The organism is Rhodococcus sp. HNM0569 (assembly GCF_012726205.1).
Taxonomy (GTDB): Bacteria; Actinomycetota; Actinomycetes; order Mycobacteriales; family Mycobacteriaceae; genus Rhodococcus_F.
Window position 1 is genome coordinate 1 of sequence record NZ_JAASAE010000015.1, and the last position, 90,109, is coordinate 90,109.

A 90,109-nucleotide genomic window follows, 5' to 3' on the forward strand; every position below is an offset into this window, starting at 1 on the left:
CACCGACGGCAGATCCCTCGACCACGCCACCTTCAGCTCGCCGACCTTCGCCACGTACAGCTTCCGGTTCGGGCGGATCGAGAAGCCGTTGCGAGTGAGCCGGATCGCCTGCCGGTTGTCCTTGCGGGACCGGAACCGCGGCGCCCCGACCTTGCGGCCCCTGCGTTTGCCGGACATCGAGTCGAACCAGTTCCGATAGGCGCGCCGCGCATCTTGGCAGGCCTGCACCAACACCACCGACGCCACCTCGGCCAGCCACGCCCGCTGTGGAGTCTTCTTCGCTGCGGTGACTACCTGTTTCTGTACGTCGGTATCCGAGAGCTTCACCCCGGCCGCATACGCATCCTGCCGGGCGCGCAGTGCATCGTTGAACACNACTACGTTCTCCGGTCAGATCTTCCCGCGGCGCGGGCTGTCGGTCGACTTCGGCGGCTCGTGGATCCTGCCGCGTCTGATCGGCCTGCACCGGGCGAAGCGGCTCGTGATGCTCGGCGAGATGCTCGGCACCGACGACGTCGACCAACTCGGTCTCGTATCGCACGTCGCCGCACCGGGTGCCGCACTGTCGACGGCACTCGAGCTCGCGCACCGGCTCGCGGACGGCCCGACGCTCGCGATCACGCAGTCGGCGCGGCTGCTCGAACGTGGCGTCACCCGCACGCTTGCCGAAGCACTCGACGACGAAGCGCGCGTACAGGCGGTCAACTTCGCCACCGACGCGCCGGCGGCCGTCGCCGCATTCCGCGACAAGACGGCGCCGACGTTCACCGGCGACTGGCAGGTACCGCAGGCCGACTCGGGCGAGCCCGTACGATAGCGGCGTGGATCTGCACCTCGTCACGTACTTCGTTGCCGTGGTCGACCACGGCGGCATCACGCGTGCCGCGCAGTCCCTCTACATCTCGCAGCCGTCGCTGTCGCAGGCCATTCGCACGCTCGAACGGCGCCTCGGCGTCACACTGTTCGACCGCACGGGCCGTCGCCTCGAGCTCACCGAGGCCGGGCGGCGGCTCGACGTCGCGGCGCGGCGGATCCTCGCCGACGTGGCGCGCGCGAAGGACAAGGTCGCCGCCGTGCGCGAACTCGAGGCGGGCCGCGTCGACGTCGTCACCTATTCGGCGTTCTCGCTCGACCCGCTCGTCGACATCGTGCGCCTGTTCCGCGAACGGTTCCCGAAGATCACGGTGCGCATCGTCGCCGCCGACGGGCCCGCGGGCGTCCTCACCGCGATCCGCCGCGGCGACGCCGAACTCGGAGTCATCGACACCACGGCCGACACCAGTTCGCTCACGGTGCTCCCGCTCGCCGAGCAAGAGCTCGTGCTCGCGATGCCACCCGACATCGCGGCCGGCTTGCCCGACCCGGTGCCACGGCCGCTCGTACGCGACGTCCCGCTCGTCGTGGATCTCGCGAACCAGAGCGACACCGAACTGCTGAGCGACGTGTTCGCGGAAGGCGCGGCGAATGTCGTCGTCGACTGCGTCCATCCCACCGCGACATGGGAACTCGTGGTGCGCGGCGCCGGGGCCACGATCTTGCCTCGGCGAGTCGCGCACGACCAGCTGCCCGGCAGCGTCGTCCGCTCGCTCGACCCGCCGGTCGTGCGCTCGGCGGGCATCGTGTTGCGATCGGGACGCCCGTCGCCCGCCGCTGTCGCCTTCCTGTCCGTCGCACATGCCGACTATCCACCCCCGAGCGAGTAGGGCGGTCATGGAGTTGCGTCAGATCGAATACTTCCTCGCGGTCGTCGAGCACGAGGGAATCAACGGTGCCGCAGCGGCTCTCGGTGTCGCACAGCCGACCGTGTCGCAGGCACTGCGCGGGCTCGAACGCGAACTCGGCGTGCAACTGTTCCACCGCATCGGTCGCGGCATGGTCCTCAGCGCCGCGGGGCGCACGATGGTCGGACCCGGCAGACAGATCCTGCGCGACGTCACCGCCGTCGAGGATCTGCTTGCCACCGCAGGCGGCGAACTCGTCGGCAAACTCGACATCATGGCGTTTCCGGCGCTCGCGGTGGACCCCCTCGTCGGCCTGATCGCCGACTTCCGACGCGCCTACCCCAAGGTCACGGTGCGGTTCACGGACCTGCGGGAAGAAGCGCAGGCCGCGTCGGTCATCCGCGACGGGCACTGCGAGTTCGTCGTCGCGCACCTCCCGATCGACGACGCATCGCTCGAGGTCGAGGTGCTCGGCAGCCAGGAGTACTGGCTGGTCTACCCGCCCGGCACCGACATACCACCGGGCCCGGTCGCGTTGGGCGACCTGCCGCAGATCCCGATGGTGTTCGTGCCACGCGGGCACTCGCTCGCGGACGAGATCGAGGAGGCGATCCGGGTCGCGGGAGCGCGGCTGCCACTCGCGGTGCTCGCCGAACACCGCGAGGAGCGGTTGCCGATGGTGCTCGCGGGCATCGGCGGCACCATCCTCGAACGCACGATGGCCGAATCGGCGGCGGACCGCGCCGTCGTGCGGCCCACGTCGCCGCGTTTCGAACGGCCCTTCGGCCTCGCATACGATCCGACGACGCTGTCGCCCGTCGGCCGGGCCTTCGTCGACATGGTGCGAGCCGCGGGGCTCACACCGCACTGACCGCCCGACATCCCGGTCACGGCTGTGTCAGGCGACGCGTTCGAACACCGCGGCGAGGCCCTGCCCACCGCCGATGCACATCGTTTCCAGTCCGTATCGCGCGTCGCGGCGCTGCATCTCCCGCGCCATCGTGGCAAGCATGCGCACACCCGTCGCTCCCACCGGGTGCCCGAGCGAGATTCCGGATCCGTGGACGTTGGTGCGCGCGAAATCGTCTGCGCCGAAACCCCACTCGTGGGTGACGGCGAGCGCCTGCGCAGCGAACGCCTCGTTGAGCTCGATGAGGTCGACGTCCGACAACGTCAGCCCGGCCTTGCCGAGGGCAGCCTCGCTGGCGGGGACGGGACCGATGCCCATGATCTTGGGCGCGACGCCCGCGAGACCCCACGACACGAGCCGCACGAGCGGACGCAGGCCGCGTCGTTCGGCGACCTCCGGTGTGGTGACGATGCACATCGCGGCGGCGTCGTTCTGGCCGCTCGCGTTGCCCGCGGTGACGGTCGCGTCGGGGTCCGCCTTGCCCATGATCGGCTTCAATCGGCCGAGCGACTCGAGCGACACGTCGGGGCGCGGATGCTCGTCGGTGTCGATCACCTGGTCGCCGTCACGCGTGCGCACGGTGACGGGCACGATCTCCTCGGCGAGAATGCCGTCCTTCTGCGCACGTACGGCCCGTAGATGCGACTCGACGGACAACTCGTCCTGCTCCTGACGGCTGATGCCGTATTCGCGGCGCAGGTTCTCCGCCGTCTCGATCATGCCGCCCTCGACCGGGTAGAAGCGACCACCGGCCGTCGACCGTGCACGAACGAGACTGTCGTGCATGGCAATACCCGTACGAGCGCCACCCCAGCGCATGTCGACGGAGTAGAACGACGCGTTGGACATCGACTCGGTGCCACCCGCGACGACGAGGTCGTTGTCGCCCGCCGCGACCTGAAGCCCGGCCTGGACGACGGCCTGCAGACCGGACCCGCACCGGCGGTCGATGTGCATGCCCGGCACGGTGATCGGCAGGCCGGCGTCGAGCGCGACGACACGCCCGATGGCGGGAGCCTCGCTGTTGCCGTTGCAGTGCCCGAGGACCACGTCCTCGACGGCCTCGGGATCCAGACCGGATCGCTCGAGCATGCCCTTCAGGGCGGTGACGCCGAGATCGACGGCGGTGAGGGACTTGAACATTCCGCCGTAGCGGCCGATGGGAGTACGGACGGGTTCGCAGACGACTACTTGGCGCATGACGGCCTTTCGGAGTACGGACGGGAGAAGGATGGTGGCCTCACATGAACCGGCCGCCGGTCACCTCGAGCACGGTACCGGTCATGTACGACGACATGTCCGACGCGAGAAACAGTGCGACGCTCGCGACTTCGCTCGGCTCGCCTGCACGACCCATCGGAATCTCGGACATCTTCTGATCCCACGCCTTCTGCGGCATCGCCTCGGTCATCGCCGACCGGATGAGGCCCGGCTGGATCGCGTTGACGCGAACGCCGTGGTGCGCGAGTTCCTTCGCGGCAGCCTTGCTCATGCCCACGATGCCCGCCTTGGCGGCCGAGTAGTTGGTCTGCCCGACCATGCCGACCTTGCCGGACAGCGACGAGATGTTCACGATCGCGCCGCGCTTGGCCTCGCGCATGATCGCGGCGGCCTTGCGGGTGCCGTTCCACGTGCCCTTCAGATGCACCGACATCACGAGGTCGAAGTCCTCCTCGGTCATCGTGCGCATCGTGGCGTCGCGCGTGATGCCCGCATTGTTGACGACGACGTCGAGCGAGCCGAATCCGTCGACCGCCTCCGCGAGCAGTGCGTCGACGTCGGCGCTCTCGGTCACATCGCACCGCACGGCGCGGGCGACGTCGCGGCCACCCAGCTTGTCGGCCGCGGCCTGCGCGGCAGCCTCGTTCAGGTCGCCGAGGACGACCTTCGCGCCTGCATCGACGAATGCGCGGGCGATCTCGAATCCGATCCCCTGCGCGCCTCCGGTGATGACGGCGGTGCGGTCGGTGAGCAGCGACATGAGAGTCCTTTCGCGGGTGGCAGAAGTGACGGGTGTGCCGTACGGACGCGGCACGATCCGGCTACCTGGAAATATATCCGCGGCCTGCGCCTCGCGGAGCCCCCGAAACCATCGGGAGTACCTATCGGTCCGGGCGGGTAGTTCGTATTGGACGCACGCGTGCCACCGGAGCACAGTGGTCTCATGACCAGCGTGCACACCGATACCGCCCCCCAGGTGGACGCCGAAGACTTCCGCGACATCCTCGCCTCGACCCGCGAGTTCGTCCGGTCCGTCGTCGTGCCCCGCGAGCAGGAAATTCTCGACTCCGACGCGATCCCCGACGACATCCGTCAGGCCGCGAAGGACATGGGGCTGTTCGGCTACGCCATCCCGCAGGAGTGGGGCGGTCTCGGCCTCGACCTGACACAGGACGTCGAGCTGGCGATGGAACTCGGTTACACGTCGCTCGCGCTGCGCTCGATGTTCGGCACCAACAACGGCATCGCCGGCCAGGTACTCGTGGGCTTCGGCACCGACGAGCAGAAGGCGCAGTGGCTCGAGCGTATCGCGTCGGGCGAGGTCGTGGCGTCGTTCGCGCTCACCGAGCCGGGCGCCGGATCGGACCCGGCCGGCCTGCGCACCAAGGCCGTACGCGACGGCGACGACTGGGTGATCAACGGCGAGAAGAGATTCATCACCAATGCCCCGCTCGCGAACCTGTTCGTCGTGTTCGCACGCACCCGCCCCGCCGACGAGAACGGCACCGGCATCGCGGTGTTCCTCGTCCCAGCCGACACTCCCGGTCTCCAGGTCGGCGCGAAGGACCGGAAGATGGGCCAGGAGGGCGCCTGGACAGCAGATGTCGCCTTCACCGACGTACGGGTGCCGGCGTCGGCACTCGTGGGCGGCAGCGAGGACGTCGGCTATCGCGCCGCGATGACCTCTCTTGCCCGCGGCCGTGTGCACATCGCGGCGCTGTCCGTCGGTACCGCGCAACGCGCCCTCGACGAGTCCGTCGCGTACGCGGCCACCGCGACCCAGGGTGGCACCGCGATCGGCGAGTTCCAGCTCGTGCAGGCGATGCTCGCCGATCAGCAGACAGGTGTCATGGCCGGCCGTGCAATGGTGCGCGACGCCGCGCGCGCATGGGTCGACGGTACCGACCGCCGCATCGCACCGTCCGCCACGAAGCTCTTCTGCACCGAAATGGTCGGCAAGGTCGCCGATCTCGCGGTGCAGGTGCACGGCGGGTCCGGCTACATGCGGGAAGTCGCGGTCGAACGGATCTACCGCGACGTGCGGTTGCTGCGCCTGTACGAAGGCACGAGCGAGATCCAGCGGTTGATCGTGGGGCGCGGCCTGGTCAAGCAGGCACAGCGCGGACACTGACCCGACACGCGAAAGGGAGGGTGGCCCGTTTCCGGGCCACCCTCCCTTCGTATGTCGCGTACTCGATTACACGCGAGGTGCGGTGGCGACGCGTCGACGCAGCTCGACCTTCTGGATCTTGCCGGCAGCCGACGTCGGCAGCCCGTCGACCACGATGACGTCGCGGATCTTCTTGTACGGCAACACCTGCTCGGCGACGAACGCCGACAGCTCGTCGGCATCGACGTCGTGACCCCGGGCCGGCACGACGAAGGCAACCGGTTCCTGGCCGACCGATCCCGCGTCGCGGCCCACCACCGCGGCCTCGGAGACCGCGGGATGGCGCACGAGGATCTCCTCGAGCTCACGCGGATACACGTTGTATCCCTTGTAGATCAGCATGTCCTTCGCGCGGTCGCAGATGAACACGTAGCCGTCGCCGTCCGTGTAGGCGATGTCCCCGGTGTCGAGCCAGCCGTCGACGTACTGCTTCGCCGTGATCCCGGGGTGCCCCAGGTAGCCGTCGGTGACCTGCGGGCCACGCACCCACAGCGCGCCGCGTTCGCCCGCGGGCATCACGATCGTCGGATCGGTGAGATCGCGGATCTCGATCTCGGTGTCGTACGCGGGCACTCCGACCGAGCCGATGCGATAGTCGGCACCTCCCGTGAGGGGCGCGGACGCGACGAGGCAGGTCGCCTCGGTGAGCCCGTAGCCCTCGACCACACGGGACGACGGGAACGCCGCCGACAGCGCTTCGAGGGTCACGCGATCGATCGGCGCTGCCCCCGACGACAACACGCGCACCGACGACACGTCCCGCGTCGCGACATCCGGGTGGAACGCGAGAGAATGCCACATCGCCGGACTCCCGGTGATGTAGGTGGCACGGTGCTTCTCGACGAGTTCGAGCATCCGCGCGGGATCGAACCTCCCTGCGAGCACCTGGGTGGCACCGCACATCAGCAGGAACGACATGTTGATGAGTGCGTGCGCGTGGAACAGCGGCGACACCACGATCGTGGCGGCATTGCCCGGTTCGACGCCACGGTCGCCCGCGCCGTCCAGCGGAGTCAGCACGACGCGTCCGTCGCCACCCTCGTGCACGAGACTGCCTGCCCGCCAGCCGATCATCTGCGTCGCGTTCGCGACGACATTGCGGTGCAACACCCGCACACCCTTCGACACACCGGTCGTCCCACCGGTGAATGCGAGGTGTGCGATGTCGTCGGGCGTGATGGTCAGGTCCGCGGGAGCGAAGTCTCCACCCGCCACGAAATCGTCGAAGAGCACGGTCCGCAGACCACACTGCTCCCCCCGTGTTCGCGGCACCGCAGACGATCGCCGTGCGCAATGTGGTGCCCGTGGTGGCGTTCGCCAGGACGTCGAGCTGCGTGTCCGCGGTCACTGCGGCCACCGCGGACGTCTCCTCGATCTGGGCACGCAGCCCCGGCGCCGGTTGCAACGGGTTGACGAGCGTGACCGTCGCACCCGCTCGCAGCGAGCCGTAGTACGCGACCACGAACTCGATCGAGTTCGCGAGGTGCAGCAACACGACGTCTCGTTCGGCGACGCCGGACCGGCGCAGCGCCGACGCGAAAGCCCCCGAGCGAGCGTCGAGTTCGCCGTAGGTGCAGACGCGATCGCCGTCGACCACCGCGGGACGCTCGCCGTACAGTGCCGCCATCGAGGGCGCCCACGCGGCCATCGTGACGCCCGGGTAGTGAAGGAGTGTCACCACGTCACCTCACCGCGGTGCCATGCGGATGGCACCGTCGAGTCGAATGGTTTCGCCGTTGAGATAAGCATTTTCGAGGATAGACTGCGCGAGTTGACCGAATTCGGAGGAGCGCCCCAGTCGCGACGGATTGGGCACGGACTGTTCGAGGGCGGCGCGCACGTCGTCGCGCACCCGGGCGAGCAGTGGCGTGTCCATCGTGCCGGGAGCAATGGTGTTGACCCGGATGTGTTTGCTCGCGAGATCGCGGGCGGCCACGATCGTCATGCCCACGATGCCGGCCTTCGACGCCGAGTAGTTGATCTGTCCGATCTGGCCCTCGTAGGCCGCGACCGAGGCCGTCAGCACGATCGATCCGCGTTCGCCGTCGACGTCCTCGTTGCGCGCCATCCGCTCGGCGCCCAGTCGCAGCGCGTTGAAGCTGCCGATCAGGTTGAGCCTGATCACGAATTCGAAGTCCTCGAGCGAGCCTGCATTGCCTTCCTTGTCGAGGATCCGCATCCGACGGCCCGCGCCCGCGCAGTGCACGAGGCCGCGAAGCCCGCCACGCTCGTCGGCGGCGTCGAGCGCAGCCGCGAACTGTTCGGGGTCGGTGACGTCGGCGGGGGCGAACTGCGCAGCGGCGCCGAGTTCCTTGGCCGCGACCTCGCCGTCGGAGGTGGGGAGGTCGATCAGAGTGACCTGCGCCCCCGCGTCGACGAGCCGCCGGGCCGTCGCGAGTCCGAGGCCGGACGCGCCGCCCGTGACCGCGGTGGAGATGCCGTTGAGTTCCATGTGGTGAAGTACCTTTCGGGGCAGGGTTCGAAGGTCAGAGCAATTCGAGGATGGTGGCGTTCGCCATGCCTCCCGCCTCGCACATCGTCTGCAGGCCGTAGCGGATCCCGTTGTCGCGCATGTGGTGCACGAGGCGTGTCATGAGGATCGCGCCTGATCCGCCGAGCGGGTGGCCCACGGCGATCGCGCCGCCGAGCGGGTTGACCCGCTCGGGGTCGGCACCGGTTTCGGCAAGCCACGCGAGGGGCACGGGTGCGAACGCCTCGTTGACTTCGAACGCCCCGATGTCGCCGATCGAGAGCCCGGACTTCTTCAGGGCCTTCGCGGTGGCCGGGATCGGCCCGGTCAGCATGACGACCGGGTCGTCGGCCGCGACGGCGTGCGTGTGCACGCGTGCGAGCGGGGTGAGACCGAGGTCGGCGGCGGTCTCGCTCGTCGTGACGAGCAGTGCTCCCGCGCCGTCCGAGATCTGCGACGAGTTGCCCGCATGGATGACGCCGTCCTCCTTGAAGACGGTCTTCAGCCCGGCCATCGACTCGAGTGTGCCGCCGCGGCGGATGCCCTCGTCGCCTTCGAGGACGTCGGTGATCGGCGCCAGTTGCCGATCGAATGCGCCGTTGTCGGCCGCAGCGGCAGCGAGTTCGTGTGAGCGCAACGAGTACTCGTCGAGCGTGCGCCTGGTGAAGCCCCACTTCTCGGCGATCATCTCCGCGCCGATGCCCTGGCTGAATCCGTCGACCCCGTACCGGTCGAGCACGCTGGACGGGTTGTGCTCCCCCTTGCTCGCGCTGCCCATCGGGACCCGGCTCATCGACTCGACGCCGCCCGCGACGACGATGTCCTCGTGCCCCGCGATCACCGCGGCGGCGGCGGCGCTCACGGCCTGCTGGCTCGAACCGCACGCCCGCGTCACCGTCGTACCGGGAACGCTTTCCGGCCAGCCCGCCGCGAGCACTGCCGTGCGGGCGACGTTGCCTGCCTGCTCGCTGGTCTGGCTCACGCAGCCCCACACGACGTCGCCGACCACGGCCGGGTCGATGCCCGTGCGGGATGCGAGTGCCTCGAGCACGTGCGCCGAGAGGTCCACCGGGTGGATCCCGGACAGCGACCCGCGGCGGCGGCCGATGGGGGTTCGTACAGCGTCGACGATGACTGCATCGCGCATGGTGGTGTCCTTCGCTCGGGTGATGCGGACGATTCCGGTCACATCGAATGAATCACTGGTGTGGGCCGGGAACAACGACTTTCGGCCGATAGGCCGGTTAGTCGTTGCCTATGGCTCCGCGCACACGCGCCTTGTCCCGTTCGGGATTCGCGAACACCAGGGCGGCGACGGCGCACACCGCGGCGACGAGACCGAGGATCTGGAAGGCCGACGCGTAGCCCGCGGCGGGCGAGCCGGCGGCGTCGACGATCATGCCGGTGCCGTACGGCGCGATCAGGCCACCGACGGCCATGACGGCGAGGAACACACCGAGCGTGCCTGCGGTCTGCCGAGGCGGGCAGATCTCCGATATCGCGGCGTTGAGCAGTGGGAACACCGACGCGGCGAAGCCGTAGCCGATCGAGACCACCGCGACCGCGACGGCAGGGCTACCGATCGAGGGCAGTGCGAACAGGATCGCGCCGCACAGCAGCACGCCGGTCGCAGGGACGACGATGCGCACGGACCGCGAGGTCGCACCCCGCACGATGAGGCGGTCACCGATGGTCGACGACAGCAGCATCAGCACGAGGCCCGCGATCGAGGGGAATGCGAACATCGAGCCTGCCTGGAGCCGCGAGTACCCGAGCCCCACCTCGAAGTACGACGGCAGCCAGGTGAGCACGACGGCGACGAGCGCGTACACGCTCATCACCAGCAAGGCGCCCGTGACGAACGTACGGCTGGTGAAGATCGTGGACCACGGCACGGCGGGCTCACCGCCGTCCTCGGCGGCGTCGCCGTCGGACTTCGCTGCAGGCGCGAGATACGGCCCCTGCTTCCACACGGCGAGCCAGACGACGCACCACACGACGCCCGACACGGCGAGCGTCACCAGCGCTGCGCGCCATCCCAGCGTCACCGTGACGTACGCGAGCAGGGGCGCGACCGCGATCTTCGAAATCGACGCGGCGCCCGCGAGCAGCGCACCGGGGAGACCGCGCTCGGCCGGCGGGTGCCACGAATACGCGGCGGTGTGCAGCAGCGCCGACGACGGTCCCTCCGCGAGTCCGAGCAGCAGCCGGCTGCCGAGCAGGACCGCGAACGACGCGACCACCACCATCGGCAGGACGGCGACCGACCACACGAGTACGAGAGCAACCAACGCCCAGCGCAGTGACATCCAGCGATGCAGCGCGCCTGCGAAGAATCCGCCGACGGTGAACGTGAGGAAGAACAGGCTGCCGACCAGCCCGATCTGGGACGAGGCGAGTCCCAGTTCGTCCATGAGCGGCTGCGCGATGATGCCGAGCACCGCCTTGTCGGCGTAGTTGACCACGTAGATGAGGACGAGCAGGGACGTCAGTCCCCATGCACGTCGGCGGGATTCGGCACCGGGGGCGACGACTTCGCCGAGTGCGCTTTTCACGGAGGCCTGGGTCATGACTCCATCCGAGTGTGTAGGGGGTCGAGTGGCGCGGCTCACAGAAGGCCGTCCGCCGATTGAATCCCGCGCGGTTCGGCACGATCAAGACGAACCCGCCACACCGACCGACTACGAATGCCTATGTTTCGCGGTCCCGGTCCACTTCGCTCCCCCGTAACCATTGATCTGCGCTATGCCTTCGTTAGCCGGTTGCCCCTAGCCACGGCAGGCGGACTGCGGCAGGCTTCCGGCAGAGACCGCGGACACGATGTGAAGGGACGGTCATGAGCCGGTTGGCACACACCCTGGGACTCACCGAGTTCCAGACCGAAATCCTCGACACGGTACGCACTTTCGTCGACCGGCAGATCATCCCGCACGCGCAGGAACTCGAGCACTCCGACACCTACCCGCAGGAGATCGTCGACGCGATGCGCGAGATGGGCCTGTTCGGGCTCATGATCCCGGAGGAGTACGGCGGGCTCGGCGAGTCGCTGCTGACCTACGCACTGTGCGTCGAGGAACTCGCGCGCGGCTGGATGAGCGTGTCGGGCGTGATCAACACGCACTTCATCGTCGCCTACATGCTGCGTCAGCACGGCACCGACGCACAGAAACAGCGACTGCTCCCGCGCATGGCGACCGGCGACGTGCGCGGCGCCTTCTCGATGTCCGAGCCCGAACTCGGGTCCGACGTCGCCGCGATCCGCACGAGCGCCACACGCGGCGCGGACGGCGACTACACGATCAACGGACAGAAGATGTGGCTCACCAACGGGGCGTCGTCGACGCTCGTCGCGGCACTCGTGCGCACCGACGAAGGACACGCCAAGCCGCACCGCAATCTCACGACCTTCCTGATCGAGAAGCCCGCCGGGTTCGGCGAGGTCGCGCCGGGCATCACGATTCCCCGCAAGCTCGACAAGATGGGCTACAAGGGCATCGACACCACCGAGTTGTTCTTCGACGACTACCGCGCGTCGGCAGGCGATATCCTCGGCGGCGAGCCGGGCCGCGGTTTCGCGCAGATGATGGACGGTGTCGAGGTCGGACGGGTCAACGTGTCGGCGCGGGCGTGCGGTGTCGCGCAGCGTGCGTTCGAACTGGCGGTACGGTATGCCCAGCAGCGCAGCACCTTCGGCAAACCGATCGCCGAACACCAGGCCATCGCGTTCAGCCTCGCCGAGATGGCGACCAAGGTCGAGGCGGCACACCTGATGATGGTCAACGCGGCGCGGCTCAAGGACTCCGGCGAACGCAACGACGTCGCAGCCGGTATGGCGAAGTATCTCACCAGCGAGTACTGCGCCGAGGTCACCCAGGCGGCGTTCCGCATCCACGGCGGCTACGGCTACTCGAAGGAGTTCGAGATCGAACGGCTGATGCGTGAGGCACCATTCCTTTTGATCGGCGAGGGCACCAGCGAGATCCAGAAACAGATCATCAGCAAGGGCCTGCTGCGCGAGTACCGCGACGCCCCGTGAGCACTTTGCGAGTCCCCGCACGCCGATAACGCGCACAGCGACGCAGCCGCACCCGACACGACCGAAAGGCCCACCATGAAACGCACCGTGTTCGACGAGGACCACGAGACATTCCGCAAGACCGTCCGCGATTTCATCGCGAAGGAAGTCGTTCCGGTCCACCACGAGTGGGAGCAGCAGGGGCATCCGCCGCGCGACTTCTACCGCAGGCTGGGCGAACTCGGCATCCTCGGCATCCAGGTGCCCGAGGAGTTCGGCGGCGGCGGCGAGGCGAGCTTCAAGTTCGCGGCCGTCATCGCCGAGGAAGCCGCGGCCGCCGGGGTCACCTTCGGCAGCTACTCGGTGCACAGCAACCTGATCCTGCCGTACCTCACCGAACTCGCGACCGACGAGCAGAAGCAGCGGTGGCTGCCGTCGTTCGCCAGCGGCGACCTGATGTTCGCGATCGCGATGACCGAACCCGGCACCGGCTCGGACCTCGCGAACATCTCGACCACCGCGAAACTCTCCGACGACGGCACGCACTACGTGCTCGACGGCGCCAAGACGTTCATCACCGGCGGTGCGCTCGCCGACCGCGTACTCGTGGTGTGCCGCACGGCATCCGCCGCGACGGACGACCGGCGCGGTGGTCTCACGATCCTCGTCGTCGACACGTCGTCGGAGGGATTCGACGTCGGCCGCAAGATCGACAAGATCGGGCTCAAGGCGTCCGACACCGCAGAGCTGTCCTTCCAGGGCGTCCGCGTGCCCGTCGAGGACCGCCTCGGCGAGGAGGGCAAGGGGTTCTCCTATCTCACCCGCAATCTCGCGCAGGAGCGGCTCACGATCGCGATGGGTGCCGCCGCGTCGGCGTCGGCCGCGCTGCAGCACGCGATCGCCTACGTGCGCGAACGCACAGTGTTCGGCAAGCCGGTCGCGGCCTTCCAGAACACGAAGTTCGTGCTCGCCGAGTGCTCGACCGAGGTCGAGGCCATCCACATGATGTGCGACCGTGCCCTCGACCTCAACGACGCCGGCGAGCTCACGGCCGCCGACGCGGCGCGCGCGAAACTGTTCTGCACGGAGGCTGCGGGCCGCGTGATCGACAAGTGCCTGCAACTGCACGGCGGCTACGGCTACACCACCGAGTACCCCATCGCCCGGCTGTACGCGGATACCCGCGTCTCCCGCATCTACGGCGGCACCAACGAGGTCATGAAGACGATCATCGCGAAGGATCTGGGGCTGTAGGTCCGCCTCCCGCTCGTGAGCACTTTGCGAGTCCAGGTACGCCTGGAACGCTCACGAGCGGCGGGGCTTCCCAAATAGTTGGACGTCCATTAATCTGCCGGAATGGATCCCCGCAGCGACACCGTCGACGGCATTCTCCGCAGGTCGGCAGCACGAAACCCCGAGCGCACCGCGCTCACCTTCGACTCCCGCACGTGGACCTACCGCGCGCTCGACGACGCCGTCAGCCGCGCCGCCTCCCGGCTGCGCGCGCTCGGCCTCGAGCCCGGCGACCGCGTCGCCGCGTACGGCACCAACTCCGACGCGTACGCCATCGCGTTCCTCGCGTGCGCCCGAGCCGGCCTCGTACACGTGCCCGTCAACTACGCGCTCACCGGCGACGAACTCGAGTACCTGCTCGTGCAGTCGGGCAGTCGCGCCGCACTCGTCGACCCCGCGCTGCGCGGGCATTTCGACGCCGTGCACGCGGCCACCGCCGTGGAGACCGTCCTTCCGCTGCGCGACGACGACGCGTCGCTGCTGGCCGCCGCCACGGACGGCCCGGTGCCCGACGCACCGTCCGCCGCGCAGGCCGACGACCTGGTGCAGCTGCTGTATACGTCGGGCACGACGTCGAAGCCCAAGGGCGCCATGATGTCCCACTCGGCGCTCGTGCACGAGTACGTGTCGTCGATCGTGTCGCTCGACCTCACGGCCGACGACGAGCCGCTCGTGTGCATGCCGCTCTACCACTCGGCCGCGATGCACGTGTTCCTCGTGCCGTACCTCGCGGTCGGCGCCACCGTGCACATGCTCCCCACACCCGACATCCCGGAAATCCTGCGCCGCATCGAGTCCGACCGCATCGGCTCGCTCTTCCTCGCGCCCACGGTATGGGTGCCGCTCGCCGCGCACCCGGATCTGGACACGCGCGACCTGTCGTCACTGCGCAAGGCGCAGTACGGGGCGTCGATCATGCCGGTCACCGTGTTGAACCGGCTCCGCGAGCGCTATCCGGAGCTCGGGTTCTACAACTGCTTCGGACAGTCGGAGATCGGCCCGCTCGCGACTGTCCTGCGGCCCGAGGAACACGACGCCCGGCCCGCGGCGGCCGGCCGGCCCGTGTTCTTCGTGGAGGCGAAGGTCGTCGATGCCGAGGGCGCCGAGGTGCCCGACGGCGAGCCGGGCGAGATTCTGTACCGCTCACCCCAATTGTGCTCGGGCTACTGGGACAAGCCCGAGGCGACGGACGAGGCCTTCCGCGACGGCTGGTTCCACTCCGGCGATCTCGTCACACGCGACGCCGAAGGGTATGTGACCGTCGTCGACCGCATCAAGGACGTCATCAACACGGGCGGCATCCTCGTCGCGTCGCGCGAGGTCGAGGACGCGATCTACACGCACCCCGCCGTCGCGGAGGTCGCGGTGGTCGGCACCCCCGACGACCGCTGGATCGAGGCCGTCACCGCCGTCGTCGTCCTCCGCGACGACGCGACCGACGTGGGCGAGCAGGACATCGTCGATCACGTCAAGGCGCGTCTCGCGAAGTTCAAGGTGCCCAAGCAGGTTCGCTTCGTCGACGAGCTTCCGCGCAACCAGAGCGGCAAGTTGCTCAAGCGCGCGTTGCGCTAGACCCCTTGTGAGTACTTTGCGAGTCCAGAGACTCGCAAAGTACTCACGGTCAGCGGTCGGCCTGCGTCGCCGGCAGGATGCGTGCCCGAACCTCACCGAAGCCGATCCGTCCACCGTTCGCGGCAGGTGCGGTAGCCGAGATCGACACCTCGTCGCCGTCCTGGAGGAAGGTGCGCTCCTCACCGGCTACGGTCGCGGGTTCCGCTCCGCCCCAAGTGAGTTCGATGAAGGCACCGCGGGTGTTCTTCTCGGTGCCGGAGATCGTGCCGGACGCGAACAGGTCGCCGGTGCTGGACGCGGCGCCGTTGATCGTGGTGTGCGCCAGCATCTGCGCGGGTGACCAGTACATCTGCGCGTACGGCGGCCGCGACACGACGTCGCCGTTCCACTCGACCGCGAGGTCGATGTCGAGCCCCCACTTCTGCTCGCCGCGCAGGTACGGCAGCGGCTGCGGATCCTGCGTGGGCGTGTCCACGCGCGCGGCCTCGAGCGCCGCGAGCGGAACGACCCACGGCGACACCGACGTCGCGAAGCTCTTGCCGAGGAACGGGCCGAGCGGCACGTACTCCCACGCCTGGATGTCGCGCGCGCTCCAGTCGTTGACGATCACCGCACCGAACACGTGATCGGCGAACTCGTCGGGCGCGATCGGCTCACCGAGCGTCGACGGCACGCCGACGACGAAGCCCATCTCGGCCTCGATGTCGAGCCGCACCGACGGCCCGAAGGTGGGTGCGTCGTCGCCTGCGAGCTTGCGCTGGCCGCACGGACGGACGATGTCGGTGCCCGACACGACGACGGTCGACGACCGGCCGTGGTAGCCGACGGGCAGATGCTTCCAGTTCGGCATGAGCGGCGCACTGTCCGGACGGAACAGCTTGCCGAGATTCGTGGCGTGATGCTCGGACGCGTAGAAGTCGACGTAGTCGGCGACGTCGAACGGCAGGTGCATGGCGACGGCATCGACGTCCAACACGGCCGCGTCGTCGATCTCTCCCTGCACGAGCGTGGTGATACGGGCACGCACGTCGTCCCAGCGCGACTTGCCCTGCGCCATGAACGGATTGAGAGTCGGCTCCGCGAACACGTCGTCGCCCAGCGCCACGGCGAGGTCGACCACCTTGTCCGCGACACGCACACCGACGCGGCGCGGCGAGTTCTCGGTGGAGAAGACGCCGTACGGCAGGTTGTCGATACCGAACAGCGAGTCGGCGGGGATATCGATGACGGTCACGATGCGTGTCCTTCCAAGGTAGAGGCGAGCTCACGATCGAGCTCGAGGAGACCGAGCGCTGCCAGGTCGGCGACGGGCTCGGCGATACTGCAGGTGCCGTACGAGCGGAATGCGCGCCGCAGCTCCGCGACCTCGGGTTCACCGAGTTCGCGGAGCCGACCGGCGAGCGCCTGGCCGTCACGTTCGGCCAGCACCGGGACGAGGGCCGCGGGGGTGGCCCCGGCGAGTGCGTCCCGGGTCGCGAGCAGCAGGTTGACGAACCCGTGCTGCTCGAAACCTGTGGTGGGGTCGGTGTTACGCACCGCGTGGTGCAGGCCGGCGGTCGCCTTGAAGGGCACACCCGCGGCGACGACACGGTGGATCGCGGCGGCCAGCTCGGCCTCGTCGGGATAGGCCTGCGCCTGTACACCTCCCGTGCGGAACTTGGCGTACCACCCGGCGTCCGCGACGGCGTCGACGAATGTGGGGCGCCGCTCGTCGCGCGGAATCTCGACGAAGATGTCGAGGCCATGCAGCCGTTCGCCGAATCCGGTGACGGCCGAGACGAACTCGTCGGCGGACTGGCCGGCCGCGGAGGCGATTTCGAGGGCCACGACCTGCACGCCGTCGATCTCGCCGGCACGGTCGAGCGCGGCGCCGATCGCGGCAGGGCCCTGAGGGAATGTGATGCTCAGGTCGAGGGCCCCCGGCGCACACTCGGCGAGTTCCGTCAGCCGCGACTCCGGCACGATGAACGGCCCGACGAGCGGCGACAGGGCACCGGCGCGGTGCGCCGAATGCGCGGGGACGGCGTCGGTCATCGGCGCGTTGCCGGGAGGAAACAGTGCAGCGTCGTCGCACAGTCCTTGCAGCAGAGCGGGAATCACGCCTCCACCGCCTGCTTGGCCACCCACGAATACGCGTATGCGGGGTCTTCGCAGTCGAATGCGGCCTTGCCGAGTTCGAGCGGCGCGAAGGTGTCGACCATGACGGCGAGCTCGTCGAGGTACTCGACGCCGAGCGAGCGTTCGACGCCACCGGGCTGCGGCCCGTGCGCGTGACCGCCGGGGTGCACCGAGATCGAGCCGATGCCGATGCCGGAGCCCTTGCGCGCCTCGTAGTCGCCGCCGCAGTAGAACATGACCTCGTCCGAGTCGACGTTCGAGTGGTAGTACGGGACGGGCACGGAAAGCGGGTGGTAGTCGACCTTGCGCGGCACGAAGTTGCACACCACGAAGCCGTGCCCCTCGAACGCCTGGTGCACCGGCGGCGGCTGGTGGACGCGCCCGGTGATCGGCTCGAAGTCCTTGACGTTGAACGTGAACGGGTACAGGCAGCCGTCCCAGCCGACGACGTCGAAGGGGTGGGTGGCGTACACGAAGCGGGTGCCGACGATGCCCTGCGATGTGCGGTGCTTGACGAGCACCTCGACGTCGGTGCCCTCGCCGACCGGAATCTCGCCGGGGCCGTGCAGGTCACGCTCACAGTACGGTGCGTGTTCGAGGAACTGGCCGAACCGCGACAGGTACCGCTTGGGCGCCTCGACGTGGCTGTTGGCCTCGATCACATACGCGCGCAACGGCTCGTCTCCGCGTGGGATCCAGCGGTGCGTCGTGGACGTCGGGATCAGTACGTAGTCGCCCTGCGAGGCCTCGAGGGTGCCGAACACGGTCTCGACGGTCGCAGCGCCCGACTCGACGTACACGAGCTCGTCGCCGAGCGCGTTGCGGTAGAGCGGCGACTCTGCGGCCGACACGACATACGAGATGCGGACGTCGTTGTTGCCGAGGATGAGCTTGCGGCCCGTCACGACGTCGGTGGACGCGGCGTCGTCGCCCGCGAACAGGTCGTGCAACTTCAGGTGCCGGGGCTTGAGCGGATGGTTCGGCACCGTCGCGACGTCCGGGATCGCCCACACCGCCGAGTCGACGATGGCGGAGGGAATGCCGCGGTGGTAGAGCAGCGACGAGTCGGACGAGAAGCCTTCTTCGCCCATGAGCTCTTCGTAGTAGAGCGCGCCGTCGGCGTCGCGGAACTGGGTGTGCCGTTTGGGCGGAATCGTCCCGGCTTGGCGGTAGAACGCCATCGGATCCTCCTGGTGTGCGGTGCATCACTCGGTATTAGTACATACCTTAACTAATACCTGAGCGTGCGCACAAACCGGATTGCCCGTGCTTTCGGTTCGGCGGAGCCGGGGAACGCATGGCAGCGCGTCAGTTGCGCCCGCGGACGTCGAATTCGCTGCGATTGGTGATGAGCTTCTCGAGCAGCATGACCAGGACGCGCTGCTCGGCCTCGGTGAGCACGTTTGCCCACGCGTATTCGCGCTCGTTCTGCGCGCGGTACGCGTCGCTGACCTTCTCGCGCCCCGCCTCGGTGAGCGACAGTCGCGCCGACCGCTTGTCGCGCGGATCGACCTCGCGGTCCATCAGACCAGCCTCGACCAGGGTTTTCGTGAGATTGGAGACGGCCGCGCGGCTCATGCCGGTGAGCAAGGCGGCGGCCTTGGACTCGAGCGGTCCCGCGAGCCAGGTGACGAACATCAGCCGAAAGGTCGACCACGACAACCCGCGCGGCCGGTGCACGGACGCCTCGAAGTCGTAGGTGACGACATTCGAGGCACGGTTGAGCGTGAGCAAAACCTCGGTTGCGAGCTCGTGCGTGCTGCCGAACTCGGTCTCGAGCCGTCGGTGAGCGTGCGCGATGAACGACCAGAAGTCGAGGGGGCGCTGCTCGTCCGTCATGCCGTCACTGTAGCGGCCGAGAAGATTGATTCATACCTGTATAAATTCAGCTCACCGCGGCCGCCGCGAGACCGACCGCCACGACGTCCTCGACGACCGCGGCCTGCCAGTCGGGCACTCCGCGCCCCGCGGCCCACGCCCGCCACGCGCTGCCACCGAACGTCCCGGCCAGCGCGCCTGCGATCCCCACGAGCGACCGGATCGGTGCGTTTTCGTGTGCCCGGCGCGCGAGCACCCCGCCGCCCACCGCTCCCGAGACGACCCGCGACGCGACGCCCACCGGCTCGAGCCGCGACGGCGTCGACGGCAGCTTGTCCATGACCATCTCGCCCACCGCGAAGAACACGCCGAGCGCGGCCTTCGGGCCCGCGCCGCGCCCCTGCGCCGACACGAGCGGCGCCGCGAAACCCAGTGAGCTGCGCATGCCGGCCGCGGCGCCGAGCACACCGGCCCGCAGGGTCGCTCCGCGCGGCGGCTCCGAGCGCACCAGCTGCACGTCGGTGTCGTCCGTTCGAGCGCGTTCGGCCAGGTCGAGCGTCTGCCGCACCGCGACGCCGTACGCGAGATGCGGCACGACGTCGCTCATCCAGTCCCGCGTCGTCCAACTGCGCGGATCGCTGACCCCGAGGAAGGCCGCGGGGGTGTCGGTGGCGGCCATCGCCGCGAGCCCGATCCCCGCGGACTCGGCGAGCCACGGAAGACGAATACCCAAGCGGCGCACCGTTGCTGCGGCGACACCGATGCCGACCCCGGCGGCGAGCCCGCCGAGCGCCCCGGCCGCCGACCGTCGCGCCGGGTCTCGGCGAAGCGTGAGGCCCACGCGCGCAAGCGCGCGAGCGACGGTGCGCTCGGGCACCGTCGACGCGGGTCTGCCGCTGACGTACATGTCGACGTACGACACCAGGTCGAGCGTCGCGGTGCCCGCGGCACCGGCCATCGCACCGGAGACGAGTGTGCGCATCACGAACCTCCTACGGCGTCGCCCGCTGCCGTGCCTGCTCTCCACGAATTCTGCCCGCAGCCGCACACGGACCGAAGCGAAACCGGCGAACGCCGCGCCCGGTCTAGCTGCGCGCCGACGCCAGGTCGCTCGTGATGCGGTGGTAGATGCCACCCGACGTGAGCCCGCCGTCGACGACGATCTCGGTGCCCGAGACGTATCCCGACCGAGGCGACAGCAGGAATGCGACCACTTCTGCCACCTCCTCGGACGACGCGACGCGGCCCGCGGGCACGGCACGCAGGCTCTCGTCGACGAAGACGTCGCTGCCCGAGTTCAGCAGTGGCGTGTCGACGAGGCCCGGGTGCACCGAGTTGACGCGGACACCGCGCTCGGCGAACTCGAGTGCGCCCACCTTCGAGAGCCCGCGCACACCCCACTTGGTGGCCCCGTAGCCCGCCGCGAAGTAGCCGAGCATGCCCGCGATCGACGAGATGTTGACGATCGACCCGCCGCCGGTCATCAGCGGCGCGACGGTCTTCATGCCGAGGAACACGCTCGACAGGTTGACCGCGAGCACACGCTCCCAGTCCTCGAGCGTCGTGTCGAGGATCCCGTAACGGTGACTCACGCCCGCGTTGTTGACCAGCCCGACAACGGGATCACCGCCGATCGCGTCGGCCAGGTCGTTCCACGACTGCGCCGACGTCACGTCGAGTCGCGCGACGCGGGCGTCGGCGCCGGCGTGCCCGATCTCGTCGGCCACTGCGGTCGCCGCGTCGCCGTCGACGTCGGTCACCCACACGGTCGCACCTCGCGCCGCGAGCAGGCGTGCTTCGACGCGTCCCATGCCACTGCCCGCGCCGGTGACGACGACAGTGGAGCCGTCGAACTCCCGCTGTGTGTCGGATCCGTGCATGTCCTGCCCTCCGATCGTTCCTTCGGCCATGTCAGTCCACCCGCAGTTCGATGCCCTTGGTCTCCTTCACCGTGAAGACCGTGCCGAGCGTGAGCAGCGCGCAGAACACGAAATAGCCTGCGGGAGCGAGGTTGTTGCCGGTGAGGTCGATCAGCCAGGTGGCGATGAAGGGCGCGGTGCCGCCGAGCATCATGTTGGTGATGTTGTTGCCGAGGGCGAGCCCGCTGTAGCGCACGGACGCCTTGAGCATCTCGACGTAGGTGACATACGACGCGCCGTTGACGACCGACACGGCGATGAACAGGACGGACTGCCCGAGCACCGCCTGCCATGCCGGGCCGGTGGACATCATCATGAACACCGGCACACCGAGTATCGCGGCGGCGGCGCTGCCACCGAAGAGCACCGGCTTGCGGCCGAAACGGTCGGCGGCGTAGCCGGCGATCGGCAGCGTGATCACGCCGAGGACGAGCGCGAGCGACGTCGACAGGAACGCCATCGACGACGAGTGCCCGCCCGCGGTCTGCAGGTACGTCGCGGCGTACACGGACGCGATGTAGTAGCCACCGGTGATGAGCGCACCGAGCAGAACGATCTTGAGGACGGCGCCGCCGGACGTGCTCAGCAGGTCACGCAGCGGCAGCTTCTTGGTCTCGCCCTTGTCGGCGAGTTCCTGGAACTGCGGCGTGTCCTCCATGTGGTTGCGGATCCACACGCCGACCAGACCGATCACGACGCTGAGCAGGAACGGGATACGCCACGCCCACTCGAGCACCTGGTCTTCCGACAGCGTGGACGTGAGGGCGAGGGCGACGAGCGAGGCGGCCAGCGAGCCGAGGTAGGTGCCCGAGTTGACCATCGACGTCTGGGTCGCGCGCCAGCGCGCAGGCGCCGATTCCGAGACGAAGGCGTTCGCGCCGCCGAGTTCCCCGCCCGCCGCGAAGCCCTGCACGCACCTGGCGAGCACGAGGATCGTCGTCGCCCAGATGCCGAGCGTCGCGTAGGTCGGCATCAGGCCCATCGCCGCCGTCGCGATGACCATCAGCAGGATCGTCCACGACAGCGCGCGTTTGCGGCCGTACTTGTCACCGATGTGGCCGAAGACGATGCCACCGGGAACGCGCAGGAAGAATGCGACGGCGAACGCCGCGAACGTCCCCAGCAGGGCGGCGGTGTCGTCGCCCTGCACGAAGAACAGCGCGGCGATCGTGGTCGCCATGTAGCCGTAGATGCCGAAGTCGTAGTACTCGACGATCGTGCCGACGACGGCAGCACGGATCACCTTCACAGTCGACTGTGGAGTCGACGGCCCCGCGGGGCCGTGCGGAGTGTTGTCCGCCCGATCGGTCATGGTGTCGGTTCCGAACATGAATTTTCCCTTGGTTCAGTGTATGTGGGGTACACGTGCCGGCGTCCGGGTCCGATGTCCGGTGTGCGTCGCCGGTGGCCGGTTCACGCCGAGGCGGAAACCGATCCCTCTCGCAGGTGGGTTTGTGTCGCGCCGTGTCCGGCGATTCGGCCCATCGTGAGGGCGTTGGCGACGGCGTTGCCGCCGCCGACGTAGCGGAGCCCGAGTATTCCCGCACCCGCTTCGCCCGCCGCGAAGAGCCCGGGCACCGCACGGCCGGTGGCGTCGAGCACCCGGGCGTCGTGGTCGATCTCGAGGCCCGCATGCGTGCACACGAGTTCGGCGGGCAACAGGCGGGCAGCGTAGAACGGGCCGTGCGCGATGGGACCGGGCGCGGCCGTCGAGCCCTTGTTGGCGAGTGTGCGGTGCCGCAGGTAGTCGTCGTCGATCCCGTTGGGCAGCTGCGCGTTCCAGCGTGCGACGTTCGCCTCGAAGGCGTCGGCGGGGACGCCCATCAGCCCTGCCAGCTCGCGCAGGGTCTGCGCGCGCAGTGTGCGCCCCGCGTCGGCTTCGTCGGCGACGCGTGCGGCATTCCAGTCCACATAGCCCTCGGGCAGGGACGTCCTCGCCTGCTCGTCGAACACCATCCACGCACCACCCGGCTGCGCAGCGATGATGCCGGTGGACACCGCATACGACGCGTCCTCGTCCATGAACCGCCTGCCGTGGCCGTTGACGTGGATGCGCGACTTCGGCGGGAAACCGGACTGCCAGTGGTGATAGCGCTGGAAGTACACGGTGGGCAGCATCAGGCCCCAGCCGTCGCCCGCGAGCGACGCGTCGACCTGCTCACCGAACGCGAGATGGTCGCCGCGGCTGCCGGGGGCGGCGACGACGAACAGCGAGTCGCCACCGGCGAGCGCGTCCGGATAGTGACGGGCGACGAGTTCCGCATTCTGTGCGAAACCACCGCTGGCGACGACGACCGCCCGGGATCCGACCTCGATGCCGTCGGCGACGACGCCGGTGACTGCACCCTCGTGTACGACGAGCGACTCGACCCGCGTGCGCAGCACGACTTCGACGCCGAGCGTGCGCCGTGCGCGGTCGAGGACCTGCACGAGGCCGTATCCCTGGTCCTTCGGTACGTGGCCGCGCCACACGTCCTCGACACCGGCCTGGCACAGGCCGGGCTGGTGGGCGTTGCCGGACACCGTGGCGGGGATCTCGACGCCGAGACCGATCAGCCACTCGAGCGTCGGGCCTGCCTGCTCGCAGAACGTGCGGACCAGGCCCGGTTCCAGGCGCCAGTGGTTGAGGTCCATGTAGTGCTGGAAGAACTTCTCGGCGGAGTCCTCGATGCCGAGTCCGCGCTGCACGCTCGTGCCTGCCGCGGTGAACAGCCCGGCCGAGAGCTGGGTCGATCCGCCCAGTTCGCCTTCGGATTCGAAGAGCAGCACCGAGGCACCGTTCTCGGCGGCGGCAACCGCGGCGGCGAGACCTGCTCCGCCACCGCCGATCACGACGACATCCCAGATTTCCTCAGACATGGCGCGAACCTCCGTCGACGGCGATGCTGTGGCCCGTGACGTAGCGAGCACTGTCCGACAGCAGGAACAGCAGCGGCCCGAACACCTCTTCGGGCGAGCCGAGGCGGTGCAGCGGCACCGAGTCGAGCGCGTGCGCGAGCGCCGCCGGATCCTCGCGCACCCACCGAGTCATCTCGGTGTCGATGTAGCCCGGAGCGATCGCGTTGACGCGCAGCCCCTTGTCGCCGAACTCGACGGCGAGCGATTCGGTGAGATGCGCGACGGCCGCCTTCGACGTGCAGTACGCCCCACGCCCCTTACGCACGCGCAGCGCCGACACGGACGACATGTTGACGATCGCACCGCCGGGCTTCATGTGCCGCGCCGCGGCCTGCGCGCCGAACAGGACGCCCTCGACGTTGACCGACAACACCGCGCCGATCTGCTCCTGCGAGATCTCGCCGGCGAGGGCGAAGGGGAAGATGCCGGCATTGTTGATCCAGAAGTCGAGCCCGCCGAACTCGGCGACGGCACGCTGGGCCAGCTCTTCGTGGTCGTCGCGCACGGTGACGTCGACGCGCGCCGCGACGACGCGTCCAGGCTTGTCCGCCAGCGCGTTCGTCGCGAGGGTGGCGTTGATGCGCTCGGCGGTGTCGTTCATCTGGTCGATGTTGATGTCGGCGGCGAGGACGTCGACGCCGCGCGTCGCCAGCCCCTCGGCGAAGGCCGCACCCATGCCGCGCGCCGCGCCGGTCACGACGGCCACCGTGCCCGCGAGTTCCGGGTACACCGCGAGCATCTGCGACGGGTCGGTACGTCCGGGATTGCCCTGCGGATCGGTGGTGGTGGCGGTGTCTGTCATGGTGTCACTCGTTCCTTGATCGTGCCGTGCCGAGCTCCCGCGTCGAAAACTCGGAACAGCCTGTGGTGAAACTTCTTTCGATGCGGCCGGTCAGCCTTCGCGCCGCACCTGCCGTCGGGCGATCCGCCAGTGGCCGGGACCGCGGTCGAGCAGGTCGGTGATCGTCGTGAGCCGGACGACGCGCGCGTCGCCGCCCACGGGGGTCGCGACGATCTGGAGGTAGCCGTGCACGGTCGCGACGTTGCCGTCCACGTGCTCGACGTACAGGTTGGTGAGCACGTGCCGTTGCACGACACCCGAGGTGAGTCCGGATTCGTGGAACCGTGCGGCGAACTCGGTGAGTGCGTCGCGGCCGGTGACGGGGCCGGGATAGCTCGGCGAGTCGAACACCCCACCGTCGGTGAACGTCTCGGCCCACTCGCGTGCGTGCCCAGCGTCGATGAGGTGGCTCTGACGACCGTAGAACTGGTGGATCTCGGCGAGGGTGGCCGCGTCCACTCCCGCCGCCGAGGCGGGGGCCGGGCGGGGAGGTGCCTCGCGGCGGACGGAGGGTTGGTTCATCGGTGCTCTCCCTGACGACGGTGATTGCCGCCGCCGTTCTTATGTGCGATAATCGCACGCACTGTGCGATATGCAAGAAGGCTAAGTGCGCCACCTCACACACGTCAAGAAGGAGAGTCATGAGTCATTCGTCAGCCGAGGTCAGCGCGTCACCGACGGGTGGCGACCGGGTCGCACTCGACTCCCGAATGTCCAAGACACTCCACAACGGCCTCGAGATCCTCGAGCTGCTCACCGCGCATCCGCACGGCCTGTCGGTCACCGACATCGCGGACGCACTCGGCCTGCACCGCACCGTCGCGCATCGCCTGATCCACACTCTCGAGGCGCACCGCCTGTGCCGCAAGGACGGCTTCAAGCGCGTCGCGCTCGGTTCGGGCCTGGTCACCCTCGCGGAACCGGTCGAGCAGGATCTGCGTGAGGTGGCACGCCCCGTGCTCGAAGATCTCGCCGAGCAGGCCCGCGCCACCGTTCACCTCGTGGTGCGCGAGAGCGAGCGGGAGGTACGCGCCCTCATGGTCGTCGAACCTCGGAACGCCCAGGTGCACGTCGCCTTCCGGCCCGGGCAGGTCCACGAGATCGACCGCGGTTCAGCAGGTTTGGCGATGCTCGCAGCTCTGCCGCCGACCCCGGACGAACGCAGTGAGGTCACCCGCGCACGCTCGGTCGGCTACGCCGTGACCGACAGTGAGGTCATCCCCGCCGTCGGCGGGATCTCCGCCGTCGTGCCACGTCGCGCGAACGAACCGCTCGTGAGCCTCGGCGTCTCGGTGTTCGAGGTGACCGACGAAAACGAACTCGGTGGCGCCGTCGTGGCTGCGGCCACCCGTCTGGCCGCGCTGTTGCGCTGACTCAGCGGCCGGCGACGGCCCGGACGCCGAGCGCACCGAAGATGGTGCCGAACTTGGCGTCGGTCTCGCCGACCTCGGCCGCGGGGTCCGATCCCGCGACGATTCCGCCGCCCGCGTACGCGACGGCCCGGGTGCGGTCGGCCGACACGACCGCGCACCGGATCGCCACCATCCACTCACCGTCGCCGTTCGCGTCGCACCAGCCGACCGTGCCCGCATAGAAGCCGCGGTCGGGCTCCTCGGCACGCAGGACCTCGAGGGCGCGCGCGTGCGGCGTCCCGCACACGGCAGGCGTGGGATGCAGCGCGATCGCGAGATCGAGTGCGGTGGTAGCGGTGTCGGCGAGCACACCGGTCACGGGCGTACCCAGATGCCACATCTCGGGAGTCGAGGTCAGTTCCGGACAGTCGGGGATCTCGAGCGAATCGCACAGGGGCGCCAGGCGTTCCCGCAAGGCCTCCACCACGAACGCGTGCTCGCGCCGGTCCTTGTCGGACGCGAGCAGTGCATCCGCGGTCGCGCGGTCCTCGTCGGGATCTGCCGAACGCGGCGCCGATCCTGCGAGCGGATGACACGACACAACGGGCCCGTCCCTGCGCACCAGCACCTCGGGGCTCGACCCGACCAGCACAGCGCGCGCGGCACCCGGCTCGCCGAGCTCGACGAGATAGCCGTTGCGGCCGCGGTCGGCCGCGACGAGCCGGTCGAGCACCGCCACCGGATCGAGCGGTGCGTCGGCGCGGATGTCGGCGCGCCGGGCGAGTACCAGCTTCTCGAGTTCTCCCTCGGCGATGCGCCCCAGCGCACGCTCCACGCGCGCGGCGTGCTCGGCGGCGGGCACCTCCTCGGCGTCCGCCGCGGGAACCGCACGGCTCGCCGTGGCCTGCCTCGGCGACGCGGTGCGTGAACGACGCTCGGGCTCGAACAGCTCGCACGGGCCGGCCGGATCGAACGGCAGCGCTCCCACGAGGCCGACGACGTCGCCGCGCCGGATCGCCGCCGCGGCGTCGGATGCGCTGGTGAACCGGGTGCGGACACCGCGCGCCTCGATGCACCCGTGCGGCCGCGACAGGACGAAGCAGGGCGCGTCGCTCGCGCTGTCGGTCATCGGGCACCTCTCCGTCACGAACACACCGAACTCTATGGTTAGGCTAACCTGACGCTCCGTTGGATCCGCATCCGACATCGTTACACGTCCGCACCCGAGCGACGCGCCGCGTTCACGCGCGCCATACCGACGGAAAGGAACACCATGCCCGACCAGGCAGTGCCCGACCTCGAACAGATCCACTCCGACGTCGCGGAGGTACTCGGCCTTCCGGTCGCCGAACTGGATGCCGACGCCAACCTCCTCGACGAGGGGCTCGATTCGGTGCGCGTCATGTCGCTCATCGAACGCTGGCGTGCGGCGGGAGCCGACGTCGACCTCGTCGATCTGGTCGCGGAGCCGACCGTCACCCGCTGGTCGGAGGTCGTCGCAGGCCGGTGATTTCCGGTATTGACATATAGACGGATCTGTCTCACTGTCGACACATGAGCATCGATGTGTCCGACAGTGTTCGCTATGTGCCTCCGGCCGGTGCCACGTGGCGCGCGCCGTGGTCGATGTATGCCGCATTGCGCGACCACGACCCGGTGCACCACGTCGTGCCGGCCGACCGGCCCGACGACGACTACTGGGTGCTGTCTCGTCACGCGGACGTCATCGCCGCCGCACGCGACGCGGACACGTTCTCGTCGGCCGACGGCCTCACCACCACCTACGGCGAGCTCGACGCCATCGGGATGCGCGAGAACCCGCCCCTCGTGATGCTCGACCCGCCCGCACACGGGGCGTTCCGCACTCTCGTGTCACGCGGCTTCACGCCGCGTCAGGTCGCGGCGGTCGAACCGGACGTCCGCGCGTTCGTCACCGAACGGCTCGACCGCATCGCCGACGCCGGTGGCGGCGACATCGTCAAGGAACTGTTCAAACCGCTCCCCAGCATGGTCGTCGCGCACTACCTGGGTGTTCCTGCGCAGGACCGCGCGCGGTTCGACGCGTGGACCGACGCGATCGTCGCCGCCAACGCGAGCGGCGGCCCGACCGGGGCTGCGGGTGCCGCGGAGGCGGTCACCGAGTTGCTCGGCTACTTCTCCGAACTGGTCGAGCGCCGACGCGTCGAGCCCGGCGACGACACCGTGTCACACCTCGTCGCGGCAGGCATGGGGATCGACGGAGACACTGCCGGTCTGGTGTCGATACTCGGTTTCGCGTTCACGATGGTGACCGGTGGCAACGACACGTCGACCGGGATGCTCGGTGGCGCCGTGCAACTGCTCTTCCAGAACCCGGAGCAACGCCGCGAGCTCGTCGACGACCCCACACTCCTCCCCGGCGCCGTCGAAGAGATGCTGCGCCTCACCTCCCCCGTTCAGGGACTCGCCCGCACCACCACCCGCGACGTCGAGTTCGACGACGGCACCATTCCTGCGGGCCGAAAGGTGCTGCTGCTCTACGGTTCCGCTAACCGCGATCCCCGCATGTACGGTGCCGATGCCGAGTCGCTCGACGTGCGCCGCTCCCCCAAGCAGATCCTCACCTTCAGCCACGGCGCCCACCACTGCCTCGGCGCTGCCGCCGCGCGCATGCAGGCACGCGTCGCGCTCGAGGAGTTGCTGCGACGATTCCCCGAGTTCTCCGTCGACGTCGACGCCGTCACCTACGCCGACGGCAGCTACGTGCGGCGCCCCACGAGCGTGCCGTTCACGGTGCGGTGACCGCGATGAGACGATGACCCGGTGAGCTGGCTCGAATCCGAACGGGCGTCCGCGGCCGCCACGCGCATCGTGGATGCCGCCGCCGAACTGTATGCCGAGCGGGGCGTCGCCGCCGTGGGGATGGCCGACGTCGCGCGCGCCGCGGGTTGTTCGCGCGCGACGCTGTACCGCTACTTCGACAGTCGCGAAGCCCTCCGCGAGGCCTACGTGCACCGCGAAGCGCAGCGGATCGCGGTGCACGTCGCCGAGGAAGTCGCGACCGTCACCGACCCGCAACGACGCGTCGTCGACGCCGCCCTCGCCGCAGTGCGTATCGTGCGCGAGTCCCCCACGGCGGCCGCATGGTTCGAGCCGGCGAATGCGGGCATCGCCGTTCGCGCGGCCCAGCACTCGACGGTCGTCACGGCACTGGCCGAGGCGTTCTTCGGCGGCAGCGAACACACCGACTCGGCCCGCTGGCTCGTGCGGATCATCGTCTCGCTGCTCACGATGCCGGGCGCCGATCCGCACGACGAACGGGACATGCTCGAACGGTTCGTGGTGCCGGTGCTGGGGTTCGGCGTCACCACCTGAGCCGCCGTGTCAGCCCCGCCTGGCCGCGACCTTGCGGTACACGAACCACACGACGAGCCCGACCAACACCACGAGCACGACGTACTGCAGCACGGACGAGTACTTCTCGACCTGATCCCAGTTGTCGCCGAGGAAGTACCCGGCGAGGACGAACACGCTGTTCCAAATGGCGCTGCCGAGGGTCGTCCACAGCACGAACAGCGCGACCGGCATGCGCGCGACGCCCGCGGGGACGGAGATCGCACTGCGCACCAGCGGCACCATGCGGCCGAAGAACACCGCCTTCGCGCCGTGCCGCTTGAACCATTCCTCGCCCTTGCGGACGTCCTCGACGTCGACGAGCGGCATCCGGTCGACGATGCGGCACAGCCGTTCGATGCCGAGGACGTGGCTGATCGCGTAGAGCACGAGCGCGCCGACGACCGAGCCGATCGTGCTCCACACGATCGCCTCGACCACCGTCATCGTGCCGCGTGCGGCGGCGAAGCCGGCGAGCGGCAGGATCACCTCGCTGGGGATCGGCGGGAACAGGTTCTCGATGCCGATCGCGATGGCTGCGCCGGGACCGCCGATGCGATCCATCAAGCCCACCGCCCAGTCGGCCACGACGTCGAAGACGCCGCCCGTGCTCTCGTCAGCTGCGCTCAGTGAATACACCGCATCGAGGGTACCTACCCCTCTTCGTCAATCGGACTTTCGCACCATATCGGGCATCGTGCGGTCGGCTAACGAAACGCCTGTGCGTTACCGAGCCGCTGACCACCGTCGATCACCATGATCTCGCCCGTCATCCACGCCGACGCGTCCGACGCGAGGAACGCCACGGCGGACGCGACGTCCTCGGGTTCACCGATGCGGCCGAGCGCCGACGCGTCGGCGACGAGCTGCTCGTGTTCCTTCCACAGCGCCTCGGCCAGCCGGGTCCGCACGACACCGGGGGCGACCGCGTTGACGCGCACCGACGGCGACAGCTCGAGCGCGAGCTGCTTGGTCACGTGGATCAGCGCAGCCTTGGACGCGTTGTAGACGCCGAGACCCGCCTCGAAACCCATGCCACCGATCGAGGCCGTGTTGATCACCGAGCCGCCGTGCTCACCCATCCACGCCCGAACGGCGAGCGACGTCCACAGCACTGGCGCCCACAGGTTGACGTCGAAGGTCTTGGCGAAGCGCGCGTGGTCCTGGTCGACGACGGGCCCGTACGCGGGGTTGGTGCCTGCGTTGTTGACGAGGACGTCGATGCTGCCGAAGGTGTCGAGCGTGAAGTCGATGCACGCCTTCGCGGCGTCCTCGTCGACGGCGTGCGCGCCGTAGCCGACGGACCCGTGGCCTACTTCGACGGCCGCCTTCTCCGCGGATTCCTGCGAACGCGACGTGAGGACGACCTTGGCGCCTGCCTCGGCGAGCGAGCGGGCGGTCGCGAGACCGATGCCGCGCGACGCGCCGGTGACGATCGCGGTACGGCCGGTGAGATCGAGCGCGGTCATGTGGGCCTTCTTCCTTCAGTCGCGGTACTTGCGGAGTTCCTGGCGGGCGATGGTGCGCTTGTGCACCTCGTCGGGGCCGTCGGCGAGACGCAGCGTGCGCAGGTGCGCGTACGCCATCGCGAGGGGGAAGTCGTCGGTGACGCCCGCGCCGCCGTGCACCTGGATCGCACGGTCGACGATCTTCAGCGCGACCTGTGGTGCGGCGACCTTGATCGCGGCGATCTCGGTGCGCGCCTCCTTGTTTCCGACCGTGTCCATCATGTGTGCGGCCTTGAGCGTGAGCAGGCGCACCATCTCGATGTCGATGCGCGACTCGGCGATCCAGTCCTGGATGTTCGCGCGGCTCGCGACGGGCTGGCCGAAGGTGACCCGGCTCGACGCCCGGCGGCACATCGCCTCGAGTGCGCGCTCGGACATGCCGATCGCGCGCATGCAGTGATGGATGCGCCCGGGCCCGAGGCGGGCCTGGCTGATCGCGAATCCCTCACCGGGGCCGGACAACACGTCCTTCGCGGGCACACGAACGTTCTCGAACACGATCTCGGCGTGCCCCTCGCGGTCCTGGTAGCCGAACACCGGCAGGTTGCGCACGACGGTGACACCCGGTGCATCGATCGGGACCACGAGCATCGACTGCTGCCGGTGCACGGCGGCGTCGGGATCGGTCTTGCCCATCACGATGAGCACCTTGCAGTTCGGGTGCATCGCGTTGGACGCGAACCACTTCCGGCCGTTGACGACGTACTCGTCGCCGTCGAGCACCATCGACGTCTCGATGTTGGTGGCGTCGGAGCTCGCGACGGCCGGCTCGGTCATCGCGAACGCCGAACGGATGGTGCCGTCGAGCAACGGCTTCAGATACTTCTCCTTGTGCTCGTCGGTGCCGAAGAGCGCGAGGATCTCCATGTTGCCGGTGTCGGGTGCGTTGCAGTTGAACACCTCCGGTGCGATGCCGGAGCGGCCCATGATCTCGGCGAGCGGCGCGTACTCCAGGTTGCTCAGACCGGGCCCCCACTCGGAGTACGGGAGAAAGAGGTTCCACAGACCGGCAGCCTTGGCCTTCGCCTTGAGCTCGTCGAGGATCGGCGGCTGGAAGTGCGGCTCTCCCGCCTCCCGCATCTGCTCCTCGTAGACGGCCTCCGCCGGGTAGACGTGCTCGTCCATGAACGCCAGCAGGTCGGCGCGGTACTTCGCGGCACGTTCCGACACATCGAACAGGGACACGGGATCTGACATCGACACTCCTACGACTCGGTGCGGCCGGACTCGGCACCTCACACTGTAAGTTGACGTCGGATTCAAGTTCAAGTCTGTACCGGCATTCCTCTGTCCACCGGTGCGCAATCTTGCCTCGATCCCCAACTCCAGTGGGCACGATGTGACGGTGTGTGCGTTGGATGCACACGATGTGACATTGCGACCGCGGGGGCAGGAGGCAGGCCGCACTCTCGGTCCGATGTGACGTACGCACGTGCGGGGGTCCGATCGGACGTGCCGCACAGGTATCGCCACAAGGGCCCTTCGGCCCTCTAGTGTGAGGCGCGTGAAAATGCCGGGGGCACAAAGGAACGAATCGGACACGAGCGCACGCCGAACGATGGGTACGGGCCGCGAGGTCCTGCTCACCGCGCGGTTCTGGCTCGCGCCGATCCTGCTGGTCGTACTCGTCATGTCGTCGCTGGCTGCCCTGTACATGGGTGGCCTGCTGGACCCGACGCGCAATCTCAACGAATTCCCCGTCGCGGTCGTCAACCAGGACGAGGGCGACGTGCAGGTGGGCTCCGACCCGCCGCAGCATGTCGTGATCGGCGACCAGATCGTCGACGGTCTCGAAGCGGGCGTCGACCCGGAGAAGATCGCGTTCGAGCCGATGGGCATCGCGCAGGCCCAGCAGGGCCTCGACGACGCGAGCCTGTACGGATCGATCGTGATCCCGAGCGACTTCACGAAACGCCTCATGATTCTCGCGCAGGCGAGCGTGGTCCCGGGCGACGACATCGAACGCCCCGTCATCACCGTGTACACCAATCCGCGAGCCGGCACACTCGGCGCGAACATCGCACGCCAGATCGGCCAGCAGGCGATGGATACCGTCAACCAGCGCATCGGCGAGCAGGTGAGCACACAGGTCACCGACCAGCTCGCGGCCACCGCTCCCGACCTGCAACTGTCGGGTGCGAGCAAGATCGTGCTGTCCGAACCGGTCGACGTGCGATTCGTCGAACACGCACCCTTGCCCGACGGCACCGGCTACGGCCTCGCCGCGTTCTACTACGCGCTGCTGCTCGTCCTGGCGGGCTTCACGGGCGCGACGATCATCAACACGCTCGTCGACGGCCTGCTCGGCTTCACCCCGACCGAGATCGGGCCGCTGTACCTGCACAACGAGTCGGTTCCGGTGTCCCGGTTGCAGACGACGGTCGTCAAATGGGTCATCGTCGTGCTGATGTCGATGGTGGTGTCGGGCATCTACGTGTGGGTGGGACACATCTTCGGATTACCGATACCGCAGAACTTCTCGCTGTGGCTGTACGGCATGCTCACGATCAGCGCGGTCGGCATCACCTCGATTTCCACGATGGCGGTGTTCGGCAACATCGGGCTGCTCGTCAACCTGTTCGTGTTCATCATCATCGGACTCCCGTCGTCGGGCGGCACCATCCCGCTCGACGCGGCGCCCAAGCTGTACTCGGTGCTCGCCGACTTCGCGCCGATGCACCAGGTGTATCTCGGCGTCCGCGGGCTGTTGTTCTTCAACGGTGCTCCCGGCAACGGGCTGCTGCACGGCACGTGGATGACAATCCTCGGCGTCGCGGTCGGCCTCGTGTTCGGTGCCGCGGTCACCGCCTACTACGACTGGCGCGGGCTGCACCGCACACACAAGTCGGTGCAGCCCGGCGAGCCGCTGCCGGCCGAGGCCGCTACGCGTACGGATCAACCGGACGCATAGCGGCTCCGCCGCCCGAAGGATCAGCGGCTCCGCCGCCCGAAGGGTCAGCGGCTCCGACGGCGCTACAGCGCGGCCCGCACCTTCGCGGCCGCGGCGACCATGTTGCGCAGCGACTTCTCCACCTCGTCACGCCCGCGCGTCTTGAGGCCGCAGTCGGGGTTGACCCACAACCTCTCCGACGGGACGGCGCGCAGCGCCTCGTCGAGCGAGCCGACGACCTCGTCGACGGCGGGCACGCGCGGCGAGTGGATGTCGTAGACCCCCGGGCCGACGCCGAGTTCGAAACCGACCGCGTTGAGGTCGCCGAGCACTTCCATGTGCGAGCGTGCAGCCTCGATCGACGTGACGTCCGCGTCGAGACCGGCGATCGCATCGATCACCTCGCCGAACTCCGAGTAGCACAGGTGGGTGTGGATCTGTGTCGTGTCGGCGACGCCGGACGTCGCGAGGCGGAACGCACCGACCGACCAGTCCAGGTATTCCTGCTGCTCGCTGCGCCGCAGTGGCAGCAGTTCACGCAGTGCGGGCTCGTCGACCTGCACGATGCGTGCTCCCGCGGCTTCGAGGTCGATCGTCTCGTCGCGGATCGCGAGGGCCACCTGGTTCGCCGACTCGGCGAGCGCCTGGTCATCGCGCACGAACGACCACGCGAGGATCGTGACGGGGCCGGTCAGCATGCCCTTGACCGGCTTGTCGGTGAGCGACTGCGCGTACTCGAACCACGACGTCGTCATCGGTGCGCGCCGCACGACATCGCCGAACAGGATCGGGGGTCGGACGCACCGGCTGCCGTACGACTGGACCCAGCCGTTCGCGGTGGCGAAGAAGCCGTCGAGCTGTTCGGCAAAGTACTGCACCATGTCGTTGCGCTCGGGTTCGCCGTGCACGAGGACGTCGAGTCCGATGTCCTCCTGCAGTGCAACGACATCCGCGACCTCGGCGCGCATACGTCGCACGTACTCGGCGTCGTCGATCTCGCCCTTGCGCAGCGCCGCGCGGGCGACGCGGATCGCCGTCGTCTGGGGGTACGAGCCGATCGTGGTCGTCGGCAGCGGCGGCAGGTCGAGCCGCTCGGCCTGCGCGGTGCGCCGCTGATCGGCGCTGCTGCGCACGGCACCCGACGCCAGGACGTCCGCGAGACGGGAACGCACCGCGGTGTCGTGCAGGCGGGGGTCGGCGCCACGCGCGGCACTCGCAGCGCGGGCGAGGACGAAGTCCTCGTCGACGTCGGAGCGCCTACCGGCCAATGCCGTTGCGAGTACACGTACCTCGCGCACCTTCTCCGTGCCGAATGCAAGCCACGACCGGAGCGCGGCGTCGAGCGCGGGTTCGGCGGCAAGTGTGTACGGCACGTGCAGCAGCGAGCACGACGTCGACACCGCGACCGTTCCGGTGCTGCCGAGCAGCGTGCCGAGTTTCCCGAGTGCCGACTCGAGGTCGGTGCGCCACACGTTCCGGCCGTCGACGACGCCCGCGACGACATGCTTGCCCGCGAGGGCGGGAACGTCAGCGACCGAGTCGGCCCCGGCGACGAGATCGAGACCGATCGCCTCGACACCGGTTCCCGCGAGTGCGGGCAGCGCGCCGCCGAGGCTGCCGAAGTAGCTCGCGACGAGGATCGCCGGCCGCACGTCCGCTGCCGTGAGCGCGTCGTAGACCCGTGCAGCCGCGGCGATCTCGTCGTCGCTCCGATCGGCGACGAGCGCAGGTTCGTCGAACTGCACCCACTGCGCGCCCTCGTCGGCGAGCGTGCGGAGCAGGTCGAGGTACAGCGGCAGCAACTCGTCGAGTCGGCCGAGCAGCGGCCCCTGGCCGCCGACCGGCTTGGACAGGAGCAGGAAGGTGACCGGACCGAGCACGACGGGACGGGCCGGAACTCCTTGCGCGAGCGCATCGCGCAGTTCGCCCACGACCTTCGACGCGTCGAGCGTGAACGTCGTGGACGGCGCGATCTCGGGGACGAGGTAGTGGTAGTTGGTGTCGAACCACTTCGTCATCTCCAGCGGGGCGACGGTGTCGTTTCCCCGCGCGGCCGCGAAGTAGCGGTCGAGCCGGTCGTCGATGTGGGCGACCCGTTCGGGCAGCGCACCGAGCATCGCCGCGGTGTCGAGGACGTGGTCGTAGTACGAGAACGTGTTGACGGGGACCGAGTCGAGCCCCGCGTCGACGAGGCTCGCCCAGGTGTCGCGGCGCAGGCCGGCGGCTGTCGCCTCGAGATCGGCCGCATTGAGCGTGCCCGCCCAGTACGCCTCGACGGCCCGCTTGAGTTCGCGATTCGGGCCGATGCGCGGTGAGCCCAGGACGGTCGCGGCGAACGGTGTCGCCTTCGGGGCCCCAGGGTTGTTCGTGTTCGGTTGCACTGCTTCTCCAGATACATCGCTCGGGATGGGCCACCACCGACGGACGGCACACCACTCGAGCCCGATGGAAAGCACCGCGATCTGCGTGCACGGCACAGGCACGAGCGGCCTACTCGCCCATTCCACGAGGCGGTGGACCGTCGGACGCGGCGCGTCCGACACAGTCGGCAGGTCTTCGGACTCGCAGGCGCCGGGTGCCCGCTCCGGTGGTACCGGCTGCCGTGCACCAGACCTACTGGCCGTCGCTTCCCAGGTGCTCACCCAGTGCTCTGACGGCGGTCGTTCCTGCATACCGCTGCGGGACAGTCCCGGATTCCCACCGGGTTCCCTCTCACGCGTGAAGCGCAATAGGCGCCCCCCGCGCTTCGACGCCGTCGACGGTCTTCGGGGCTCCTCACGACCGCCGCCGGCGAACCAGCTGCACGGCCAGCATAGCCGTCAGGGGTCGTGTGGGTCCGGCGCCGGTGCGTAGGGGACCGCACCCGCAGTGTTCTGGTCGATCCACAGCGCCCTCCCCACCTGCGGAAACGCGCGCTGCGCACAGTTCGGCCGCTCGCAGATCTTGCACCCGGCACCGATCGGGACGGCGGCCGACGGGTCGTCGATGTTCATGCCCGTCGAGTACACGAGGCGCGACGCGTAGCCGAGGTCGCAGCCGAGCCCGACGGCGAACTCGCGGTTCTGCGCGAGGTAGCCGAACTGCTCTTCGCCGGTCGTGCGCGCGAGCCACAGGTAGCTGCGTCCGTCGGGCATCTGCGCGATCTGGGTGCGGATACGTCCCGGCGTCGCGAAGGCGTCGTGCACGACCCACAGTGGACAGCTGCCGCCGACGCGGGAAAAGTGAAATGCGGTGGCCGACTGTCGCTTCGATATGTTTCCGGCGCGATCGGTGCGGACGAAGAAGAACGGCACGCCGCGACGCCCGGGGCGCTGCAGCGTCGAGAGCCGGTGACAGATCGTCTCGAAGCCGACTTCGAATCGCCCCGACAACAGGTCGATGTCGTAGCGCAGCTTCTCGGCGGCGTCGAGGAATCGCCCGTACGGCAGCACGAGTGCGCCCGCGAAGTAGTTCGCGAGACCGATGCGGGCGAGCTCACGCGATTGCGGTGGAAGGCTCGAGGCCCGCCGCAGCACCACATCGAGCACGTCCTCGTACGCGACGAACGCGAGTTGCGTCGCCAACTGGAAGGCACGCTGCCCTGGGGAGAGCCGCCGCGCGAGGGTGACAGTGCGGGTACGCGCGTCGTAGCGGCGTTTCGGGCCGCGTCCGGCGTCGTCGGCGTGGAGCGTGACACCGATCTCGAAGTCTGCGCGCAACAGGTCGGCGAGCTGGCGGTCGAGGCCGCCGATCGTGAGCCCTTTGCCGTCGAACAACTCCTCTGCCGCGTCGTCGAGTTCGGGAATGTGGTTTCGGTTGTCGTAGAAGAAATCCCGGACGTCTTCGTAGGGCATCGCGGCGCCCGTCGCAGACTCGGGCAGCGCGAGCACCGAGTTCTCGGTGCCCGACGTGAAGCTGTCGAGCTGTTCGGTGGTACCGACGACGCGGCGGTGCATCGCAACGAGCGCGTGCGCGACGGCGGGCATGCGCGTCGCGAGTTCGTCGAGCTCGCCTGCAGACATGTCGGCGGTCTCGGGGTGATCCGCGAGCGCTTCCTGCAGGTCGGCGAGCAACCGGGCATCGGTGTCTGCCGCGAAGAAGGCCATGTCGAGGTCGAACACCGAGTTGAGCCGCAGCAGCACCGGCACCGTGAGGGGCCGCTGATCGTTCTCGAGCTGGTTGACGTAGCTGACCGACAGCCCGAGCATTTTCGCGAGCGCGGTCTGGGTGAGCGCCCGTTCGTCACGCAGTCGCCGCAACCGACCCCCGGCGAACATCTTCTGCATGGCCCGCGAATATACACATGCCGCTTTCACAACTTCCGCAAATTCGGTCGGATCGTTCCGCAGAAATAGGCATCTGCCACGTATTTCGCACGGCGCCCTTCGTGCGTAGCGTGCGAAGAGAGGGCCGGTCGGACACCCTTTCGACCGGCTCGACGAGCACACGGAGGACAGCAGTGAAGACACACATCGTTCGCACCCATCGCTCCGCGGAGGACTTTCCCCGCGAAGAACATCTCGCCTGGCGCATCGCCGAGGTGGCGACCGATCCCGTGGACGTCCCGCAGGACGCCACCGACATGATCGTCAACCGTGTGATCGACAATGCCGCCGTCGCCGCGGCATCGCTGATCCGCCGACCGGTGTCGAACGCCCGGGCGCAGGCACAGGCACATCCGTACAGTCGGTCGACGTCGAACAGGCACGGGTCGACCGTGTTCGGAATCGGCGGAACGTTCTCCCCCGAGTGGTCCGCGTGGGCGAACGGCGTCGCGGTACGTGAGTTGGACTTCCACGACACCTTCTTGGCCGCCGAGTACTCGCACCCAGGCGACAACATCCCGCCGATCCTCGCGGTGGCACAGCACGTCGGTGCCACCGGTGCCGATCTCGTCCGTGGTATCGCGACGGGCTACGAGGTCCAGGTCGACCTGGTGCGCGCAATGTGCTTGCACGAGCACAAGATCGACCACGTCGCGCACCTCGGCCCGTCGGCAGCTGCAGGCATCGGCACGCTGCTCGGGCTCGACGCCGAGACCGTGTACCAGTCGGTCGGGCAGGCCCTGCACACCACCACCGCGACACGTCAGTCCCGCAAGGGCGAGATCTCGAGTTGGAAGGCGTACGCCCCCGCCTTCGCGGGCAAGATGGCCGTCGAGGCCGTCGACCGGGCGATGCGCGGCGAGGGCGCGCCGTCGCCCATCTGGGAGGGCGAGGACGGCGTGATCGCGTGGCTGCTCGGCGGCCCGAAGGCCGAATACCTAGTGCCGCTGCCCGGACCGGGTGAGGCGAAGCGCGCGATCCTCGACACCTACACCAAGGAACACTCGGCGGAGTATCAGAGCCAGGCACCGATCGACCTCGCGCGACGGATGCGCGAGCGCATCGGCGATCTGGACCAGATCGCGTCGATCGTGCTGCACACCAGCCACCACACGCACGTCGTGATCGGGACCGGCTCGAACGATCCGCAGAAGTTCGATCCCACCGCGTCGCGCGAGACGCTCGACCACTCGGTGATGTACATCTTCGCGGTCGCGCTGCAGGACGGCACGTGGCATCACGAGCGGTCGTACGCGCCCGAGCGGGCACAGCGCGCCGACACCGTCGAGTTGTGGAAGAAGATCTCGACGGCCGAGGATCCCGAGTGGACCCGCCGCTACCACTCGACCGACCCGTCCGAGAAGGCGTTCGGTGCCCGCGCCGAGGTGACGCTGAAGAGCGGCGAGGTGATCGTCGACGAACTCGCGGTGGCCGACGCACACCCTCTCGGCGCCCGCCCGTTCGCACGGGACCAGTACATCGCGAAGTTCCGCACCCTCGCCGAGGGCGTGGTGGCACCTGCGGAGCAGGACCGTTTCCTCGACGCGGCGCAGCGCCTGCCGCAGATGAAGGCGGGCGAGCTCGCGGAACTCACGTTCGCCGTCGACGACGACGTGCTCGCCCGTGCGCCGAAAACCACTGCACCCGAGTCACAGCGAGGACTGTTCTGATGTCCGCACTCATGGGAGGCGCGGCGTCGGCGTCCGACAAACGCAAGGCCCTGCGCGACGGCCTGTCGTCGGGTTCGATCCAGCGTCTGCCCGGCGCGATCAACCCGCTCACGGCCAAGCTGATCCAGGAGATCGGTTTCGAAGGAGCGTACGTGTCCGGGGGCGCCCTCTCGGCGGCCCTCGCGCTGCCCGACATCGGGCTCACCACCCTCACCGAGGTCACCGCGCACAGCATGCAGATCGCGCACGCCACCGATCTACCGGTTCTCGTCGACGCCGACACCGGCTTCGGCGAACCGATGAGTGCCGCCCGCACGGTCGTCGCCTTCGAGGACGCCGGCATCGCGGGGCTGCACCTCGAGGACCAGGTGAACCCCAAGCGGTGCGGGCATCTCGACGGCAAGGCGATCGTGCCCGCCGACGACATGGTGCGCCGCGTGCGCGCCGCGGTGACCGCGCGACGCGACCCCGACTTCGTGATCTGTGCCCGCACCGACGCCGCCGGAACGGACGGTATCGACGAGGCGATCGACCGCGCGAAGGCCTATGCCGACGCGGGCGCCGACATGATCTTCACCGAGGCACTGCGCACCGAAACGGATTTCGAGAAGTTCCGGGCAGCGGTCGACATCCCGCTGCTCGCGAACATGACCGAGTTCGGCAAGTCGCGGCTCCTGTCCGCCAAGACGCTCGAGGACATCGGCTACAACGCCGTGATCTACCCGGTCACCACGCTGCGTCTCGCGATGGGCGCGATCGAACAGGGCCTGCGCGAGATCCACGAGCTGGGCACGCAGGAAGGCGTCGTCGACCGCATGCAGACGCGAGCGCGGCTGTACGAGCTGCTCGAGTACGAGCGTTACAACGAATTCGATTCCGGCATCTTCAACTTCACTGTCGAAGGACGGTAGTCATGACCGTGTCACCCGAGATCACCACCATCTACAAAGGGCTCGCGGGCGTCGTCGTCGACACGACGGCGATCTCCAAGGTCGTGCCCGAGACCAACTCGCTCACCTACCGCGGGTACGCGGTCCAGGATCTCGCCGAGCATTGCAGCTTCGAGCAAGTGGCGTACCTGTTGTGGCACGGCGAGCTGCCCACCGACACGCAACTCGCGCTGTTCCGTCAGCGCGAGCAGGCGTACCGGCTCGCCGATCGCTCGCTGCTGAGTCTCGTGACCAAGCTGCCCGACAACTGTCACCCGATGGACGTCGTGCGCACCGCGATCAGCTATCTCGGCGCGGAAGACCCTGGGGAGGACGATAACTCGGCCGAGGCCAACCGTGCCAAAGCGCTGCGCATGACGGCTGTGCTGCCGACGATCGTCGCCGCCGACCACCGGCGTCGCCGCGGCCTCGAACCCGTTGCACCGCGGAATGATCTCGGTTTCGCCGAGAACTTCCTGAACATGTGCTTCGGCGAGGTGCCCGCCCCCGAACTGGTCCGCGCCTTCGAGGTGTCGCTCATCCTCTACGCCGAGCACAGCTTCAATGCCTCCACGTTCGCGGCCCGCGTCGTGACGTCGACACTGTCCGACATCTACAGCGCCGTCACCGCCGCGATCGGTGCCCTCAAGGGCCCGCTGCACGGAGGCGCGAACGAAGCCGTCATGCACGACATGCTCGAGATCGGCGACCCCGACCGCGCCGAGGACTGGCTGCGGGGCAAGCTCGCCCGCAAGGAGAAGGTCATGGGCTTCGGACACCGCGTCTACAAGAAGGGCGACTCGCGGGTCCCGACGATGCGCGATGCCCTCTACGATGTCGCCGCGCGCACCGACGGCGCCGAGTGGGTACGCATGTACGAGATCCTCGAGAAGACGATGCGCGAGGCCACCGGCATCGAGCCCAACCTCGACTTCCCCACCGGCCCCGCGTACTACCTGCTCGGCTTCGACATCGAGGTCTTCACACCCATCTTCGTGATGAGCCGAATCACCGGCTGGACCGCCCACATCATCGAGCAGGGCGAGTCCAACGCTCTGATCCGCCCACTCAGCGAATACAACGGGGTTCCGCAGCGCACCGTCGTCGCCTGACCCGGAGGGCCGCAGACCCGTGAAACACCGGTCTGCGATCACTGAAAATGGCAGGCTGAGTCGTATGCGCGTGCGTAGTCTCGCTGCGATCGCGGCCTCGGCGGTGGCATCGTTGATGCTCATGGCACCCCCTGCGGCCGCACACGAGGCGGTCGGTACCGACGGGACCGGACTCACCCTGGACGGCAGGCCGTGGTGGCCTGCCGGACTGAACGCGTACCAACTCGCCACGGACTGGTCGATCAACAAGGGGTGCGGCGCGATGGTCGACCTCGACGAGTTCTTCGCGAGTCTGCCGCCGGCATCGCTCACGCGGTTCAACGCGCTCGCCAGCCTCGCGACCGACAAGGCGACGGGCGAACTCGATTTCTCGGCGGTCGACGCGGTGTTCGCTGCCGCCGCACGCCACGGTCAGCTGCTCGTCCCCGTCCTCACCACCTTCGACGGGGCGTGCGAGGACGAGGTGTACAAGGACCGCGACTGGTATGCCGAGGGATGGCGCGAGCCCTCCGACGACAACGGCAGTTCGGGGAGCTCGGGCAGCTCGGGTTCGGGCAGCTCCGGCAGCGCGGGCAACGGCAGCGCGGACAACGGCAGCTCGGGCAACGGCAGCGCGGAGAACTCGGGCAGCAGCGGCTCCGAGTCGGGCGACAGCGGCCGGGGCGAACCCGACCGCACGGTGTACCCCGCGGAGAACCAGTCGGGGATGCGGTACGAGACGTGGCTGCGCACCGCGGTCGCACGATGGCACTCCGAGCCTGCACTTGCGATGTGGGAACTCGTCGGCGAGCCGGAGACGACCCTCTATCAGGGTGGCCCGTGTGCGCCCGACGGAGCAGCCGTACTGCGACAGTTCGTGGACGACGCCGGGGCGATCGTCCGCGACATCGATCCGGGTCACCTGATCACCGTCGGTCTGCTCGGCGGCGGACAGTGCGGAACCGCAGGGCCGGAATACCAGTACGTGGCGGCGTCGTCCAACCTCGACGTGCTCCAGTACCACGACTACGGTGCCGACGGCGTACCTCTTCCGGGCGACGAGTTCAACGGCCTCGCGGTGCGTCTCGACCAGGCACGAGCGGTGGGCAAGCCTCTTCTCGTGGGCGAGATCGGGCAACTCGTCGGCGGTGACTGTGCCACCACCCGGCAGCGGGCGCGCGATGTCGCCACCAAGATCGACGGGCAGCGGTCGGCGGGCACGGCGGGAGCACTGTTGTGGGCATTCGTCCCCGACCCGCGACCGGATCAATGTACATACGACATCGGCCCGGACGACCCGGTGCGTGACGTGCTCGCAGAACGGAACACCCTGGAATGAGCCAGGATCCGCAGGTGCGTCGACGTCGCTGGCCGGGGTTCACTCTGGCCGCGGTCGCAATCGCCGCGCTGCTCGTGGGCGGTGCGGGTGGCTCGTTCCAGAGCAAGCTCTCCGAGGTGCAGAAGAACGACAATGCGTCGTACCTGCCGAGTTCCGCGGAGTCGACCGAGGTGGCGGACGAATCGGAGAAGTTCGTCGCCGACCCGACCATTCCCGGGTTCGTCCTGTTGCGCTCCGACGCACCGCTCACCGACGCCGACAAGCAGAAGGTGGATGCGGCGCGTACCGCGATCATGCAGATTCCCGGCGTCGCGGCCGACGACCTCGCTCCACCCGAGTTCTCGGCGGACGGAAAGGTCGCGGCACTGTACGTGCCGCTCGAGTCCGCGAAAGACGGCGTCGAGATCGCGGGCGACGAGCTGGCGGCCACCGAGCAGAAGATCCTCGACGCCGCGCAACAGGCCGCGCCGGGTCTGGAAATCCTCCCCGCCGGCTCCGCCGGTCTGCTCGTCGCGTTCATCGACGCATTCGAGGGCATCGACGGGGCGCTGCTCGGCGCGGCCCTGATCGTCGTGGTGCTCATTCTGCTCGTGGTGTACAGGTCGCCGTTCATCTGGGTTTTCCCACTGCTCTCGGCGCTGCTTGCCCTCGGGGCCGCGTCGATGGTGATCTATCTGCTCGCCGACGCGGACCTGTTGACGCTCACCGGCCAGAGTCAGGGGATCCTCTTCGTCCTCGTGATCGGTGCGGGCACCGACTATGCGTTGTTGCTCATCTCGCGCTATCGCGAGGAACTCCACCGTTACGACAGCCGGTTCGACGCGATGCGTCGTGCCTGGCGGGAGAGTGCACCGGCCATCACCGCTTCGGCGGGCACGGTGATCCTCGGTGTGCTGTGTCTGCTCTTCTCGGAGCTCAACTCCAACCGCAGCCTCGGCCCGGTCGCCGCGATCGGCATCGTATGCACCTATGTGGTGATGATGTCGTTCCTGCCCGTTGCTCTCGCGGTCGCGGGCCGCTGGGTGTTCTGGCCGCGTACCCCGCACGCCGACGACGCGTCCGACCTCACGACGCACGGGCTGTGGTCGCGTATCGCGAAGACCGTGACCGACCGCGATCGCCCCTTCTGGATCGGCGCCACGGTGTTGCTGATCGTGCTGTTCGCCGGTGGGATCGGCAGCCTGAAGACGGGTGGCCTCAGTTCGACCGAGAATTTCACGACGACACCGGACGCCGTCGTCGGCCAGGAGCTCTACGACGAGACGTTCGACCCCGGCGCGGGCACGCCGGTCGTGATCGCAACCAACGATGCCCAGCGGCAGGCGGTGATCGACGCCGCCTCCGCGGTCGACGGCATCTCGGACGAGCCCGGCGCGGTGTGCCCGCAGGTGGACACCGCGAAGGTGGCCGAACTGGTACGCCAGAACCCTCGAGCGGCTGCCGCGCTGCAGCAGTCGGGCGGCGGGTGCGCACCACCCGACCTCACGGTGTCACCGATCGACGGCCGCATGATCGTCAACGCGACTCTCGTCGACTCGTACGATTCGCCGGCGGCGCTCGACACGGTGGAACGTGTCCGTGCCGCTGTCCACGCCGTTCCCGGGGCCGACGCCCTCGTCGGGGGCAGCACCGCGACGACCGTCGACGTGCAGACGGCGTCGGTGCACGACCGGAACCTGATCATTCCGATCGTGCTGGCGGTGATCCTGGTGGTGCTCGTCCTGCTGCTGCGGGCGCTGGTGGTACCGATCATCCTGATCTCGACGGTGGTCCTGTCGTTCGCCGCCACGCTCGGTGTCAGCGGCTTCTTCTTCACGCATGTGTTCGGGTTCCCCGACTCCGATCCGGCTTTCCCGCTGTACGCATTCATCTTCCTGGTGGCGCTGGGCATCGACTACAACATCTTCCTGATGACGCGTGTGCGGGAGGAGACTCTGCGCGTGGGCACACGACCTGGAATCATGCGCGGGCTCACGGTGACCGGCGGCGTGATCACGTCGGCAGGCGTCGTGCTGGCCGCCACGTTCGCGGTGCTCGGGATCCTGCCGTTGGTGTTCCTCGCCGAGGTCGGGTTCGCCGTCGCATTCGGTGTTCTGCTCGACACGATCGTGGTGCGGAGCATCCTGGTACCCGCGATGTCGCACGACATCGGCCGGGCGATCTGGTGGCCGTCGACGCTGTCGCGGGCGGAGGCGGACGGGTAGGCGGAGCTTCCGCGCGAACCGGGGCGGTGCACACGATCGGGCACACTGGACGAATGGCATTCGAGATTCCGGGTCCGCGCGAGGTCGTCGGCGCCGCCGTCGCGGTCGCCCGGTGGGGCGTCGGCACGGCGACGCTGGTCGCGTCGTTGCCCGCGCGGATCGAGTCGCTCGTGTCGGGTGTCGAGCGGCTGCTGGTGGAGGTCGAGTTCGTCGTCGCGCGCATCGACGCCGTCACCGACGGCGCCGTCGCGGTGCACAAGCGCGCCGCCGAGGTCACCGACGCGGCGGCAACCGTCACCGAGACCGCAGCCGCGCTGTCGACGGCCGCGCAGCAGTTGCTCGAGATCTACGAGCCGCTGGCGCTGCAGGCGGCACCACTCGCGAAGAAATTCGTCGACGACTTCTCAGAGGAGGAGGTCGCCGCCGCGATCGCGCTGGTCGACCAGTTGCCCGAGCTGACCGCCCGCACCAACGCGGTGATGCCGATCCTGGCGACGCTCGACACCGTCGCACCCGAGATCCACCAGCTGCTCGAAACCGTCAAGGACGTCCGGCAGGCGATCCAGGGCGTCCCCGGCTTCAAGTACTTCCGGCGACGGGGCGAGTCCGCGGAATGACCGGCACTGTCCCGCAACGCCTTCCGGTCAGCTGCTGACGGACCGCAGCGCTGCGAGGCCGCGCGCCGCGAACTCCGGGACCGCACTGCCCGCCGTGTCGAAGCCCGACCCGACGGTCGCGCCCGCGCGGTATCGGTGGTCGATGCCCATCGCGATGACCGCCATCTTGAAATGGGCGAGGCCGAGATAGAACTGCCAGTTGTCGAGCGTGCGGCCGGACGCGCGGCTGTAGCGCTCGGCGAGATCGTCGGGCGACGGCAGCCGCTCGCTCGTCCACGCGGCCGGCTCCCCCAGCACGAGATCGAGTGCCGGGTCGCGGTACACGCACATCAAGGCGACGTCGGTGAGCGGATCACCGAGCGTGGACAGTTCCCAGTCGACGACGGCCGCGACCGAGCCGTCCCCGTCCAGGATCGTGTTGTCGATCCGGTAGTCGCCGTGCACGATCGACGACGCGGACTGCTGCGGAATCGATTCCGCGAGCAGCATGTGCAGCCGGTCGATGTCGGGCAGGTCGTCGGCCTTCACACGCTCCCACTGCTTCGCCCACAGCGCGACCTGGCGAGTCACGTAGCCGTCCGGGCGGCCGAACTCGCCGAGCCCGCACGCGGCGTAGTCGACCGCATGCAGTTCGGCCAGCACACGCACGAGTTCGTCGACCACACCGTCCAATTCGGCGTCGCCGAACGCCTCCAGGTCCTGCTTCATCCGCACGACCGGGCCGGACACATATTCGGTGACCGCGAACGGAGCGCCCATCACGGCGTCGTCCTCGCACAGCGCGACAGCACGCGCCACGGGCACCGCCGTCTCGTACAGCCCACGCGTGACGCGGAATTCGCGCGCCATGTCGTGCGCGGACGGCGTCAGGCCCGCAGTGGGCGGGCGGCGCAGCACCCAGTGCGACGCGTCGTCGCGCACGTCGAAAGTGAGATTCGACTTGCCGCCGGACAGCAGGCGAGCGCGCAGTGCACCGCGCACCTCGACGCCCTCACGGCGCAGGAACGCGTCGAGCGCCTCGAGGTCGAGCCCTGGAAGATCATGTTCCGCCGCGGCGCTCACTTCGACTCCCGGATCGCGCGCTTGGCGGCACCGACGGTGCGCTTGCCGATCGCCCACCTGTGCACCTCGGACGGGCCGTCGTAGATGCGGAACGGGCGCACCTCACGGGAGAGCCGCGCGAGCGGCAGGTCCGACGACACCCCGAGGCCGCCGCACATCTGGATCGAGCGGTCGACGATGCGGAAGATCGCCTCGGCGGCAAACGTCTTGGCGATGGATGTCGCATTGCCAGCGTTCTCGCCGAGGTCGAGTTCGTAGCACGCCCGCACGAGCAGCGCGCGGGTGGCGGCGATGTCGATCTCGTTGTCGGCGACCATCTTCTGGATCATGCCGAGATCACCCAGCACGTCGCCGAAGCCTTCGCGGCGCGCGACGTAGTCGACCGCGACGTCGTGTCCGCGGCGTGCGGCACCGAGCCACCGCATCACGTGCGTCATACGCGCCGGACCGAGCCGCACCTGCGCGTAGCGGTAACCCTGGTCGACCTCGCCGAGTACCGCGTCGTCGGGCACGAGCAGGTCGTCGAACGAGACCTCGCAGTGGCCGCCGACCATCGCGCGGTCGAGTGTCGGGATGTGCCTGCCGACAGTCAGACCGGGCAGATCGGCGGGCGCCAGGAACATCGTCGCGCCGCCGCGGTCGCCCGGTTCGCCCGACGTGCGAGCCATGATGATGAAGAACGACGCGCCGTCGGCGCCGGTGATGAAATGCTTGCGGCCATTGATCTTCCAGCCGCCGGACACCTTCTCGGCGCGCGTGGCGAGCGCCGACGGGTCGGAGCCCGCGCCCGGTGCGGGTTCGGTCATCGCGAAGGCCGAGCGCACGTGACCGTGCGCCAGCGGGGCCAAAAAGTCCTGCCGCTGTGCCTGGTCGGCGATGTGGTCCAGCATGTGCACATTGCCCTCGTCGGGCGCGGCGATGCCGAGCGCGGTGGGACCGAACAGCGAGTACCCGGCCGCCTCGAACACGGGGACGCGATCGCTCATGTTCAGCCCGAGGCCGCCGAACTCGACGGGTGCGTGGGGCGCGAAGATGCCCGCTTCCTTCGCGCGGGTCTGCAGTTCCACACGCAGGGCGTCGCCGCCCGCAGCGGTGATGTCGCCGTCGTGCTCGTCTTCGACGGGCAGCACGACATCGCGGATGAACACCTCGGTGCGGTCGACGATCTGCTGCACTTCGGTCGAATACGCCAGGTCGACAGCCATTCCACGCCTTTCTCTCAGCCCGACCGATCGATCGCTCGGCACGATGACCGTCGCACAGACCGGCAGGCGAGTCAAGAGGCGGCGACGGTGTCCCGTGCGATCGCGAGGTAGCGCTCGACGAGCTCGTCGGGCGTGAGCGGGCCGTCCTCGCGGTACCACGTGGACACCGCGACGCACATCGTCACGACGGCGCGGCTCGCGTCGAGCGGGTAGGACGTGCGGAATGCGCCGGTCTCGACGCCGTCCTGCACGATGCGATCGACCATGCGCTGCTGTTCGTCGCGTTGCGCGATGTACGCCGCACGCTCGTCGGCCGCCATGTTGCGGGTCTCGCGCGATGCCACGAACGCCTGCTCACGGCGGAACATGTGGAAGCGCAGCAGACTTTCGACGACCGCGTCGAACTGCTCGCTCGGAGTCGCACCCGCCTCCGCCGAGGCCGCGCGGCTGCGCCGCAACAACTCCTCCATGACGGCATTGGTCAGCCCGACCAGGATCGCCTGCTTCGACGGATAATGGTGGTACAGACCGGGCACCGACAGCCCGGCACGCGACGCGATCTCGCGGATCGAGGACGCATCGTAACCGCGCTCGACGAACGCCGACAACGCCGCCGACAGCACCTTCGACAAGCCCTGGTCCGGATAGTCCCGCCACGCCCCGTGCTGGTCACCACCGAAATCGTGTCGGCTCTCGTTCATTCGCCCACCGTAGACGATGGGCCCGAAAGGCGATGGCCCCGAACGCAGCGAATGGCACTTTCGGCGCGTCTCATGCGTCGAAAGTGCCATTCGCCGGGAACGGGGAAGGCCGAAGCCGTCAGTCCTTCGGACCGCCCGCGACGTAGACGACCTGACCGGACACGAAGCCCGCGCCCTCGCTCGCGAAGAACGACGCGGTGTGCGCGATGTCCTCCGGCTGACCGATGCGGTTGACCGGAATCTGCGATGCCGCAGCCTTCTTGAAATCCTCGTAGGGCACGCCGACGCGGGCCGCGGTACCTGCGGTCATGTCGGTCTCGATGAAGCCGGGAGCGATCGCGTTGGCGGTCACACCGAACTTGCCGAGCTCGATCGCGAGGGTCTTGGTGAAGCCCTGCATGCCCGCCTTGGCCGCGGAGTAGTTGGCCTGGCCGCGGTTACCGAGCGCCGACGTGCTCGACAGGTTGACGATGCGGCCGAACTTGGCGTCCACCATGTGCTTCTGGCAGGCACGCGACATCAGGAACGCGCCGCGCAGGTGCACCGCCATGACCGAGTCCCAGTCGTCGACGCTCATCTTGAACAGCATGTTGTCGCGGATGATGCCGGCATTGTTGACGAGAACCGTGGGGGCGCCCAGTTCGGCGGCGATCCGCTCGACCGCTGCGGCGACCGAGTCCTCGTCGGCGACATTCGCGCCGACCGCGAGCGCCTCGCCGCCCGCCGCCTTGATCGCCTCGACGGTGTCGGCGCACGCCGCCTCGTCGAGGTCGAGCACGGCCACCTTGTAGCCGTCGCTCGCGAGCCGCTTCGCGACGGCCGCGCCGATGCCGCGCGCCGAGCCGGTGACGATCGCGGTCCGAGTTTCCTGTGCCATGCCCTACCTCCGTGTTCGAATCTGCTTCTACGTGTGGGTCTGTGCGTCGGCCGCCGCCAACGCATTCTGGTAGCGCCGCATCCCGCGGATCCAGCGGTCGTAGTCCGAACCCTTGTTCCGGTACATGTCCAGGACGTCGGGATGCGGAAGGATCAGGAAGGTGCCCGTCACGACGCCCGCGAGGACACAGTCCGCGACGTCCCGCGGCGACAGGACCGTACCCGCGGTGGTGACGGCGCGCGCCGCGAGCGGCGACAGCGCCGCGTCGTCGTGCAGCAGTTTCGTGTCGACGCCCATCGGGCACACGCAGCTGACGCCGATCCCCCTGTCGCCGTACGTGACCGAGAGCCATTCGGCGAATCCGACCGCCGCGTGCTTGGTGACCGAATAGGGCGCCGAACCGATCTGGGTCAGCAGGCCGGCCGCCGACGCGGTCGACACGAAGTATCCCCGGCCACGTTCGAGCCAACCCGGCAGAAGCAGTCGCGCCGCCCGGACGTGCGCCCGCACGTTGACGTCGAGCGCGAGCGACCACACGTCGTCGGACGGCTCGATGCCGTCGCCCGCCGCGACACCCGCGTTGGCGAAGTAGTAGTCGACCGGCCCGAAAGTCCTCTCCGCGAGCTCGATCGACGCGGCGATCGTGTCCTCGTCGGACGCGTCGCCGGCGAACGACACCGCGTGCCCGCCGCGCTCCGTGATGCCCTCGGCGACCGCGCGCGACGAGTCGGCGTCGAGGTCGCACACCACCACGCGGGCGCCCGCGTCGGACAGCCGCTCGGCGAGCGCGCCGCCGATGCCGCCACCGCCACCGGTGACGATCGCGACGGCGCCGTCGAATGTGTGCTCGGACTGGTCGGTCATGACTCCCGCCTACGTGATCGTGATGCCGCCGTCGACGGCGATCGTCTGGCCGGTGACATATCCGGCGGCGTCGGATGCGAGCCACACCACAGCGGCCGCAAGCTCTTCCGGATCGCCCATTCGCGGAATGACCATGCGCGCCTGCATGCTTTCGAGGTAGCCGGGCTTGTAGGTGTCGGTCATCTCGGACTTGAAGAAGCCCGGTGCGATGGCGTTGACGCGAATACCCTTACGCGCGCCCCACTGCTGCGCGAGGTCTCGTGTGAGACCGATGACGCCCGCCTTGCTCGCGGCGTACGCGGCCTGCGGCAGTCCGGCGGTGGTGAGGCCGAGGACGCTCGAGATGTTGACGATCGAACTGCCGGGCTGCATCACCTTCGCGGCGGCCTGCGCGGCCCAGTACGAACCGTTGAGATTGATGTCGATCACGCGGCGGAAGTCGTCGGGCGCCTCCCGCGTCGCGGGGACGGCGGTGCCGATGCCTGCGTTGTTGACGAGGACGTCGACGCGGCCGAAACGCTCCATCGCGGCGTCGATCATGTGCTGCGCCTGCTCGGGCTCGGCAACGTCGGTGGCCACGGTGTGGGCGGTGCGGCCGGCGCGCTCGACGAGCGCCGCGGTGTCCTGCAGCCGGTCGACACGACGCGCGGCGAGAACGACGTCGGCACCCGCTTCGGCCGCGGCCTGCGCGAACGCGACGCCGAGGCCGGACGACGCACCCGTCACGACGACCACCCGATCGGTGAGTCGGAACTTGTCGAGAACGGACATCGTGATCTCCTGTCGGATGGTTCTGGGGATCGAGTCTTCCGGGGTAGCGCTGTTGTACCAGAGTTGCGGGCCCAGGAGAGATCCGGGTCACGTCGGACGTCGGGGTCCGGACGGGGTCACCGCCCGGACCCGGAGACGTCACAGACCCAGATCGCGCCCGATCAGTTCCTTCATGATCTCGTTCGAGCCGGCCCATATCTTGGTGACGCGGGCGTCCTTCCACGCGCGGGCCGCGCGGTACTCGTTCATGAATCCGTAGCCGCCGTGCAGCTGAACGCAGTGGTCGAGCACCTCGTTCTGCACCTGCGCGGTCCACCACTTCGCCTTCGCCGCGTCGACTGCCGACAGCTTGCCCTCGGCGTGCGCCTCGATGCACTGGTCGACGTAGGCCTGCGTGACCTCGACGCGGGTCACCAGATCCGCGAGCAGGAACTTGTTCCACTGCAGCGAGCCGATCGGCTGGCCGAACGCCTTGCGCTCCTTGGCATATGCGATGGTCTCTTCGAGAATCGGGGCGGCATGCGAGATGTTCGCGACTGCTGCGCCCACACGCTCCTGCGGCAGCATCTCCATCATGTGGATGAAGCCGCGGTCGATCTCGCCGATGATGTTCTCCGACGGCACTCGCACGTTCTCGAAGAACAGTTCGGCCGTGTCGGATTCGGGCTGACCCACCTTGTCGAGCTTGCGGCCACGCTCGAAACCGGCCATCCCGGTCTCGACGGCGAACAGCGTGATGCCCTTGGCCTTCTTCTCCGGGCTCGTGCGCGCCGCGACGATCACCAGGTCGGCGTTGAAACCGTTGGTGATGAACGTCTTCGAGCCGTTGATGATCCAGTCGTCGCCGTCGCGCACCGCAGTGGTCTTGAGCGCCGCGAGGTCGGAGCCGCCGGAGGGCTCGGTCATACCGATCGCCGTGAGCATCTCGCCTGTGCAGAACTTCGGCAGCCACCGCTGCTTCTGCTCCTCGGTGGTGAGCTGCACGAGGTACGGCGCACACACGTCGGCGTGGATGCCGAAGCTCGACGCCAGAGCGGCGCTGCTGCGCGAGAGCTCTTCGGCGAGAACCGCATTGAACCTGTAGTCGCCTGCACCGCTGCCGCCGTACTCTTCCGGCACCTCGAGGCCGAGGAAGCCGTTCTTGCCCGCCTCGAGCCAGATCTCGCGGTCGATGTACCGCTGCTCGATCAGCTTCTCCTCGACCGGCGCGACATTGCGCGTGACGAACTCGCGTGCCGACTCGCGGAATGCCTCGTGATCGGGGCCGTACAGGGTGCGTCGCATGGACCGCTCCTCAGGTTGAAACAGACGGACTGGGTGGAAACAGGTGGGCCGGCGCACAGAGACACGCGGGCACCCACCCTGGACGGATAAGCGCCCGCTTAGTTTCTAAGCGCTTGCTTATTCTGGTGACGGCGCGGCATATTGTCAATGCACCCGACGATGGAGCGACATGACCCAGCCCCCGCTGCCCCCGATCGGTACCCCGGCGATCAGCACCGCTGCGCCCACGATCAGCACTTCCAGGGCGGCTGCGCGCATCCGGACTGCAGCCATCGACGCGTTCGCCGCCAACGGGTACGGCGGCACCACGACGCGGCAGATCGCGGCGCTGCTCGGGATGAGCCCCGCGGCGATGTACCCGCACTACGCGTCCAAGGAAGAGCTGCTCTTCGCGATCAGCTACGAGGGGCACGTCGCGACGCGCGAGAGCCTCACCGACGCCGACGACCCGTCGGCACCGCCGTCGTGGCGGCTGCGCACACTCGTCGCCGCGTTCGCGCACTGGCAGGCGTCCCATCACGCGCGTGCGCGCGTCATCCAGTACGAACTCAACGCCCTCTCCCCCGAGCACTACCGCACGGTCGTCGCGCTGCGCCGCGAGATCACCGCGATGTTCCGGGCCGTCGTCGATGCGGGTGCCGAGGCCGGCGAGTTCACAGTGCCCGACGCCGAAGGCGTCACGCTCGCGCTGATGTCGTTGTGCGTCGACGTGTGCCGCTGGTTCCCGGCCGGCGCCTACACCGAGCCCGCCGTGGTCGCCGACCTGTACTCCGATCTGGCGCTGCGTCTCGTCGCCGCGCGCTGACGCGTTCCCGGCCAGCGGGCGCGCGCCACCGCACGGGCCGACCCGTCCGCCATCCTGTTGCCGCGTCCCCGACCGAACAGGAGCCACTCGATGAGCCTTTTCCTCGAATCCGTCCCCGTCGCCGAACAACTCGCATGGCTCGAGGAGATCAAGGCAGCGTTCGCACTGCGGCTGCGCGTCATGGACACCAAGCAGTGGGACCGGTATCCCGAAATGCACACCGACGACGTCGTGAGCGAGACGTTCAGCAGTGTCGACGGCGACCACAGTCACCTTCCGCCGGCCGAGCGGCCGGGCGCTGTCGTCGGCACCGAAGCGCTCACCAGGGCGATCAGCTCGTTTCTCGACGGCGTGGTGACGGTGACCTCCGCCCACCACGGACACACCCCCGAGATCACCTTCACATCCCCGACCACCGCGACCGGCATCTGGGCGATGGAGGACAACCTCTGGTGGACCAACGGCGACACCGAAGAATCGCTGCGCGGCTGGGGCCATTACCACGAGGAATATCGCCGCGTCGACGGACGCTGGCTCATCAGCTACCGCAACCTCACCCGCCTGCGTGTCGACCACACACCCGGCTTCTACTCGTACCGCGAGCGCAACTCGCCTGCGTAAGGCGCCACGAGCCACCGACAAGTCGGGTCGGCCACTCGTCACATTCGACCCTTGCTCGGACATTCCGTACGAAGCGCTCGTCGAGGCGGGGTACACGCCGGCCGGTAGTGACCACCAAGACTTCACACCGGACGAGTGCACATTCTGGGTTGCAGGTGGGGCTGTCCGGATCGCCGGTACCGCACGAGGGGGGACAACTCACCCCGCGACGAGTGCCGCAAGGGCCTCGAGGGCATGGAATACGAGGCCCACCGCCGGTGAGTACCAGGTCCGCGATGAGCCGGTAGCCGCAGCGCACCCACAGGACTATCGTTGATTTACGCGAGCGAATAGCCGCAAGGAGGCGATGGCGATGAGCGATGCGGCCAAGAGCGTAGAAGACCGTTACCGCCACGGCGACCTGGACTTCGAGACCGCGGTGCAGGAAGTCACCGGTACCGACATGGATCGCGAGGTCTTCGCGCGGATCGTGCACAGCCTCGCCGCAGCCGAGGTGCCGGGCGGTCCTGCGCTGTCCGAGCACGACGCTGCGTTGCTGGAGGAGGCCGGCTTCGTCACCGACCCCGCGGCCGCCACGGCGGCACGCGTGGACCGGGACATTCGCATGCAGCACCTACTTCGCAGCTCCCTGTCCGTCGCCGACGCCGCGCAGCGCCTCGGCGTCACCACCGCCCGCGTCCGCCAGCGCCTGGCAGACGGCACCCTGTGGGCGTTCGACTCGGGCCGGAACCGGCTGCTGCCGCCCGGCCAGTTCACCGCCGACGGCGCGGTGCCTCACCTCGAGAAAGTCCTCCCGCAGCTGGGCAAGGATCTGCACCCGCTCACCGTGCAGGCGCTGCTCACGCAGCCGCAGCCGGCCCTGACCGTCGACGGGCGACCGGTGTCGATCGCAGCGTGGCTGACCGGCTGCGCGGGAACCGACGCCGAGATCGAGCAGGTCGTCGACGTGATCGCTGCTGCGGCCTGGGAAGGGGCGTAGATGGGGACAGTGGCTCTGCCGCCGCCTCCGACGGTCTCCGTCCTGCGCGACGCGGGCATCCATCCCGACGAACTGATCACCTGGCAGCCCACCGAGTTGCTGTGGCGCGTCCACCACACCACCGGAAGTCATGTCCTGCCCTGGGACGGGATGCGGACGTTCGGGCCGATCCTGCGGTTCGACCATCACCCGCTCCCCCGAGCCGAGCACTCCGGCTACGGCATCTGGTACGGCGTCTCCGATCCGCGCGATGGCCTGGCGGAGGCCTTCCAGACTGCGCGTGTCATCGACCGCCGGTACCGCGACCCGTACCTGACCGGGCTGAAGTGCACCCGGCCGTTACGGCTGTTGGATGTGTCCGGGATCGGCGGAGGGGCCTGGGCGACCCGCGTGGGAGGCAATCATGCTCTCGACTCGGCCGCGCACGGCCGCAGTCAGCACTGGGCCCGCACCATCCACCGTGCCCACAGCGATCTCGACGGCGTCATCTACCGGGGCCGGTTCGCCGGGAGCGTGTGCGTCGCACTCGTCGAACGAGCAGTCGACGCCTTCCCTGTCCGACCGGCGCTGTCGCTGCCGCTGGCGCACCTCGCGCTCGAAGGCGCGATCGCCACTGCGGCGTACCAGCTCGGCTACACCATCGTCTGACCAGGCACGCCCGTATCCCACAGGTTCGCCAGGCTGGACTCGAAGGGATCCCCGCGCGGGGCTGATGAAAGCAGTGGCAGGGCGCATGTGACGGCACCGGGGGACCCCCACATCGACGAGTGGATTGCAGATCGGACGGCCGCGATCATCGAACGCTACGTCGACTGACCCAGACCTCCGGCCAGCGCAAGCACTGGTTCCGGGCGGCACGAACACGGCCTGCGATAGGATCGCCGACACTGTCTGACGGGGGCACGGTACAACCAACGTTCGGGGGGCGAGTTATGGCATTCAGTCTTGATCCGGCGGTGATCGACGAATGTGTCGGGATCTGCGACGACATGATCGACAAGTTGGAGGACGGCCACAGAAGCGCGGTCCGTCTGGGACGGGTCTACGGATTTGGCGATCTCGATTCTGGACGCCAGCTGACGGTCGGGTACGAGCAGAAAGGTCAACTGACTGCTAGCGCGATTGCTGATCTGCGCCGGGCAGTCGAACGGACACGGCAAGCGCTGCTCGATGTCAAGGACGGCGCAATCGAGACCGACACCGACTTCGCTGCCATTCTCGCCGCCAACGTGCAGGAGATTGTGTGATGCGACGTCAAGACACTGTGCTCGCGCTCCTCGTCTTCGGCGCGCTCTGGACAGGCGCGACGGCGTGTGGGAGTCCCGACATCGACGAGTCTGCGGCGCCTGCGGTGACTGCGGAGCGGACGCCACGAGCCACCGACAAGTCGGGGCGACCGCAGGTAAACTTCGATCCTTGTCTCGACCTACCTGACGAGGCGCTCCGAGAAGCTGGTTACGATCCGGCCGACGCCGACGAGGACAGTTTCTCTCCTGACGAGTACACATTCCTCGACTGCACATGGACATCGTTCGACGGCCGCTATGGCCTGAATGTGCTCTCCGGCAACATAACCTGGGAGGAACAGCGGGAAAAGGTCAAGGACTATTCGACTCCCATCACGGTTGGTTCCCGCCCGGCTCTTCTCGACGAAGACCCGGCAGCTCCCGAAGCCTGCGCTATTGCCTTTCCCTCGGACATTGGCGTGGTGATCGCGTCACGAACAGTGGTCTGGGGTGACGGCGAGGAGGCCCCTAAAGAAGAATGGTGCAAGGGCCTCGATCAGACTGCGGCGATCATCGAACGATACGTTCCACAGGGGGGATGAACAATGTCGGGTGAGAACAGCGACTTCCTAGATACTGTTGTGAACCAACTCGTTCCGGGCGGCGCGGGTTCGGCTGAGCGAGAGAAGACAAACAGCAGTGTCCGCCAACTGATCGACAACGGCGACCTCGAAACCGACGAGCCGTACATCTCCACCATGGAGAGCTTCCAGGGATTCACCCACGAAGAGATCTCCGCCAAAGTTTCGGCGATTGCTCCCAGCACAATCAACGAGCTGGCCACCCGGTACAGGCAACTTGCGACATCGATCGACATCGGCTGGGAGCTGCTGCACCTGCAGATGACGCTGGGCCGGGGCTGGACCGGCGACGCGGCCACTGCGGCGACGAGTTCGATCGCAGAACTGTCGCAGCCGGCAGCGCGTATGCGTTCTGCGCTCCAGTCGGTCGGTTTGAAGCTCGACGCGCTGAGCAGCGCCGCGAGCGACCTCAAGGCGTCGATCCCCCAGCCAAGCCTGTCGTCCACCGCACCGCTTGCGCTTCTGAGCGGGTCGAGTGTGATGGCCGAGGAAACGGCCCGTGAGGAAGCGCGCCAGACCGCGATCCGGGCGATGGAAGCGGTCTACGTCCCCAACTACACCTCGGCGGGGACGAACGTGCCCGGATTCGGTCGAGCACCCGAGGGTCCCGGCGACGCCGGCCCGGGCGTCGGCGGTATCGGTTCGGGCGGTGTCGGCGGGCTCGGTGGCGGCGCTGGGGGCGGAGCCGGCGCGGCCGGCGACGCAGCCGCGGGCGGTGCCGCCGAGGCTGGCGCGGGGCAGGGCGACCCGAACGCGGCAGCGCAGACGCAGGCAGCATCCGCCAACGGCGCGGAGGGCCTCGGCCAGGGTTCCGGCCTGGGCCGACCCGACGCCGCATCCACGAGCGCCGCGTCGACCGGCGCGAACCCGAACGGTCAGGCCGGGTCGGGTGCCCACGGCGGCGGAGCCGGTGCGGGCGGCGGCGCGTACGGCGTCGGTGGTGGCGGCAGCGCCGCTCGCCGCAAGGACGAGCGCGAGAACCAGAACGGCGCGATGATGGGCGCCGTCCCGCCCGGGGCCGCAGCGGGTGCCGCGGCTGCGGCAGCCGCGGGCAGCGCCAAGCCGAGCAGCCTCGCACGTCCCGGCATGGGCATGGGAATGCCGATGATGGGTGCGGGCGCACGCGGCGCGAAGGGCGAGGACGACACCGAGCACGAGACTCCGAGCTACCTCGTCAACGTCGAGAACGGAAACGAACTCATCGGCGACATCGAACCCGTGTCACCCCCGGTCATCGGCGCATGAGCTGGTCGCTCACGCCGGGGCAGTTCATGTGCCTCTGGGAGACAACGGGACTCGATCGTATGCCGTATCCGCTGCGCTACCGCTCGCCTGCCCGCACGCAGAACGAGTACGCGGAACAGCAGATGCGGCTCGCCCGCTGGCGCGACGGCATCGACGACCCGAAACTCGAGGCGTCGATCCGCGCGCTGCGCAACCCCGACGTGAGCGTCACCCTCTACGTGCCGGAGGTGGGCAACGGGCCCGCGATCCGGCGTCGCATGTGCCTGCGCGGCCGCGTCGGCGTCGTCGCCGATCAGGACGACGCCGCCACCGGCTTCGGCACCATCACGATCGACGCGCGCGGCGGCCACGTCCGCGACACCCTCGACTGGATGTGCCGCGGCCTGCTCGCGGCGATCCCGTCGATGCACCCCGGCCGCACCCGCTCGGTGTCGGCCGACCCCGAAGAGCTGGGCGACGCCCAGCCCACCGTGCTGCAGGGCGCACAGGCCAGCGGGGCGCAGCTGATCAGGAAGATCGTGTCGCGCCGCGACGGCGCCGGGTACCTGTGTGTGCACGGGCCCCGCGAGGGTGCGAGTGAACCCCTCGTCGACGAGCTGACGTGGCTCGACATCGCCGACGACGGCCGCTACCTGTACCACCGCGACCATCGCGTCCACCTGCGCGCCGCGGACACCGACGCCATCCGCGACGCGTTGCATTCGATCCTCGTGGCGGCCACCTCCCGAGAACCGGCACCCGCTGCCCGCTGAACGCTAGGCTGTCGGAATGGCCGATCGCGACCGGGACGAACAGGGACGCCCGCTCAACGCGCGCCCGCGCGACGGTCTGGGCCGTCCGCTCCCGCGCGGCGCCGAAGGCGTGCCCCGAATACCGGACGACCTCGAGCTTCCGCCGGGCGAGGCGATCACCGAAACCCAGCGCCTCCTCGACCACGAACAGCCTTTCCACGCCCACGAAGTGCTCGAAAGCGTGTGGAAGAGTTGCCCGCCTGAGGAACGCGCGCTGTGGCAGGGCCTCGCCCAACTCGCCGTCGGGCTCACGCATCTGCTGCGCGGCAACCGTGTCGGCGCCCGCTCGCTCATGGCGCAGGCCCACGCGCGGATCCGGCTCTACGAGACCGACCCACCGTACGATCTCGACATCACCGGCCTCATGGCATGGGCAGAGCACATCGAATACGAGATCGACGCCGACCGCCCACTCGAACCCGTTCCCGTCCCCCGACTGCGAGTACCGTGACCATGCGTTTGCCGATGTTTCCGCTCGGATCCAGTTTTCTTCCTGGACAGAAACTTCCGCTGCACATCTTCGAACCCCGGTATCAGCGTCTCGTGCAGGACTGCCTCGCGTCGCCCGACGGCCCGCTGTTCGGTGTCGTGCTCATCGCGCGCGGCAACGAGGTCGGCGGCGGCGAGGAGAGGCACGACATCGGCACCCTCGCCCGCATCGAGGCACACGTCGAGGCTGGTGGAGGCCGTTACGAACTGTTCTGCCGCACCGAAAGTCGCATCCGCGTCAACGCGTGGCTGCCGGACGACCCGTACCCCGTCGCGGACGTCGACCTGTGGCCCGACGAGGACAACGGCACCCAGCTGGTCGACTTCGAGTTCCCCGCGCTGGTCGAGCGCATCGAGTTCCTGTACGGCCTGCTGGGCAAGCTGGCCGACCGTACCGGCAGCGAGAAGCCCGATACACCACAGATTTCCGGCTTCCGCGGCTCGCTCGGCGAGCGGCTGTTCGAGATCGCCACCCATGTTCCGATGGGCGATGCCGACCGGCTCGAGGTGCTCGCCGCGGCGGGCGCCGATGCGCGCATGCGGGCCGTCGCCGAAGCGGTGGAGAACGCGGTCGAGATGGTGCAGTTCCGTCTGCTCGAGTGAAAGGACACGATGAACGATCGGCTCGACTCGTACGAACGCGACGGTCTTCGCTTCGACGTCCGCGACAGCGGGCCTGCCAGCGGACCGACAGTCGTGCTGCTGCACGGCTTCCCACAGGACTCCCGAAGTTGGGATGCCGTCGCGGAGCGATTGGGCGCGAAAGGTTTCCGCACCGTCGCCCCGGATCAACGTGGCTACTCGGACGGCGCTCGCCCCCGTCGGCGCCGCGACTACACGCTCGACCGACTTGCGGCCGACGTCGTCGCCCTGATCGACCGGATCGGTTCGGGGCCCGTGCATCTCGTCGGACACGACTGGGGTGCCGCGGTGGCGTGGGCCGTCGCCGCAGACCATCCCGACAAGGTCCGCACACTCACCGCAGTGTCCGTGCCGCATCCCGCCGCGTTCGCCAAGGCCGCCGCGACCAGCACCCAGGGCCTCAAGTCCTGGTACATGCTGGCCTTCCAGGTGCCGTGGCTCCCGGAGCGGCTGCTCGGCCGACCCGACACCGCCGCGTGGGCGCTGGGCCGCACAGGCCAGCAACCGGACGCCGCAGCGCGCGACGCCGACGCGATGCGCGACCGGTCCCGCGCCCGCGGCGCGCTCGCGTGGTACCGCGCGCTGCCGTTCGCGAGCCGCGGCGCGATGCGCGCGCGAGTGCAGGCGCCGACGCTGATGGTGTGGAGCGACGGCGACACCGCGGTCGGGCGACAGGGACCGGAGCGCACCGCCGCCTACGTCGACGGCCCGTTCCACCTCGAGGTGCTGCGCGGCGTGAGCCATTGGATTCCGGACGAGGCGCCCGAGGAGCTCGCGCGGCTGATCGTGCAGCACACCGAACGCCCGTGAGCTGCGACGATCTGGTACCCGAGCGCCCTTGGTCATTACCCCCTCACGCGTCGTGTATGGTGGGAGATACGACGCGGGGTGGAGCAGCTCGGTAGCTCGCTGGGCTCATAACCCAGAGGTCGCAGGTTCAAATCCTGTCCCCGCTACCAAGACCAGGCCCGGGATCCGATCGGATCCCGGGCCTGAAGTCTTTTCAGCGACTCGACCGCAATGCTCGCTCCACGGCCTCGTCGATGCTGCCGCGATACACGGGCCCGTGCCCGGGCAGCAGGACGTCGGCGCCCGATGACGCGAGCGCGCCGATCGCGCGGTGCGCCGCGTCGACGTCGTGGTGGAACATCGGAAGCAGGAACTGCGGCCCCTCGCGGCGCGACGTGCCGTGGCCGGTGATCAGCGCGTCGCCGCTCACCACGGCTCCGACATCGGGCAGCAGGTAGGCGGTGTGCCCCGAGGTGTGGCCGGGTGTCGCGACCGGCACCGGGCGGCCCGGGAGGTCGAGCGGCGACGCGTCGCCGAAACCCCGGGCCTCCGGAACGGAGACCTTCTCGAGCCCGCCCTGGCGCATGATGTGCAGTGCCCATCCCGCGACACCGGGCCGCCACACGTTCCGCGCGACCGCGGCGGGCGTCGCCTGCTCGAGATACTCGCGGCGCGCATGCCGCGCCTCGCGGTCGGAGGTGAGGACGGGCGTCGAGAACTGCTGTACCAGTGCAGGTATCGAACCGATGTGGTCGACATGTGCGTGCGTCACCAGGATCGCCTCGACATCGGTCATGCGGTGACCGATCGACTCGACCGACGCGACGACGGCGTCCCGGTGCGCGGGATAGCCTGCGTCGACGAGCGTCAGCGCGCGCCCGTCCCCGAGGAGGATCCAGTTGACGCTGCCCGCGTCTACGAAGTACGTGCCGTCGGCCACCTGGGTCACGCTCGGAGTCGTCATGCCGACACGATAGAGACTCGCGGCGACGGCCCTGCGCCGCCACGCCCTGACGTGCGATGATCGGCGCGCACCTCCGCTCACGCAGCACGCGGCACCCGACACCGAGAGGCACGGACGTCATGGACCGACGCGAAGCCGCATTCACCGCGGCCGACGGCACGCGCATCGTGTACGACATGTGGACGCCACCCGGCGACGTGCACGGCGTACTCGTGCTGTGCCACGGCGTCGGTGAACATGCTCGCCGCTACGACCACGTGGCGGCGCGGCTCGGCGAGCTCGGTCTCGTCGTCTACGCCCCGGACCACCGCGGCCACGGCAGGTCGGGCGGGAAACGGGTGCTGCTGCGCGAATGGTCGGACTATCTGGACGATCTCGACGCGCTGTTCGCCGTCGCGAAGCGCGAGCACCCGGATGCCCCCCTGTTCCTGTTGGGGCACAGCATGGGCGGCGCGATCGCGCTCACCTACGCGCTGGATCACCAGGACGAGCTGACTGCCCTCGCGCTGTCCGGGCCTGCCGTCGACGTCTCGATCGGCACTCCGAAACCTCTTGCGGCGCTGGCGAAGGTGCTCGGACGCGTCGTGCCCGGACTGCCGGTCACGACACTCGGCGGCGACGTGTCCCGCGATCCCGCGGTCGTGGCGGCGTACGACGCGGACCCGCTGGTGCATCACGGCGCGATTCCGGCGGGGGTCGCGCGCGGCCTGCTGACAGCGACACACGATCTGCCCGAACGGCTCCCGAGCCTGCACCTGCCGCTGCTCGTGCAGCACGGCAGCGCCGATGCGCTCGTCAGCGTCGACGGCACGCGCATGATCGAACGCTACGTGGGTTCGGACGACGTGACGATCGAGATCTACGACGGGCTGTTCCACGAGGTGTTCAACGAGCCCGAAAAGGACGAGGTGCTGGGCGATCTGGTGGCGTGGCTGCGGCCCCGCGTGCCGGCCTGACGATCAGTTCAGTTGCGCATCCAGCACTTCGTGCTGGATCTTGACGGCGTCGGCGTGCACGCTGCGCCCGCGGTCGGTGACGTCGACGAACACGCCACGGCGATCGGACTCGCACAGTGCGCGCGTCACCAGGCCGGCTTTCTCGAGGCGGGCGACGCTGCGGGAGAGGGCACTGGGCGACAGGTACATCTCGGCGGCGAGCTCGTTCATGCGGGGCCGCTCGCACGTGGATTCCATGAGCCGGTCGAGCGCTTCGAAGTCGCTCATGCTGAGGCCGTGCGCATGCTGCATACGGCGGTCGAGCTCGCAGGCGATGCCGTTGTAGCAGCTTGCGAGCCGACGCCACGCGCTCTTCAGCTCTGCGTCGGACTTCATACGCGCATGTTAGGCCGCTCCCGCACTACGTGCAAGTAAAATAATTGCAAACACATTTTGTGCTTGTGCATTGATTGCACACGCACTTATATTCGTGCGGTGACCACCAGCGACCTCACCTCACCGAATCTCGCCGCTTCGTCGCCGGCCACGCCGGTGACCCGACCCGCGCCTCCGGAAGCGTCCGGAACCACGTGGAGTCCCCGCCTGTGGGGCATCCTCGCGGTGCTGTGCCTCGTGATGTTCCTCGACGGCCTCGACGTGTCGATGGTCGGAGTGGCACTGCCGTCGCTCGGCCACGAACTGGGCCTGTCGACGTCGAGCCTGCAGTGGATCGTCAACGGGTACGTCCTCGGCTACGGCGGCCTGTTGCTCCTCGGCGGCCGCACCGCCGACCTGCTCGGCCGCCGCCGCGTGTTCCTGATCGCCCTCGCGGTGTTCGCGATCGCCTCACTCGTCGGCGGGCTCGTCGACAACGGAACACTGCTCATCGCCACACGTTTCGTCAAGGGACTCGCGGCGGCGTTCACCGCACCCACCGCGATGTCGATCCTGACGACGACCTTCCGCGAAGGACCCGCACGCAACCGCGCACTGTCGATCTTCTCGGTGTTCGGTGCGAGTGGCTACTCGTCGGGCCTGATCCTGGGCGGGCTGCTCACGACGGCCGGCTGGCGGTGGACCTTCCTGATGCCGGTCCCGTTCGCTCTCATCGCACTCGTCGCGGGCATCGCCCTGATTCCGCGCCAGCCACGCGCCACGACCGGCGGCCACGACCTGCTCGGCGCCGCCACCCTGGTGAGCGGCACGATGCTGCTCGTCTACTCCGTCGTCGCGGCACCCGACCGAGGCTGGACGTCGCCGCTCACTCTGGTGTCGTTCGTCGCCGCGCTCGCCCTGCTGGCCGCGTTCGTGGTGACCGAACGGCGCGTGCGGAATCCGCTCGTGCGGCTCGGACTGTTGCGCGTCGGATCCATCGTGCGCGCGAACCTGTCGATCGTCACGGTGTTCGGCACCTACCTGAGCTTCCAGTTCATGATGACCCTGTTCCTGCAGTCGGCGCTCGGCTGGACACCGCTCGCGATGGCACTGGCCCTGCTCCCCACCGGCCTGATCGTCGCATTCGGCTCCCCCGTCGTCGGCCGCCTCGTCGACCGGTACGGCACGTCCCGCATGATCGGGCTGGCCCTGACCTCCCTCGCGCTCGGCTACGTGTGGTTCCTGTTCGCCGGCAGCGACGATCCGACCTACGCGGTCGCGATCCTGCCCAGCACGATCCTGCTCGGGCTCGGCTTCGCGTTCGGCTTCACCGCGATCATGTCGCAGGCGACCGAGGGCGTCGACGACTCCGAGCAGGGCCTTGCATCGGGCCTCGTCCAGACGTCGGCGCAGGTGGGCGCGGCCCTCGTCCTGGCGGTGACGACGGCGCTCGTGGCGGGCGGAGGCGAGGCGTCCGGTGCCGTGGAGGCACCGAACTTCCACCAGTTCCACTCGGGTCTCGTACTCGTGACGGGCATCGCGCTGCTCGGCCTCGCGGTGACCACGGTCCCGCTGCTGCGAAGCTCGCGTGGCGAACGACTACCCCTGCGGGAGCGAGACTTCACTCCCGTCCCCTGAGCCGGCAACCGCCTCGTCCGCTGTGCGCGCCTGCGTGGTGCGCACAGCGGCGAGCGCGCGCTCGACGAAGTCGACACTGAGCCCGACGACCGTCCTGCTCTCGCGTAACACGGTGCCCAAGACGGGAAATGCGTGAATCTGTGATCGCCACACGTGGGTTTCGACCGGCCGCGCCGCGCGTTCGAGCCGGTCGGTCATCTCGTCGACGCCCGGCCGCAGGATCTCGTTCTCGGCGGCAGAGAAGAACACCGGACCGAAGAGCATCGGATCGACGTCGACGGGCGAGTGCACACCGTCGATCGGGTCGGGCCCGCCGACCCACTTGTCCTCGAGCGCACGAATCTTGCCGATCGGCAGGTACGCGTCGCGGCGCACGGTCTTCGAACGTCGATCCGGGAACGAGAGATCGAGCAGCGGCGAGTACCCGATGACGGCAGCGGGACGCGGAAGCCCGCGTGCGGCAGCGAGTTCGGCGACCTTCAGCGCCAGGTAGCCACCCGCGGAGTCGCCCGCGACGACGATCTTCGCGGGATCGGGACATTGCGCGACGAGCGCCTCGTATGCGGCGAGCGCGTCGCGCGTCGACGTCCCGATGCCGCCGTCGGGCAACTGCCGATACCGCACCGACACCACGGGCATCCCCGACCGCGCCGCCAGGTACCCGCACAACGGCCGGTGCGTCGCAAGGCCGCAGAAGACGAATCCGCCGCCGTGGAAGTACAACACCGTCGCGTCCTCGAGCACCTCCGGTGCCCGGCGCGGATGCGTGATCCGTTCGCACTCGACGCCACCGAGCCGGATCTTCTCGACGTCGACGCGTCGCGAGCGTGGCAGGCGGTCGACGAGTTCGTCGATGCGGCCGAGTGCGCCGAGTCCACGGTCGGTCATGGGCCACAACGAGAACACGGGTTTGACCGCCGCGCGCAGCCACCAGTAGAGGACGCGTGAGCGCGGGCTGACGTCGGTGTGCAGGGTGACGGGCATGCGTGACTCCTCTCTCGCGGGCCGATCAGACGGCGCGCGACTCCACCTTCACGAGAACCTCGTCCGCGATCTCGCGGGGCTGCCGATCCGCATCGACCGTGAGGGCACGCTCGTCGGGACCCGGCGGTTCGAGCGTGTCGAGTTGCGAGCCGAGCAGGCTCGCGGGCATGTAGTGGTGCTTGCGTGCGGCGAGCCGCGATTCCAGGGTGTCGTGCGAGCTCTCGAGATACACGAAGAGCACGTGCTCGCCGCGCAGGATGTCGCGGTAGCTGCGCTTGAGTGCGGAACACGTGACGATCCCGGGCTCGCCGCGGTCGGTGTGTTCGGCGATCCAACCCGCGATCGCGCGCAGCCACGGCCAGCGGTCGTCATCGGTGAGCGGGTGCCCGGCCGCCATCTTCTCGACGTTCGACTTGGGGTGCAGGTCGTCGCCTTCGAGCAGATCCCACCCCGTCGCCTCCGCGACCAACCCCGCGATGGTCGACTTGCCCGCACCGGACACGCCCATCACCACGAGTACCGGAAGTTGCTGCTCGCTCATCGCCCGTGCACTCCGCTCCGTCGCCGTTCGGCCCCTGTGCCGTACGCCACCATCCTCACACGACCACACTGCCTCACACGAACACACTGAGCGCGAGTGCACCCGCCAGACCCATCACCGAGATGATGCATTCGAGCACGCTCCACGTCTTGAGGTTCTGCCCGACCGTCACGCCGAGATACTCCTTGACCATCCAGAATCCGGCGTCGTTGACGTGCGACAGGAACAGCGAGCCGGACCCGATCGCGAGGACCATCAGCGACGTGTGACTCGTCGACAGGTCGGCCGCGACCGGTGCGAGGATGCCGGAGGCCGTCACGATCGCGACGGTCGCCGAGCCCGTGGCGACACGGATCAGCGCGGCGACGAGCCACGCCAGGAAGAGCACCGGCAGGCTGCTGCCCTCCACCGCGTCGGCGATGACGTCGGCGATACCGGTGTCGACGAGCACCTGCTTGAAACCACCACCCGCACCGACGATCAGGAGGATGCCGGCGATCGGTGGCAGTGCGCTCTCCGCGGACTTCTGCAGCGCCCGGCGATCCATGCCACCGCCACGTCCGAGCACGAGCATCGCCACGACCACCGCGAGTGCCAGCGCGACGGCGGGCTCGCCGACGAAGTCGACGATCGATTTCGCTGCCGCGGTCGAGTCGGGCGAGACGACCTCACCGATCGCCTTCGAGAGCATCAGCACGACGGGCAGCAGGATGGTGCAGATCGTGACCGCCAAGCCGGGCCGCTCGACCGGACCGTCGGCGTCGGAACCGCCGTTCCTGTCACCCTTCTCGGAGCTGTCGTCCTTGCCTGCGCCGGATCCGGTGGAGAACAGGTCGGGCACCGGCACGTCGACCCATTTCGCCGCGAGAATGCCGAACAGCGGGCCCGCGACGATGATCGTCGGGATCGCGACGAGCACGCCGAACGCGAGAGTGAGGCCGAGGTTCGCATCGAGCGCCGACACCGCGACCAGCGGGCCCGGATGCGGCGGCACCAACCCGTGCATCGCCGACAGGCCCGCGAGCGCGGGCATCGCGATCCGCATGAGGGGCAGACCCGAACGGCGTGCGACGAGCACGATGACCGGCATCATCAGCACGACACCGATCTCGAAGAACATCGGCAGGCCGATCACCGCGCCGACGAGACCCATCGTCCACGGCAGCGTGCGCGGGCTGGACTTGTCGACGAGTGTGTCCACGACGCTGTCGGCGCCACCCGAGTCGGCGAGGAGTTTGCCGAACATCGCACCGAACCCGATCAGCACGCCGACGCTGCCCATCGTGGATCCGAACCCGTCGGTGTACGAGGCGACGGCATCGACCGCCCCCATCCCGGCTCCGAATCCGACGCCCACCGCGCCGATCGACAGCGCGAGGAAAGGGTGCACGTCGAGCCACGTGATGAGCGCGATGATCACCGCCACACCCACCAGCGCCGCGATCACCAACTGCGATGTGCTGCCGGTCGGTTCGGCTGCCAGCAGAGTGGTCATCGACCGCCTGCCGCGGGGGGTGAGGTCGGCCACCACTCGGGCCGCGGGCGAGTGAGGTGTGTAGCGTGGAAACGAGCACGCGATAGCGTGGTCACGAGGTCGACGCGACCCCCGGACGAGCACACCGTACCCGGCCAGCGACAAGACGGTGTCCAGGAGGATCGACTGTCATGGCGTGGCTCGTTCTGATCGTGTCCGGCGCGTTCGAAGCGGTGTGGGCCACCGCGCTCGGCCGCAGTGCCGGCTTCACCAAACTCTCTCCCAGCATCGTGTTCGCGCTCGGGATCGTCGTGAGCATGGCAGGCCTCGCGTACGCGATGCGCGAATTGCCCACCGGCACCGCCTATGCGGTGTGGGTGGGCATCGGCGCGAGCCTTACCGTCGCCTACGCGATGATCACCGGCGACGAAAGCGCCTCGGTGGTCAAGGTTCTGTTGATTCTCGGCATCGTCGCATGTGTCGTCGGGCTCAAGGTGCTGCACTGACGTCCCTCACCGACGCGAGGTCACCAGGCGCAGCAGCCAGAGCAGGATGACCGCGCCCGCGAGGCACGTGAGGAAGCTGAAGATTATGCCGGCGCCTTCGACGTCGACACCGACGAGGTTGAGCAGGAAGCCGCCGATCAGGCCGCCGACGACACCCACCACGATGTTGAGGAAGATGCCTTGCTGCTCGTCGGTGCCCATGATCTTGCTGCCGATCCAGCCGGCGAGACCGCCGATGATGATCCAGCCGATGATTCCCAATCCGAGCATGACGCCTCCTGGGGGTGTGCCGGTGCGTATTCCGCTGCTGTCACACTCCCACGAAGTGGGCCGTCATTGGGGCGAATCGTCCGCACGTGCGGCGGTCGCTCACACGACGAGGTCGAACACCCAGCGTCCGCCCACGACGAGGCATGCGACGTCGACGACCAGGAAGGCCGCGACCCAGAACGCGCCGGGGATGCGGGTGAGAGCGGCGAGCTGGTCCGCATCCGAACCGGGGGCGCGGCCGCGTCGCCGGGCGCGCTGCAACTCGAGCACCGGCCGGGGCGCGGCCACCAGGAGGAACAGCGTCGTGAAGTATGCCGCGGCCACCTGGAGTTGCGCGGTACCGAACCACACGAGCGCGAACAGGCCCGCACCCACGACGCCCAGCGCGAGCAGGCCGTACAGGTTGCGCACGAGCAGCAGCATCGCGGCGATCGCGGCGACGCCGATCCACAGCACGAGCACCGCGTGCCCGGTGCCGAGTACGGCGGCCGCGCCGAGACCGAGCAGGCCGGGGCCGACATAGCCGGCGAAGGTCGTCAGCACCATGCCGAGACCGGTCGGTTTGCCCGACGAGACCGCGACGCCCGACGTGTCCGAGTGCACGCGAACGCCTTTGAGTCGACGCCCGCACAGCAGCGCGACGAGCAGATGCGCCCCCTCGTGCACGATCGTCACGACATTGCGGGTGACCCGCCAGGCGTGCGGTTCGAGGACCACGACGAGCACGAGGACCGCCGCGATCGCCACGACGCGCGGTTCGGGGGCGATCGACGGGGTGACTACGCGTTCCCACAGGTCGGCGCGGGGCATCAGCTCGCTGGACATCGCGCCGAGTGTACGGAACGGCGACGCGAGGGCTCTCTACCGGATTCTGGGGCGCGCACTAGACATCGATAGACGAGGCAAGCGTTCGGTTCAGTCGTTCTGGGACCGCAGGTAGCGGCCGAAGTGCGGCACCGTGAACCCGATCGAGCCGCGCTCGGCCGAGTAGATGAGGCCCTTCTTGATCAGCCCGTCCCGCGCGGGCGAGAGCGACGCGGGCTTGCGGCCCAACTCGGTCGCGATCGCCGCGGTCGCGACCGGGCCGTCGTCGCCCGCCAGATCCGCCATCGCCCGCATGTACTCGCGTTCGGCGGGGGTCGCCCGCTCGTAACGCGAGCCGAAGAAGCCCACCGCGAGCTCCTCTTCCGCGTCGGGCGCGCCGACCCGCACGTCGTCGACGGTGATCGGACTGCCCGCCGCGACGTCCCACGTCGCCTTCCCGTATGCCTGCACGAAGTACGGGTAGCCGTCGGCCATGTCGTACAGCGCGTCGAGAGCGTCCTGCTCGAACTTGACCTCCTCGCGTTCGGCGGGCGCGATCAGCGCGAGGTCCGCCGACTCGCGGTCGAGGCGGTCGATGCGGTGATAGCGGAACAGCCGCTCGGAGTAGCTCTTCGACGCCGACAGCACCGCGGGAAGGTGCGGCAGGCCCGCACCGACGACGATCAGCGGCGCCGCGTCCTGACTCAGTTCGTGGCACGCACCGCAGATCGCGGACACGTCGGCGGGCGCGACATCCTGCATCTCGTCGATGAACAACGCGATGCCGACGCCCACGTCGCGTGCGAGGGACGCGGCGTCGAGCAGCAGTTCGACGAGGTCGATCTCGATGTCCCCCGAATCCGCACGACCTTTCACGGCGGGCGCGTCGATGCCGGGTTGCCAGCGCTCACGCATGCCCTTGTCCGCCGTGGCGCGCAGTGCGAACGACTTGAGCACACCGAGGAAGTGTTCGACGCGTTCGGGATCGCGATGGGCGGGCGCGATTTCGCGCACCGCCATGTGCAGCGCCGACGACAGCGGGCGACGCAGTTCCTGGTCGGGACGCGCTTCGATCTTGCCGGTGCCCCAGCTTCGCGAGATCGCCGCGGACCGTAGGTGGTTGAGCAGCACGGTCTTGCCGACCCCGCGCAGGCCGGTGAGCATGACGCTGCGCTCGGGCCGTGCGCGGGCGATGCGTTCGAGCACGACGTCGAACGCTTCGAGCTGCTTCGCGCGGCCCGCGAGCTCGGGCGGCCGCTGGCCCGCGCCGGGCGCGTAGGGATTGCGCACTGGGTCCATGCGGAGAAGGTAACAACGTCGATTGCCCCGTATGGGGATCTCTAGCGCGTGTCCTAGATGTACCTAGCGTGCCGCAGAGAAGTCGGGCCAGCGGAAGAGTCGCATGCGCTGGGCACCGCACGGGCACTGCGAGTACACGAGCACCCCTTCACTGGTCTGGTGCCGGGAACGCGTCGTCCATTCGTGGTCGTGGATCGCCATGCTTCGAGCGTGCTGTAATGACCTTGTGCAGCTCAACCCTTACGGCGAGTACGCCGTCCGACTGGCCGCGGACCTCGCCAACGACCGGCCGTCGTCGCTCGACGACCTGGTGCGACGCTGCCGCGACGCGGGCCTGGTGATCGACTTCGACACGACGGCCTCCGACGTCGAGGCGGTCGGACGAGTCCTCGACCGCTGGTGCACGATCGTCGACGCGCCCGACGACGAAACCCGCGCAGCGCTCGTCAACGCGATGCTCGAGGACGCGTCCGCCTATCCACGCATGACCAACCACGCCGGAGACGGCTGGCATCTGCACTACCGCGACGACCAGCACACCCTCGCGGGCGTCCTCGCCGCGCTCGTGTCCGTCGGAACCGCACTGCACCTCGTCGGGCGTGGCATGCACCGCCTGGGCCGATGCACCGCAGACGGCTGCACCCACGTCTACGCGGACACCTCCCGCAACGGCACGCAGCGATACTGCTCGCCGCGCTGCGCCAACCGCGACGCGGTGCGCCGTCACCGCTGTCGACACGCGTCTTCGGATATCTAGCAAATTTGCTAGACCTCTGTATACGGAACAACACGATCGCCGCCGCTCCCCGCTCGTCACTGCCGCTCCGACAATCGCGTCAGCGGTACCACCACCCGGGGAGCGGCAGGCGAGAGTTATCCACAGATCGCGAAACCGGTCTACCGCAGAGCACCGCACGCGTAGCACGCTCGTCGCATGCCGAACCACGAAACCGGGCTGGTCACACGGTCGAACGCTCTGGCACAGGGCATGACCGACGGCGAGTTGCGCGCCGCGCGCCGTCGCCGCGAACTCGTCACCGTCCGCCCGGGCGTGTACATGCCCGCCACTACCCACGACGGTCACGACCCGTACAGCCGTCACCGGCTGGCCGCGCACGCCGCGGCAGCGGTTTCGGACGCCGTCGTCAGCCATGTGTCCGCAGCCGTCCTGCACGGCCTCGCGGTGTGGTCGGTCCCGCTCGCCAAGGTGCACATGACCGTCGACCGACGCTCCGGCGGCAAGGGCAGCACGCACCGCGTCCTCCATGCCGCACGCCTGCCGTCCGAGGACGTAGTCGTGCTCGACTCCGTGCGCACGACGTCGGTGGCACGCACGGTCCTCGACCTCGCACACACCGTGCCGTTCGAGCAGGCTGTGGTCACGTGCGACGACGCGCTCGCGCGTGCGCTCGTGACAGTCGACGACCTGACCACAGCGTTCGCACGCAGACCCGGCCGTCGCGGCGCGCCCGCCGCCCGCCGGGTGCTGGCCTTTGCGGACGCGCGCAGCGAGAGCGTCGGCGAATCACGCAGCCGCGTGTTGTTCCACAGACACGGGTTCGAGCTGCCTGAATTGCAGGCGTCGATGCACACGACGGACGGTCGGTTCATCGCTCGCGTCGACTTCCTGTGGCGGGAGTTGGGGGTCGTCGGTGAGTTCGACGGGTTCGCCAAGTACTCGATTCAGGGCAAGAACTCGATGCGGGGTGGGGGCGAGATCGAGGTGCTGCGCAGGGAGAAGCTCCGCGAGGATGCTCTTCGCGCGCACGGCTGGTCGGTGGCGAGGTGGACATGGGAGCACCTGGAGCAGCCGGAATCGGTGCTCACACGCGTGCGCTATGCCGCGACGGCCGCCGCTGCCTGCCGCTCCCCGCTCGTCACTGCCGCTCCGACAATTGCGTCAGCGTTACTACCACCCGGGGAGCGGCAGCGCTGAGCGTCGGTAGGGTCACGGGGCGTGACTCGCCACCTCATCGGACCTGTCGTCGCGCTGATCGCCGTGTGTGCGCTGGCGTCGTGCGGAACGGACGACGCGGACCAGACGTACTCGGTGCCGACCAGGTCCGCCGACGACCGGATCCTCGCCGTCGACGACGGCGCCGAGTGCGACCGGGCCGTCGTCGAGTACACGGAGTACAACTTTCGCCTCGACCTCGTCGTGCACGGCCAGGAGGGCGACTGGTTCCGCTACGAGATCACCTCGAAGGACGGGACCGTCCAGAACGGCGCGTCGCCCGTGTTCGACGCGGACACCCGGTCCACCACCATGGCGACGGGAATCGAGACGTCCGCCGTCGAGCACGTGACGGTGACGGCCGAGGGAACGGTCGGCGTGCCCGGCCAGTGCACGCTCACGCTGCCGTCCGCGTAGGCGTCAGCGGGTGGAGGCGAGGAATGCGGTGGCGCCGGACAGCTCGGTGCGACCCTGCGGCTGGACGAGCCCGCGCTTCTCGAGGATCGGCCGGACACCTTCGCCGAACTGGTAGGCCTCTTCGAGGTGCGGGTAGCCCGAGAGCACGAAGTGGTCGAGACCGATCGACGCGTACTCCTCGATGCGGTCGGCGACCTCTTCGTGCGAGCCGACGAGCGCGGTGCCTGCGCCGCCGCGCACCAGGCCGACGCCCGACCACAGGTTGGGGGCGACCTCGAACGCCCGGGCGTCGACGCCCTTCTCGAACGCTGCGCCGCCGCCGTGCAGCTTCAGCATGCGCTGCTGGCCCTCGGACGCCGACTGCGCGAGATTCTCCTGTGCACGACGGACCGTGTCGGGGTCGAGCGCGCCGAGCAGCCGATCGGCCTCGGCCCATGCTTGCTCGGACGTGTCGCGGCTGATGACGTGGAGCCGGATGCCGTAGTCGAGCGTGCGGCCCTGCACTTCGGCGAGATCGCGGATCCAGGCGAGCTTCCCGGCGACCGCGGCGGGCGGCTCGCCCCATGTGAGGTACGTGTCCGCGAACTGCGACGCGACCGTGCCCGCGGCGGGCGACGAACCGCCGAAGAAGATCGGCGGCGCCGGGTCGGGACGACGCTGCAGCGTCGCGCTGTCGATGTCGAAGTAGTCGCTGCGGAAACTGACCGGTCCGTCGCCTGCCCACAGCCGACGGACGACGTCGAGGAACTCGCCGCACTGCGCGTAGCGCTCGTCCTTCGACAGGTGGTTGCCGTACGCGCGCTGCTCGGCGTCCTCGCCGCCGGTGACGACGTTGACCAGCAGCCGGCCGCCCGACTGCCACTGGAAGGTCGCGGCCATCTGCGCGGCGAGCGTCGGGCTCATCGCGCCGGGCCGCACCGCGACGAGGAATTTGAGCGTCTCGGTGGTGTCCACCATCATCGCGGTCGTCAGCCACGCGTCCTCGCACCACGCGCCGGTGGGCGTGAGCACGGCCTCGAAGCCGTTGCTCTCGGCCGCGGCGCCGAGCTGGTTCAGGTACTTCAGCGTCGCGGGACGGTCACCCGACATGCCGCTTCCGTGGCCGCCCGCCATGAGGTTGCGCGAGTCGCCGTAGGTCGGCAGGAACCAGTGGAAGTGCAGAGACAAGAGACGCGTCCTTACCTTGATCGAGCGCGCACGAGCGCATTTTCTCCGTCACCCAACCAGGCGGACACACGCGCCGCGACGGTTGCGATCACCGTGATTCGTGCTCTTGTGAGCCGATCCCGACGTGCCTACGGTTCCGCAGGTCCCGACCGATCCAGCCCGTGAGGAAACCATGACGACCGCCCTCGACCGGCCCCGCGAGTCCGAGCCGGACGCCGAGCAACGCAAGCGGCTGCGCACGGTCGTCGCGGCGAGCCTGCTCGGCACGACCGTCGAGTGGTACGACTTCTTCCTGTACGCGACGGCCGCGTCGCTGGTGTTCAACCACCTGTTCTTCCCCGACCAGAGCTCGTTCGTCGGCACGATGCTGGCGTTCGCGACGTTCGCGGTCGGCTTCGTGGTCCGCCCGATCGGTGGCATCGTGTTCGGACACATCGGCGACCGCATCGGTCGCAAGAAGGCGCTCGCGCTCACGATGTTCGTGATGGGCATCGCGACGGCTCTCATGGGCGTGCTTCCGACGGCAGCGCAGGTGGGCGTGCTGGCCCCGATCCTGTTGTTGGCGTTGCGCATCCTGCAGGGCTTCGCGCTCGGCGGCGAATGGGCCGGTGCTGTACTGCTCGCGGTCGAGCACAGCCCGGCCAGAAAGCGCGGCCTGTTCGGCAGCATCCCGCAGATGGGCCTGGCGCTGGGCCTCGCGCTCGGCACGGCAGTGTTCGCGCTGCTGCAGGTCGTGTTCGACGAAGCGCAGTTCCTGTCCTACGGCTGGCGCATCGCGTTCCTGCTGAGCCTGGTGCTGGTCGTCGTCGGGTTCGTGGTGCGGCTCAAGGTCGACGAGACGCCCGCATTCCGTGAGGTCGCCGAGCTCGCGCAGAAGTCGTCGATGCCGATCAAGGACACCCTGCGCCCGCCGAACCTGCGCGGCACGGTGCTCGGGCTGCTGTCGCGCTGGGGCGAGGGCGCCGCGTTCAACACGTGGGGCGTCTTCGCGATCACCTACGCGACGGGCACCCTCGCGTTCGACAAGGTGACGGTGCTCGTGGTGGTGAGTGCCGCGTCGGTGGTGATGGCCGCGCTGCTGCCGGTGTCGGGCCTGCTGACCGATCGCTTCGGCGCGCGCCGCGTGTACACGGTCGGTATCGCGGCGTACGGCGTCGCGGTCTTCCCCGTGTTCGCGCTGTTCGGCACCGAGAACCTGGCGTGGTTCACGGTCGCGATGGTGCTCGTGTTCGGCGTCGTGCACGCGGTGTTCTACGGCGCGCAGGGCACGCTGTACGCGTCGCTGTATCCGGCGCGGATCCGCTACACGGGCCTGTCGGTGGTCTATCAGTTCTCGGGCATCTACGCGTCGGGCCTCACGCCGATGATCCTGACCGCGCTCATCGCGGCCGCGGGCGGCACACCGTGGCTCGCGTGCGGCTATCTCGTCGTCACCGCCGCGATCAGCGTCGTCGCGACGTCCCTGATCCGCACCCAGGATCTGCACCTGCGCTGAGCGCCGTTCCGATGCACTTGTGTATCCGATGCACCGGTGTATCGTCCGCATCGTGCAGCAACGCGTCACGAAGCGGCGGAGCGAGACCCGGCAACGGGTGCTCGACGCGGCCCTCGACGTGTTCGCCGACCAGGGCTTCGGCCGCGCCACCGTCGAGCAGATCTGCGATCGCGCCGGATTCACCCGCGGCGCGTTCTACTCCAATTTCGCGTCGCTCGACGACCTGTTCTTCGCGATGTGGGAACGCAACTCCGACGCGATGCTCACCGAACTGCGCGCGGCCGCAGCCGACGCGCTGAGCGGCGACGAGACCGTCCCGATCTCCGTATCCGCGATCGCCGAACGCGCGCTCGCCGTCGTCCCCGTCGACGGCCGCTGGTACCGCGTCAACGCCGAGTTCACCGCGCACGCCCTTCGTCATCCCCCGCTCGAACGTGCCCTCGCCGCGCGCGAGAACGCGATCGCCGACGCCATCGTGGAGATCCTCGGCACCGCGCTCGCCGCGGCCGGGCGACGCGTCGTCGGGGATCCGCGCGTCCTCGCGCGGGCGCTCGTCGCAGTGCACGACGGCACGAGCGTGCAGTGCCTGGTCGACGCGGACACCTCCGCGTGGCGCCTGCGCCGCGACCTCGTCGCGCGCGTCGTCGATTCGTACACCGAGCCCCTTCCGGAGCAACCTGAGGAGACCGTGCAGTGACCGAGAACGCAGACGTCGTCGTCGTGGGGGCCGGGCTCGCCGGGCTCGTCGCCACCTACGAACTCACCCGCGCGGGCCGCCGCGTCCTGGTGGTCGAGCAGGAGAACGAAGCCAACCTGGGCGGCCAGGCGTTCTGGTCGCTCGGCGGCCTGTTCCTCGTCGACAGCCCCGAGCAGCGCAGGCTCGGCATCAAGGACTCGGTCGAGCTCGCACTCCAGGACTGGTTCGGCACAGCGGCTTTCGACCGCGAGCGCGACGACCGCTGGCCCCGGCAGTGGGCGCAGGCGTACGTCGAGTTCGCCGCGGGCGAGAAGCGCAGCTACCTGCACGAGCTCGGGTTGCGGCTGATGCCGAATGTCGGGTGGGCCGAACGCGGCGACGGCACCGCACGCGGCCACGGCAACTCGGTGCCGCGCTTCCACATCACGTGGGGCACCGGCCCGGGCGTCGTCGACGTGTTCGTCCGGCCCGTGCTCGACGCGGCAGCGCGTGGGCTGGTCCGGTTCGCGTACCGGCACCAGGTGGACGAGATCGTCGTGACCGACGGACGCGCGACCGGTGTGCGCGGCACGGTGCTCGCTCCGTCGCAGGAACCGCGAGGGGTCGCGAGTTCCCGCACGGCGGCAGGCGAATTCGAGTTCTCCGCACAGGCCGTCGTCGTCACATCGGGCGGCATCGGCGGCAACTTCGATCTCGTGAAGAAGAACTGGCCGGAACGGCTCGGCACGCCCCCGGCGCACATGCTCACCGGCGTGCCCGCGCATGTCGACGGGCGGATGCTGGAGATCACCGAGAACGCGGGCGGCAACATCGTCAACCGCGATCGGATGTGGCACTACACCGAGGGCATCACCAACTGGGATCCCATCTGGCCGAACCACGGCATCCGCATCATCCCGGGGCCGTCGTCGTTGTGGCTCGATGCGACCGGAAAACGTCTTCCCGCACCGTACTTCCCGGGATTCGACACGATGGGCACGCTCCGGCACATCATGCAGACGGGGCACGAGTACACGTGGTTCGTGCTGGACCAGAAGATCATCGAGAAGGAGTTCGCGCTGTCGGGCTCCGAGCAGAATCCGGACATCACCGGCCGCGACCTCAAGCTGCTCGCCGAGCGGATCAAGAAGGGTGCGCCGGGGCCGGTCGAGGCGTTCAAGCAGCACGGGGTCGACTTCGTCGTGCGCGACAACCTGCGCGACCTCGTCGACGCCATGAACGCCCTCACCGACGAGCCGTTGCTGGCCTTCGATGATCTCGAGGCCGAGCTCGTCGCGCACGACCGCGAGGTGACGAACAAGTTCACCAAGGACTTCCAGATCCAGTCCGTCCGCAATGCCCGCGGCGTGCTCACCGAGAAGATCAGCCGCGTCGTGGCGCCGCACGCCATGCTCGACCCGGCCAACGGGCCCCTCATCGCCGTCCGGCTGCACCTTCTGACGCGAAAGACTTTGGGCGGCCTGGAAACCGACCTCGATTCGCAGGTGTTGCGCGCCGACGGATCGCCCTTCCCCGGCCTGTACGCGGCGGGCGAGGTGGCCGGATTCGGCGGCGGCGGCGTGCACGGCTACAGCGCACTCGAGGGCACCTTCCTCGGCGGCTGCATCTTCTCGGGTCGCGCGGCGGGACGCGCCGTCGCCCGCGCGCTGTAGCCGATCGGGTCAGCGGTCGAGCTGTGCTCGCATGAGGAAGACGTTGTAGTCGGACCACGTCGAGAGCGTGAAGTACAGCTCGCCGCCGCTCGACCACGGATGGATGAAACCGCCGTACAGCTCGGGATATTCGGCGGCGCTCACCATCGGCACGCTGTCGGTCCACTCGCCCTGCGGAGAGTTCGACTCGCGCACCGCGATCGCGGCCTTCGACGTGTCGAGGTAGGCCATCTGCCAGCGCCCGGTGGAGTCGTCGAAGCGCACCGACAGCTCGGCGGCGGGCGCGGGCACGACGGTCGACGCCTCGGTGTAGTCGGCGACCGACGTCCAGTTGCCGTTCTGGTAGTACTGGTACGCCGACTTGTCGAGCACGTGATCCTTGGGCACGCGCGCGACGCCGACACCCCCGAGACGCGTGTTGGGGGTGCCGAACATGTAGACGTAGTCGCCGTGCGGCACCATCGACGTCACCTGGAACTTCGAGACCCCGAAGATGTTGTCCCACCGGGCGTACGGGTCCTTGGTCCACGTCGACCCGCCGTCGTCGGAGTACGCGATGCCGCCGTGATTCGTCCACCACGTCGTGGGGATCGAGTTCCAGGTGCGGATCGACATGTAGCTCATGTACTGGCGCCCGCCCAGCTCGAAGCCCGAGGTGGGAATCGTGGTGATCTCGACGTTGTCGAGCTTGCGGCTGCTCAGTACCTCGGCCGCGTGGCATCGGCTGTCCTGCACCATCGAGTCGAGGCTCATGCCGTCGGCCAGTTGCCGATCGCTGCTGAACCCGAGGACGTTGCTGCGCCAGTCGCCGCCCTGACCGCCGGGCGGGTGGAAGCCGATGCCGACGGTGTCGCCGAATGCGACCGCCACCTGATCGGGCGCGCTCTCCCACATGATCCCGAGGTCGGTGCCGTACACCTGGTAGCGCTTGTGCGTGCGGCTCACCGATCCCGCACCGGTCACCTTCGCGACACGTGTGACGTCGCCGACCCGCGGCGTCGACGGCGCGGGCGTCTTCTGCTCGGGTTCGACGACCGGGTCGACGCCAGGCGGCGGGGGCGGCAACTCCTGTTCCGGACCGGGCACGGGGATGCCGAAGTAGAAGGGGTTGAACTGCAGCCCGAGGCGCGGAATGCCGATGTCGCTCGACAGATTGCCGGGGCGCTCGTCGTTGTCGGTGAGGTCGGGGCACGGGTCGGTGCACGGGTCGGCGGGCAGCGGGCCCGGATCGATGCGCACCGGTTCGGGTTCGGGCGCGGGAGTGGGCACCGTCGTGATCGCGGGATACGGGATCGGGATGTCGAGTTCGTCCGGGACGATCGAGCCGACCTCGTTCGACAGATCGGTCTCGCACGGCCCGCTGCCGGGCACGCCGTTCGACGCGTCCGCCGGTTGCGCACCGGCCGGGCCGCCCGCCAGAACGCCCGTCGACCCCGCGCACAGCACCACGACCGCTGCCGTGGCCACCAGACGTTTCGCCACAGCAGCACCTCCCGTCACACCCGTTGCGTCGGACGACATTACCCACGCGCCGGGTCTCGAGGGGGTCCAACCGTGAAACCGGTTGGGGCAGTGGGTCTGCTAACGCACCGCGCGATCGGTGCCTGCGACCGACAGCGCCGCGACCACGATGCCGATCGCGACGCCCACCAATGTGTCCGCGACGCGGCTGACCGCGATCTCCGGGGTGACGGGCGAGCCGAAGCCGACCAGCAGCAGGGCCATCGCCGTCACGGTGATCGAGGTGAGCGCGTAATTGCGCGCTACCAGCATCTCGGCGGCGGCCTGCAGGATCACGACGGCGACCACAGCCTCCCAGTACCCGAGGGAAGCCGCGATGAGCGCAGCGGCGAGGACGGCGCCGACGACATTGCCGAGCAGGCGCTGGATGCCGCGGTGCACGGTGTGCGTGTAGTCGACGCCCTGCAGCGTGGCCATCGCGCCCATCGACGCCCACAGCGGGTGATCGAAACCGAATGCGTATGCGGCCCAGCCCGCGACGGCTCCGGCGACGGCCGTGCGGAGCGCCGCGACCTTGATCTCGGCGAGCCGGAAGCGCGGTGCGTGTTCGGCGAGGAACCCGCTGTGCGACGTGAGTTGCGGCGCCGATCCCGTGAAGCCGCGGAGTTCTCTGCGGCTCATGAGTGTGCGCAGCTCGGACTCGTGACGGGCGAGCGCGCGGGCCGACGCGGGATCCGGCTCGTGAGCCCACCGGTCGACGAGGGCCGCGGCGTCGTCGAGAAGACGACCGAGCGTGTCGCCGTACCGGCGGTGACGCCTGCCGCTGTGCTCGACGGTATGGCGCGCCTTGGCGATCGACGCCTGCGCGGCCTCGACGTCTGCCGGGTCGCACTGCTCCTCGAGCCGGCCGAGACTCGCGAGCGCGCGGGCGGTCGCGAGCCGCGCGGGGCCCATCGGGAACAGCAGCCACGGCGCCATCGCGGCCAACCAGCCGACGACGACACCGAACGCGGTGACCGCGGTCATCTGTGCGACGTCGGTCGCGGTGTGGGCCGCGCCGACCGCGGCGGACGCCGAGAAGATCAGGATCACCGGGCCGGGGCCGGACACCGCGTACGACGACACGAACCACACCCCGACACCCGCGGCGACCGCCATGACGGCGATCTGCGCCGCTACGGGGACGCCCGCGACGCCGAGCAGCGCGCCGCCGAGCACGTACACGACGAGTGCCGCACCCACGAGGCCGACCTTCCAGCCCATCCGCGGATACGGCTCGTGCCGTGCAAACGCCGACACCAGCGCCCCGAGCGCCGCGAACCCACCGAGCCGCTCGTAGCCCAGCAGACCGGCGACGACCAGCACGATCGCGACCGCGACGCCCACTCGCACGCCGATCGCGATCGTGGCGTCGGCGGGATTGACGCGCACCGCCCCACGCCACGTGCGGGGCGCGAACGCGTGGGCGAGGGCGGACCGGGATCGGCGCAGGCGGGCCGGATCGGGGCGGACGGGACTGTGGAGCATGACGGCCATCGTACTGGTAGTTAACCAGTAAAATAAAGGTGAACTACAGTGATGCGGGTCGCTAGACTGACCACATGAGCATTCCCGCGGACGGCGACTTCACCGACCGTGTGCAGGCCGAGTGGCAACGCGCCTACCCACAGGTCGACACCGGCCCGATCGCCGTCCTCGGCCGCATCACGCGCATCGGTTCGCAAGCGCTGCAGCAGCTCGAGCACGCGCTCGCGCACAGTGACGTCACGCGCGCCGAGTTCGAGGTGCTGTGCGTGCTCGCGCGGCACGAACGCCCGCTGCGCACGAGCGAGGTGACCGCCGCGACGTTGCTGAGCAATGCCGCCATCACCAAGCAGGTCGACCGCCTCGCGGCGCGCGGACTCGTCGAGCGGCAGCGTTTCGAGCGCGACGGTCGCGTCGTCCTCATCGAGCTGACCGACGACGGCCGCGCCGTGGTCGACCGCGAGTTCCCGCTTCGACTCGAACGCGACCGGCGCGTGCTCGAGGGCCTCGATCAGACGGAACTGGACACGCTCGCCGACCTGCTGCGCAAGCTCTCACTCAACATGGACGCCGGCAGCCACCGCTGACCCGGCCGCCGGGCGGTCAGGGCATCTCGACGGTCTCGGCGCGCGCGATCTCGCCGAGCGCACGCACGAGCGGTTCCCGCACGTCGCGGCCACCGGACAATTCGACCACGACCAGCACCGCCGCGGCAGTGACCGCACGCGGCGCGAGCACGGCCGCGTCCGACGGATCGGGTTCGGCCACACCCAGTGCCCCGGTCAGCACAGCCGCGAGTGCGTGCGGCGACGCATCCACCGACCAGTGCGCCGCACGCACGCACGCCTCGAGCAGCGCCCGGACGTCGTCGGTCGCGAGGCCGTCGGCGTAGCGGGTCTCGAGCAGTTCGCGCACGATGCCCGAGTGCACCGCGACCACCTGCTCGTGCGGGACGTCGGCGAGCACGTCCAGGGCGTCGCCGAACGCGGCCGCATCGGCTGTGCGTGCCGCGTCGACCGCCGCGACGGTGGCCTCGGCGGTGTCGACGGCGATACGGGGCCAGTGCGCGGGCCACATGGGCGGATCCTCTCGGTGACGGTGCTCGGGCGATCAAGCATCCCACCGCCCGCCGACAGGCCCGCCTCAGCTCAGTGCAGCCGCTCCGCCAGCGCCTGCGCGTCGTGCGGCGCGTAGCCCTTGACGTCGTTGTCGAAGTACACGAACACGTCGGATCCGTGCCCGGTCCAGCCGCGGATCTTGCGCGCCCAGTGGTCGAGCGCGTCGGCCGTGTACCCGCTCGCGTACAACTCCTTGTCGCCGTGCAGGCGCACGTACCGGAAGTCGGCGGTGCGCTCGTCGATGCGTGGATACCTGCCCGCGGTGTCCGCGAGGACGAGCGCGACGCCGTGCCTCGCGAACAGCGACGTCACGCGCGACGACCCGAAGCTCTCGTGACGTGCCTCGACCGCATGCCGAACCGCGCGATCACGCCCGGCTTCGAGGAACACGCGATCGCCTGACACTCGGTCGTCGTGCTCGCCGCCGATCTCGGCGAGGGCGCCGGTGGTGCGCGGCAGCACCGACAGGAACCCGTCGAGCAGGTCTTCGTCGAATGCGAGCGTGGGCGGCAGTTGCCACAGGAACGGGCCGAGCCGGTCGCCGAGCGCGAGGACGCCGGACGCGAAGAAGTTGGCAAGCGACGCGCGTGGCTCCGAGAGCCGGCGCATGTGCGTCACGAACCTGCTTCCCTTGACCGCGAACACGAAGTCGTCGGGAGTCTCGTCGGCCCAGGACCGGTAGCTCGACGGACGTTGCAGGGAGTAGAAGGATCCGTTGATCTCGATGGTCGACAGGGCGCGCGACGCGTACTCGAGTTCGCGCCGTTGTGCGAGGCCCTTCGGATAGAAGTCACCACGCCACCCGGGATAGCGCCACCCCGAGATGCCCACACGTGCTCGTGCCACGGTCCGACGGTAACGACACGAACACGCCCGCGTTGCGTTCCCGGGAATCTCGTTGACCGGTGGTAACTTTCGGTCGATGACAGCAACGGTCTCGTGGAGCGGGGTCAGGCGCAGGATCGGACGTTCGGCGCGGCTGGGCGCCGTCGTCGTGGCGGGAACCCTGCTGCCCGTGGTGGCACCCGGGACGCCCGCGGCCGCGGCTGGGCCGGCATCGTGCGTGCCGTTCGGCACGGCGCAGATTCCGCCGGGCTACCCGTCTGCAGGCGGAGATGCGGGCTTCGATCAGCTGCCGCAGTTCTTCGGCCCGGCGCCCGGCAGCGTCGAATTGCGCAGCCAGACCACCGGTTTCAACAAGTTCTGGGAGTTCGCACTCGTCGGCCCCGATCTACTGACGCGGCCTCGGTTCGGTGGGGCCGACCACACCGAGCCGTGGCGTTACGTCCCGATGCCCGAGTGCATGCGCGGCACCCTCGCAGGCATCTCCGCCGACGACGACGAACTGGTCGCCGTCGACCACGACGGCTGGATCTACACGATGGACAATGCGTCGCAGTTCCCGTTGCTGTGGAATTGGACGTCCGCGTTCGGCTCGCCCTTCTGGTTCGGATCGGGACGGACGGTACCGGGCTCCCGTGATCCGGGCACGTGGTCACTCAGCGTCGCGTCGCCCTTCGACAACCAGACCTACACCGACATCGCGGGCCGGGTCCACTTCCACGGAAGCGCCAAGATGACGATGGTGCCTGCGCTGACCGGCGACGGCAGCCGCATCACCTTCGCCGACCCGTGGCTGCCGAACGACGACAGCTCGGAGATCGGTGGCCCGCTCGGCGGCCGGTTCAAGGCCTCGCACCTGTCGGCCGCCGGATCGACGACGTTCGTGATGAACGACTACGGCGACATGTACACGCGCAACTTCGATTACGACTCGTCCGGCTCCGACTCGGTGTTCTTCCCGTACCGCTGGGACGACCAGGGCGGGAAGCCGTCTGCTCCGAACGCCACGCTCGACTCCCTCCCTCTCGGGGAGTTCGCCGCCGTCCAGCTCCCCGCCCCCGATTGGGTGCATCAGCCGAAGATCCCCGGGGAGATCACGTCCACGATCAGCGTGCACTCCACGGGCGTCGGCCCGGGGCAGCGCGAGCTGCGGGTCGAGGGCTGCCACGACGGCGCCACCGGCTTCTGGCACAAGATGCTCGACGCGCCGGCGTGGGAGTTCACCCCGACCGGCGAGGCAGCTCTTGGTACGCCCGTGCAGAATCCGTCGGGCGACCACTCGAATGCAACCCTCGCACCCGCTGCGCCGTGGAACCTGTCCGGCACCCTGCCGATTCGCGACAACGCGGTCAGCGGCGTGACTCTCAACGACCTGTCGGTGCCGTACTCGCTCGTGTCACCGGAGATGCTCGACTCGGTGGGACTGCACGCACAGCCGTCGGAATACCGCCTCGAGGTGGGGGGATTCGACCCCGCGGCCACCACGCGTCCCGCGACCGTCGTTGCCGGCGACGGCACCCGGATCCCGGTTCTGTTGCACACCGCCGACGGCATGCGGCTCACGCCGCGCGAGCCGGGTCTCGACGACAACCCGCGCCATCTCGTCGGGGCGATCGAGATCCCGGACGACGCCTACGCGACACGCAGCGCGGATCCGGCGCTGAGCCGGTTCGTCGACACGTGGATGACCGGCAAGAGCATCATCGCGATCACGCTGGACGCGACCCGGGACGGGCTGGTGATCCGGTGACCGCATGGCCCTGAGGTATCCCACCTGCACGTGGAGTCGATACCGCGAGGTGATGTGCGGCGACGTCGTCGGCTGATGTCGTGAGAGACATGGCTCCCCACACCCTCCGTTCCCGAGATCTGCACAGTTCCGAGGTCTTCCGTATGCGCTCCGTACGCCACGCGCTCGCGCCCCAGGCGTCGTCGATCCTCACCGCGGTCGGCGCGCCGGTCCGTGCCGTCGTCGACCTGCGGCACCCGTCCCCGCGCCGTGTCGCGGCCGCGGTGCTGTCCGGTGCCGTCGGCCTCGTCGCGTGGTTCGTCGTGTTCCTCGCCGTGGTCGCCGCCACGCGCGGCGTGCTGTACGGGGTCGTCGACAAGGGCCCCTACGACACGGCGTGGGGTGGACCGACCCTCGCCGGAGCGTGGGCGGTGCACCTCGCGCTCGGCCTGCTCGCGGTGCCCGTCGCGGCATGGCTGCTGGCCTGGATCGGCACGCTCGTCGCCGCACTGCGCGACCGGATCGTCCGGCGGCGCGGATCGGTGCTGATCGTGCCCACAGGCATCGTCGTCGCCGCGTTCGGAGTGATACTGGTCGTGTCGTGGCTCCATCAGCTCGACTGACCGGACGACGAAAGGACAGGACGATCATGGCCGAGGACGCGAGGCTGGATTTCGGGACGTACGGCGTGTGGCGGCCGTTGCCGGTGTTCGAGCCCGAGCTCGCGAACGCGATCGAGACGCTCGGGTACGGCACGATCTGGGCGGGTGGCTCGCCCCCGGCCGATCTGGACGGCGTCGAGCGGCTGATCGCGGGCACCAACCGGATCGTCGTCGCGACCGGCATCGTCAACATCTGGACCGCGGATGCACACGAGCTCGCGCAGTCGTATCACCGCATCGAGGCGGCGCATCCGGGCCGGCTCGTCCTCGGCATCGGCGTCGGACATCCCGAGCAGGGTGTCGGCTACACCAAGCCGTATCGCGCGCTCGTCGACTACCTCGACGTCCTGGACGCGGAGGGCGTGCCGGTGCAGCGGCGTGTCCTTGCCGCGCTCGGGCCGAAGGTCCTCGAGCTCGCGGCGAACCGCTCGGCGGGCGCGCACCCGTATCTGACGACGCCGCCGCACACCGCGCAGGCTCGGCAGATCCTCGGCGACGGTGTACTGCTCGCTCCCGAGCAGAAGGTCGTCGTCGGCACGGACGTCGAGCAGGCTCGTGCCGTGGGCCGCGACGCCGCGGACATGTACCTGAAGCTGCAGAACTACGTGAACAACCTGAAGCGGCTCGGCTACACCGACGACGACATCGCACAGGGTGGCAGCGACGCACTGATCGATGCGCTCGTCGCCCACGGCACCCCGGAGTACGTCGCGGGACGCGTCCGCGAACATCTCGACGCCGGTGCCGACCATGTCGCGATCCAGGTACTGCCGATGCGCGACGACCCGGCCCCCGCACTCGCACAGCTCGCCGACCGGCTGGGGCTCGGCCTGCCCTGATCCGCCCGGAGGCGGCGGGAAATCCGTCGCTGCGCGGGCGGGCGTAGTGAGATCCGACACTCGCGGCTATGGTGTGACGCGCAGTGCCACGTACGTGCGCGCCGACGTTCATCCCGGCGAGGCGGGGAAGCCCGTCTTTCCCAGGACGCCGCCGAAACGCAAGGATCGAACAGTGCAGCAATCACCCACCCCGGCGGGCCCGTACTCCGACGGGCCGCCGCCCGCGGCCCTCGAGGTGCGGGTCGCCCCGCTCGACCGGTTCGGAGCGCAAGAACTGGGCCGGGCGGTGGTCATCGCGGTGGTCGTCGTCGCGCACCTCGCGCTCGCGCTCGGGCGGTGGCTTGCCCGTCCGCGCAGGCAACGGCTCGTCGACGCCGCGAGCGAAGGCGTCGTCAACGGGTTCGAGGTGCTGGGCCCCACGTTCGTGAAGCTCGGCCAGTTGATGGCGTCGTCGCCCGGCGTGTTCCCCGCGCCGCTCGCGAACGCGTGCCTGCGCTGCCTCGACGACGTCCCGCCCGTCCCCGCCGCGCAGGCGCGCGCGGTGCTCGAGGCGGACCTCGGGTATCGCGTCGACGAGCTGTTCGCGTCGTTCGACGACACACCGCTCGCGGCGGCGTCGGTCGCGCAGGTGCATGCGTGCGTGCTGCCCGACGGCACGCAGGCCGTCGTCAAGATCCAGCGGCCGGGCATCGCGACGCGCATGGTGGTGGACCTGCGCACCGCCTACTGGGGTGCGCGCGTGCTCGAAAAGCTGTTCCAGTTCTTCCGCGTCGCGAATGCCACCGCGATCATCCGCGACCTGCACGCGGCGACCATGACGGAGCTCAACAGCGCCGTCGAAGCGCACCGGCAGGCGCAGTTCCGCACGAACATCGGCGCGTTCGGCGACAACAAGTGGGTCACCGCGCCCGCGATCTTCTGGTCGCACTGCGGGCCACGGGTCATCTGCATGGAGCGGCTGCACGGCATGCCGCTCGACCGGTTCGACGACCTCGCCGGCCACGACACGCGCATGCTGATCCGACGCGGCGTCAAGGTGTGGCTCGAGGCCGTCCTGCTGCACGGGCCGTTCCACGGCGACGTGCATGCGGGCAACCTGTGGGTGCTCGACGACGGTCGCATCGCGCTGCTCGACTTCGGCATCGTCGGCGAGTTGCCGGACACGTGGCGCGCGATCCTGCGCGACATGTTCCACGCGACTCTCGTCGACGGCGATTTCGGACGTGTCGCGCGCGGCGTGCGCACCCTCGGGTACGCGCACGGCACCGGACAGACCGACGACGAGCTCGGTGTGCAGATCGCCGCGGCGCTCGAGCCGGTGCTCGCCCGCGATCTCGGCGAGCTGCGACTGAGCGAACTGATCATGGCGCTCGTGAGCTTCGGCAAGGCGTGGGGTGTCGCGAGTCCCGAAGAGCTCGTGCTGTTCGGCAAGCAGCTCGGCTACTTCGAGCGGTACGCCACCAAGCTCGCTCCCGGCTGGGTGCTCGGCCAGGATCTGTTCCTGTTCCGCAACATCTTTCCCGACGAGGTGCCCGCGGTCGCCGAGGCGCGGGGTGTCGTCCTGCCCGACGACTGACGGCCCACCGCCACCGGGTATCGCTCAGCTCAGCCGGCCGGGTACTTCATGCGCACGTTCGGGCGCGCCGCGAGCCTGCCGCCCGCCGCGATCCATTCGCCCACCACCTGCGGTGCGTCACGCGCGGGGTTGTAGACGTCCTCCTGCGACGAGAACTGCAGGTCGCCCGCATACACCAGCCGCGAGACGTTGGGGAAGGTGAACTCGACGCCCGGCTCGTCGGGGTGGTCGAGGATGTTGCAGATCTGCGCGACGACGGCGTCGTTGTCGACGTCGACGGCCACCCAGTCGTGGCGCAACCGCATGTGCGGGTACGGCGACATGACGTCGACGATCCATTCGCGCACGGCTTCGCGGCCGTGGAAGGTGCCGAACGCGTGCTCGATGTACTCGACGTCGGGGGTGAACAGGTCGGCGAAGGGACGCCAGTCGCGGGTGCGGGAGCACTCGTCGACCACCCCGCCGTAGTGCTTCAGCGCCGCCCGCAGTTCGGCTTCGTCGAATCGGCCCACATGCCACCTCCGCAGTCGTGTTCCGCCGACCCGGCGAAACGAGAACACGTTCCAGTCACGGCGATGGTAGCTGCGCAGACGCGGAAAGGGGAGACCTATTCGGTCGGTTCCCCCGCGGGGAGCGGATCGGTGAGCACCCGCGCGGCGGCCGCGAACCGTCGGACCTGCGCGTCGGTCCACACCTGGGCAGGCACGGCACCTCCGAGCAGATCGTGCACGAGCGCCGGGGATTCGCCGATCGGGCGGTCCGAGCCCGCGATCACGACGTTGCCGCGTCGACGCCCCTTGAGCATCGCCGGATCGGCGATCACCGCGGTGTGCTCGAACACGTCCGCGATCGTCGCGGCCTCCTGCCTGGCAACCGAAAGATCGCGTCCGTCACCGCAATTGACGACGTACACACCACCGGGCGCGAGGACGCGGCGCGCGTGCGCCGTGAACTCGCGGGTCGTGAGCGCGCTCGGCGTGGTCGATCCCGCGAACACGTCCCGCACGACGACATCGCGGGTGCCGTCGGTGAGCGTCTCGAGCACCGCCCGCGCGTCGCCCACCCGGATGCGCAACAACGGCGCGCGGGGCAGGTCGAACCACTGCCGGACGAGTTCGGCGAGCTTGCCGTCGATCTCGACGACCACCTGACGCGCGTCCGGATACTGCGCCGCGAAGTGCCGCGCGAGCGAGCATGCGCCGCCGCCCAGGTGCAGGACCCGGAGACGACGCGGGCTGCCGTCGTCGACGGTGGGGAACTCGCTGCCGACGAGATGGGCGATCCAGCGCATGTACTCGAAATCGAGGGTGCGGGGGTCGTCCGGGTCGATGTGCGAGCTCTCGACGCCGTTGATCTTGACGACCCAACTGCCGTGCGTCACGGGATCCGGCACGAGCTCGCACGTCCCGGTGTCGATGGGATAGCTGCCCGCGACCGGCCCCTGCTCGCGTGCCGCACCGCCGCGTGCCGCGTCGCGGCGACGCCTAGCCACGTCGCCTCACCATGTCCCGAATCCTCTCGTACCTGCCCCTGCAGGATACCGGTGCGGGTGACCACGAACGTCCGCGTCGTTCTACCGTGGGGAGGTGAGCGAGCAGCACGGTGGTACGAGTGGGGGCGACTTCGCGCACAGCGACGCCGCGACACGTCGCCGGCAGGAGAAGGCCCGCGCGCTCGCGCGCTTCGCGTGGGACCGCGGCATCTCGAGCACCGAACTGCTCGCGCTGCCCGACGCGACGCTGCGTGCGCTCGCCCGGGCCGCCGACGCGAACCCGCCCAGCACGCGCGAGACGTGGCAGCAGGTGGCCGCGTTGCTCGATGTGAAGGACGACTGGGCCGCGCGCAATCCCGAACACGCCGCGGCAGCCCGCCCGCACCGCGACGAGAAGATCATGTGGGTGAAGCCGCCGGTGCAGCCGTGGTGACCCGTGCGTGAAACAGGCGTGCCCGG

Annotated in this window: 87 protein-coding genes, 1 tRNA gene, 2 pseudogenes and 2 riboswitches; of the genes and pseudogenes, 45 read left to right on the top strand and 45 right to left on the bottom strand. The window is 69.0% G+C overall.

The features are described 5' to 3' along the window. Positions 1-375 (bottom strand): annotated as a pseudogene (locus tag HCA44_RS17445) (RNA-guided endonuclease TnpB family protein); the annotation flags it as partial. On the opposite strand from HCA44_RS17445, the gene HCA44_RS17450 reads away from it, so the two are divergent. From HCA44_RS17450 to HCA44_RS17460, 3 genes are read left to right on the top strand one after another with little or no spacing between them, the layout of a single operon-like run. Beyond that, on the top strand, positions 368-817 hold the full coding sequence (locus HCA44_RS17450) for an enoyl-CoA hydratase-related protein (protein WP_206038307.1): 450 nt from the start codon (positions 368-370) through the stop codon (positions 815-817). The pseudogene HCA44_RS17445 and the gene HCA44_RS17450 sit on opposite strands and share 8 nt — an antisense overlap. Before the next feature lie 4 nt (positions 818-821). Beyond that, positions 822-1,703, top strand: a complete 882-nt coding sequence (locus tag HCA44_RS17455) for a LysR family transcriptional regulator (protein ID WP_169650601.1) — start codon at positions 822-824, stop codon at positions 1,701-1,703. A gap of 7 nt (positions 1,704-1,710) precedes the next feature. Beyond that, the gene (locus HCA44_RS17460) at positions 1,711-2,592 is read left to right on the top strand and encodes a LysR family transcriptional regulator (RefSeq protein WP_169650602.1); all 882 of its coding nucleotides are present in this window, start codon (positions 1,711-1,713) and stop codon (positions 2,590-2,592) included. 27 nt (positions 2,593-2,619) lie between these two features. Here HCA44_RS17460 and HCA44_RS17465 read toward each other — a convergent pair whose 3' ends face one another. Continuing rightward, positions 2,620-3,831 (bottom strand): acetyl-CoA C-acetyltransferase, encoded by a 1,212-nt coding sequence (locus HCA44_RS17465; RefSeq protein WP_169650603.1) that lies wholly within the window; start codon positions 3,829-3,831, stop codon positions 2,620-2,622. 40 nt (positions 3,832-3,871) lie between these two features. Then, positions 3,872-4,612: a 3-oxoacyl-ACP reductase FabG gene (gene fabG / locus HCA44_RS17470; RefSeq protein ID WP_169650604.1), complete on the bottom strand. Its 741-nt coding sequence runs from the start codon at positions 4,610-4,612 to the stop codon at positions 3,872-3,874. Between the two features lie 183 nt (positions 4,613-4,795). Between fabG (HCA44_RS17470) and HCA44_RS17475 the strand changes: the two genes are divergently transcribed. Further along, positions 4,796-5,983 (top strand): acyl-CoA dehydrogenase family protein, encoded by a 1,188-nt coding sequence (locus tag HCA44_RS17475; RefSeq protein WP_169650605.1) that lies wholly within the window; start codon positions 4,796-4,798, stop codon positions 5,981-5,983. Positions 5,984-6,049: 66 nt separating this feature from the next. Here the strand turns inward: HCA44_RS17475 and HCA44_RS17480 are convergent. The 4 genes and pseudogenes from HCA44_RS17480 to HCA44_RS17495 all read right to left on the bottom strand — a co-directional run bounded on the left by HCA44_RS17480 (position 6,050) and on the right by HCA44_RS17495 (position 11,062). Beyond that, positions 6,050-7,670: pseudogene (locus HCA44_RS17480) on the bottom strand (AMP-binding protein). 39 nt (positions 7,671-7,709) lie between these two features. Continuing rightward, a complete protein-coding gene (locus HCA44_RS17485; RefSeq protein WP_169650606.1) occupies positions 7,710-8,474 on the bottom strand; it encodes an SDR family NAD(P)-dependent oxidoreductase in 765 nt (254 codons plus the stop codon). 34 nt (positions 8,475-8,508) lie between these two features. Further along, a complete protein-coding gene (locus HCA44_RS17490) occupies positions 8,509-9,639 on the bottom strand; it encodes an acetyl-CoA C-acyltransferase (protein ID WP_169650607.1) in 1,131 nt (376 codons plus the stop codon). Between the two features lie 97 nt (positions 9,640-9,736). Then, positions 9,737-11,062: an MFS transporter gene (locus tag HCA44_RS17495; RefSeq protein ID WP_169650608.1), complete on the bottom strand. Its 1,326-nt coding sequence runs from the start codon at positions 11,060-11,062 to the stop codon at positions 9,737-9,739. Between the two features lie 266 nt (positions 11,063-11,328). Between HCA44_RS17495 and HCA44_RS17500 the strand changes: the two genes are divergently transcribed. From HCA44_RS17500 to HCA44_RS17510, 3 genes are all read left to right on the top strand, one after another. Then, positions 11,329-12,528: an acyl-CoA dehydrogenase family protein gene (locus tag HCA44_RS17500; RefSeq protein WP_169650609.1), complete on the top strand. Its 1,200-nt coding sequence runs from the start codon at positions 11,329-11,331 to the stop codon at positions 12,526-12,528. 75 nt (positions 12,529-12,603) lie between these two features. Beyond that, positions 12,604-13,761 (top strand): acyl-CoA dehydrogenase family protein, encoded by a 1,158-nt coding sequence (locus tag HCA44_RS17505; RefSeq protein ID WP_169650610.1) that lies wholly within the window; start codon positions 12,604-12,606, stop codon positions 13,759-13,761. 102 nt (positions 13,762-13,863) lie between these two features. Beyond that, positions 13,864-15,372: an acyl-CoA synthetase gene (locus HCA44_RS17510; RefSeq protein ID WP_169650611.1), complete on the top strand. Its 1,509-nt coding sequence runs from the start codon at positions 13,864-13,866 to the stop codon at positions 15,370-15,372. Positions 15,373-15,421: 49 nt separating this feature from the next. On the opposite strand, the gene fahA is transcribed toward HCA44_RS17510, so the two are convergent. From fahA to HCA44_RS17560, 10 genes are all read right to left on the bottom strand, one after another. Next, positions 15,422-16,606 carry a fumarylacetoacetase gene (fahA, locus tag HCA44_RS17515; protein WP_169650612.1) on the bottom strand — a complete coding sequence of 395 codons (1,185 nt, stop codon included), beginning with the start codon at positions 16,604-16,606 and terminating at the stop codon, positions 15,422-15,424. Continuing rightward, the gene (locus tag HCA44_RS17520; RefSeq protein ID WP_169650613.1) at positions 16,603-17,472 is read right to left on the bottom strand and encodes a hypothetical protein; all 870 of its coding nucleotides are present in this window, start codon (positions 17,470-17,472) and stop codon (positions 16,603-16,605) included. The genes fahA and HCA44_RS17520 overlap by 4 nt, the downstream gene beginning before the upstream one ends. Next, on the bottom strand, positions 17,469-18,671 hold the full coding sequence (locus tag HCA44_RS17525) for a cupin domain-containing protein (protein ID WP_169650614.1): 1,203 nt from the start codon (positions 18,669-18,671) through the stop codon (positions 17,469-17,471). The genes HCA44_RS17520 and HCA44_RS17525 overlap by 4 nt, the downstream gene beginning before the upstream one ends. A 127-nt stretch (positions 18,672-18,798) precedes the next feature. Further along, on the bottom strand, positions 18,799-19,329 hold the full coding sequence (locus HCA44_RS17530) for a MarR family transcriptional regulator (RefSeq protein WP_169650615.1): 531 nt from the start codon (positions 19,327-19,329) through the stop codon (positions 18,799-18,801). 46 nt (positions 19,330-19,375) lie between these two features. Continuing rightward, positions 19,376-20,290 (bottom strand): hypothetical protein, encoded by a 915-nt coding sequence (locus HCA44_RS17535; RefSeq protein WP_169650616.1) that lies wholly within the window; start codon positions 20,288-20,290, stop codon positions 19,376-19,378. A 103-nt stretch (positions 20,291-20,393) separates the two neighbouring features. Continuing rightward, complete coding sequence (locus HCA44_RS17540; RefSeq protein ID WP_169650679.1) at positions 20,394-21,188, bottom strand: SDR family NAD(P)-dependent oxidoreductase; 795 nt, start codon at positions 21,186-21,188, stop codon at positions 20,394-20,396. 31 nt (positions 21,189-21,219) lie between these two features. Further along, entirely contained in the window at positions 21,220-22,539 is a 1,320-nt protein-coding gene (locus HCA44_RS17545; protein ID WP_240945610.1) for an MFS transporter, read from the bottom strand. Positions 22,540-22,640: 101 nt separating this feature from the next. Beyond that, on the bottom strand, positions 22,641-24,086 hold the full coding sequence (locus HCA44_RS17550) for an FAD-dependent oxidoreductase (RefSeq protein WP_169650618.1): 1,446 nt from the start codon (positions 24,084-24,086) through the stop codon (positions 22,641-22,643). Next, positions 24,079-24,864 carry a glucose 1-dehydrogenase gene (locus HCA44_RS17555; protein ID WP_169650680.1) on the bottom strand — a complete coding sequence of 262 codons (786 nt, stop codon included), beginning with the start codon at positions 24,862-24,864 and terminating at the stop codon, positions 24,079-24,081. Before HCA44_RS17555 ends, HCA44_RS17550 begins: the two co-directional genes overlap by 8 nt. 153 nt (positions 24,865-25,017) lie before the next feature. After that, the gene (locus tag HCA44_RS17560; RefSeq protein WP_169650619.1) at positions 25,018-25,488 is read right to left on the bottom strand and encodes a nuclear transport factor 2 family protein; all 471 of its coding nucleotides are present in this window, start codon (positions 25,486-25,488) and stop codon (positions 25,018-25,020) included. Between the two features lie 188 nt (positions 25,489-25,676). On the opposite strand from HCA44_RS17560, the gene HCA44_RS17565 reads away from it, so the two are divergent. Continuing rightward, a complete protein-coding gene (locus HCA44_RS17565; RefSeq protein WP_169650681.1) occupies positions 25,677-26,339 on the top strand; it encodes a helix-turn-helix domain-containing protein in 663 nt (220 codons plus the stop codon). A 1-nt stretch (position 26,340) separates the two neighbouring features. Here HCA44_RS17565 and HCA44_RS17570 read toward each other — a convergent pair whose 3' ends face one another. Beyond that, positions 26,341-27,447: an isochorismate synthase gene (locus HCA44_RS17570; protein ID WP_169650620.1), complete on the bottom strand. Its 1,107-nt coding sequence runs from the start codon at positions 27,445-27,447 to the stop codon at positions 26,341-26,343. 144 nt (positions 27,448-27,591) lie between these two features. Here HCA44_RS17570 and HCA44_RS17575 point away from each other — a divergent pair, with 144 nt between their 5' ends. From HCA44_RS17575 to HCA44_RS17585, 3 genes are read left to right on the top strand one after another with little or no spacing between them, the layout of a single operon-like run. Then, positions 27,592-27,828 (top strand): phosphopantetheine-binding protein, encoded by a 237-nt coding sequence (locus HCA44_RS17575; RefSeq protein ID WP_169650621.1) that lies wholly within the window; start codon positions 27,592-27,594, stop codon positions 27,826-27,828. Positions 27,829-27,872: 44 nt separating this feature from the next. Further along, entirely contained in the window at positions 27,873-29,099 is a 1,227-nt protein-coding gene (locus HCA44_RS17580; protein WP_169650622.1) for a cytochrome P450, read from the top strand. Positions 29,100-29,120: 21 nt separating this feature from the next. After that, entirely contained in the window at positions 29,121-29,672 is a 552-nt protein-coding gene (locus HCA44_RS17585; protein ID WP_169650623.1) for a TetR/AcrR family transcriptional regulator, read from the top strand. A 9-nt stretch (positions 29,673-29,681) separates the two neighbouring features. On the opposite strand, the gene HCA44_RS17590 is transcribed toward HCA44_RS17585, so the two are convergent. The 3 genes from HCA44_RS17590 to HCA44_RS17600 form a co-directional block, all read right to left on the bottom strand. Next, positions 29,682-30,254, bottom strand: coding sequence for a DedA family protein (locus HCA44_RS17590; protein WP_169650682.1), 573 nt, complete (start codon positions 30,252-30,254; stop codon positions 29,682-29,684). A gap of 143 nt (positions 30,255-30,397) precedes the next feature. Continuing rightward, positions 30,398-31,159 (bottom strand): SDR family oxidoreductase, encoded by a 762-nt coding sequence (locus HCA44_RS17595; RefSeq protein ID WP_169650624.1) that lies wholly within the window; start codon positions 31,157-31,159, stop codon positions 30,398-30,400. Positions 31,160-31,174: 15 nt separating this feature from the next. Continuing rightward, positions 31,175-32,383 (bottom strand): acyl-CoA dehydrogenase family protein, encoded by a 1,209-nt coding sequence (locus tag HCA44_RS17600; protein WP_169650683.1) that lies wholly within the window; start codon positions 32,381-32,383, stop codon positions 31,175-31,177. Positions 32,384-32,756: 373 nt separating this feature from the next. On the opposite strand from HCA44_RS17600, the gene HCA44_RS17605 reads away from it, so the two are divergent. Beyond that, the gene (locus HCA44_RS17605) at positions 32,757-34,109 is read left to right on the top strand and encodes a DUF3533 domain-containing protein (RefSeq protein WP_169650625.1); all 1,353 of its coding nucleotides are present in this window, start codon (positions 32,757-32,759) and stop codon (positions 34,107-34,109) included. Positions 34,110-34,171: 62 nt separating this feature from the next. Here HCA44_RS17605 and metE read toward each other — a convergent pair whose 3' ends face one another. After that, on the bottom strand, positions 34,172-36,469 hold the full coding sequence (gene metE / locus HCA44_RS17610; RefSeq protein ID WP_169650626.1) for a 5-methyltetrahydropteroyltriglutamate--homocysteine S-methyltransferase: 2,298 nt from the start codon (positions 36,467-36,469) through the stop codon (positions 34,172-34,174). A gap of 148 nt (positions 36,470-36,617) precedes the next feature. Further along, positions 36,618-36,843: riboswitch (cobalamin riboswitch) on the bottom strand. A 64-nt stretch (positions 36,844-36,907) separates the two neighbouring features. Further along, positions 36,908-38,353, bottom strand: a complete 1,446-nt coding sequence (locus HCA44_RS17615; protein WP_169650627.1) for a short-chain fatty acyl-CoA regulator family protein — start codon at positions 38,351-38,353, stop codon at positions 36,908-36,910. Positions 38,354-38,526: 173 nt separating this feature from the next. Here HCA44_RS17615 and prpD point away from each other — a divergent pair, with 173 nt between their 5' ends. The 6 genes from prpD (at position 38,527) to HCA44_RS17645 (ending at position 46,242) form a co-directional block, all read left to right on the top strand. Next, positions 38,527-40,062 (top strand): 2-methylcitrate dehydratase PrpD, encoded by a 1,536-nt coding sequence (gene prpD, locus HCA44_RS17620; protein WP_169650628.1) that lies wholly within the window; start codon positions 38,527-38,529, stop codon positions 40,060-40,062. Continuing rightward, positions 40,062-40,973 carry a methylisocitrate lyase gene (prpB, locus tag HCA44_RS17625; protein WP_169650629.1) on the top strand — a complete coding sequence of 304 codons (912 nt, stop codon included), beginning with the start codon at positions 40,062-40,064 and terminating at the stop codon, positions 40,971-40,973. Before prpD ends, prpB begins: the two co-directional genes overlap by 1 nt. An 8-nt stretch (positions 40,974-40,981) precedes the next feature. After that, positions 40,982-42,103: a bifunctional 2-methylcitrate synthase/citrate synthase gene (locus HCA44_RS17630; protein ID WP_169650684.1), complete on the top strand. Its 1,122-nt coding sequence runs from the start codon at positions 40,982-40,984 to the stop codon at positions 42,101-42,103. A 115-nt stretch (positions 42,104-42,218) separates the two neighbouring features. Next, positions 42,219-43,421, top strand: a complete 1,203-nt coding sequence (locus HCA44_RS20800) for a glycoside hydrolase family 5 protein (protein ID WP_240945611.1) — start codon at positions 42,219-42,221, stop codon at positions 43,419-43,421. Then, complete coding sequence (locus HCA44_RS17640; protein WP_169650630.1) at positions 43,418-45,625, top strand: MMPL family transporter; 2,208 nt, start codon at positions 43,418-43,420, stop codon at positions 45,623-45,625. The genes HCA44_RS20800 and HCA44_RS17640 overlap by 4 nt, the downstream gene beginning before the upstream one ends. Before the next feature lie 53 nt (positions 45,626-45,678). Further along, a complete protein-coding gene (locus tag HCA44_RS17645; protein WP_169650631.1) occupies positions 45,679-46,242 on the top strand; it encodes a ribulose 1,5-bisphosphate carboxylase large subunit in 564 nt (187 codons plus the stop codon). A gap of 27 nt (positions 46,243-46,269) precedes the next feature. Here the strand turns inward: HCA44_RS17645 and HCA44_RS17650 are convergent, their stop codons facing one another. From HCA44_RS17650 to HCA44_RS17680, 7 genes are all read right to left on the bottom strand, one after another. Beyond that, on the bottom strand, positions 46,270-47,304 hold the full coding sequence (locus HCA44_RS17650) for a phosphotransferase family protein (protein WP_169650632.1): 1,035 nt from the start codon (positions 47,302-47,304) through the stop codon (positions 46,270-46,272). Next, positions 47,301-48,509 carry an acyl-CoA dehydrogenase family protein gene (locus HCA44_RS17655; protein ID WP_169650633.1) on the bottom strand — a complete coding sequence of 403 codons (1,209 nt, stop codon included), beginning with the start codon at positions 48,507-48,509 and terminating at the stop codon, positions 47,301-47,303. Before HCA44_RS17655 ends, HCA44_RS17650 begins: the two co-directional genes overlap by 4 nt. A gap of 71 nt (positions 48,510-48,580) precedes the next feature. After that, complete coding sequence (locus tag HCA44_RS17660; protein ID WP_169650634.1) at positions 48,581-49,210, bottom strand: TetR/AcrR family transcriptional regulator; 630 nt, start codon at positions 49,208-49,210, stop codon at positions 48,581-48,583. A gap of 118 nt (positions 49,211-49,328) precedes the next feature. Continuing rightward, positions 49,329-50,087, bottom strand: coding sequence for a 3-oxoacyl-ACP reductase FabG (gene fabG, locus HCA44_RS17665; RefSeq protein ID WP_169650635.1), 759 nt, complete (start codon positions 50,085-50,087; stop codon positions 49,329-49,331). Between the two features lie 27 nt (positions 50,088-50,114). Beyond that, entirely contained in the window at positions 50,115-50,951 is an 837-nt protein-coding gene (locus HCA44_RS17670; RefSeq protein ID WP_169650636.1) for an SDR family oxidoreductase, read from the bottom strand. Between the two features lie 9 nt (positions 50,952-50,960). Then, positions 50,961-51,722 carry a glucose 1-dehydrogenase gene (locus HCA44_RS17675; RefSeq protein WP_169650637.1) on the bottom strand — a complete coding sequence of 254 codons (762 nt, stop codon included), beginning with the start codon at positions 51,720-51,722 and terminating at the stop codon, positions 50,961-50,963. Between the two features lie 138 nt (positions 51,723-51,860). Next, positions 51,861-53,006: an acyl-CoA dehydrogenase family protein gene (locus HCA44_RS17680; RefSeq protein WP_169650638.1), complete on the bottom strand. Its 1,146-nt coding sequence runs from the start codon at positions 53,004-53,006 to the stop codon at positions 51,861-51,863. A gap of 169 nt (positions 53,007-53,175) precedes the next feature. Between HCA44_RS17680 and HCA44_RS17685 the strand changes: the two genes are divergently transcribed. The 12 genes from HCA44_RS17685 (at position 53,176) to HCA44_RS17740 (ending at position 61,404) form a co-directional block, all read left to right on the top strand. Further along, positions 53,176-53,811, top strand: a complete 636-nt coding sequence (locus HCA44_RS17685; protein WP_169650639.1) for a TetR/AcrR family transcriptional regulator — start codon at positions 53,176-53,178, stop codon at positions 53,809-53,811. A gap of 90 nt (positions 53,812-53,901) precedes the next feature. Then, on the top strand, positions 53,902-54,432 hold the full coding sequence (locus HCA44_RS17690; RefSeq protein WP_169650640.1) for a nuclear transport factor 2 family protein: 531 nt from the start codon (positions 53,902-53,904) through the stop codon (positions 54,430-54,432). Between the two features lie 352 nt (positions 54,433-54,784). Further along, positions 54,785-55,411 carry a hypothetical protein gene (locus HCA44_RS17695; protein WP_240945608.1) on the top strand — a complete coding sequence of 209 codons (627 nt, stop codon included), beginning with the start codon at positions 54,785-54,787 and terminating at the stop codon, positions 55,409-55,411. Then, a complete protein-coding gene (locus HCA44_RS17700) occupies positions 55,412-56,059 on the top strand; it encodes an RES family NAD+ phosphorylase (RefSeq protein ID WP_169650642.1) in 648 nt (215 codons plus the stop codon). A gap of 284 nt (positions 56,060-56,343) precedes the next feature. After that, a complete protein-coding gene (locus HCA44_RS17705) occupies positions 56,344-56,658 on the top strand; it encodes a hypothetical protein (protein ID WP_169650643.1) in 315 nt (104 codons plus the stop codon). Continuing rightward, complete coding sequence (locus HCA44_RS17710) at positions 56,658-57,239, top strand: DUF3558 domain-containing protein (protein WP_169650685.1); 582 nt, start codon at positions 56,658-56,660, stop codon at positions 57,237-57,239. The genes HCA44_RS17705 and HCA44_RS17710 overlap by 1 nt, the downstream gene beginning before the upstream one ends. Before the next feature lie 39 nt (positions 57,240-57,278). Beyond that, positions 57,279-58,523 carry a hypothetical protein gene (locus HCA44_RS17715; protein WP_169650644.1) on the top strand — a complete coding sequence of 415 codons (1,245 nt, stop codon included), beginning with the start codon at positions 57,279-57,281 and terminating at the stop codon, positions 58,521-58,523. Beyond that, a complete protein-coding gene (locus HCA44_RS17720) occupies positions 58,520-59,275 on the top strand; it encodes an ESX secretion-associated protein EspG (protein ID WP_169650645.1) in 756 nt (251 codons plus the stop codon). The genes HCA44_RS17715 and HCA44_RS17720 overlap by 4 nt, the downstream gene beginning before the upstream one ends. Before the next feature lie 16 nt (positions 59,276-59,291). Next, on the top strand, positions 59,292-59,765 hold the full coding sequence (locus tag HCA44_RS17725; RefSeq protein WP_169650646.1) for a DUF309 domain-containing protein: 474 nt from the start codon (positions 59,292-59,294) through the stop codon (positions 59,763-59,765). Then, positions 59,762-60,406: an LON peptidase substrate-binding domain-containing protein gene (locus HCA44_RS17730; RefSeq protein ID WP_169650647.1), complete on the top strand. Its 645-nt coding sequence runs from the start codon at positions 59,762-59,764 to the stop codon at positions 60,404-60,406. The genes HCA44_RS17725 and HCA44_RS17730 overlap by 4 nt, the downstream gene beginning before the upstream one ends. A gap of 9 nt (positions 60,407-60,415) precedes the next feature. Next, complete coding sequence (locus HCA44_RS17735; protein ID WP_169650648.1) at positions 60,416-61,255, top strand: alpha/beta fold hydrolase; 840 nt, start codon at positions 60,416-60,418, stop codon at positions 61,253-61,255. A 72-nt stretch (positions 61,256-61,327) separates the two neighbouring features. After that, positions 61,328-61,404 (top strand) — tRNA-Met (locus tag HCA44_RS17740). Positions 61,405-61,448: 44 nt separating this feature from the next. Here HCA44_RS17740 and HCA44_RS17745 read toward each other — a convergent pair. After that, the gene (locus HCA44_RS17745; RefSeq protein WP_169650649.1) at positions 61,449-62,198 is read right to left on the bottom strand and encodes an MBL fold metallo-hydrolase; all 750 of its coding nucleotides are present in this window, start codon (positions 62,196-62,198) and stop codon (positions 61,449-61,451) included. Between the two features lie 119 nt (positions 62,199-62,317). Between HCA44_RS17745 and HCA44_RS17750 the strand changes: the two genes are divergently transcribed. Continuing rightward, positions 62,318-63,154: an alpha/beta hydrolase gene (locus HCA44_RS17750; RefSeq protein ID WP_169650650.1), complete on the top strand. Its 837-nt coding sequence runs from the start codon at positions 62,318-62,320 to the stop codon at positions 63,152-63,154. Between the two features lie 3 nt (positions 63,155-63,157). Here HCA44_RS17750 and HCA44_RS17755 read toward each other — a convergent pair whose 3' ends face one another. Then, positions 63,158-63,529, bottom strand: a complete 372-nt coding sequence (locus HCA44_RS17755) for a MarR family transcriptional regulator (RefSeq protein ID WP_169650651.1) — start codon at positions 63,527-63,529, stop codon at positions 63,158-63,160. A gap of 63 nt (positions 63,530-63,592) precedes the next feature. On the opposite strand from HCA44_RS17755, the gene HCA44_RS17760 reads away from it, so the two are divergent. Beyond that, positions 63,593-65,146: an MFS transporter gene (locus tag HCA44_RS17760; RefSeq protein WP_169650652.1), complete on the top strand. Its 1,554-nt coding sequence runs from the start codon at positions 63,593-63,595 to the stop codon at positions 65,144-65,146. Here HCA44_RS17760 and HCA44_RS17765 read toward each other — a convergent pair. The 3 genes from HCA44_RS17765 to HCA44_RS17775 form a co-directional block, all read right to left on the bottom strand. Next, the gene (locus HCA44_RS17765) at positions 65,108-66,130 is read right to left on the bottom strand and encodes an alpha/beta hydrolase (protein ID WP_169650653.1); all 1,023 of its coding nucleotides are present in this window, start codon (positions 66,128-66,130) and stop codon (positions 65,108-65,110) included. The genes HCA44_RS17760 and HCA44_RS17765 overlap by 39 nt on opposite strands. A 25-nt stretch (positions 66,131-66,155) precedes the next feature. Beyond that, positions 66,156-66,671: a gluconokinase gene (locus HCA44_RS17770; RefSeq protein ID WP_169650654.1), complete on the bottom strand. Its 516-nt coding sequence runs from the start codon at positions 66,669-66,671 to the stop codon at positions 66,156-66,158. Positions 66,672-66,744: 73 nt separating this feature from the next. Next, positions 66,745-68,166 (bottom strand): gluconate:H+ symporter, encoded by a 1,422-nt coding sequence (locus HCA44_RS17775; protein WP_169650655.1) that lies wholly within the window; start codon positions 68,164-68,166, stop codon positions 66,745-66,747. 93 nt (positions 68,167-68,259) lie between these two features. Then, a riboswitch (guanidine-III (ykkC-III) riboswitch) is annotated at positions 68,260-68,321 on the top strand. 15 nt (positions 68,322-68,336) lie between these two features. On the opposite strand from HCA44_RS17775, the gene HCA44_RS17780 reads away from it, so the two are divergent. Then, the gene (locus tag HCA44_RS17780) at positions 68,337-68,651 is read left to right on the top strand and encodes a multidrug efflux SMR transporter (protein ID WP_169650656.1); all 315 of its coding nucleotides are present in this window, start codon (positions 68,337-68,339) and stop codon (positions 68,649-68,651) included. 6 nt (positions 68,652-68,657) lie between these two features. On the opposite strand, the gene HCA44_RS17785 is transcribed toward HCA44_RS17780, so the two are convergent. From HCA44_RS17785 to HCA44_RS17795, 3 genes are all read right to left on the bottom strand, one after another. Beyond that, a complete protein-coding gene (locus tag HCA44_RS17785) occupies positions 68,658-68,921 on the bottom strand; it encodes a GlsB/YeaQ/YmgE family stress response membrane protein (protein ID WP_169650657.1) in 264 nt (87 codons plus the stop codon). Positions 68,922-69,020: 99 nt separating this feature from the next. After that, the gene (locus HCA44_RS17790) at positions 69,021-69,731 is read right to left on the bottom strand and encodes a M50 family metallopeptidase (RefSeq protein WP_206038322.1); all 711 of its coding nucleotides are present in this window, start codon (positions 69,729-69,731) and stop codon (positions 69,021-69,023) included. Between the two features lie 105 nt (positions 69,732-69,836). Further along, positions 69,837-71,024 (bottom strand): ATP-binding protein, encoded by a 1,188-nt coding sequence (locus tag HCA44_RS17795; RefSeq protein ID WP_169650659.1) that lies wholly within the window; start codon positions 71,022-71,024, stop codon positions 69,837-69,839. 226 nt (positions 71,025-71,250) lie between these two features. Here HCA44_RS17795 and HCA44_RS17805 point away from each other — a divergent pair, with 226 nt between their 5' ends. The 3 genes from HCA44_RS17805 (at position 71,251) to HCA44_RS17815 (ending at position 73,395) form a co-directional block, all read left to right on the top strand. Beyond that, entirely contained in the window at positions 71,251-71,781 is a 531-nt protein-coding gene (locus tag HCA44_RS17805; protein WP_169650661.1) for a CGNR zinc finger domain-containing protein, read from the top strand. A gap of 177 nt (positions 71,782-71,958) precedes the next feature. Continuing rightward, a complete protein-coding gene (locus tag HCA44_RS17810; RefSeq protein ID WP_169650662.1) occupies positions 71,959-72,960 on the top strand; it encodes a hypothetical protein in 1,002 nt (333 codons plus the stop codon). 21 nt (positions 72,961-72,981) lie between these two features. Then, positions 72,982-73,395 (top strand): hypothetical protein, encoded by a 414-nt coding sequence (locus HCA44_RS17815; RefSeq protein WP_169650663.1) that lies wholly within the window; start codon positions 72,982-72,984, stop codon positions 73,393-73,395. 3 nt (positions 73,396-73,398) lie between these two features. On the opposite strand, the gene HCA44_RS17820 is transcribed toward HCA44_RS17815, so the two are convergent. After that, entirely contained in the window at positions 73,399-74,562 is a 1,164-nt protein-coding gene (locus HCA44_RS17820) for an LLM class flavin-dependent oxidoreductase (protein ID WP_169650664.1), read from the bottom strand. A gap of 172 nt (positions 74,563-74,734) precedes the next feature. Between HCA44_RS17820 and HCA44_RS17825 the strand changes: the two genes are divergently transcribed. Genes HCA44_RS17825 through HCA44_RS17835 form a run of 3 tightly spaced genes read left to right on the top strand, consistent with a single transcriptional unit; the run spans position 74,735 to position 78,406 of the window. Continuing rightward, on the top strand, positions 74,735-76,057 hold the full coding sequence (locus HCA44_RS17825; protein ID WP_169650665.1) for an MFS transporter: 1,323 nt from the start codon (positions 74,735-74,737) through the stop codon (positions 76,055-76,057). A 52-nt stretch (positions 76,058-76,109) separates the two neighbouring features. Then, positions 76,110-76,754, top strand: coding sequence for a TetR/AcrR family transcriptional regulator (locus tag HCA44_RS17830; protein WP_346764776.1), 645 nt, complete (start codon positions 76,110-76,112; stop codon positions 76,752-76,754). Further along, entirely contained in the window at positions 76,751-78,406 is a 1,656-nt protein-coding gene (locus HCA44_RS17835; RefSeq protein ID WP_169650667.1) for an FAD-binding dehydrogenase, read from the top strand. Before HCA44_RS17830 ends, HCA44_RS17835 begins: the two co-directional genes overlap by 4 nt. A gap of 9 nt (positions 78,407-78,415) precedes the next feature. Here HCA44_RS17835 and HCA44_RS17840 read toward each other — a convergent pair whose 3' ends face one another. Beyond that, positions 78,416-79,888 carry a DUF4185 domain-containing protein gene (locus HCA44_RS17840; RefSeq protein WP_169650668.1) on the bottom strand — a complete coding sequence of 491 codons (1,473 nt, stop codon included), beginning with the start codon at positions 79,886-79,888 and terminating at the stop codon, positions 78,416-78,418. Positions 79,889-79,987: 99 nt separating this feature from the next. Then, the gene (locus tag HCA44_RS17845; protein WP_169650669.1) at positions 79,988-81,394 is read right to left on the bottom strand and encodes an FUSC family protein; all 1,407 of its coding nucleotides are present in this window, start codon (positions 81,392-81,394) and stop codon (positions 79,988-79,990) included. A gap of 74 nt (positions 81,395-81,468) precedes the next feature. Between HCA44_RS17845 and HCA44_RS17850 the strand changes: the two genes are divergently transcribed. Continuing rightward, positions 81,469-81,978: a MarR family transcriptional regulator gene (locus tag HCA44_RS17850; protein WP_169650670.1), complete on the top strand. Its 510-nt coding sequence runs from the start codon at positions 81,469-81,471 to the stop codon at positions 81,976-81,978. 16 nt (positions 81,979-81,994) lie between these two features. Here the strand turns inward: HCA44_RS17850 and HCA44_RS17855 are convergent, their stop codons facing one another. Continuing rightward, positions 81,995-82,468 carry a hypothetical protein gene (locus HCA44_RS17855; RefSeq protein ID WP_169650671.1) on the bottom strand — a complete coding sequence of 158 codons (474 nt, stop codon included), beginning with the start codon at positions 82,466-82,468 and terminating at the stop codon, positions 81,995-81,997. A gap of 71 nt (positions 82,469-82,539) precedes the next feature. Beyond that, the gene (locus tag HCA44_RS17860) at positions 82,540-83,355 is read right to left on the bottom strand and encodes a DUF72 domain-containing protein (protein ID WP_169650672.1); all 816 of its coding nucleotides are present in this window, start codon (positions 83,353-83,355) and stop codon (positions 82,540-82,542) included. A 76-nt stretch (positions 83,356-83,431) separates the two neighbouring features. Between HCA44_RS17860 and HCA44_RS17865 the strand changes: the two genes are divergently transcribed. The 4 genes from HCA44_RS17865 (at position 83,432) to HCA44_RS17880 (ending at position 88,158) form a co-directional block, all read left to right on the top strand. Further along, positions 83,432-85,102 (top strand): hypothetical protein, encoded by a 1,671-nt coding sequence (locus tag HCA44_RS17865; RefSeq protein ID WP_240945609.1) that lies wholly within the window; start codon positions 83,432-83,434, stop codon positions 85,100-85,102. 143 nt (positions 85,103-85,245) lie between these two features. Beyond that, on the top strand, positions 85,246-85,704 hold the full coding sequence (locus tag HCA44_RS17870; protein WP_169650673.1) for a hypothetical protein: 459 nt from the start codon (positions 85,246-85,248) through the stop codon (positions 85,702-85,704). A gap of 26 nt (positions 85,705-85,730) precedes the next feature. After that, entirely contained in the window at positions 85,731-86,582 is an 852-nt protein-coding gene (locus tag HCA44_RS17875) for an LLM class F420-dependent oxidoreductase (RefSeq protein ID WP_169650674.1), read from the top strand. 235 nt (positions 86,583-86,817) lie between these two features. After that, a complete protein-coding gene (locus HCA44_RS17880; protein WP_346764777.1) occupies positions 86,818-88,158 on the top strand; it encodes an AarF/UbiB family protein in 1,341 nt (446 codons plus the stop codon). Positions 88,159-88,187: 29 nt separating this feature from the next. On the opposite strand, the gene HCA44_RS17885 is transcribed toward HCA44_RS17880, so the two are convergent. Further along, on the bottom strand, positions 88,188-88,670 hold the full coding sequence (locus tag HCA44_RS17885; protein WP_169650676.1) for a nuclear transport factor 2 family protein: 483 nt from the start codon (positions 88,668-88,670) through the stop codon (positions 88,188-88,190). A 95-nt stretch (positions 88,671-88,765) separates the two neighbouring features. Beyond that, positions 88,766-89,650, bottom strand: coding sequence for a fused MFS/spermidine synthase (locus HCA44_RS17890; protein ID WP_169650677.1), 885 nt, complete (start codon positions 89,648-89,650; stop codon positions 88,766-88,768). A gap of 94 nt (positions 89,651-89,744) precedes the next feature. On the opposite strand from HCA44_RS17890, the gene HCA44_RS17895 reads away from it, so the two are divergent. After that, positions 89,745-90,083 (top strand): hypothetical protein, encoded by a 339-nt coding sequence (locus HCA44_RS17895; RefSeq protein ID WP_169650678.1) that lies wholly within the window; start codon positions 89,745-89,747, stop codon positions 90,081-90,083. Positions 90,084-90,109 lie beyond the last annotated feature (26 nt).

What these genes read in the sequence shown, in the direction of transcription:
- HCA44_RS17460 (WP_169650602.1), top strand. Translation starts at nt 1,711, where the DNA reads ATGGAGTTGCGTCAGATCGAATACTTCCTCGCGGTCGTCGAGCACGAG.
- HCA44_RS17465 (WP_169650603.1), bottom strand. Translation starts at nt 3,831, where the DNA reads ATGCGCCAAGTAGTCGTCTGCGAACCCGTCCGTACTCCCATCGGCCGC.
- fabG (WP_169650604.1), bottom strand. Translation starts at nt 4,612, where the DNA reads ATGTCGCTGCTCACCGACCGCACCGCCGTCATCACCGGAGGCGCGCAG.
- HCA44_RS17475 (WP_169650605.1), top strand. Translation starts at nt 4,796, where the DNA reads ATGACCAGCGTGCACACCGATACCGCCCCCCAGGTGGACGCCGAAGAC.
- HCA44_RS17485 (WP_169650606.1), bottom strand. Translation starts at nt 8,474, where the DNA reads ATGGAACTCAACGGCATCTCCACCGCGGTCACGGGCGGCGCGTCCGGC.
- HCA44_RS17490 (WP_169650607.1), bottom strand. Translation starts at nt 9,639, where the DNA reads ATGCGCGATGCAGTCATCGTCGACGCTGTACGAACCCCCATCGGCCGC.
- HCA44_RS17495 (WP_169650608.1), bottom strand. Translation starts at nt 11,062, where the DNA reads ATGACCCAGGCCTCCGTGAAAAGCGCACTCGGCGAAGTCGTCGCCCCC.
- HCA44_RS17500 (WP_169650609.1), top strand. Translation starts at nt 11,329, where the DNA reads ATGAGCCGGTTGGCACACACCCTGGGACTCACCGAGTTCCAGACCGAA.
- HCA44_RS17505 (WP_169650610.1), top strand. Translation starts at nt 12,604, where the DNA reads ATGAAACGCACCGTGTTCGACGAGGACCACGAGACATTCCGCAAGACC.
- HCA44_RS17510 (WP_169650611.1), top strand. Translation starts at nt 13,864, where the DNA reads ATGGATCCCCGCAGCGACACCGTCGACGGCATTCTCCGCAGGTCGGCA.
- HCA44_RS17525 (WP_169650614.1), bottom strand. Translation starts at nt 18,671, where the DNA reads ATGGCGTTCTACCGCCAAGCCGGGACGATTCCGCCCAAACGGCACACC.
- HCA44_RS17530 (WP_169650615.1), bottom strand. Translation starts at nt 19,329, where the DNA reads ATGACGGACGAGCAGCGCCCCCTCGACTTCTGGTCGTTCATCGCGCAC.
- HCA44_RS17535 (WP_169650616.1), bottom strand. Translation starts at nt 20,290, where the DNA reads ATGCGCACACTCGTCTCCGGTGCGATGGCCGGTGCCGCGGGCACCGCG.
- HCA44_RS17540 (WP_169650679.1), bottom strand. Translation starts at nt 21,188, where the DNA reads ATGCACGGATCCGACACACAGCGGGAGTTCGACGGCTCCACTGTCGTC.
- HCA44_RS17545 (WP_240945610.1), bottom strand. Translation starts at nt 22,539, where the DNA reads ATGACCGATCGGGCGGACAACACTCCGCACGGCCCCGCGGGGCCGTCG.
- HCA44_RS17550 (WP_169650618.1), bottom strand. Translation starts at nt 24,086, where the DNA reads ATGTCTGAGGAAATCTGGGATGTCGTCGTGATCGGCGGTGGCGGAGCA.
- HCA44_RS17555 (WP_169650680.1), bottom strand. Translation starts at nt 24,864, where the DNA reads ATGCTCGCGGTGTACCCGGAACTCGCGGGCACGGTGGCCGTCGTGACC.
- HCA44_RS17560 (WP_169650619.1), bottom strand. Translation starts at nt 25,488, where the DNA reads ATGAACCAACCCTCCGTCCGCCGCGAGGCACCTCCCCGCCCGGCCCCC.
- HCA44_RS17565 (WP_169650681.1), top strand. Translation starts at nt 25,677, where the DNA reads ATGTCCAAGACACTCCACAACGGCCTCGAGATCCTCGAGCTGCTCACC.
- HCA44_RS17570 (WP_169650620.1), bottom strand. Translation starts at nt 27,447, where the DNA reads ATGACCGACAGCGCGAGCGACGCGCCCTGCTTCGTCCTGTCGCGGCCG.
- HCA44_RS17575 (WP_169650621.1), top strand. Translation starts at nt 27,592, where the DNA reads ATGCCCGACCAGGCAGTGCCCGACCTCGAACAGATCCACTCCGACGTC.
- HCA44_RS17580 (WP_169650622.1), top strand. Translation starts at nt 27,873, where the DNA reads ATGAGCATCGATGTGTCCGACAGTGTTCGCTATGTGCCTCCGGCCGGT.
- HCA44_RS17590 (WP_169650682.1), bottom strand. Translation starts at nt 30,254, where the DNA reads ATGGATCGCATCGGCGGTCCCGGCGCAGCCATCGCGATCGGCATCGAG.
- HCA44_RS17595 (WP_169650624.1), bottom strand. Translation starts at nt 31,159, where the DNA reads ATGACCGCGCTCGATCTCACCGGCCGTACCGCGATCGTCACCGGCGCG.
- HCA44_RS17605 (WP_169650625.1), top strand. Translation starts at nt 32,757, where the DNA reads ATGGGTACGGGCCGCGAGGTCCTGCTCACCGCGCGGTTCTGGCTCGCG.
- HCA44_RS17615 (WP_169650627.1), bottom strand. Translation starts at nt 38,353, where the DNA reads ATGCAGAAGATGTTCGCCGGGGGTCGGTTGCGGCGACTGCGTGACGAA.
- prpB (WP_169650629.1), top strand. Translation starts at nt 40,062, where the DNA reads ATGTCCGCACTCATGGGAGGCGCGGCGTCGGCGTCCGACAAACGCAAG.
- HCA44_RS20800 (WP_240945611.1), top strand. Translation starts at nt 42,219, where the DNA reads ATGCTCATGGCACCCCCTGCGGCCGCACACGAGGCGGTCGGTACCGAC.
- HCA44_RS17640 (WP_169650630.1), top strand. Translation starts at nt 43,418, where the DNA reads ATGAGCCAGGATCCGCAGGTGCGTCGACGTCGCTGGCCGGGGTTCACT.
- HCA44_RS17645 (WP_169650631.1), top strand. Translation starts at nt 45,679, where the DNA reads ATGGCATTCGAGATTCCGGGTCCGCGCGAGGTCGTCGGCGCCGCCGTC.
- HCA44_RS17655 (WP_169650633.1), bottom strand. Translation starts at nt 48,509, where the DNA reads ATGGCTGTCGACCTGGCGTATTCGACCGAAGTGCAGCAGATCGTCGAC.
- HCA44_RS17660 (WP_169650634.1), bottom strand. Translation starts at nt 49,210, where the DNA reads ATGAACGAGAGCCGACACGATTTCGGTGGTGACCAGCACGGGGCGTGG.
- fabG (WP_169650635.1), bottom strand. Translation starts at nt 50,087, where the DNA reads ATGGCACAGGAAACTCGGACCGCGATCGTCACCGGCTCGGCGCGCGGC.
- HCA44_RS17670 (WP_169650636.1), bottom strand. Translation starts at nt 50,951, where the DNA reads ATGACCGACCAGTCCGAGCACACATTCGACGGCGCCGTCGCGATCGTC.
- HCA44_RS17675 (WP_169650637.1), bottom strand. Translation starts at nt 51,722, where the DNA reads ATGTCCGTTCTCGACAAGTTCCGACTCACCGATCGGGTGGTCGTCGTG.
- HCA44_RS17680 (WP_169650638.1), bottom strand. Translation starts at nt 53,006, where the DNA reads ATGCGACGCACCCTGTACGGCCCCGATCACGAGGCATTCCGCGAGTCG.
- HCA44_RS17685 (WP_169650639.1), top strand. Translation starts at nt 53,176, where the DNA reads ATGACCCAGCCCCCGCTGCCCCCGATCGGTACCCCGGCGATCAGCACC.
- HCA44_RS17690 (WP_169650640.1), top strand. Translation starts at nt 53,902, where the DNA reads ATGAGCCTTTTCCTCGAATCCGTCCCCGTCGCCGAACAACTCGCATGG.
- HCA44_RS17695 (WP_240945608.1), top strand. Translation starts at nt 54,785, where the DNA reads ATGAGCGATGCGGCCAAGAGCGTAGAAGACCGTTACCGCCACGGCGAC.
- HCA44_RS17700 (WP_169650642.1), top strand. Translation starts at nt 55,412, where the DNA reads ATGGGGACAGTGGCTCTGCCGCCGCCTCCGACGGTCTCCGTCCTGCGC.
- HCA44_RS17705 (WP_169650643.1), top strand. Translation starts at nt 56,344, where the DNA reads ATGGCATTCAGTCTTGATCCGGCGGTGATCGACGAATGTGTCGGGATC.
- HCA44_RS17710 (WP_169650685.1), top strand. Translation starts at nt 56,658, where the DNA reads ATGCGACGTCAAGACACTGTGCTCGCGCTCCTCGTCTTCGGCGCGCTC.
- HCA44_RS17720 (WP_169650645.1), top strand. Translation starts at nt 58,520, where the DNA reads ATGAGCTGGTCGCTCACGCCGGGGCAGTTCATGTGCCTCTGGGAGACA.
- HCA44_RS17725 (WP_169650646.1), top strand. Translation starts at nt 59,292, where the DNA reads ATGGCCGATCGCGACCGGGACGAACAGGGACGCCCGCTCAACGCGCGC.
- HCA44_RS17735 (WP_169650648.1), top strand. Translation starts at nt 60,416, where the DNA reads ATGAACGATCGGCTCGACTCGTACGAACGCGACGGTCTTCGCTTCGAC.
- HCA44_RS17745 (WP_169650649.1), bottom strand. Translation starts at nt 62,198, where the DNA reads ATGACGACTCCGAGCGTGACCCAGGTGGCCGACGGCACGTACTTCGTA.
- HCA44_RS17750 (WP_169650650.1), top strand. Translation starts at nt 62,318, where the DNA reads ATGGACCGACGCGAAGCCGCATTCACCGCGGCCGACGGCACGCGCATC.
- HCA44_RS17755 (WP_169650651.1), bottom strand. Translation starts at nt 63,529, where the DNA reads ATGAAGTCCGACGCAGAGCTGAAGAGCGCGTGGCGTCGGCTCGCAAGC.
- HCA44_RS17765 (WP_169650653.1), bottom strand. Translation starts at nt 66,130, where the DNA reads ATGCCCGTCACCCTGCACACCGACGTCAGCCCGCGCTCACGCGTCCTC.
- HCA44_RS17770 (WP_169650654.1), bottom strand. Translation starts at nt 66,671, where the DNA reads ATGAGCGAGCAGCAACTTCCGGTACTCGTGGTGATGGGCGTGTCCGGT.
- HCA44_RS17775 (WP_169650655.1), bottom strand. Translation starts at nt 68,166, where the DNA reads ATGACCACTCTGCTGGCAGCCGAACCGACCGGCAGCACATCGCAGTTG.
- HCA44_RS17780 (WP_169650656.1), top strand. Translation starts at nt 68,337, where the DNA reads ATGGCGTGGCTCGTTCTGATCGTGTCCGGCGCGTTCGAAGCGGTGTGG.
- HCA44_RS17785 (WP_169650657.1), bottom strand. Translation starts at nt 68,921, where the DNA reads ATGCTCGGATTGGGAATCATCGGCTGGATCATCATCGGCGGTCTCGCC.
- HCA44_RS17790 (WP_206038322.1), bottom strand. Translation starts at nt 69,731, where the DNA reads ATGCCCCGCGCCGACCTGTGGGAACGCGTAGTCACCCCGTCGATCGCC.
- HCA44_RS17795 (WP_169650659.1), bottom strand. Translation starts at nt 71,024, where the DNA reads ATGGACCCAGTGCGCAATCCCTACGCGCCCGGCGCGGGCCAGCGGCCG.
- HCA44_RS17810 (WP_169650662.1), top strand. Translation starts at nt 71,959, where the DNA reads ATGCCGAACCACGAAACCGGGCTGGTCACACGGTCGAACGCTCTGGCA.
- HCA44_RS17825 (WP_169650665.1), top strand. Translation starts at nt 74,735, where the DNA reads ATGACGACCGCCCTCGACCGGCCCCGCGAGTCCGAGCCGGACGCCGAG.
- HCA44_RS17845 (WP_169650669.1), bottom strand. Translation starts at nt 81,394, where the DNA reads ATGCTCCACAGTCCCGTCCGCCCCGATCCGGCCCGCCTGCGCCGATCC.
- HCA44_RS17850 (WP_169650670.1), top strand. Translation starts at nt 81,469, where the DNA reads ATGAGCATTCCCGCGGACGGCGACTTCACCGACCGTGTGCAGGCCGAG.
- HCA44_RS17855 (WP_169650671.1), bottom strand. Translation starts at nt 82,468, where the DNA reads ATGTGGCCCGCGCACTGGCCCCGTATCGCCGTCGACACCGCCGAGGCC.
- HCA44_RS17865 (WP_240945609.1), top strand. Translation starts at nt 83,432, where the DNA reads ATGACAGCAACGGTCTCGTGGAGCGGGGTCAGGCGCAGGATCGGACGT.
- HCA44_RS17870 (WP_169650673.1), top strand. Translation starts at nt 85,246, where the DNA reads ATGCGCTCCGTACGCCACGCGCTCGCGCCCCAGGCGTCGTCGATCCTC.
- HCA44_RS17875 (WP_169650674.1), top strand. Translation starts at nt 85,731, where the DNA reads ATGGCCGAGGACGCGAGGCTGGATTTCGGGACGTACGGCGTGTGGCGG.